The 115343-nt window shown below is 71.5% G+C and carries 93 protein-coding genes (2 of these 93 only partly in view); 48 read left to right on the top strand and 45 right to left on the bottom strand.

All coding sequences use genetic code 11. The features are described 5' to 3' along the window. Positions 1 to 1031: the 5' portion of a hypothetical protein gene (locus tag ACIBK1_RS11950; protein ID WP_396734338.1), read on the bottom strand. Its footprint begins 505 nt before the window's first position; only the first 1031 of its 1536 coding nucleotides appear in the window; its start codon is at positions 1029 to 1031; its stop codon lies beyond the left edge, outside the window. 438 nt (positions 1032 to 1469) lie between these two features. Between ACIBK1_RS11950 and leuS the strand changes: the two genes are divergently transcribed. The 3 genes from leuS (at position 1470) to ACIBK1_RS11935 (ending at position 9107) form a co-directional block, all read left to right on the top strand. Further along, the gene (gene leuS, locus ACIBK1_RS11945) at positions 1470 to 3932 is read left to right on the top strand and encodes a leucine--tRNA ligase (protein ID WP_396734335.1); all 2463 of its coding nucleotides are present in this window, start codon (positions 1470 to 1472) and stop codon (positions 3930 to 3932) included. A gap of 81 nt (positions 3933 to 4013) precedes the next feature. Then, the gene (locus ACIBK1_RS11940) at positions 4014 to 7214 is read left to right on the top strand and encodes a S41 family peptidase (RefSeq protein WP_396734332.1); all 3201 of its coding nucleotides are present in this window, start codon (positions 4014 to 4016) and stop codon (positions 7212 to 7214) included. Between the two features lie 216 nt (positions 7215 to 7430). Then, positions 7431 to 9107 carry a cellulase family glycosylhydrolase gene (locus ACIBK1_RS11935; protein WP_030505763.1) on the top strand — a complete coding sequence of 559 codons (1677 nt, stop codon included), beginning with the start codon at positions 7431 to 7433 and terminating at the stop codon, positions 9105 to 9107. 9 nt (positions 9108 to 9116) lie between these two features. On the opposite strand, the gene ACIBK1_RS11930 is transcribed toward ACIBK1_RS11935, so the two are convergent. Next, on the bottom strand, positions 9117 to 10211 hold the full coding sequence (locus ACIBK1_RS11930) for a MalY/PatB family protein (protein ID WP_396734328.1): 1095 nt from the start codon (positions 10209 to 10211) through the stop codon (positions 9117 to 9119). Between the two features lie 87 nt (positions 10212 to 10298). Further along, on the bottom strand, positions 10299 to 11015 hold the full coding sequence (gene lexA, locus ACIBK1_RS11925; protein ID WP_167538760.1) for a transcriptional repressor LexA: 717 nt from the start codon (positions 11013 to 11015) through the stop codon (positions 10299 to 10301). A 433-nt stretch (positions 11016 to 11448) separates the two neighbouring features. Between lexA and nrdR the strand changes: the two genes are divergently transcribed. The 3 genes from nrdR (at position 11449) to ACIBK1_RS11910 (ending at position 16791) form a co-directional block, all read left to right on the top strand. After that, on the top strand, positions 11449 to 11913 hold the full coding sequence (gene nrdR / locus ACIBK1_RS11920) for a transcriptional regulator NrdR (protein ID WP_030505760.1): 465 nt from the start codon (positions 11449 to 11451) through the stop codon (positions 11911 to 11913). Between the two features lie 119 nt (positions 11914 to 12032). Beyond that, positions 12033 to 14969: a vitamin B12-dependent ribonucleotide reductase gene (locus tag ACIBK1_RS11915; protein WP_396734325.1), complete on the top strand. Its 2937-nt coding sequence runs from the start codon at positions 12033 to 12035 to the stop codon at positions 14967 to 14969. A 472-nt stretch (positions 14970 to 15441) separates the two neighbouring features. Continuing rightward, on the top strand, positions 15442 to 16791 hold the full coding sequence (locus tag ACIBK1_RS11910) for a glycoside hydrolase family 30 protein (RefSeq protein WP_030505758.1): 1350 nt from the start codon (positions 15442 to 15444) through the stop codon (positions 16789 to 16791). 136 nt (positions 16792 to 16927) lie between these two features. On the opposite strand, the gene ACIBK1_RS11905 is transcribed toward ACIBK1_RS11910, so the two are convergent. Further along, positions 16928 to 17446 (bottom strand): hypothetical protein, encoded by a 519-nt coding sequence (locus ACIBK1_RS11905; protein WP_051761204.1) that lies wholly within the window; start codon positions 17444 to 17446, stop codon positions 16928 to 16930. A gap of 552 nt (positions 17447 to 17998) precedes the next feature. On the opposite strand from ACIBK1_RS11905, the gene ACIBK1_RS11900 reads away from it, so the two are divergent. Continuing rightward, positions 17999 to 18625 carry an NADPH-dependent F420 reductase gene (locus ACIBK1_RS11900; protein WP_396734323.1) on the top strand — a complete coding sequence of 209 codons (627 nt, stop codon included), beginning with the start codon at positions 17999 to 18001 and terminating at the stop codon, positions 18623 to 18625. Between the two features lie 4 nt (positions 18626 to 18629). On the opposite strand, the gene ACIBK1_RS11895 is transcribed toward ACIBK1_RS11900, so the two are convergent. Continuing rightward, on the bottom strand, positions 18630 to 19739 hold the full coding sequence (locus tag ACIBK1_RS11895) for a Gfo/Idh/MocA family protein (RefSeq protein ID WP_030505755.1): 1110 nt from the start codon (positions 19737 to 19739) through the stop codon (positions 18630 to 18632). A 91-nt stretch (positions 19740 to 19830) separates the two neighbouring features. Here ACIBK1_RS11895 and ACIBK1_RS11890 point away from each other — a divergent pair, with 91 nt between their 5' ends. Both ACIBK1_RS11890 and ACIBK1_RS11885 read left to right on the top strand, forming a co-directional pair. After that, positions 19831 to 20466: a TetR/AcrR family transcriptional regulator gene (locus tag ACIBK1_RS11890; RefSeq protein ID WP_030505754.1), complete on the top strand. Its 636-nt coding sequence runs from the start codon at positions 19831 to 19833 to the stop codon at positions 20464 to 20466. Between the two features lie 234 nt (positions 20467 to 20700). Then, positions 20701 to 22173, top strand: a complete 1473-nt coding sequence (locus tag ACIBK1_RS11885; protein ID WP_396734320.1) for a M48 family metallopeptidase — start codon at positions 20701 to 20703, stop codon at positions 22171 to 22173. A 37-nt stretch (positions 22174 to 22210) separates the two neighbouring features. On the opposite strand, the gene ACIBK1_RS11880 is transcribed toward ACIBK1_RS11885, so the two are convergent. Both ACIBK1_RS11880 and ACIBK1_RS11875 read right to left on the bottom strand, forming a co-directional pair. Further along, positions 22211 to 22645: a type III secretion system chaperone family protein gene (locus ACIBK1_RS11880; protein ID WP_159454761.1), complete on the bottom strand. Its 435-nt coding sequence runs from the start codon at positions 22643 to 22645 to the stop codon at positions 22211 to 22213. Between the two features lie 224 nt (positions 22646 to 22869). Then, positions 22870 to 23436 carry a TetR/AcrR family transcriptional regulator gene (locus tag ACIBK1_RS11875; RefSeq protein WP_030505751.1) on the bottom strand — a complete coding sequence of 189 codons (567 nt, stop codon included), beginning with the start codon at positions 23434 to 23436 and terminating at the stop codon, positions 22870 to 22872. Positions 23437 to 23507: 71 nt separating this feature from the next. On the opposite strand from ACIBK1_RS11875, the gene ACIBK1_RS11870 reads away from it, so the two are divergent. Further along, on the top strand, positions 23508 to 24230 hold the full coding sequence (locus ACIBK1_RS11870) for an SDR family oxidoreductase (protein WP_396721755.1): 723 nt from the start codon (positions 23508 to 23510) through the stop codon (positions 24228 to 24230). Positions 24231 to 24266: 36 nt separating this feature from the next. On the opposite strand, the gene ACIBK1_RS11865 is transcribed toward ACIBK1_RS11870, so the two are convergent. The 8 genes from ACIBK1_RS11865 to ACIBK1_RS11830 form a co-directional block, all read right to left on the bottom strand. Beyond that, positions 24267 to 24902 (bottom strand): pyridoxamine 5'-phosphate oxidase family protein, encoded by a 636-nt coding sequence (locus tag ACIBK1_RS11865; RefSeq protein ID WP_030505749.1) that lies wholly within the window; start codon positions 24900 to 24902, stop codon positions 24267 to 24269. Between the two features lie 86 nt (positions 24903 to 24988). Then, the gene (locus ACIBK1_RS11860; RefSeq protein ID WP_357318928.1) at positions 24989 to 25156 is read right to left on the bottom strand and encodes a hypothetical protein; all 168 of its coding nucleotides are present in this window, start codon (positions 25154 to 25156) and stop codon (positions 24989 to 24991) included. A 262-nt stretch (positions 25157 to 25418) separates the two neighbouring features. Beyond that, entirely contained in the window at positions 25419 to 25868 is a 450-nt protein-coding gene (locus ACIBK1_RS11855; RefSeq protein ID WP_239104934.1) for a carboxymuconolactone decarboxylase family protein, read from the bottom strand. A 2-nt stretch (positions 25869 to 25870) separates the two neighbouring features. Next, positions 25871 to 26887, bottom strand: a complete 1017-nt coding sequence (sigJ, locus tag ACIBK1_RS11850; RefSeq protein WP_396734316.1) for an RNA polymerase sigma factor SigJ — start codon at positions 26885 to 26887, stop codon at positions 25871 to 25873. A gap of 51 nt (positions 26888 to 26938) precedes the next feature. After that, positions 26939 to 27940 (bottom strand): LacI family DNA-binding transcriptional regulator, encoded by a 1002-nt coding sequence (locus ACIBK1_RS11845; protein WP_030505746.1) that lies wholly within the window; start codon positions 27938 to 27940, stop codon positions 26939 to 26941. Between the two features lie 44 nt (positions 27941 to 27984). Beyond that, the gene (locus tag ACIBK1_RS11840) at positions 27985 to 28866 is read right to left on the bottom strand and encodes a carbohydrate ABC transporter permease (RefSeq protein WP_396734313.1); all 882 of its coding nucleotides are present in this window, start codon (positions 28864 to 28866) and stop codon (positions 27985 to 27987) included. Further along, complete coding sequence (locus ACIBK1_RS11835) at positions 28866 to 29762, bottom strand: carbohydrate ABC transporter permease (RefSeq protein ID WP_396734483.1); 897 nt, start codon at positions 29760 to 29762, stop codon at positions 28866 to 28868. Before ACIBK1_RS11835 ends, ACIBK1_RS11840 begins: the two co-directional genes overlap by 1 nt. Positions 29763 to 29764: 2 nt before the next feature. Further along, complete coding sequence (locus ACIBK1_RS11830; protein ID WP_396734310.1) at positions 29765 to 31081, bottom strand: ABC transporter substrate-binding protein; 1317 nt, start codon at positions 31079 to 31081, stop codon at positions 29765 to 29767. 205 nt (positions 31082 to 31286) lie between these two features. Here ACIBK1_RS11830 and ACIBK1_RS11825 point away from each other — a divergent pair, with 205 nt between their 5' ends. Next, positions 31287 to 33299, top strand: a complete 2013-nt coding sequence (locus ACIBK1_RS11825) for a beta-galactosidase (RefSeq protein ID WP_396734307.1) — start codon at positions 31287 to 31289, stop codon at positions 33297 to 33299. 182 nt (positions 33300 to 33481) lie between these two features. Here ACIBK1_RS11825 and ACIBK1_RS11820 read toward each other — a convergent pair whose 3' ends face one another. The 3 genes from ACIBK1_RS11820 to ACIBK1_RS11810 form a co-directional block, all read right to left on the bottom strand. Then, positions 33482 to 33721, bottom strand: coding sequence for a hypothetical protein (locus tag ACIBK1_RS11820; protein ID WP_396734304.1), 240 nt, complete (start codon positions 33719 to 33721; stop codon positions 33482 to 33484). 20 nt (positions 33722 to 33741) lie between these two features. Beyond that, on the bottom strand, positions 33742 to 34287 hold the full coding sequence (locus tag ACIBK1_RS11815) for a hypothetical protein (protein WP_156080723.1): 546 nt from the start codon (positions 34285 to 34287) through the stop codon (positions 33742 to 33744). Between the two features lie 391 nt (positions 34288 to 34678). Further along, positions 34679 to 34915: a hypothetical protein gene (locus ACIBK1_RS11810; RefSeq protein WP_036404540.1), complete on the bottom strand. Its 237-nt coding sequence runs from the start codon at positions 34913 to 34915 to the stop codon at positions 34679 to 34681. 136 nt (positions 34916 to 35051) lie between these two features. Between ACIBK1_RS11810 and ACIBK1_RS11805 the strand changes: the two genes are divergently transcribed. The 9 genes from ACIBK1_RS11805 (at position 35052) to ACIBK1_RS11765 (ending at position 49777) form a co-directional block, all read left to right on the top strand. Beyond that, positions 35052 to 37355, top strand: a complete 2304-nt coding sequence (locus ACIBK1_RS11805; protein WP_396734301.1) for a TIM-barrel domain-containing protein — start codon at positions 35052 to 35054, stop codon at positions 37353 to 37355. Positions 37356 to 37378: 23 nt separating this feature from the next. Then, positions 37379 to 38695, top strand: a complete 1317-nt coding sequence (locus tag ACIBK1_RS11800) for an ABC transporter substrate-binding protein (protein WP_030505739.1) — start codon at positions 37379 to 37381, stop codon at positions 38693 to 38695. Positions 38696 to 38807: 112 nt separating this feature from the next. Further along, positions 38808 to 39710: a carbohydrate ABC transporter permease gene (locus ACIBK1_RS11795; RefSeq protein ID WP_030505738.1), complete on the top strand. Its 903-nt coding sequence runs from the start codon at positions 38808 to 38810 to the stop codon at positions 39708 to 39710. After that, entirely contained in the window at positions 39707 to 40546 is an 840-nt protein-coding gene (locus ACIBK1_RS11790; RefSeq protein WP_030505737.1) for a carbohydrate ABC transporter permease, read from the top strand. The genes ACIBK1_RS11795 and ACIBK1_RS11790 overlap by 4 nt, the downstream gene beginning before the upstream one ends. Before the next feature lie 53 nt (positions 40547 to 40599). After that, positions 40600 to 43530 carry a glycoside hydrolase family 3 C-terminal domain-containing protein gene (locus tag ACIBK1_RS11785; protein WP_396734297.1) on the top strand — a complete coding sequence of 977 codons (2931 nt, stop codon included), beginning with the start codon at positions 40600 to 40602 and terminating at the stop codon, positions 43528 to 43530. A 662-nt stretch (positions 43531 to 44192) separates the two neighbouring features. Beyond that, positions 44193 to 45707 carry a serine/threonine-protein kinase gene (locus ACIBK1_RS11780; RefSeq protein ID WP_396734294.1) on the top strand — a complete coding sequence of 505 codons (1515 nt, stop codon included), beginning with the start codon at positions 44193 to 44195 and terminating at the stop codon, positions 45705 to 45707. A 2-nt stretch (positions 45708 to 45709) separates the two neighbouring features. Then, entirely contained in the window at positions 45710 to 47101 is a 1392-nt protein-coding gene (locus tag ACIBK1_RS11775; RefSeq protein WP_396734291.1) for a serine/threonine-protein kinase, read from the top strand. A gap of 978 nt (positions 47102 to 48079) precedes the next feature. Further along, positions 48080 to 49456, top strand: coding sequence for a hypothetical protein (locus tag ACIBK1_RS11770; protein ID WP_030505733.1), 1377 nt, complete (start codon positions 48080 to 48082; stop codon positions 49454 to 49456). Positions 49457 to 49522: 66 nt separating this feature from the next. Further along, entirely contained in the window at positions 49523 to 49777 is a 255-nt protein-coding gene (locus tag ACIBK1_RS11765) for a hypothetical protein (protein ID WP_030505732.1), read from the top strand. A 148-nt stretch (positions 49778 to 49925) separates the two neighbouring features. Here ACIBK1_RS11765 and ACIBK1_RS11760 read toward each other — a convergent pair whose 3' ends face one another. Then, positions 49926 to 50261, bottom strand: a complete 336-nt coding sequence (locus tag ACIBK1_RS11760; protein ID WP_030505731.1) for a peptidylprolyl isomerase — start codon at positions 50259 to 50261, stop codon at positions 49926 to 49928. A gap of 393 nt (positions 50262 to 50654) precedes the next feature. Between ACIBK1_RS11760 and ACIBK1_RS11755 the strand changes: the two genes are divergently transcribed. The 5 genes from ACIBK1_RS11755 to ACIBK1_RS11735 all read left to right on the top strand — a co-directional run bounded on the left by ACIBK1_RS11755 (position 50655) and on the right by ACIBK1_RS11735 (position 58299). Beyond that, entirely contained in the window at positions 50655 to 51866 is a 1212-nt protein-coding gene (locus ACIBK1_RS11755) for an ROK family protein (RefSeq protein ID WP_396734287.1), read from the top strand. Between the two features lie 121 nt (positions 51867 to 51987). Next, positions 51988 to 52902, top strand: coding sequence for a TolB family protein (locus tag ACIBK1_RS11750; RefSeq protein ID WP_396734284.1), 915 nt, complete (start codon positions 51988 to 51990; stop codon positions 52900 to 52902). 305 nt (positions 52903 to 53207) lie between these two features. Next, a complete protein-coding gene (locus ACIBK1_RS11745) occupies positions 53208 to 56021 on the top strand; it encodes a glycoside hydrolase family 3 C-terminal domain-containing protein (RefSeq protein WP_396734281.1) in 2814 nt (937 codons plus the stop codon). Then, positions 56012 to 57019, top strand: coding sequence for a LacI family DNA-binding transcriptional regulator (locus ACIBK1_RS11740; RefSeq protein ID WP_076434442.1), 1008 nt, complete (start codon positions 56012 to 56014; stop codon positions 57017 to 57019). The genes ACIBK1_RS11745 and ACIBK1_RS11740 overlap by 10 nt, the downstream gene beginning before the upstream one ends. Next, a complete protein-coding gene (locus tag ACIBK1_RS11735) occupies positions 57016 to 58299 on the top strand; it encodes a GH1 family beta-glucosidase (protein ID WP_396734278.1) in 1284 nt (427 codons plus the stop codon). The genes ACIBK1_RS11740 and ACIBK1_RS11735 overlap by 4 nt, the downstream gene beginning before the upstream one ends. A gap of 12 nt (positions 58300 to 58311) precedes the next feature. Here the strand turns inward: ACIBK1_RS11735 and ACIBK1_RS11730 are convergent, their stop codons facing one another. Continuing rightward, positions 58312 to 59442 carry a low temperature requirement protein A gene (locus ACIBK1_RS11730; RefSeq protein ID WP_051761195.1) on the bottom strand — a complete coding sequence of 377 codons (1131 nt, stop codon included), beginning with the start codon at positions 59440 to 59442 and terminating at the stop codon, positions 58312 to 58314. Between the two features lie 34 nt (positions 59443 to 59476). Further along, positions 59477 to 60511 carry an isopenicillin N synthase family dioxygenase gene (locus ACIBK1_RS11725; RefSeq protein WP_030505724.1) on the bottom strand — a complete coding sequence of 345 codons (1035 nt, stop codon included), beginning with the start codon at positions 60509 to 60511 and terminating at the stop codon, positions 59477 to 59479. Between the two features lie 192 nt (positions 60512 to 60703). On the opposite strand from ACIBK1_RS11725, the gene ACIBK1_RS11720 reads away from it, so the two are divergent. Next, positions 60704 to 62086: a sensor histidine kinase gene (locus ACIBK1_RS11720; protein ID WP_156080722.1), complete on the top strand. Its 1383-nt coding sequence runs from the start codon at positions 60704 to 60706 to the stop codon at positions 62084 to 62086. Between the two features lie 77 nt (positions 62087 to 62163). On the opposite strand, the gene ACIBK1_RS11715 is transcribed toward ACIBK1_RS11720, so the two are convergent. Together ACIBK1_RS11715 and ACIBK1_RS11710 are read right to left on the bottom strand one after the other, a co-directional pair. Continuing rightward, positions 62164 to 62982, bottom strand: a complete 819-nt coding sequence (locus tag ACIBK1_RS11715; RefSeq protein ID WP_396734273.1) for a DoxX family protein — start codon at positions 62980 to 62982, stop codon at positions 62164 to 62166. Between the two features lie 75 nt (positions 62983 to 63057). Continuing rightward, entirely contained in the window at positions 63058 to 64647 is a 1590-nt protein-coding gene (locus ACIBK1_RS11710; protein WP_204053579.1) for an MFS transporter, read from the bottom strand. Between the two features lie 290 nt (positions 64648 to 64937). Between ACIBK1_RS11710 and ACIBK1_RS11705 the strand changes: the two genes are divergently transcribed. Together ACIBK1_RS11705 and ACIBK1_RS11700 are read left to right on the top strand one after the other, a co-directional pair. Continuing rightward, complete coding sequence (locus ACIBK1_RS11705) at positions 64938 to 67286, top strand: AAA family ATPase (RefSeq protein WP_396734270.1); 2349 nt, start codon at positions 64938 to 64940, stop codon at positions 67284 to 67286. A gap of 99 nt (positions 67287 to 67385) precedes the next feature. Continuing rightward, positions 67386 to 69089 carry an ABC transporter family substrate-binding protein gene (locus ACIBK1_RS11700; RefSeq protein WP_063754529.1) on the top strand — a complete coding sequence of 568 codons (1704 nt, stop codon included), beginning with the start codon at positions 67386 to 67388 and terminating at the stop codon, positions 69087 to 69089. A gap of 67 nt (positions 69090 to 69156) precedes the next feature. Here ACIBK1_RS11700 and ACIBK1_RS11695 read toward each other — a convergent pair whose 3' ends face one another. From ACIBK1_RS11695 to ACIBK1_RS11685, 3 genes are all read right to left on the bottom strand, one after another. After that, positions 69157 to 69927, bottom strand: a complete 771-nt coding sequence (locus tag ACIBK1_RS11695) for a LamB/YcsF family protein (RefSeq protein ID WP_030505718.1) — start codon at positions 69925 to 69927, stop codon at positions 69157 to 69159. A gap of 62 nt (positions 69928 to 69989) precedes the next feature. Continuing rightward, a complete protein-coding gene (locus ACIBK1_RS11690) occupies positions 69990 to 71492 on the bottom strand; it encodes a hypothetical protein (RefSeq protein ID WP_036404971.1) in 1503 nt (500 codons plus the stop codon). A gap of 224 nt (positions 71493 to 71716) precedes the next feature. Continuing rightward, positions 71717 to 71899 (bottom strand): hypothetical protein, encoded by a 183-nt coding sequence (locus ACIBK1_RS11685; protein WP_373320547.1) that lies wholly within the window; start codon positions 71897 to 71899, stop codon positions 71717 to 71719. Positions 71900 to 72072: 173 nt separating this feature from the next. Here ACIBK1_RS11685 and ACIBK1_RS11680 point away from each other — a divergent pair, with 173 nt between their 5' ends. The 4 genes from ACIBK1_RS11680 (at position 72073) to ACIBK1_RS11665 (ending at position 77922) form a co-directional block, all read left to right on the top strand. Beyond that, entirely contained in the window at positions 72073 to 72639 is a 567-nt protein-coding gene (locus ACIBK1_RS11680; RefSeq protein WP_030505715.1) for an HhH-GPD-type base excision DNA repair protein, read from the top strand. 177 nt (positions 72640 to 72816) lie between these two features. Next, positions 72817 to 74898, top strand: a complete 2082-nt coding sequence (locus ACIBK1_RS11675) for a SpoIIE family protein phosphatase (protein ID WP_030505714.1) — start codon at positions 72817 to 72819, stop codon at positions 74896 to 74898. Positions 74899 to 75116: 218 nt separating this feature from the next. Further along, a complete protein-coding gene (locus tag ACIBK1_RS11670; RefSeq protein ID WP_030505713.1) occupies positions 75117 to 76793 on the top strand; it encodes an RNA polymerase sigma factor in 1677 nt (558 codons plus the stop codon). Between the two features lie 163 nt (positions 76794 to 76956). After that, positions 76957 to 77922, top strand: coding sequence for a hypothetical protein (locus ACIBK1_RS11665; protein ID WP_030505712.1), 966 nt, complete (start codon positions 76957 to 76959; stop codon positions 77920 to 77922). Between the two features lies 1 nt (position 77923). On the opposite strand, the gene ACIBK1_RS11660 is transcribed toward ACIBK1_RS11665, so the two are convergent. Both ACIBK1_RS11660 and aceE read right to left on the bottom strand, forming a co-directional pair. Then, entirely contained in the window at positions 77924 to 78673 is a 750-nt protein-coding gene (locus ACIBK1_RS11660; protein ID WP_030505711.1) for a YaaA family protein, read from the bottom strand. 73 nt (positions 78674 to 78746) lie between these two features. Beyond that, positions 78747 to 81203 carry a pyruvate dehydrogenase (acetyl-transferring), homodimeric type gene (aceE, locus tag ACIBK1_RS11655; RefSeq protein ID WP_396734265.1) on the bottom strand — a complete coding sequence of 819 codons (2457 nt, stop codon included), beginning with the start codon at positions 81201 to 81203 and terminating at the stop codon, positions 78747 to 78749. 38 nt (positions 81204 to 81241) lie between these two features. On the opposite strand from aceE, the gene ACIBK1_RS11650 reads away from it, so the two are divergent. Both ACIBK1_RS11650 and ACIBK1_RS11645 read left to right on the top strand, forming a co-directional pair. Beyond that, positions 81242 to 81889: a GntR family transcriptional regulator gene (locus tag ACIBK1_RS11650; RefSeq protein WP_357319102.1), complete on the top strand. Its 648-nt coding sequence runs from the start codon at positions 81242 to 81244 to the stop codon at positions 81887 to 81889. Positions 81890 to 82033: 144 nt separating this feature from the next. Next, positions 82034 to 82774: a GNAT family N-acetyltransferase gene (locus tag ACIBK1_RS11645; RefSeq protein ID WP_036404532.1), complete on the top strand. Its 741-nt coding sequence runs from the start codon at positions 82034 to 82036 to the stop codon at positions 82772 to 82774. Positions 82775 to 82929: 155 nt separating this feature from the next. Here the strand turns inward: ACIBK1_RS11645 and ACIBK1_RS11640 are convergent, their stop codons facing one another. Continuing rightward, positions 82930 to 83160 carry a DUF7455 domain-containing protein gene (locus ACIBK1_RS11640; RefSeq protein WP_030505707.1) on the bottom strand — a complete coding sequence of 77 codons (231 nt, stop codon included), beginning with the start codon at positions 83158 to 83160 and terminating at the stop codon, positions 82930 to 82932. Positions 83161 to 83405: 245 nt separating this feature from the next. On the opposite strand from ACIBK1_RS11640, the gene ACIBK1_RS11635 reads away from it, so the two are divergent. Both ACIBK1_RS11635 and ACIBK1_RS11630 read left to right on the top strand, forming a co-directional pair. After that, positions 83406 to 85478 carry a DNA gyrase/topoisomerase IV subunit B gene (locus ACIBK1_RS11635; RefSeq protein ID WP_083744146.1) on the top strand — a complete coding sequence of 691 codons (2073 nt, stop codon included), beginning with the start codon at positions 83406 to 83408 and terminating at the stop codon, positions 85476 to 85478. Between the two features lie 185 nt (positions 85479 to 85663). Beyond that, positions 85664 to 86230: a GNAT family N-acetyltransferase gene (locus ACIBK1_RS11630; protein WP_396734261.1), complete on the top strand. Its 567-nt coding sequence runs from the start codon at positions 85664 to 85666 to the stop codon at positions 86228 to 86230. Here the strand turns inward: ACIBK1_RS11630 and ACIBK1_RS11625 are convergent. The 3 genes from ACIBK1_RS11625 to ACIBK1_RS11615 form a co-directional block, all read right to left on the bottom strand. Next, complete coding sequence (locus ACIBK1_RS11625) at positions 86202 to 86525, bottom strand: hypothetical protein (RefSeq protein ID WP_030505704.1); 324 nt, start codon at positions 86523 to 86525, stop codon at positions 86202 to 86204. The genes ACIBK1_RS11630 and ACIBK1_RS11625 overlap by 29 nt on opposite strands. Before the next feature lie 15 nt (positions 86526 to 86540). After that, entirely contained in the window at positions 86541 to 87551 is a 1011-nt protein-coding gene (locus tag ACIBK1_RS11620; protein ID WP_051761191.1) for an SPFH domain-containing protein, read from the bottom strand. 178 nt (positions 87552 to 87729) lie between these two features. Continuing rightward, on the bottom strand, positions 87730 to 88230 hold the full coding sequence (locus tag ACIBK1_RS11615; protein WP_030505702.1) for a beta-class carbonic anhydrase: 501 nt from the start codon (positions 88228 to 88230) through the stop codon (positions 87730 to 87732). Positions 88231 to 88368: 138 nt separating this feature from the next. Here ACIBK1_RS11615 and ACIBK1_RS11610 point away from each other — a divergent pair, with 138 nt between their 5' ends. Next, positions 88369 to 88731 (top strand): VOC family protein, encoded by a 363-nt coding sequence (locus ACIBK1_RS11610; RefSeq protein WP_396734258.1) that lies wholly within the window; start codon positions 88369 to 88371, stop codon positions 88729 to 88731. Between the two features lie 9 nt (positions 88732 to 88740). Here ACIBK1_RS11610 and ACIBK1_RS11605 read toward each other — a convergent pair whose 3' ends face one another. From ACIBK1_RS11605 to ACIBK1_RS11595, 3 genes are read right to left on the bottom strand one after another with little or no spacing between them, the layout of a single operon-like run. Beyond that, the gene (locus ACIBK1_RS11605; protein ID WP_396734255.1) at positions 88741 to 89031 is read right to left on the bottom strand and encodes a hypothetical protein; all 291 of its coding nucleotides are present in this window, start codon (positions 89029 to 89031) and stop codon (positions 88741 to 88743) included. Between the two features lie 2 nt (positions 89032 to 89033). Beyond that, a complete protein-coding gene (locus ACIBK1_RS11600; RefSeq protein ID WP_030505699.1) occupies positions 89034 to 89552 on the bottom strand; it encodes a membrane protein in 519 nt (172 codons plus the stop codon). Beyond that, positions 89549 to 89725, bottom strand: coding sequence for a hypothetical protein (locus tag ACIBK1_RS11595; protein WP_156080720.1), 177 nt, complete (start codon positions 89723 to 89725; stop codon positions 89549 to 89551). Before ACIBK1_RS11595 ends, ACIBK1_RS11600 begins: the two co-directional genes overlap by 4 nt. A 163-nt stretch (positions 89726 to 89888) precedes the next feature. Here ACIBK1_RS11595 and ACIBK1_RS11590 point away from each other — a divergent pair, with 163 nt between their 5' ends. Then, positions 89889 to 90857 carry a GlxA family transcriptional regulator gene (locus ACIBK1_RS11590; protein ID WP_396734251.1) on the top strand — a complete coding sequence of 323 codons (969 nt, stop codon included), beginning with the start codon at positions 89889 to 89891 and terminating at the stop codon, positions 90855 to 90857. A 43-nt stretch (positions 90858 to 90900) separates the two neighbouring features. Here the strand turns inward: ACIBK1_RS11590 and ACIBK1_RS11585 are convergent, their stop codons facing one another. Continuing rightward, positions 90901 to 93429, bottom strand: coding sequence for a DNA topoisomerase (ATP-hydrolyzing) subunit A (locus ACIBK1_RS11585; RefSeq protein WP_396734248.1), 2529 nt, complete (start codon positions 93427 to 93429; stop codon positions 90901 to 90903). A 187-nt stretch (positions 93430 to 93616) separates the two neighbouring features. Then, on the bottom strand, positions 93617 to 94192 hold the full coding sequence (locus tag ACIBK1_RS11580) for a GNAT family N-acetyltransferase (protein WP_396734245.1): 576 nt from the start codon (positions 94190 to 94192) through the stop codon (positions 93617 to 93619). Between the two features lie 174 nt (positions 94193 to 94366). Here ACIBK1_RS11580 and ACIBK1_RS11575 point away from each other — a divergent pair, with 174 nt between their 5' ends. From ACIBK1_RS11575 to ACIBK1_RS11565, 3 genes are all read left to right on the top strand, one after another. Beyond that, positions 94367 to 94828, top strand: a complete 462-nt coding sequence (locus ACIBK1_RS11575; protein WP_051761188.1) for an ester cyclase — start codon at positions 94367 to 94369, stop codon at positions 94826 to 94828. A gap of 63 nt (positions 94829 to 94891) precedes the next feature. Continuing rightward, positions 94892 to 97003, top strand: coding sequence for a RecQ family ATP-dependent DNA helicase (locus tag ACIBK1_RS11570; RefSeq protein ID WP_396734242.1), 2112 nt, complete (start codon positions 94892 to 94894; stop codon positions 97001 to 97003). Positions 97004 to 97156: 153 nt separating this feature from the next. Next, positions 97157 to 97741: a hypothetical protein gene (locus ACIBK1_RS11565; protein ID WP_396734239.1), complete on the top strand. Its 585-nt coding sequence runs from the start codon at positions 97157 to 97159 to the stop codon at positions 97739 to 97741. A gap of 106 nt (positions 97742 to 97847) precedes the next feature. On the opposite strand, the gene ACIBK1_RS11560 is transcribed toward ACIBK1_RS11565, so the two are convergent. Beyond that, a complete protein-coding gene (locus ACIBK1_RS11560) occupies positions 97848 to 98744 on the bottom strand; it encodes a carbohydrate kinase family protein (RefSeq protein ID WP_030505692.1) in 897 nt (298 codons plus the stop codon). A 277-nt stretch (positions 98745 to 99021) separates the two neighbouring features. On the opposite strand from ACIBK1_RS11560, the gene ACIBK1_RS11555 reads away from it, so the two are divergent. The 6 genes from ACIBK1_RS11555 to ACIBK1_RS11530 all read left to right on the top strand — a co-directional run bounded on the left by ACIBK1_RS11555 (position 99022) and on the right by ACIBK1_RS11530 (position 106767). Beyond that, positions 99022 to 101688, top strand: coding sequence for a bifunctional acetate--CoA ligase family protein/GNAT family N-acetyltransferase (locus ACIBK1_RS11555; protein ID WP_396734236.1), 2667 nt, complete (start codon positions 99022 to 99024; stop codon positions 101686 to 101688). A gap of 139 nt (positions 101689 to 101827) precedes the next feature. Next, complete coding sequence (locus ACIBK1_RS11550; RefSeq protein WP_030505690.1) at positions 101828 to 102421, top strand: DUF5998 family protein; 594 nt, start codon at positions 101828 to 101830, stop codon at positions 102419 to 102421. Positions 102422 to 102451: 30 nt separating this feature from the next. Further along, the gene (locus ACIBK1_RS11545; protein ID WP_331281150.1) at positions 102452 to 103624 is read left to right on the top strand and encodes an alkaline phosphatase family protein; all 1173 of its coding nucleotides are present in this window, start codon (positions 102452 to 102454) and stop codon (positions 103622 to 103624) included. A gap of 129 nt (positions 103625 to 103753) precedes the next feature. Continuing rightward, positions 103754 to 104194 carry a MarR family winged helix-turn-helix transcriptional regulator gene (locus tag ACIBK1_RS11540; protein WP_396734233.1) on the top strand — a complete coding sequence of 147 codons (441 nt, stop codon included), beginning with the start codon at positions 103754 to 103756 and terminating at the stop codon, positions 104192 to 104194. A 180-nt stretch (positions 104195 to 104374) separates the two neighbouring features. Further along, entirely contained in the window at positions 104375 to 105763 is a 1389-nt protein-coding gene (locus ACIBK1_RS11535) for an MFS transporter (protein ID WP_396734222.1), read from the top strand. Between the two features lie 191 nt (positions 105764 to 105954). Further along, positions 105955 to 106767: a sulfurtransferase gene (locus tag ACIBK1_RS11530; protein ID WP_030505686.1), complete on the top strand. Its 813-nt coding sequence runs from the start codon at positions 105955 to 105957 to the stop codon at positions 106765 to 106767. A gap of 78 nt (positions 106768 to 106845) precedes the next feature. On the opposite strand, the gene ACIBK1_RS11525 is transcribed toward ACIBK1_RS11530, so the two are convergent. The 4 genes from ACIBK1_RS11525 to ACIBK1_RS11510 are packed head-to-tail and all read right to left on the bottom strand — an operon-like array spanning position 106846 to position 111808. Beyond that, complete coding sequence (locus ACIBK1_RS11525; protein WP_396734219.1) at positions 106846 to 109644, bottom strand: CHAT domain-containing protein; 2799 nt, start codon at positions 109642 to 109644, stop codon at positions 106846 to 106848. Next, positions 109641 to 110219 (bottom strand): hypothetical protein, encoded by a 579-nt coding sequence (locus ACIBK1_RS11520; RefSeq protein ID WP_396734216.1) that lies wholly within the window; start codon positions 110217 to 110219, stop codon positions 109641 to 109643. The genes ACIBK1_RS11525 and ACIBK1_RS11520 overlap by 4 nt, the downstream gene beginning before the upstream one ends. Then, positions 110216 to 110743: an RNA polymerase sigma factor gene (locus tag ACIBK1_RS11515; RefSeq protein WP_030505683.1), complete on the bottom strand. Its 528-nt coding sequence runs from the start codon at positions 110741 to 110743 to the stop codon at positions 110216 to 110218. The genes ACIBK1_RS11520 and ACIBK1_RS11515 overlap by 4 nt, the downstream gene beginning before the upstream one ends. Before the next feature lie 45 nt (positions 110744 to 110788). Then, on the bottom strand, positions 110789 to 111808 hold the full coding sequence (locus ACIBK1_RS11510) for a S8 family peptidase (protein ID WP_363414905.1): 1020 nt from the start codon (positions 111806 to 111808) through the stop codon (positions 110789 to 110791). A gap of 192 nt (positions 111809 to 112000) precedes the next feature. Here ACIBK1_RS11510 and ACIBK1_RS11505 point away from each other — a divergent pair, with 192 nt between their 5' ends. Beyond that, positions 112001 to 112498, top strand: a complete 498-nt coding sequence (locus ACIBK1_RS11505) for a DUF3145 domain-containing protein (RefSeq protein WP_036404524.1) — start codon at positions 112001 to 112003, stop codon at positions 112496 to 112498. A 63-nt stretch (positions 112499 to 112561) separates the two neighbouring features. Here the strand turns inward: ACIBK1_RS11505 and ACIBK1_RS11500 are convergent, their stop codons facing one another. The 3 genes from ACIBK1_RS11500 to ACIBK1_RS11490 all read right to left on the bottom strand — a co-directional run. Then, on the bottom strand, positions 112562 to 113488 hold the full coding sequence (locus tag ACIBK1_RS11500) for an oxidoreductase (RefSeq protein ID WP_396734212.1): 927 nt from the start codon (positions 113486 to 113488) through the stop codon (positions 112562 to 112564). Then, a complete protein-coding gene (locus tag ACIBK1_RS11495) occupies positions 113485 to 113982 on the bottom strand; it encodes a hypothetical protein (protein WP_036404521.1) in 498 nt (165 codons plus the stop codon). Before ACIBK1_RS11495 ends, ACIBK1_RS11500 begins: the two co-directional genes overlap by 4 nt. 131 nt (positions 113983 to 114113) lie before the next feature. Further along, positions 114114 to 115343, bottom strand: the 3' portion of a protein-coding gene (locus ACIBK1_RS11490; RefSeq protein WP_030505678.1) for an acyl-CoA carboxylase subunit beta. The gene runs 192 nt beyond the window's last position; 1230 of the gene's 1422 nt are visible here — the last part of the coding sequence; its start codon lies beyond the right edge, outside the window — the gene reads right to left on this strand; the stop codon is at positions 114114 to 114116.

Raw genomic sequence — 115343 nt, 5'->3', positions numbered from 1 at the left:
CCGTTGACCGGGGAGGCCGTGCCCTTGTAGACGGGCAGCCGTGACGCGGTCTGCGTTTGCGGCTTGGTCGTGGCGCCGGTCTTGACGGGGGTCGGCTTCGCCGACGTCGCCGCCTCGGCCGCGTCGCCGGAGCTGAGCGGCCCGGCGGCGAACGCCCACACGAGCACCCCGACGAGCGCGGCGACGACCGAGGCAACCAGCGCGTACAGCCAGACCGGCCGGCCGGGCTCGTCTTCGTACTCGTCGATGGCCTGGTAGTTCTCCCCGAACACCGTGTTCCACAGCTCCTGCTGCCGGTGTGCGGGAGGCGTCTTGGGCCCGCTGATCTGTCCCGCCGTCACGAACGGCCGGTACGGGTCCTCCGGCTGGGGCTGGGGCTGGGAGTGGTGCGGCTGGGGCGGCGCGGTGGTGGCGGAGGGCGGCGCGGTGGAGGCGAGCGGGGCGGACTCGGCGTACGAACGCACCGAAGGAGTGAACGGAGCCGAGGGCCGGGGGTGCTCCGGGCCGCCGGGGAACGGGCGGCCCCCGTGCGGACCGGGCTGCCCCTGGCCGGGTCCCTGCCCCTGCCCCTGGCCGGGTCCGAATCCCTGCCCGGGGCCCTGCCCCTGGCCGGGCGCCTGTCCCTGGCCGGGGCCGAATCCCTGTCCCTGTCCGGGTCCGTATCCCTGTCCGTGTCCCTGGCTCTGCCCCTGACCCGGGTGCCGGTACTGCTCCTGACCGGGGCCCGCGGCGCCCGGCGCGCCGTACGCCGGCGCGGGGCCGCCGAAACTCTCCGCTGCGCCGAAGCCCTCGGACCCGCTGTAGCCGTCCCGCGTGAAGGCGGGGAAGGACCGCTCCGGGGCCGTGCCGGGAGGCGGGCCCGCCATGGTCGCGGTCGCGTCCGCGGCCTGCTGTGGCTGCTGGTGGGGCGCCCCCTCGACGAAGGACCGGACGGTCGGGGTGAAGGACGAGGACGGAGGCGCCTCGGGCCATGCGGGCGGCATCTCCGGCCACGACGGCTCCCGCTGGTGTTCGCTGCGGTCCGTGGGCACGGTACCTCCCGAGATCATGCCCGAATTAGGGGTGCCTGGCATGATCTCATGCGAGCCGGGGGCTGCCGCAGCGAAACCGCGGAATGCCTCACGGAACTGCTCACCCGTGGGGTCGGTGGGCGGGTCCTGCATCGGCAAATCCGCGGGCGGAAAAGAGTTGGCCACGGCAGCACAGTAGGGGAATGGACATAAGAGCCCACAACGGAACTATCACCATCGTGTATCGCGCTCTGACACGCGAGGTCAGCCCGCAAGATCGATCGGCGACCCGGTTGCGGTCTGCGCTACGCTTGACACGCGTGCCGCCACCCTGCTGAGCGGGCAGCCACCTCGGAGCGCGAGAGCGCGGAGACGGGGCCGCCTCGACAGTGACGCGGGGACCTGCCCCCGGCGGGCGCCATCATCTGTGTGATTCCAGCCGCCTGGCGAGGAGTGGAAGTGGACGACCCGGTGTACGACCCGCAGGCGCTGCAGGCCAAGTGGCTGCCGCGGTGGGAGGAGCTGAACCCCTTCGCGGCGGTCGAGGACCTCGCGGACACCAGGCCGCGCAAGTACATGCTCGACATGTTCCCCTACCCCTCCGGCGACCTCCACATGGGGCACGGCGAGGTCTTCGCCATCGGCGACGTCGTCGCGCGCTACTGGTTCCAGAAGGGCTACAACGTCCTGCACCCGATCGGGTGGGACTCCTTCGGCCTGCCCGCGGAGAACGCGGCCATCAAGCGCAACGCCCACCCCGCCGAGTGGACGTACAAGAACATCGAGACCCAGGCGAACTCGTTCAAGCGGTACGCCATCTCCTTCGACTGGTCGCGGCGCCTGCACACCAGCGACCCGGAGTACTTCCACTGGAACCAGTGGCTGTTCACCCGCTTCTACGAGCGGGGCCTGGCCTACCGCAAGGGCGGCCTGGTCAACTGGTGCCCGCAGGACCAGACCGTGCTCGCCAACGAGCAGGTCGTGGCGGGCAAGTGCGAGCGCTGCGGCGCCGACGTCGTCCGCCGCGAGCTGACGCAGTGGTACTTCAAGATCACTGACTACGCCGACCGGCTGCTCGACGACATGGCGCAGCTGGAGGGCGGCTGGCCGGATCGCGTGCTGACGATGCAGCGCAACTGGATCGGCCGCTCCACCGGGGCGGACGTCCAGTTCCGGATCGAGGGCCGGGACGAGCCCGTCACCGTCTACACCACGCGTCCCGACACCCTGTACGGCGCGACGTTCTTCGTGGTGGCCGCCGACGCCCCGCTGGCCGAGGAGATCGTCGCCGCCGACCGGCGTGAGGCGCTGGCCGCCTACCGCGCCGAGGTCGCCAAGCTCTCCGACATCGAGCGGCTGTCCACGGAGAAGGAGAAGACCGGCGTCTTCCTCGGCGTGTACGCGATCAACCCGGTCAACGGGGAGCGCATCCCGGTCTGGGCGGCCGACTACGTGCTGTCCGACTACGGCCACGGCGCGATCATGGCGGTGCCGGCGCACGACCAGCGCGACCTCGACTTCGCCCTGAAGTTCGGCCTGCCGGTGCAGGTCGTCGTGCACACCGGCCTGGCCGACCCCGGCGAGACCGGCGTCGCCACCGCGGGCGAGGGCAGCCTGGTCAACTCGGGCCCGCTGGACGGGCTGACGAAGGCCGAGGCGATCCAGAAGATCATCGAGGTCTTGGAGGAGCGCGGCACCGGCAGAGCCGCGGTGAACTACCGGTTGCGCGACTGGCTGCTGTCGCGGCAGCGGTTCTGGGGCACGCCCATCCCGATCATCCACTGCCTGGACTGCGGCGAGGTTCCGGTCCCCGACGACCAGCTCCCGGTCACGCTGCCCGACCTGCGCGGCGCCGACCTCCAGCCCAAGGGCGTCTCGCCGCTGGCGAGCGCCGCCGACTGGGTCAACGTCGCCTGCCCCAAGTGCGGCGGCCCCGCCCAGCGGGACACCGACACGATGGACACCTTCGTCGACTCGTCGTGGTACTACCTGCGTTACTGCGACCCGCACTTCGACGGTGGGCCGTTCGACGTCGAGAAGGTCCGCAAGTGGGGGCCGATCGACCAGTACGTCGGCGGCGTGGAGCACGCGGTGCTCCACCTGCTCTACTCCCGGTTCTTCACCAAGGTCCTGTACGACATGGGCATGGTCGGCTTCACCGAGCCGTTCCTGCGCCTGCTCAACCAGGGCCAGGTGATCAACCAGGGCAAGGCGATGTCCAAGACGCTGGGCAACGGCGTGGACCTCGGCCAGCAGATCGACGCGTACGGCGTGGACGCCGTGCGGCTGACCATGGTCTTCGCCGGGCCGCCGGAGGACGACATCGACTGGGCCGACGTCTCGCCGGCGGCGTCGCAGAAGTTCCTCGCCCGCGCGTTCCGCGTGATGGCCGAGGCCGGTGCGGCGTCCGCCCCGGGGATCGACCTCTCCGGCGGCGACGTCGAGCTGCGCAAGGTCACCCATCGGACCATCGACGAGGTGACCAAGCTCGTCGAGAGCTACCGCTTCAACGTCGCGGTGGCCCGCATGATGGAGCTGACCACGGCCGCCCGCCGGGCGATCGACGGCGGGCCCGGCGCGGCCGACCCCGCCGTCCGCGAGGCCGCAGAGACCCTGGCGATCATGCTGTCGCTGGTCGCGCCGTACGTCGCGGAGGAGGGCTGGGAGCGGCTCGGGCACACGCCGTCGGTTGCGAAGGCCGGCTGGCCCGAGGCCGACCCGGCGCTGCTGGTCCAGGAGTCGGTCACGGCCGTGGTGCAGGTGGCGGGCAAGGTCCGCGACCGGCTGGAGGTCTCCCCGGGCATCTCCGAGGCAGACCTGCAGGCCCTGGCCCTGGCGTCGGACAAGGTCCGGCCCTACCTCGACGGCGAGCCGCGCAAGGTGATCGTGCGCGCGCCCAAGCTCGTCAACATCGTCCCCTAACGGGTCGCCCCGGCTCCGCCGTACCAGGAACGAACCTGTCCGGTACGGCGGAGCCGTCGCCGTTCGGCATAAGGTGCGGATGTGGCGAACGGTGCGTACCTGAGATTCCCCCATCTGAACGGCGACCTCCTCACCTTCGTGGCGGACGACGACGTCTGGCTGGCACCCACGGGCGGCGGCAGGGCCTGGCGGTTCACGGCCGACCGGGTCGAGGTCTCGCGCCCCCGGTTCTCCTCCGACGGCGCCCGCATCGCCTGGACGAGCACCCGCGAGGGCGAGCCCGAGGTGTTCGCCGCCGAGTTGGACGGCGGCGAGGGCGAGCGGCTCACGCACTGGGGCAACGCCAAGACGGGCGTGTGCGGCTGGACCGAGGACGGGAACGTGCTGGCGGTCACCGCCGCGGGCCACGGCTCACGGTCCCGGCTGTGGGCCCACGCGGTTCCGCTGGACGGCGGCCCGGCGACGGCCCTGCCGTACGGCAGGGTCAGCGAGGCCGCGGTCAGCGGCGCCAGGGTGGCGACCGTGTCGGCGGTGTGGCGCGAGCCGTCGCAGTGGAAGCGATACCGGGGCGGCACCGCGGCCAAGATCTGGGTGGACGCCACGGGCGACGGCGAGTTCACCCGCCTGTTTGCCGGCAATCCCGCACAGCACTGGTCGGTCATGTGGGTGGGGGAGCGGCTGGCCTTCCTCGCCGACACCGACGGCGACGGCAACCTCTACTCCTGCCTGCCCGACGGCTCGGACCTGCGGCAGCACACCACGCACCGCGGCTTCTACGCGCGCCACGCCGCGACGGACGGCTCCCGCGTCGTCTACAGCCTCGGCGGCGACCTGTGGCTGCTGGAGAGTCTGGACGCGGAGCCGTACAGGCTGGACATCACCCTGAGCGGGCCGCGTCCGGCCAGGGCCAGGCGGCCCGCGCCGAACGACGTCGGCGGCTTCGCGCCGGACCGCACTGGGCGGGCGAGCGTGGTCGAGATCCGGGGCACCGCCCACTGGCTGACCCACCGTGACGGCCCCGCGGGCACGCTGCGCGCCGAGCCCGGCGTCCGGGTGCGGCTGCCGCGGCCGCTGGGCTCCTCATCCCATCCGCAGGCCGGCCGGGCCGTCTGGGTGTCGGACGCCTCCGGCGAGGACGCGCTGGAGATCGGCACGCCCGGCGGTGAGATCCGCACGCTGGCCGCCGGGCAGCTCGGCCGGGTGCTCGACCTGGCCGCCGCGCCGAACGGCGAGCACGCCGCGGTCGCCACGCACGACGGGCGGCTGCTGGTGGTGGACCTCGACTCCGGGAACGTCCGCGAGGTGGACCGCACCACCCACGGCGACGTTCGGCACCTCACGTTCTCGCCGGACTCGGCCTGGCTCGCGTGGGCGCACGCCTACCAGCCCTGGCGCTGCCACCTGAAGCTCGCCCGGGTGGACGGCAGCACCGCGATCGAGGTCACCCCGCCGCGCTTCAACGACTACTGTCCGTCCTTCACGATGGACGGCAAGCACCTGGCCTTCCTGTCCGACCGCACGTTCAACCCGGTCTACGACAGTCACGTCTTCGACCTGTCGTTTCCCGCCAGTTGCCGGCCGTACCTGGTGCCGCTCAAGGCCACGACGCCCTCGCCGTTCGATCCCTCCCTGGCCGGCCGCGGCTTCGGCGGAGACGACGACGCGGGCCCGGACCCCCAGAACGCACAGCACACAGAGAGCACCCAGAACGCCAAGAACGACGCCAAGTCCGACCCGCCGCCCGTGACCGAGGTGGACGCCGAGGGACTGGCGGCCCGGATCGTGCCCGTGCCGGTGCCCGCCGGCATCTACTCGAACCTGCGCGCCGCCAAGGGCGGCCTGCTGTGGCTGCGTCACCCGCTCACCGGCGAGCTCGGCGACGGCACCGAGCCCGGCGATCCGGTCCTCGAACGCTACGACCTGGTCAAGCGCAAGGTCGTCGAGCTGAGCAGGGAGTTCGGGGCCTTCGAGGTCAGCGGCGACGGCACGCGGCTGGTGGCCACCGGGGAGCACGGCCTGCAGACCCGGGCCACCGGGGAGGACGACGAGGTCGTCACCGTCGACCTGGACCGCGTGGCCGTGACCGTCGACCCGGTCGCCGAGTGGCGGCAGGCCTACAACGAGGCCGGGCGGCTCATGCGCGACCACTTCTGGCGGGCGGACATGAACGGTGTGGACTGGCCGGGCACGCTCGGCCGCTACGCCCCCCTCGTCGAGCGGATCGGCGCCTACTCCGAGCTGATCGACCTGCTCTGGGAGGTCCAGGGCGAGCTGGGCACCTCCCACGCGTACGCGCGGCCCGTCGGCGCCGGCGGCGATCCCCGGCGCCGCCAGGGCCTGCTCGGCGCCGACCTCGCCCGGGACGAGAACGGGGTGTGGCGGATCGGCCGCATCCTGCCGGGGGAGTCCTCCGACCACGAGGCCCGCTCGCCGCTGCTCGCGCCCGGCGTCGCCGTCCGGGAGGGCGACGCGATCGTCGCCGTGGGCGGGCGCCCGGTGGATCCGGTCCGCGGGCCGCTGGCGCTGCTGTCCGGGATGGCGGGGCGGCCCGTGGAGCTGACCGTACGGCCCGGCTCCGGCGGCGAGACCCGCCGGGTCGTCGTCAGGCCCGTCGCCGACGAGACGGTGCTGCGCTACCACGACTGGGTGGCCGGACGGCGGGCGTTCGTGCGTGAGGCGTCGGGCGGGCGGCTCGGCTACTTACACGTGCCGGACATGATGTCGACCGGGTGGGCGCAGTTCCACCGGGATCTGCGTGCCGAGATGGACTGCGACGCGCTCGTCGTGGACGTCCGCGACAACGGCGGCGGTCACGTGTCGGAGCTGGTGCTGGAGAAGCTGCAGCGACGGGTGACCGGGTGGCAGCTCAGCCGGGGATATGAGCCGGCGCGCTACCCCGAGGACGCGCCGCGCGGGCCCGTCGTGGCCGTCACCGACGAGTTCGCGGGGTCGGACGGGGACATCGTCAGCGCCGGGATCAAGAACCGCGGCATCGGGCCGCTCGTGGGCACGCGGACCTGGGGCGGTGTGATCGGCATCGACTCGCGCTACTGGCTCGTGGACGGGACCGTCGTCACGCAGCCGCGCTACTCGTTCTGGCTGGAGGGCGAGGGGTGGGGCGTCGAGAACCACGGTGTCGAGCCGGACGTCGAGGTCGTCACGACGCCGCAGGATCTGGTCGCGGGGCGGGATCCGCAGCTGGCGCGGGCCGTGGAGCTGGCCCTGGCCGCGCTTGAGGAGCGGCCGCCGGCCGCCCCGCCGGAGTTGCCGCCGCTGCGGTGACCCGGGGGGCCGAAGCTCGTCGGCATCGTGCCGTGACGGGACGTTGACGATGGCCTGGCCTACCGGACAAAATTACGCCCGAGCCACAAACTAGTCATATCGATGTAGGCGTGCGGTCAGGGCATGCCGCGACCACCACCGCTCCGGCGGTGGTCTGGGGTGCGCGCCTGACCGAATGGCTCGCCGTCGGCGTGCGCCCCGCGTGGGAGGCACGTCTTGTACAGACGAATTCTCGGCGGGCTGGCGACCGCCGCCGCCATGGCGGCGACCGTGCTCGTCGTCACCGGGTCGCCGGCGAACGCCGCCGGCACGGGCACCGGCTACCTGCACACCAGCGGGAACAAGATCGTCGACAGCACCGGCGCCACCGTCCGGCTGACCGGCATCAACTGGTTCGGCATGGAGACCGACAACAAGACCTTCCACGGGTTGTGGGCGAACAACCCGTGGAAGAGCCAGCTCGACCTCATGGCGAGCCTGGGCTACAACACCATCCGGGTGCCGTTCTCCGACGACGCGCTGAAGCCGGGTGCGCAGGCGACCAGCGTCAACACCTACTCCAACCCCGACCTGATCGGCCTGTCCCCGCTGCAGATCCTCGACAAGGTCGTGGACTACGCGGGCCAGAAGGGCATGCGGATCATCCTCGACCGGCACCGGCCGACCAGCGCGGGCCAGACGGCGCTGTGGTACACCTCGGGCGTTCCCGAGTCGACCTGGATCAGCAACTGGAAGTCACTGGCCCAGCACTACGCGGGCAACACCACCGTCATCGGGGCCGACCTGCACAACGAGCCGCACGCCGACGGCACCAACCCGAACGCGACCGGCTCCTGCTGGGGCTGCGGCGACGAGTCGCGCGACTGGCGCCTGGCGGCCGAGCGCGCCGGCAACGCCATCCTGTCCGTGCAGCCCAACTGGCTGATCTTCGTGGAGGGCGTGAGCTGCCCGAGCGGCGGCCTGTCCAACGTCTGGGACAACGACACCAGCAACGACGAGGACTGCGGCTGGTGGGGCGGCAACCTCACCAAGGCCGGGCAGTACCCGGTGCGGCTCAACGTGGCCAACCGTCTCGTCTACTCGCCCCACGAGTACGCCACCTCGGTCTTCCACCAGACATGGTTCGACGACCCGTCGTACCCGGCCAACATGCCGGCCATCTGGGACAAGTACTGGGGCTACCTGTACAAGCAGAACATCGCGCCGATCATGGTGGGCGAGTTCGGCACCACGCTGGCCAGCAACATCGACAAGGTCTGGCTCCAGGAGCTCATGAAGTACATGGGCAGCGGGGTGAACGGCATGTCGTTCACCTACTGGTCGTGGAACCCCAACTCGGGTGACACGGGCGGCATCCTGAAGGACGACTGGGCGACGGTCGACCAGGCCAAGCAGAGCATCATCTCGCCTTACCTGATCCCGCCGACGGGCGGCGGCAACCCCACGCCGCCGGTGTCGCCGTCGGCCTCGCCCTCACCGAGGGTTTCCCCGTCGGTCTCACCGTCACCCTCTCCGTCGGCCTCGCCGAGGGTGTCCCCGTCGCCCTCTCCCTCCGCGTCGCCGTCGGCGTCTCCTTCGTCGCCGGGCGGGAAGACCTGCACCGCCACCTACAAGGTCGCCAACCAGTACCCCGGCGGCTTCCAGGGTGAGGTCACGGTCAACGCGGGTTCCTCGGCCATCTCGGGCTGGACCGTGAAGTGGGCCTTCCCGAACGGCCAGAGCATCAGCCAGCTCTGGAACGGCACGCTCAGCGCGAGCGGGTCGAACGTCACGGTGACGAACATGTCCTACAACGGCACGCTGGCCGCCGGGGCCTCGACCATGTTCGGCTTCAACGGCAGCTGGTCCGGCAGCAACGGCGTTCCGTCCACGGTGACCTGCACGGCGAGCTGAGCGGGCGCCTCACGTCAGTGCGGCGGCGATCCTGGACAGGATCTCCTCCAGGATCGCCGCCGACGTCGCGAAGTTGAGGCGGGCGAAGGTGTCGCCGCCTCCGTAGTTCGGGCCCGGGTTGAGTTTGACCCGGGCCTCCCGCTCAAGGAAGTGCGCCGCGCCGGGCACGCCGAAGTCGAGCCAGGCGAGATAGGTGGCTTCGGGCATGCGGTACCCCACCGAGGGGAGCCGCTCGGCGATGCGCCTGCGGTTGCGGTCCAGGATCGCCAGCACCTCCTCGAGCCACGCGTCGCCGTGCCGCCACGCCGCGACCGTGGCCTCCACACCGAGAACGCTGGGCGCCCCGTAGATGTGGGCGGGCTGGCGGCCGAGCGTGGCCCTGGCGTCCTTCGCGCCGATGTGGGCCACCGAGCAGTGCAGTCCGCCCATGTTGAAGGCCTTGCTGGCGGAGGTCAGCGTGACCGTGCGCTCCGGCAGGATCGTGGCGAACGGGATGTGCCGGGCAGGGGCGTACGTCAGGTCGGCGTGGATCTCGTCGGAGATCACCAGAGTGCCGTGCCGGTCGGCGTACGTCGCGATGGCCTCGAGCTCCTCACGGGTGAACGAACGGCCCGACGGGTTCTGCGGGTTGACCAGCAGGAGCACCCGGACGGGCTCACCGGGCACCTCGAACCTGCCGTCGGCCGTCAGCGGCATGGGCACCAGGCGGCGGTTCATCGCGGTGATCGTGGTGAGGAAGGGGTCGTAGGCCGGAACGTGCAGCGCCACCGCGTCGCCGGGGTCGGTCATGACGTGCAGCAGCACCTGGAGGGCCTGGTTGAGGTCGGTGTAGGACCGCACGTGTGCCGGATCGGCTCGCCAGCCGTACCGCGTCTCCATGCGCTCGGCGAACGCCTCCGCCAGGGGCCCGGCGGTGGGCTCCTCCAGCCAGGCGGGATAGCCGAGGTCTGTGGCGGCACGTCTCGCGATCGCCTCCGTGACCGCCTCGGGCACGGGGAAGTCCATGTCGGCGACCCAGGCGGGGATGACGCCGGACGCGGCGCGGGCCCATTTGATTCCGTCACGACGGCGGGCCGCATCCAGAGACAGTGAGTCGAGTTTCACCCGACTCACCCTAATTGCCGGTAAGTGACCGCCTGGAAGGCGGCCGCCGCGCCCCGCGGTGCCTCGTGCCGCGGGGCGCCGGCGCGGCTACAGCTTGCGCAGGACCGCCGTGACCTTGCCGAGCACGGTGGCCTCGTCGCCCGGGATCGGCTCGTAGTTGGGGTTGTGCGGCACCAGCCACACGTGCCCGTCCTTGCGCTTGAACGTCTTCACGGTGGCCTCGCCGTCGATCATCGCGGCCACGATGTCGCCGTTGTCGGCGACCGGCTGTTGCCGCACCACAACCCAGTCGCCGTCGGCGATGGCGGCCTCGATCATCGAGTCGCCGGAGACCTGGAGCAGGAACAGCGTGCCCTCGCCCACGAGCTGCTTGGGCAGCGCGAACACGTCCTCGATGCTCTGCTCGGCGAGGATGGGGCCACCGGCGGCGATGCGGCCGACCAGCGGCACGTAGGCCGCGGTGGGCCGGTTGAACCCGGCCTCCTCCTCGGAGGTGGCGTCCGGGTCCACCCACAGCACCGGCTCGCCCGGCAGCCGGACCTCCAGGGCCCGGGGCCGATGGGGATCACGCCGGAGGTAGCCCTTACGCTGGAGCGCCGTGAGCTGGTGCGACACGCTGGAGGTGCTGGTCAGCTGGACCGCTTCCCCGATCTCCCGCATGGACGGCGGATAGCCGCGCTGCTGGACCGAGTCGCGGATGACCTCGAGGATCTTCCGCTGCCTGGGGGTGAGGCCAAGCGAGTCGCGCCTGCGAACCGCGAGGTCGCTGACGCCATCCGCTTGCTCACTTCGGTCACTCACGATGCCACCTCTCAATCCGTGTTCCTCATGTCGCACAGAGCGACCGTACCGCGATTCAAGATCACCGTCAAACAATTGTTCGATATCCAGCGAAATCGCCGATCTCGCCGTCCACCTCATCGTACGGGAGTTCGATCGATCCCGTGTTCGATTTACCCGATCTTCTCTGGCCGCCGTACGCCCAGGTCAGAAGCCGTACGGAAATCGGCCCGGGAAAGGCGCGCAAAGGGCCTGTTCCGCAACGGCCGGGGCAGTTGATGCGGCCGTGACAGGAGGCGCGACACGCGCGCCGAGCAGGAACTTCCACGCCCGCGGCCGGTTCGACTTGCGTTCAAGGTCGGGCGCTCCTACGGTTGGACCACAACATCTAGTAGTCACATCGGTGTAAGTTCACCACACCTTGTGTTCCGGGATGTGCGTTCAGGGAGGCGATGAAGTGCACTGTCCGTTCTGTCGCCACCCGGACACCCGGGTCGTCGACAGCCGTGCGGCCGAGGACGGGTCGGCGATCCGCCGCCGGCGCACCTGTCCCGAGTGCGGGCGCAGATTCACCACGCAGGAGACCGTACTGCTGATGGTGAGCAAGCGCAGCGGGGTCACCGAGCCGTTCTCCCGGGAGAAGGTCATCGCCGGCGTACGGCGGGCCTGTCAGGGACGCCCGGTAAGCGAGGACTCCCTCGCCCAGCTCGGGCAGCGCGTCGAGGAGAGCATCCGGGGCACCGGCGCGGCCGAGATCGCCTCGCACGAGGTGGGCCTGGCCATCCTGGGCCCGCTCCGCGACCTCGACGAGGTGGCCTACCTGCGCTTCGCGTCGGTCTACCGCAGCTTCGAGACGCTGGCGGACTTCGAGGCGGAGATCGAGCGGCTCCGCGCGGCCCACAGCACGGTCGGCGAGGAGTAGGCGCCTTCCGGGGGACCGGGACGAGGCGGGCGGCGGCGCGCGACGGCGCGGCGCGACGATGTGGTTATAACGAGCGTGGTCGGAGAAGGGGCTCCATCGGGCCCTGGGAGGGGGAAGTCATGACGGAGACCGTGAGCGGCACCGTGTCGGGTGTGGGGGGCAGGCCGGGCAAGCGCCCGCGCAAGGGCCTGAAGATGAAGCGCATCTTCACCACCCCGGGGGTGCACCCGTACGACGAGGTCCGCTGGGAGCGGCGCGACGTCGTGATGACGAACTGGCGGGACGGCTCGGTCAACTTCGAGCAGCACGGCGTGGAGTTCCCCGACTTCTGGTCGGTCAACGCGGCCAACATCGTCACCACCAAGTACTTCCGCGGGGCGGTGGGCACCCCGCAGCGCGAGTCGAGCCTCAAGCAGCTCGTCGACCGGGTCGTGGGCGTCTACACCAGGACCGGCGTCGAGAACGGCTACTTCGCCTCCGAGGAGGACGCGGAGATCTTCGACCACGAGCTCAAGCACGCGCTGATCCACCAGACCTTCAGCTTCAACTCCCCGGTGTGGTTCAACGTCGGCACCCGCTCCCCCCAGCAGGTGAGCGCCTGCTTCATCCTGGCCGTGGACGACACGATGGAGTCGATCCTCGACTGGTACAAGGAAGAGGGTGTGATCTTCAAGGGCGGCTCCGGCTCCGGGGTCAACCTCTCCCGCATCCGCTCGTCCAAGGAGCTGCTGTCCAGCGGTGGCACGGCCAGCGGCCCGGTCTCCTTCATGCGCGGCGCCGACGCCTCCGCCGGCACCATCAAGTCGGGCGGCGCGACCCGCAGGGCGGCCAAGATGGTCGTCCTCGACGTGGACCACCCCGACATCGAGGAGTTCATCGAGACCAAGGCGCGCGAGGAGGACAAGATCCGCGCGCTGCGCGACGCCGGGTTCGACATGGACCTCGGCGGCAAGGACATCGTGTCCGTGCAGTACCAGAACGCCAACAACTCGGTGCGGGTCTCCGACGAGTTCATGCGGGCCGTCGAGGACGGCGGGCAGTTCGGCCTGCGGGGCCGGCTGACCGGCGAGGTCATCGAGGAGGTCGAGGCGCGGTCGCTGTTCCGCAAGATGGCCAAGGCCGCCTGGGAGTGCGCCGACCCCGGCCTGCAGTACGACGACACGATCAACGACTGGCACACCTGCCCCGAGACCGGGCGCATCACGGCCAGCAACCCCTGCTCGGAGTACGTCCACCTGGACAACTCCTCGTGCAACCTCGCGTCGATCAACCTGCTGAAGTTCCTGCGCGACGACGACTCCTTCGACGTCGCGACCTTCGTGAAGGTCACCGAGCTGATCATCACCGCGATGGACATCTCGATCACCTTCGCCGACTTCCCGACGCAGAAGATCGCCGAGACCACCCGGGCGTACCGCCAGCTCGGCATCGGCTACGCCAACCTGGGCGCGCTGCTCATGGCGACCGGGCACGCGTACGACTCCGACGGCGGCCGGGCCATCGCGGCCGGGATCACCTCGCTGATGACCGCCGTGTCCTACCGCCGCTCGGCCGAGATCGCCGGGATCGTCGGCCCGTACGACGGCTACCAGCGCAACGCCGAGCCGCACAAGCGGGTCATGCGCAAGCACGCCGCGGCCAACGACGACCTGCGCACGCTCGACGACATGGACAAGGCCCTGCACGGCGAGGCCACCCGGCAGTGGCAGGAGTGCCTCAGGCTCGGTGAGAAGAACGGCTACCGCAACGCCCAGGCGTCGCTGCTCGCCCCGACCGGCACCATCGGCCTGATGATGGACTGCGACACCACCGGCATCGAGCCCGACCTGGCGCTGGTGAAGTTCAAGAAGCTCGTCGGCGGCGGCTCGATGCAGATCGTCAACCAGACGATCCCGCGGGCGCTGCGCCGGCTCGGCTACCTGGAGGAGCAGGTCGAGGCCATCGTCGAGTACATCGCCGAGCACGGTCACGTCGTGGACGCCCCCGGCCTGCGGCCGGAGCACTACGAGGTGTTCGACTGCGCGATGGGCGAGCGGGCCATCGCCCCGATGGGCCACGTCCGGATGATGGCGGCCGTCCAGCCGTTCCTGTCCGGCGCGATCTCCAAGACCGTGAACCTGCCCGAGTCGGCCACGATCGACGACATCGAGCAGGTCTACCTGGAGGGCTGGAAGCTCGGCCTCAAGGCTCTGGCCGTCTACCGCGACAACTGCAAGGTCGGCCAGCCGCTGTCGGTCGCGAAGAAGACCCCCGAGGAGGTCCCCGCCGAGACGGCGGAGAAGGAGCCGATCGTCCAGGTCGTGGAGGTCGCGCGGCCGACCAGGCGGCGGATGCCGAACCAGCGGCCGAGCACCACCACCCGCTTCACCGTGGGCGGCGCCAAGGGCTACATGACCGCCTCGTCCTACCCCGACGACGGTCTGGGCGAGGTCTTCCTCAAGATGTCCAAGCAGGGCAGCACGCTCGCGGGCGTGATGGACGCCTTCTCCGTGGCGATCTCGATCGGCCTCCAGTACGGCGTGCCGCTCGACACGTACGTGCAGAAGTTCGTCAACATGCGCTTCGAGCCGGCGGGCATGACCGACGACCCCGACGTCCGGATGGCGCAGTCCGTGATGGACTACATCTTCCGGCGGCTCGCGCTCGACTACCTGCCGTACGAGGACCGGGCCGCCCTGGGGATCTTCTCCGCCTCGGAGCGGGCCGCGCAGCAGCGCGGCGAGGACCCGGCCGCGCTCCAGGACGTGGACACCGCCGCCCTGGCGCAGTCAGCACCCATCGAGAGCGGGCAGTCCGCGCCCATCGAGAGCGGCAAGGCCGTGCCCGTCGAGAAGGCGCAGCCGGCGCCGGTCGAGGCCAAGCCCGCCGAGGGGCCGTCCGCCGGGCAGGTCGCGCCGGTGGCGGTGCCGGAGCCGCGCCGGGTCGGCGCCTCGCTGGAGAGCCACCAGGGCCGCACGGCGGACGCGCCGCTGTGCATGACCTGCGGCACCAAGATGCGCCCGGCCGGCAGCTGCTACGTCTGCGAGGGCTGCGGCAGCACCAGCGGCTGCAGCTGACCTCGGGTCACACCCCGTGAGCGAAGGGGGCCGGCGGAATCGCCGGTCCCCTTTCTTGCGTGAGATGACCGCAAGGCCCGGGTTCGTCGAAAGTTTCGATCACAATGCGATACTTTCCGCTCCGAGCTGTGAACGGTTCACCGGTGCCCGTCGAGTGTCGTGCGTGCGCCGGTCGGTACCGCACGGCCGGGAGGAGTGTGCACCACAGCCCCAGCACTAGGGCGTTGACCAGGGGAGACGGACCCACATCGCGGGCACTCCTCTCATCGCATGATGAACCGAAATTTTCGGGAAATCTCCGGTTATATTGAGTCAAATCTTTCGGCGTGTTATCTCTGTAAGTGTTCCGATCCGGTGTCGCCCTCGGCCTGAGCCTCCCACCGACTGCTCCACGCCGCGCCGCGGCCACGCGACGCCGGCCCTGTCCCGAGGTGCCTTCGCGGGCGCAACCCCCCTCGACACCGGAGTACCCATGCGTAAACACGCCCTCGCGGCCGCACTGCTCGTCGCTCCACTGATCGGGCAGGCACAGCCGGCGGCCGCGTCGACGGTCACCGTCGACATCGACAACAGCGTGAAATACCAGAAAATCGACGGGTTCGGCGTCTCCACCGCGTTCCGGCGGAACGAGCTGATCAAGGCCCTGCCGGAGGACAAGCAGCAGGAGATCCTCGATCTGTGGTTCAGCCGCGAGAAGGGGGCCGGGCTCAGCATTCTCCGGCTCGGCATCGGAGCGAGGCCGGCGGGCAGCCCCTACGACCAGATGGTCTCGATCCAGCCGGACGACCCGGGCGGCCCGACGGCGCCGCCCAGGTACGTCTGGGACGGCGACGACAACAGCCAGGTCTGGATGGCCAGGGCCGCCCAGAGGTACGGGGTTAACCGCTTCTTCGCCGACGCTTGGAGCGCGCCCGGCTACATGAAGGACAACGGCGACGCGAGGAACGGCGGCACGCTGCTGCCGGAGTGGCAGCGGGCGTACGCGAACTATCTCGTGCAGTACACGAAGTTCTACGCGCGGGAAGGCATCAGGATCACCGACCTGGGCTTCACGAATGAGCCCGACTGGACGGCCGGCTACGAATCCATGCGCTTCACGCCCGAGGAGGCCGCCCGGTTCGTCAAGGTGCTCGGCCCGGTGGCCAGGGCCGCGGGCGTGAACATATTGTGCTGCGACTCGTTCGGCTGGGACCAGGCCAAGACGTACACGCAGGCGATCGAGGCCGACCCCGAGGCCGCCCGCTGGGTGAGGGTGCACAGTGGCCACTCCTACGCCAGCCCCCCGACCTCCCCGCTGCCGACGGACCGCAACACGTGGATGTCCGAGTGGGGCCCCGGCGGCAGCACATGGGACGAGAAGTGGGACGACGGCAGCGGCCAGGACGGCATGACGGTCGCGCAGGCCGTCAACGACGCGCTCACGCTCGGCGGCGTCTCCGGCTACATCTACTGGCTGGGGGCTTCGAGCGGGGCCACCAGGGCGTTCATCCGCATCGACACCACGACGAAGACCTACCAGGTGTCGAAGCGGCTGTGGGCGTTGGCCGCCTACAGCAGGTTCATCAGGCCCGGCGCGGTGCGGCTCGGGGCGACGGCCTCCGACCCCGGCCTGAAGGTCTCCGCGTTCCGCAACGCCGACGGTTCCCGTGTCGTCGAGATCCTCAACGCGGGCACGGACCCCGTCACCTGGGACAAGATCAAGGGCCACGGCCGGGCCAGGGCCTACCTGACCGACGAGAACAACGCGGTGGCCCCCATCCCCCTGCGGGACAAGGGCGTGACGATCGCGCCACGCGCCCTGACGACGATCGTCCTGGACTGAGCCACCCCGCGTAATCGGCGCGCAGCGCCATGAGCACTGCTCGCCGAGGGGTGGCGGGAGAGCCCGCCGCCCCTCGGCTTATGCGTTCAGCGGGCCGGCTGGAAGCGAATCTGTCACTGCGCCGAAAGCAGTCGATTCACACGCGATCGTCATCCTGGTCGCCGCTCGATTTCGGGACACCCAGGTCGGTACGCATCATTGAGCGAAGGCGCTTGTTCTGATTCCAGAACTGGTCGCCATGTATGAAGGCAGCCTCCAGAGAGTCGCTTTCCCGCGTTGCTCCGGATTCCAGCCGCTTGGCCAGCCCGAACCAGGTACTTAGGTGTTCTCGCACGGCGCCTGCGGCGCTTAGGACGTCGTCGGGAGCCGTCATCTGCGCTTCAGCGTGTCTTTCGATGTACAGCCGCCGCGATTCTTCGAGTTCGTCCCGTACGTCATCGTCGGCTTGCCCACGCTGGACCGCGTGCAGGAAGTCGATGATGGCCGCGCGATGCCTTCTGATGGCGATGTTCAGCGCCACATAGCATGCGCGCCGTTGCTCAAGCACCGCCTTGCGTTGGGCGCGCTCGTGCTCTTCCTGCCGCTGGGCTCTACCCAGTTCGAACTCCTGCTGCCTGCTCCGCAGAGCCGTCCGCTGGGAGTAGAGGGACGTCACTACAGCTCCGACTACAGCGATCAGGGAGGTAACAAGGGCTGTGATATTGGCTGTCAAGGTAGCTCCAGGACAGACGAGACGGATTGGGGGAGGAAGAAGCCAATTTATCGGCTTCGGCGGTTGTGGGAGGAGGCGACAGCGGGGTGACTTGTCCAGGTCACCCGCGTGAGGCGCACATACGCGCGGATTGGCCGGACATGGGGCTGAGACAGTGCTCACAAGCATCACTCAATCGCCGCCACAAGTAGTCGTCGGTGCTGAAACACCTGAGTCTTGTGGTTGCGATTCCCGTCTGATGACCGCGAAAACTCCTCGAAAATCCCGACTGTGGATAGCGCGTCCAAATGCTCCAGCCCCGCTTCCCGCACAGGCCGAGCAGGAGCGCGGTGAGGAGACCCGGCCGAAAGCGCTGCCCTGGTGTCTCCCACTCGGGTCCGCGTGGGAGGCATCCACCTTCCTCGCCCGGGACCGTTGCGTGGGCAGGAGCGAGCCGTCGTCCTACGGGACCCGCCGGCCGGGAATGACACCGGTGGTTCCCGTGTTGCCGCAGCCATGGTTATCGGATTCATCGGCAGCGGGAAGATCGGCGGCACCCTTGCGAAGCTGGCGGTCGACGCCGGGCACTCGGTGGTGCTGAGCAACTCCCGCGGACCGGACACACTCTCCGAACTCGTGGCCGGGCTGGGCCCGAACGCGCGCGCCGCCACCGCGGCCGAGGCCGCGGCGGCGGGGGACATCGTGGTCGTCACGATCCCCTTCGGTAGATACCGGGAGGTGCCGGTCGAGCCGCTGGACGGCAAGGTCGTCATCGACACGAACAACTACTACTTCGAGCGGGACGGTCGCTTCCCCGAGATCGACGCCGGGGAGACCACCGACAGCGAGGTGCTCGCCGCGCATCTGCCGGGGTCGCGGGTCGTGAAGGCGTTCAACGCCATCAACTGGGTCCACCTCTCCGAGCAGGGGCAGCCCGCCGGCACGGAGAACCGGCGGGCGCTGCCGATCTCGGGCGACGACGACGAGGCCAAGAAGACGGTCACCGAGCTGATCGACTCCTTCGGCTTCGACGTCGTCGACGCGGGCCCGCTCGCGGAGGGACGGCGGTTCCAGCGGGACAAGCCCGCCTACGGCCCCCGCCTCACCGCCGCGGAGCTGCGCGACGCCCTCGCGCGAGGCTGACCGATCAGGCCGGGGTCAACGTCTGGCGGGTGCCGGTCTCCGCGGAGCGGCGGATCGCGTCGAGCAGGCCGTGCAGACGCAGGCCGCGGGCGAAGTCAGGCACCCGCCCTTCGCCCGTCCGCAGGTCGGCGGCGAGCGCGGCATAGAGCCCGGCGACATTGCGCGCGTCGCCCGCCGCCCCGGGCACCCGGACGTACTCCTCGGGAATCGGCAGCTTCTTCCACGCGCCGCCCGCCGTCCCGTGCAGGCACAGCTCGGTGATCTGGACGCCGTACGGGCTGCCGGGACCGGTGGACACGAGGGCGAGGTCGCCCTCCGTGCCGGAGATCTCGATCCGCGTGCCCGGCTCGGTGACCTTGCCGCTGTGCAGGTGCAAAGAGAGCACCGCGCCGCTCGTCATGGTGGCGGAGAGCAGGAGCTGGTCAGGGGTGTCGGCCTCGATCGTCTCGCCGCTCTCCTCGATTACGTAGTGCCCGCGCTGCACGGAGAGGGCGGCGGACAGGGAGCCGACGCCGCCCAGGAGATGCTCCACGACGTCGAGCGTGTGCCCGCCCACGACCTCGAGCAGCCCGGCCGCGCCGGCGCGGGTGACCGTGTACGCCGCCCAGGACGGCAGCCTGCCGCTCGCGCCCTTGCCGACCGCAGAGTGGACGTTCACCGCGGTCACCCGGCCCACCGCGCCGTCCCTGAGCAGGTCGCGAGCGTAAATCACGGCGGGGGCGAACCGGCCCTGCAGTCCGAGCGCGTGGCGAACACCGGCGGCCCGCGCCCGGTCGAGCAGGTCCCGCGCCTCGTCGGTCGTACGGGCGAGCGGCCACTCGCACAGCACGTGCGTGCCGGCCTCAAGGGCGGCTTCGACGAGCTCGGCGTGGTGAGGGACCCTGACCGTGACGGCGACGAGGTCCACCTCGGGATGCTCGGCAAGGGCCCGGGGGTCGGTGAAGGCGTGCGCGGCGCCGAACCTGCGCGCGGCCTCACAGGCGCTGTCCTCCCGGCTGGTCGCCACGGCCGTGATCGCGTAATCCGGCAGCGCCCGCAGCGCCGGGACGTGCGCGCGCAGCGCCCAGCCGCGCTCGGGGTTGGCGCCGACGATGCCCACACGGATTCTGCTCATTGTCCGCCTCCATGCAATAACCGGACTTGTGGCGTCCGGTTGCGACCGTAACATAATCGGACTCGAAGCGTCCGGTTGATAGGCTCCGTTCATGAGCAGTCGGGACGGAGCGGTTGGCGTGCTGCTGGCGGCGGAGCCGGGGCGGATGCCCCGGGCCGACGCGCGGCGCAACATAGAGCGGCTGGTGGAGGCTGCGCGGGCGGCGGTGGCCGAGATCGGAGTCGAGGTCACGGCGCACGAGATCGCCCGCAGGGCCGGAGTGGGCATCGGCACCTTCTACCGGCGTGTGTCCTCCCGCGAGGCGCTGCTGGAGGCGGTCCTCGACGAGGTGCTCGCCGAGATGACCGACCTGGCCGCGAACGCCGCTGAAGACCCCGACCCCTGGCGCGCATTCGAGACCTTCGCCGCCGCGTACGTGCGGCTGCGCGCGGAGAGCTGTGGCATCCGCGAAGCCGTGGGCGGCGCCTGCGGGCCGAATCTCGACCCGGTTCTCGGGGAGATCCAGGAGGGTCTGCGGCTCCTGGTGGAGCGCGCGCAGGAGGCGGGGGTGGTGCGGGCCGACGTGGCCTGGCAGGACGTGCCGTTCCTGCTGGCGGCCGTGGCGACCGGGCCGCGCACGCTCAGGCTTCGGGCCGGGGAGGAGCAGTGGGGCCGGAACCTGCGCATCGTGCTCGACGGGCTGCGGGCGCCGCGATCACAGGGGCTGCCGGGAACGCCGCCCGCCTGACGTCGTCGTGGATCCGCCCGCTGACGATGCCGGCGAGTTCGGCGTGACGCGGCCGCTCCCGAAGACTCCCTCCGTCACGGCGGGCGTCGCCAGGGCGAGGACGGTAGCGGCAAGGGCGCTGAACTGCTTTCCACTCGCACGCGCGGGCCGCGCGGCCTTTCGCAATTGGGATGACAGATCCGGTGAGATCGGTTAATTTCTGCCTCTCGTCCTCACCTTCACCGGAGTCATGACATGGTCACCGCCTTCCGCGCCACGATCGCATTCGGCCTGCTGGCGGGCTTCTACGTGCTGGTCGCAGCGGTGCTCGGGGCCGCGGCGCTCGTCGACGTCGTGGTCGTGCGGCACGTCACCGCAGGCTCGGTGAAGATCGCGATCGTGCTCACCCTGGCCGCCCTGGCGCTGCTGCGCGGCCTCATCCTGGTCAACCGCCGCGGACGTCAGGAGGAGCCGGGCGTCGCGGTCGGCCGGGGGGACGAGCCGGTGCTCTGGCAGACGGTCGAGGAGCTGGCCGCGCGGGTGGGGACCCGCCCGCCGAACGAGATCCGGCTGGTCGCCGAGGTGAACGCGGCGGTGTGGGAGGACACGAGCTGGCTGGGGCTGCGAGCGGGCCGACGCGTCATGTACGTCGGCCTGCCCCTGCTGATGACGCTTTCCGTGGACGAGATGCGCGCGGTGCTGGGACACGAGCTCGGTCATTACAGCGGTGCGCACACGCGGCTGGGCGCGCCGGTGTATCGCGGCAGGATCGCCGTGCTGGCGGCGGTCGCCTCCCTGCGGAACCACGCCTTCATCCAGAAGCTCTTCTCCCTGTACGCCAGGCTCTTCCTGCGGGTCTCCCAGGCCGTCTCCCGCAGGCAGGAGCTGGAGGCCGACCGGTTCGCGGCCGCCGTCGCGAGCCGCGAGGCCGCCGGGGACGCCCTGCGCAAGGTGCACGGCACGGCGGACGCCTGGAACCTGTTCATGGAGCGGTACGTCGGCATGACCGGCATGGCGGGCAGCCGTCCAGCCGACCTGTTCGGCGGTTTCCACGCCCTCGCCGACGCGCATCGGACGCAGATCGCCCAAGCCGACGGGGACGGCGAGGAGGCCGGGTCGTACGACTCCCACCCGAGCCTGCCGGAGCGGCTGGCCGCGATCGCCGTCCTGCAGGACGTCCCGCACGCCCGTGACCCGCGTCCCGCCCTGGCGCTCCTGCGGGACCCCGCCGTCGCCGCGCGCGCTGTGGAGCAGACCTTCTGGACGGAGGAGGCGCTGAAGCTGCGCCCGCTGCCCTGGGAGGAAATGGTCGCCCAGGGCATGTACATGGGCGTAAACGACGAGGCGCTGCAGGATCTGTCGGCCGCGGGCCAGCGGATCGCGGGCGGGCCGGAGCCGTCCTTGGACGCCGCCCTGGAGGCGCTGGCCCGTGGTCAGGACGCCGCCCTTCATGAGGAGCTTGTCCGCCTCGGATGGCGGCCGTCGCCGGACCTGGTGGCCAAGGTCCTCGCCCGCGCCGTCGAGGGCGTGCTGATCGGCGGAGGCAGGGCCCGGTGGACGCTGTCGTGGACCGGCCCCGCCACCTTGCGCGACGCGGCGGGCAAGGAAGTCGACGTCGAGGAGTACGCGGCCCGGGTGGCGGCCGATCCTGCGCAGGTGCCGGGCCTGCGTCAGTGGTTCGCCCAGGCGGGCGTGTCGCTGCGGCCGCGGACGCCCGTCGCCCCCTGACGCCGGCCGCGCGCCGGGACAGGTCCCGGTGCGAGCACTAGTCGGCCTCGAAGGCGAGCCGGTCGGTGAGCCAGCGGTAGAACTTGATCGAGAACCTGACCCAGTGGGCCACCATCGTGGTCAGGTGTTCCCTGGTCACGCCGGCTCCGATGTAGACCTGGGAGTCGCCGACGACCCGGATCGTGCCGTTGTCCTGGGTGAACGCGTACACCTTCGGCCACATCGTGTCCGCGTTCCACTCGTTGAGCGCCGTGAGCAGCATCCGCTTGTCGTCCACCGAGTAGTTCCTTTCGTAAAAGGTCCGCACGGTGAACAGGTCTCCTTCCTTGCCGAACAGGAAGAAGATCGTGAGGTGGGCGGTGGAGATCGCCAGGTCGCCCTCTGTGTCTATCGTGTGCTCGATGTCCAGCTCGTCGAGGATCTCCTCAAGGAGGTCCCGGTCCGGCCGGACGACCGCTGGGGAAGGCGTCACCGCTCCATCCTGCCGCATCGCGTTGTCGCTGAAGTGGCAGACGTGACAGAGGATGCGGGGGACGAGTCCAGCGGCCATCGCGCCCGGCTTTTCAGGTTCGCCGCACGCCCCGCCTCCGTACGGCGCCGACGGGAGCGCGCGGGTCCGCCTCCAGCGGTGAATCGCGCCGCGGTACCTCGCGCTCACCGAGGCCGTCGTCGGGCTCGCCGTCCTCCGAAGGCGCGTCAGCGCGGGGGTTCCCCATGGGGTCCCGGGCTTGCGGCGATCCTGGCCACGAGCGCCGTGACGTCTCCCGCCAGGGCGGCGTCGAGGGGGCCGTGCCGGTTGAGCAGCCGATACCACATGACACCGAAGATCATGTCGACCAGGAGGTCCAGGTCGGCGCCGGGGGGCGGCGGCATCCGCTCCAGCACCGCCCGCAGGGCGTCCCGCCGCGGGCCGATCAGCCGCTCCCGCAGGCGCTCGGCCAGGGCGGGGTCGCTCTGGGCCTCCGCCATGAGGCCTGCCACCACCCTGCCGACCACGCCCTCCGCCAGCGCGAAGGTCTCGCGCAGGAACGTCTCCAGGTCGGCCTGCGACGGCGCCCGGGAGCTTTCGACGAGGTCGGTCATGGCCTCGAGCAGCACGTCGGCCTTGGTGTCCCACCAGCGGTAGAGCGTCTGCCTGCCGGTTCCCGCCTCCTCGGCGATGCTCTTCAGCGTCACGTTCGGATAGCCGTCGCGCTCGCACAGCCGCAGCGCGGCCTCGAGTATCGCCCGGCGCGCCTGCTGGCTGCGTGGCCTCCCCACCATGCCGCCACTTTACAGGACATCGTGTCTCGTTTATTGTTTCGAGGCATCATGTCTCATATTGGGGGAAATCCATGAGCGAGCGCGTAGTGATCGTCGGCGGCACGAGCGGAATCGGCCTGGCCGCCGCCGTACGGCTGGCCGCATCGGGGCGCGAGGTCGTCGTCACCGGCCGCACGCCCGAACGGCTGGAGCGGGCCGTCAAGGAGATCGGGGAAAGGGGCTCCGGTGTGGTGGCCGACGCCCGCGATCCTGAGGCGATGCGGACCCTGTTCGCCGAGGCGGGCCCGGTGGACCACGTGGTGATCAGCGTGTCGGGCCGCAAGGGGGCCGGTCCGTTCCTGTCGCTCTCGCCCGACGACCTGCGCCGGGCCCTGGACGACAAGCTGATCGCCCAGGTGGTCGCCGCCCAGGCGGCGCTCCCGGCGCTGCGCCGGGACGGGTCGCTGACGTTCGTCTCGGCGGCCAGCGCGAACAACGCGCTGGCCGGGGTGGCCGGGCTCGCGGCTGTGAACGGCGCGATCGAGTCGATGGTCCCGGGGCTCGCGGTGGAGCTCGCCCCGGTCCGGGTCAACGCGGTGTCGCCCGGCGTGATCGACACCGAGTGGTGGGACGAACTGGGGGACGGCCGGCAGGGCGCGCTCGACGCGTTCGCCGCCGCCACCACGGTCGGCAGGATCGGCACTCCCGGCGAGGTGGCGAACGCGATCGCCTACCTGATCGAGACGGGCTACGCGACGGGCACCGTGCTGACCGTCGACGGCGGCGTCCGGCTCAAGCCGAGCGTCCAGTCGTGAGGGCCGCCCGCCGCGACCGGCCGTACGGCGCCGCGGTCAGTGGGGCGTGGTGCGGGCGAGGATGTGCGGCGGGACGGGATGGGCGGCCGCCTGCGGGTCGGTCACGGGGGCCTGCCACGACCGGGTGAGCGGCAGGACCCCGGCCCAGACGTCGTGCGGGTCGTCGGCGTCGCCCGGATGGCCCTCGCGCGCCTTCACCGACGCCTCGGCGAGCGGGACCGCGAGGATCGTCGTCGCGGCCAGCTCCTTGCGGTTCGGCTGCCGGGCGTAGTCCCACTGTCCGGGGGTGGCGTGCTCGGTCAGGCACCGAAGGGCGGCGATCTTCTCGTCGCCTTCCAGCACGCGGGGCACGCCGTAGATCATCGCGCTGCGGTAGTTCACGCCGTGCTCGAAGACCGATCGGGCCAGCACCAGGCCGTCGACGTGCGTGATCGTCACGCAGACCGTCGTGCCGCGGGTGAGGCTGCGGCTGGCCACCGAGCCGTGCACGTACAGATGGTCGTCGTCGAAGCCGTACACCGTCGGCACCACCATGGGGTCGCCGTCCACGACGACGCCGAGGTGGCAGACGAACCCGGCCCGGAGCACCTCGAACAGTGCCTCCCGGTCGGTGCGCCCCTGCTCCCGCAACCGGCGGTGCCGGGTCCGCGCGGTTGCGGACAGATCACTCATGAGGCGACATTCAACCAGTAAAGCCGTCGGCCCGCCCGGCGGGGACGCCGGGCGGGCCGTCTCGTGGATCGCTGCGGAAGAGCCGCTCAGGCGGCGGACGTCGGCCCGGACGTCCTCGGGAACCGGATGACGTTCCCGCCCGTGTAGGCCCTGAGATCGACGATCTTCCGGTCTCTCCTGTCCCGCGCGGGCCTGCGGCGCAGCGCGGACCTGATGTCCCTGACCTTGGCGAGCGACGGCACCACCGTGACCATGTTCGTTTCCCCCCGACCGTGATGGTTCCGTGACCTTCCCGGGTATAGATATCGGACGCTTAGTAAAACGGGCGTAAAGCGTCCGGAGTCACACGACTTTCAGTACGGAAGCGGCCGGCCGGAGGGGGTGCGCAGGTCGAGGTCGGCGGCGGGACGACGGACGCGGCGAGGCCTGCGAATCGTGCTACGTCTCATGGCGTTCCTCCTTCCATGACGTTAGGCAGACTATTCGCCCCGTGTGCCGCCGTCCTCCCCTTTTCGCTCAGACAGAGCCGGGCGCCCTGCGGCTCACGACGCAGATCCGGTTCCAGGCGTTGATCTGCGCGATGGCGACGACCAGCGCGGCCAGCTGCTCCTCGGAGTAGTGCTTGGCCGCATCCGCCCAGATCTCGTCCGGCACGGGGTCGGGCCGGTCGGCCAGCCGGGTCGCGGCCTCGGTCAGCGCCAGCGCGGCCCGCTCGGCGTCGGTGTAGCAGGGCGCCTCCCGCCAGGCGGCGACCGACCACAGGCGCTCGTCGCTCTCCCCGGCCTTCTTGGCTTCCCGGAAGTGCAGGTCCAGGCAGAAGGCACAGCCGTTGATCTGGCTGGCCCGGATCTTGGCGAGCTCCAAAGTGGCGGGGGGCACGTCGCACTCGTGCAGGAAACGCTCCACCCCGCGCATGGCCCGGTACGCCTCGGGGGCCAGCTCGCGGACGTTGATCCTCTCGGTCACCGTCATCTCCTCGTCTCGTCGGCCCGTGTCACACGGGCGAGTTTCTCGGGGTTCAGGACCATGTCGACGGCGGTGACGCGGCCGTCGGCGACGGTCAGGCCGATCACCGCGACCAGCCGTCCGTCCCGGTAGCGCAGCAGACCCGGCCAGCCGTTCACCACGGCGGGGACCAGCTCATACCGGCCGAACCTCTGGATGCCGGACAGCAGCCTGGCCACCTTGGCCGCTCCGGAGACGGGCCGCCTCCCGGCGCGCACCCGGCCGCCGCCGTCGCTGCGTAGCACGACGTCCGGGTCGAGCAGCGCGACCAGCGCGTCCATGTCTCCGCCGAGGCAGGCCCGGGCGAAGGCGTGGACCACCCGCCGGTGCTCGGCGGGGTCCACGTCGAACCGGGGCGCGCGCGACGCGACGTGCGCCCGGGCCCGGGCGGCGAGTTGCCGGCAGGCCGCGGGGCTGCGCCCGACGGCCTCGCCCACCTCGGCGAACGTCAGGCCGAACACGTCGTGCAGCACGAACGCGGTCCGCTCGGCAGGGCTGAGCGACTCCAGCACGACGAGCATCGCCATGCTCAGCGACTCGTCCAGGGTCACCCGCTCCGCGGGGTCGGGCCCGGTGAGAGCGGAGCCGGTGAGAACGGGCCCAGAGAGAACCGGCCCGGTGGGAACAGGCCCGGTGGGAACCGGCCGGGTGAGAACCGGTTCCGGCAGCCACGGCCCCACGTACTCCTCTCTGCGGTGCCGCGCCGAGCGCAGCACGTCGAGAGCGAGCCGGGAGACCGTGACCACCAGCCAGCCGGTCACGTCCCTGATCTCCTCGCCGCCGCCCGCGGCCGTGGCGGACCGCAGCCGCAGCCAGGCGTCCTGCACGACGTCCTCGGCCTCGTCGAGGCTGCCGAGCAGGCCGTACGCGACGCCGAGCAGCCGGGGCCGCATCGCCTCGAACGTCGCCTGGAACGTCGCCTCGGACGTCGCCCGGAACTCGGTGTCGAGGACGGCCGTGCCGTCGTCATGGTCGTTCACACAGTGAGGACGAGACACCACCTCAGTGTGTGACATCCCCCGACGGGGAAATCAGGCGGACTCCCTCACGATGAGGCGGGTGGGCAGGATCACGGGGTCCACCGGGCCGCCTCCGTCGATGAGCGCGAGCAGCAGCCGTACGGTCTCCTCCGCGACCTCGGCGAGCGGCTGGCGGATCGTGGTGAGGGGCGGGTGCGTGGTGGCGGCGACCGACGAGTCGTCGAAGCCGCCCACGGCCACGTCGTCGGGGACCCTGCGTCCGGCCGCGCGCAGCGTGGACAGCGCGCCGGCCGCCATGAGATCGGAGGCCACGAAGACCGCGTCGAGGTCGGGGGTGCGCTCCAGCAGCCGTGCCATGCCACTCTCGCCGCTGAGCTGGGTCCAGTCGCCGTGCTCGATCAGCCTTCTGGAGGCCTTCCTGCCGAGCACGTCGGCGAAGCCCTCCAGCCGCTGGATGCCGCCCGGCGTGTCCATCGGGCCGGTGATCGTGGCGATCTTCCTGCGGCCCTGCTCGACCAGATAGCGGGCCATCTGCCGGGCGCCCTCGCGGTCGTCGGCCGCCGCGTAGGGGATCACGTTCTCCTTCCCGATGACGGCGCCGCAGGCGACGGCCGGGATGCGCAGCGACTCCAGCTCGTCCACGAGCGGGTCGCCCGCGTGCGTGGACATCAGCAGCACCCCGTCGGCGTGGCCGCCGCGCACGTAGTGCACCACCCTGGCCCGGTCGCCGTCGTCCCCGGCCAGCATGATGACCAGGGAGACGTCCCGCTCGCCGAGCCGCCGGATCGCCGTGCGGATCGTGGTGCTGTAGTTGGGGTCCTCGAAGACCTTCTCGTGCGGCTCCGACAGCACCATGACCACCGACCCGGTCCGCTGGGTGACCAGGCTGCGGGCGTTGCGGTTGACGATGTAGCCGGTTTCGGCGATGGCGCGGCGGACGGCGGCGTGGGCGGCGGGGCTCACATACCGGTCGTCGTTGAGCACCCGGGAGACGGTGCCCCGGGAGACGCCCGCCGCCGCGGCCACGTCGTGAATGGTCGGACGCTTCGCCATGGTCGTATTGTCCCCCCGCCGATCAGCGTGTTTCCCCGCGCCCATCAGCTTTTCACGGCCCCGCCGGACAGGTCCGTACGCCAGTAACGCTGCATCGTGAGGAACAGCGCGATCAGCGGGATGAGCGACAGCATCGTCCCCGTGATGATCAGGTTGTAGAGCGACGGCTGGTTGGCGCCCGCGGCGAGCAGGGTGTAGAGGCCGACCGTCAGTGGGAACTTGTGGTCGTCGCCCAGCATGATGAACGGCAGCAGGAAGTTGTTCCAGATCGCGACGAACTGGAACAGGAAGATCGTCACCATGCCCGGCGTCAGCAGCGGCAGCGCCACCCGGCGGAACAGCCGCCACTCGCCCGCGCCGTCCAGCCGGCCCGCCTCGATCAGCGAGCCGGGGATCGCCGCCTGAGAGTAGATCCTGGCCAGATAGATGCTGTAGGGGTGCAGGATCTGGGGCAGCAGCACCGACCAGTACGTGTCGGCCAGGCCGGCCTTGGAGAACAGCAGATACTGCGGAATCGCCAGCACGACCGACGGCACCAGGATGCCGCCGATGAGCAGGTTGAAGATCAGGCCGCGGCCGGGGAAGGAGTATTTCGCCAGCGCGTACCCCGAGATCGTGGACACCGCGGTCGACAGCACCGCGCCGCCGCCGGCGTACAGGGCCGTGTTGAGCAGCCAGAGCCAGAAGACGCCGTCGCGGTAGGCGAACAGGTCGGCCAGGTTGGACAGCAGACCGGTGCCGGGCGCGAAGGTCGAGGTGGAGAACAGCTCGGCCTTGGACTTGGTGGCCGCGACCACCACCCAGCTCACCGGGAACAGGGTGTAGATCGCGCCCAGCACGAGCACCCCGGTCGGCGCGATCCCCAGCGGGCGGTGCCGCGAGGGGCGTGCCTGCCCGCGGCTCCCCGGCAGTGCGGTGGCGGCCATCAGCTCTCCCCGAACGCGCGGTTCTTCACGACCCGCAGGAAGCCGAACGACAACACGAGGGAGATCCCGGCGATCACCATGGACGTCGCGGCGGCCGAGTAGAGGTCGCCGGTGACGAACGCGTCGCGGTACACCTTCATCAAGGGGCTCCAGGTCGAGCTGATCGTGTTCGTCAGCGGCCGCAGGGTGGTCGGTTCCGTGAACACCTGGACGGTCGCGATGACGGAGAACACCGTCGTCAGGATGATCGACGGCACCAGGATCGGGATCTTGATGCGCAGCGCGATGCCCAGCTCGCTCGCACCGTCGATCCTGGCCGCCTCGTAGTACTCCCGCGGCACGGCCCGCAGGTTCGTGTAGAGCACCAGCATGTTGAAGCCGGTGCCGCCCCAGACCGCCACGTTCGCCATCGAGAACGTCACGAGGCCGGCGCTCAGGAACGGGTGCTCGCCGAACGGGCTGAGGCTGGGCAGGTAGAGGAAGCCCCATATCAGCGTCGCCGCCACACCCGGCACGGCGTACGGCAGGAAGATCGAGATCCGGGTGAGGCGGGCGAGCCGCACGTGCGCCGCGTCGAGCATCAGCGCGAACACGAGGGCGAGCCCCAGCATCAGCACGAGCACGAGGGCTCCGTACGCGAGGACGCGCAGCCATCCGGCCCACAGCTCGCCGTCGCCCACGGCGGCGGCGTAGTTGGCGAGCCCGGCGAAGACCTCCCTGCGGGCCCCCTTGCCGAGGCCCAGGCCGGAGACCTTGGTGCGCCGCAGGCTCAGATAGATCGTGTAGCCGATGGGCAGGGCCATGAAGAGCGCGAACAGCGCCATCGCCGGGGCGAGGAACAGGTAGGGCGCGGCGCCCGCGCGGTGCACGCGGACGCCCTTCTTCCGCGATGTCATGATCACTGGGCCAGGGTGAAGCCGGACTTCTGCATGTCGGCGACGGTGGCGTCCTGCATCGTCTGCACGGCGCCGGCGAAGTCGGACTTGGCGGCGACGGCCTTGTCGAAGGCGTCCCTGTACGCGTTGTACGTCACGTTGACGTTCGGGCCGAAGGTGAAGCCGCGGGCCGTGGCGCCGATGGAAGCGGCCTGCTGCCAGAAGTCGGGCTGGCTGGAGAAGTAGTCCGGAGCCTCGGTCATGAGCGCGCCGCCCTTGACGGAGGCCGGGTAGATCGCGCCCTCCTTGATCAGCAGTCCGAGTGCCTGCGGGTCGGTGTTCAGCCAGGTGGCGAACTTCGCGGCGGCGGCCTTGTTGGGCGACTTGGCGGCGACGGCGGTGGAGGAGCCGCCCCAGAAGCCGCTGTGGTTCTCACCCGCGTTCCACTGCGGCAGCGGGGCGACAGCCCACTTGTCCTTGCCCTTCGGCGCGTTGGCGGACAGCACGCCCGGGCCCCACACGGCCGACGGCCAGGTGAGCAGCCTGCCCGCGTTGAGCGCCTTGTTCCACTCCGGGGTGAAGTAGGGCATGCCGTCGATGACCCCCTCCTTCACCAGGCCACCCCAGTAGGAGGCGACCTTCTTGGTGGCCTCGTCGTTCACCGAGACCTTCCAGGCGTCGCCGCTGATGGACCACCACTGCGCCCCCGCCTGCTGGGAGAGCCCGGCGAACCAGCCCGGGTCCTTGCTGGAGAAGGTGCCGAGGAAGACCTTGGGGTCCTTCTTGTGCAGCGTGCGGGCGGCCTCGGCGTACTCGTCCCACGTCTTCGGCACCTCGATGCCGTACTTCTCGAACAGGTCCTTGCGGTAGTAGAGCATCATCGGCCCGCTGTCCTGGGGCACCGCGTAGACGGCTTCCGTGCCCAGCGTCACCAGGCCCCAGATGCCCTCGCCGAACTCGGCCTTCGCCTGTGCGGTCTCGGCCTTGAGGTCGGCCACGGCGTCGGCGGCGACGAAGGAGGGCAGCATCTGATACTCGGCCTGGACCAGGTCGGGCGGGTTGCCGGCCTTGGCGGCGGTGAGGAACTTGGCCGCCGCGTCGTCGCCCCCCGCCTGCTTGCTGACCGTGACCTGGATGTCGGGGTGGGCCTGGTTCCAGGCTGTGACGATCTTGTCCATGTTCGGGACCCAGGTCCAGTAGGTCAGTTTCACCGGGCCGGCCGGCGCCGCGCTCTGGCCGGCGGCGGGCGAGGACGGCTCGTCGGAGCCGCCCGAGCAGGCCGTCGAGAGCGTGGCGGTGAGGATCGCGACCGCCGCCACTGCTAACCGGTTCACGCGCATGTGTTCCTCCAGGCGGGTGGGGAGGGGGACAGGAGGATGGAACGTCTGGGAGCGTTCACAGACTGAAAGGTGCCCCGTGTGCTGTCAATGGTCGTTACGCGGTTGTTAGCGCCCCTGGTTGATCAGGGTAGATCGATGGCACCTTCTCGATGAGACGGTTCTGCGTTACTGTGCACGTTCACAGAAGCAGAATCGAGGGGGAGACGTGCCCGGATATCCCGTCCTGCCCGAGGGTCTCGCGTACGGCGGGGACTACAACCCGGAGCAGTGGCCGGAGGAGGTGTGGCGGGAGGACGTCCGCCTGATGCGCGAGGCCGGGGTCACCCTGGTGACCGTCGGCGTCTTCAACTGGGGGCTGATCGAGCCGCAGGAGGGCGAGTACGACTTCTCCCTGCTGGACCGGATCCTCGACCTGCTCCACTCGGCCGGGATCTACGCCGACCTCGCCACCCCCACCTCCTCGCCGCCCACGTGGTTCCGCCGCCGCTATCCGGGCAGCCGCCTTATGGACAGGGAGGGCCACGTGCTCGGCGGCGGCTCGCGGCACAGCTTCTGCCCGAGCTCGCCTGACTACGCCGCGGCGTCCGAGCGGGTCGTCGCCGCCCTGGCCGCGCGGTACGCCGGCCACCCCGCCCTGGCGATGTGGCACGTGCACAACGAGTACGGCTGGGCCAACGCCCACTGCTACTGCCCGACGTCGGCCGAGGCGTTCCGCGCCTGGCTGCGGGACAGGTACGGAGACGTGGGCGCGCTCAACGCCGCCTGGGGCACCACCTTCTGGGGGCTGACCTACGGCGCGTTCGAGGAGGTCGAGCCGCCCGCCGCCGCGCCGGTGGGCCTGCTCACCGGACTCCAGCTCGACTTCATGCGGTTCTCGGTCGACGCGCACATCGCCTGCTTCCGCAGGGAGCGCGAGACGATCCGGCGGTTCAGCGACCTGCCCGTCACAACCAACTTCATGATCCCCAACTGCAAGCCCATGGACTACTGGCGCTGGGCGGCGGAGGTCGACGTGGTGGCCAACGACCACTACCTCGACTCGGCCCGCGCCGACCCGCACATTGAGCTCGCCATGGCCGCCGACCTCACCCGGTCGGTGGCCGGGGGCCGCCCGTGGATGCTGATGGAACACTCGACGGGCGCGGTCAACTGGCAGCCGCGCAACCTGGCCAAACGGCCGGGGGAGATGCGCCGCAACACCCTCGCCCACGTGGCGCGCGGCTCGGACTCGGCGATGTTCTTCCAGTGGCGCGCCTCCCGATACGGCGCGGAGAAGTTCCACTCGGCGATGCTGCCGCACGCCGGCACCGACTCCCGGATCTGGCGCGAGGTGGTCGCGCTCGGCGCGGACCTCGGGAGGCTCGCCGGGGTCAGGGGCGCGTGGGTGACGGCCGAGGTCGCCGTGGTGTGGGACTGGGAGTCCTACTGGGCGCTCGAATTCGAGTGGCGCCCCTCGGCCGACCTGCGCTTCCGGGAACGGATCGAGGCCTACTACGAGGCGCTGTGGCGCGAGCACGTCACCGTCGACTTCGTGCACCCGTCGGCCGACCTGTCGCCGTACCGGCTGGTCGTCGCGCCCAGCTCCTACCTGCTCGGTGAGGGGGCGGCGAAGAACCTGCACCGCCACGTGGAGGCGGGCGGCCACCTGCTCGTGTCGTACTTCTCCGGCATCGTGGACGAGAACGACACCATCCACCCGGGGGCCTATCCCGGGGCGCTGCGCGAGGTGCTCGGTGTGGCCGTCGAGGAGTTTCACCCGCTCCGCGAGCACGAGACGGTCACGCTGCGGCCGTCGAAAGCGTCCGGGCCCGAGTCATCCAAACCCGGGGCGACCGGCCGGATCTGGTCCGAGCGCGTACGGCTCGCGGGGGCGCGGGCCGTGCACGAGTTCGCCGACGGGCCCGACGCCGGGCATCCCGCCGTCACCCGGCACGACCTGGGAGCGGGCAGTGCGTGGTACGTGTCCACCGCACTGGACGCCGGGTCCGGCCTGCGCGATCTCGTCGCGGGGGTGCTCGACAACGCGGGCGTGTCCCGGCCGCGCGGCCTGCCCGACACGCTGGAGCTGGTACGGAGGGGCGACCACCTGTTCCTCATCAACCACGCGGACGCGCCGGTGACGGTGGACGGGGTGACCGGCACCGGTGTGCTCGACGGCGCCGCGTACGACGGTGCGGCGACGGTGCCTGCCGGCGGCGTCGTGGTCGTCCGCACCTGAACGCCCCGGCGTCGTGCCGCGGCACTGTGCGCTTCGACGATCGGGCGCTGCCCGCAGCGCGGGAACTCGCCCGCCGGTAGCGCGGACGCGGTCTCCCTCCCGGCGGCGACCTGACCACGTCGAGGGGAGGGCCCGGGGGCGTCCTTCAGGTTTCGGGGGACCGGCACACCGCAGGCCCGCCTTCAATCGAACAGGTCGTCGGCCGATTTGACCTTGGGAACCTTTCGCAGCCAGGCGCCCAGCTGGTCGAGGCTCTCACATTGGCTGATCCGTTTCCCTGCGTCCTCGGAGACCTTCATGCCGCGCATCTCCGGCACGGTGACAATTCCCGCGACCAACGTTGCCTCCGCCTCCCCCAGGGCGCGGCCCGCTTCGATCCAGTGCGGGAAGTACTTCTCTCCGAGGTCCTCGAAGCCCCGCATCATCTCATTCGGTGATCGCCTCATTCGGCGAACAGCTCCTCGACCGACGTGATGGTGCCGACCTTGCGGGCCCAGGCGTCCAGTTGGTTCGTGTCCTCGCATCGCTGGATGCGTTCACGCGTGTCGTCCGAGACCTCGAGGCCGCGCGAATCCAGCACGTTGAGAATCGTCTTGATCTGACCTTCCGCTACCCAGTGGGAGAAGTACTTCTTGCCGAGGTCCTCGAAGTCCCGAATGGTGGTCACCATCTCCTCCAGACGCTTGATCGTCACTTCAGGTAGCGATCTGAACACGTAGTTCAAATATAGGGTCCTGTGCTCCCGATCCAGGGTCTTCAACCCTGCCAGCATCGCCTGCAGCACCGGTTCGTCGTCGGCCTCGTCGGGGTGCGCCACGGCCGAGAGCACGGCGAGTTCCGGGCAGGCGCGGGCCTGGTCGGGGTCGGTGATCAGGGGCACGCGGCCGGGGTCGATCGCCAGTGGGGTGACGACGCCGCTCGGGCCCAGCCGGATGGTCCTCTCGCACCACCGGGCCATCGACCGGTCCGGGCAGATGACCAGCAGCACGGTGTCGCACCTGTGCTGGGACCGCAGCGTCGTGACGTAGACCGGCCAGCTGAAGCGCTTGCCGGAATCTGCGGAGTTGCACCTCCACGATCACGGCCATCAACGCCGCTCCGGTCTCGTCCCGGAGCACCACCACCGAATCGGCGCGAAACTCGATCGGCGCCTGGGTGCAGTCGACCGTCTCCAAGCGGGCGGTTACGTGCGGCGGAATGTCCACCTTCTGCACGCAACGCAGCAGTTCCAGCGCGGTCTCCGGCCGGTTGCGGATGAGTTCGAGGGGCATCTCGTGATCGATACCGGGCATGACCGAGACATTACTGACTGTTGTCAGTCAATTACTGTGCGTTCCCGAAACTGGCAGTGATTGGCGGTTGTTAAGCCGCGGATCGGCTCAGGACTCGGGGATGGCTTCCCACTCGTGGCAGGGGCTGAGCGGGTGGTGCTGGTAGATCACGCCGACGGCGGGGTGGGGCCAGCCGAGGATGACGGCGTCGCGCTCCGTGTGCGGAACCGGCTCGCCGAGGTCGGCGGCCGTGACGGGCTGTCCGCCCGGGCCGCAGACGCACTCCGGGCTGCCCTCGTGGTCGATCACGTCGTCGAGCGGCATTACGTGTACGAACCTGTCCATGTCACCTACCTAGCCGGGGATTGCGGTCACATTACCCCAACTAGACACAAACCGGAATAACTTGGACAAATCCGGAGCGGTACCAACCCATTGACCTTTGTTGGGATGGACGGCAAACTAACTCCACAATCGCCGGATGAGCCGATGGAGTGCCGCAATGCCGTACCGTCCCCCATTGATCGCGCGCGAGTTCTTCGTGGCGGATCCTCCAGAGCTTCCGGTGCGCGAGCCGGGCGAGGAGGGCCTGTCCGCGCTGACCAGCGCGGAGGTGGTGGTCTCCGACGGGCGGGGCGTGACGCTCAAGGGTTCCACCTCGGCGGAGGAGACGCTCGTCGTGCAGATCACGGTCGCGGGTGAGGGGGTGATCCGGGTGCGCCTGTCGGAGGACCCCGACGCGCGCACCCGGTCCTCCCGCGCGATCTCGATGGTCACCCCCGGCGAGTACGGCGCGGCCGTCGTGGAGGCGAGCCACAGCCGCGTGGTGATCGACGCCGGGTCGCTGCGGGCCGAGGTGCGGCTGAACCCCTGGAACCTGCGCTTCACCGACCGGGCCGGCCGGACGCTGGTGGAGCAGGACCCGGGCCACCCCGACATCAGCGGCCGGCTGCGCACGCTGCCGTTCGGCCGCTCCACGGTGGACGGCGCCCCCGTCGCCTACCACGACACGTTCGTGGCCCCGGCGGACGAGGCGTTCGGCGGCTTCGGCGAGTCGTTCACGCCGCTCGACAAGCGCGGCCAGCGCCCGCTCATGTGGAACTTCGACGCGTTCGGGGCCGAGTCGCAGCGCGCGTACAAGAACGTGCCCTTCTACCTGTCCAGCAGGGGGTACGGCATCTGCGTCGACAGCGGGACGCCGGTCGAGTTCGACGTGTGCCAGTCCACGCACAGCGCCGTGCAGATCATCGTGCCCGACGACCTCATCGACTACTACGTGATCGCGGGACCGACCCCCGCCGAGGTCCTGGACCGGTTCGACGGGCTGACCTGCCGGCCCGAGCTGCCGCCGAAGTGGGCGTTCGGCACCTGGATCTCCTCGGGCTTCTTCCGCGACAGCCAGGAGCGCGTGCTGGAGCGGGCCAGGAAGATCAGGGAGCGGGGCATCCCCTGCGACGTGCTCCACCTGGACTGCTACTGGCAGGCGGACGGGCACTGGTCGGATCTCCAGTGGGACCCCGAGACGTTCCCCGACCCGGCGGGCATGCTGGCCACGCTCAAGGAGCAGGGCTTCAAGGTCTGTCTCTGGATGAACTCCTACATCTCGCACCTCAGCCCGGCCTTCGCGGAGGCGGCGGAGAAGGGCTACTTCCTCAACCGGCCCGACGGCGAGACGTACGTCGCCGACACCTGGCACGGCTCCTACCCCGCCTGCGGCATCGTGGACTTCACCAACCCGGAGGCGGTGGAGTGGTTCAAGGGCCTGCTGCGCGACCGCCTGCGCGAGGGCGTGGCGGCGTTCAAGACCGACTTCGCCGAGGGCGTCCCCGCCGACGCCGTGGCCTTCAACGGCATGACCGGCACCGAGCTGCACAACGTCTACGCGCTGCTGTTCAACGACATCGTCGCGGACGTGACCCGCGAGGTGAACGGGCACGGCCTGGTCTGGGCCCGCTCGTCCTACCTCGGCGGTCAGCGCCACTCGGCCCAGTGGAGCGGAGACTCCGACACGACCTACCCCGCGATGGGCAGCACGATCAGGGGCGGCCTCTCGCACGGCCTGTCCGGCATACCGTTCTGGAGCCACGACGCGGGCGGCTTCAGCGGCACGCCCAGCCCGGACCTCTACATCCGCTGGTCGCAGTTCGCGGCGCTGTCCCCGCTCGTACGGTTCCACGGCACGACCACCCGCGAGCCCTGGGAGTTCCCGCCGCACGCCGAGCGGGCCGCCGTCGAGGCGCTGCGGCTGCGTTACCGGCTCATGCCGTACATCTATTCGGCGGCCGTCACCGCGGCCGAGACGGGCGCGCCGATCCTGCGCGCGCTGTGCGTCGACCACCCGGACGACCCGGTGGCCTGGCAGGCGGACCTGGAGTACCTTCTCGGCACCGACCTGCTCGTCGCTCCGATGACCTCCGCCGACGGCACCCGGAAGGTCTACCTGCCCTCGGGGGTGTGGGTGGACTACTGGACGGGTGAGGCCGTCGACGGCGGGCGTTACGTCACGGTGTCGCCGCCGCTCGACCAGATTCCCCTGTTCGTACGGCACGGCTCGCTGATCCCGGTCACCGAGCCGGGCGACACGGTGGCCGACGACCCCCGGGTCTCGCTGCTCGCCTTCGGCCTGCCGGAGCGCGAGAGCCGTACGACGATCAGGGACCTGGACGGCGACACGACGGTCACGGCGGTGCGGGACGGCGACAGGCTGGTCGTCACCGCCGAGGGCCCCAAGCAGATCGACGGCGTCGAGTTCGTCGGCCCCGGCGCCCCGGTCGTCATCAACTAGGCACACCCCCCTGGAGAAAGACCATGTTCAGAGTAGGCAGGAGCGCGGCGGTGGCGGCACTGGCCGCGGCCGCACTGGCGCTCAGCGCGTGCGGTGGATCCTCTGGCGATTCCGATAGCGGCAGCGGCGGCTCCGCCGAGGGCAAGACCCTCACCCTCTGGCACTACGAGACCGGCAACAGCGCCATGGGCACCGCCTGGGCGCAGGCGATGAAGGACTTCGAGGCGAGCCACCCCGGCGTCAAGGTGAAGTTCGAGGAGAAGGGCTTCGAGCAGATCCAGAAGACCGCGGGCATGGTCCTCAACTCCGACGAGGCCCCGGACATCATGGAGTACAACAAGGGCAACGCCACCGCGGGCCTGCTGTCCAAGCAGGGCCTGCTCACCGACCTGACCGAGGAGGCCACCAAGCGCGGCTGGGACAAGCTGCTCAGCCCGTCGCTGCAGACCACCGCGAAGTACGACGAGCGGGGCATCATGGGCTCGGGCAAGTGGTTCGGCGTGCCGAACTACGGCGAGTACGTGATGGTCTACTACAACAAGGACATGTTCGAGAAGGCGGGCGTCAAGGTGCCCACCACCTTCGACGAGTTCACCGCCGCGCTCGACGCGTTCGCGAAGAAGGGCACCACGCCGATCGCGATGGCGGGCGCCGAATACCCCGCCCAGCAGCTGTTCTACCTGCTCGCGCTGAACAAGGCCAACCGCGCCTGGATCGACTCCTTCGAGCTCTACAAGGGCAAGGTCGACTTCCACGGCCCCGAGTTCACCTACGCGGCCCAGACCTTCTCCGACTGGGTGAAGAAGGGCTACGTCAGCAAGGACTCGGCCGGCATGAAGGCCGAGGACATGGGCGTGGCGTTCATCGGCGGCAAGTTCCCGATCATGGTGTCGGGCAGCTGGTGGTTCGGCCGTCTCCAGGAGGAGATCAAGGACTTCACGTGGGGCTCGTTCCTGTGGCCGGGCCAGTTCGCCCCGGGATCCAGCGGCAACCTGTGGGTCGTGCCCGAGAAGTCCAAGAACAAGGACCTCGCCTACGACTTCATCGACATCACGATGAAGAAGGAGATCCAGAACCTGCTCGGCAACTCGGGCGGCGTCCCGGTCGCGGCCGACCCCACCGCGATCACCGACGCGCAGAACAAGGAGCTCATCGAGAACTTCAACAGGCTCTCGACGCAGGACGGCCTGGCCTTCTACCCTGACTGGCCGGCTCCCGGCTACTACGACGTGCTCGTCGCCGGCATCCAGGAACTGATCAACGGCAGCAAGAAGCCGGAGGAGGTCCTGGACGAGATCGCCCAGCCGTACAACGACAACCTGGCCGACATCGGCAACTAGAACGGGTCCCGCCGGCCTGAGCAGGGCGGGGCCCGATCTCCCTCCGACTCCGGCGGCGGGGCTGCCTGACCGGTCCCCGCCGCCGGGCCCCCTTCTGGAAAGGTCTCCACACATGGCACCACCCGGCGCGGGCACGGCCCGCCCGCGCGGGAGGGGCGGCTACTGGCTCTACCTGGTTCCGAGCCTGGTGCTGTTCCTCGCGATCATCGTCGTCCCGCTCCTGATGAACGTGGCGACGAGCTTCACCCGCTGGTCCGGCGTCGGCGCCCCCACCTGGATCGGGCTCGACAACTACACGAAGCTGTTCAAGGACGAGCGCTTCTGGGCGTCCTTCGAGCACAACGTCGCACTGATCATCGCGATGGCCGTGGTGCCGACGATCATCGGCTTGGTGCTCGCCTCCGCGCTGTTCGACTACATCGCCAAGCGGTTCGGCGGGCGTACGGCCTCGGCCCTGCGCGCGGCCTTCTACCTGCCGCAGGTGCTGCCCGTCGCGGTGGCCGGCGTGGTGTGGGGCTGGATGCTCCACCCGTCGTACGGCGCGGTGAATCAGATCTTCGGGATCAAGGTCAACTGGCTGGGCGACCCCGACATCGCGCTGGCGACGGTCATGGCGATCATGGTGTGGTTCCAGCTCGGCTACCCGGTCGTCATCTTCATGGCCGGGCTCCAGCGGGTCGATCCCTCCCTGTACGAGGCGGCCGAGATCGACGGCGCCTCGTGGTGGCGCAGGTTCTGGCACATCACGATCCCGCAGATCCGGCCGGAGATCTTCGTGGTGCTGCTGACCTGCACGATCGCGGCGCTCAAGGTGTTCGGGCCGATCTTCGTGCTCACCAGGGGAGGACCCGGCTCCGCGACGATGGTGCCGTCGTACTTCTCCTATCTGAACTTCTTCGAGAAGGTCAACGTCGGATACGGCTCGGCCATCGCGACCGTGCTTGCCCTGATCATCGTCGTGGTGACCTTCCTCTTCCTGCGGGTGCAGGAGCGTGACCAGGAGAGTGAGTCGTGAACGCCGATCGCACCTTCCGCCAGCCGGGGCGGTGGGCCGTGCTCGCGGCGCTGGTTGTGCTCGCGGTCGTGATGCTCTTCCCCTTCGTCATCGTCACGCTCAACGCGTTCAAGTCCCCGGCCGAATACTCCTCCGGCGGCCCGCTGAGCCTGCCCCACGGGTTCTACCTCGACGGGATCGTCGCCTTCTGGGACCGCGTCGACTTCGGCCTGAAGCTCTGGAACAGCCTCCTGATCAGCGGCGTCGTCGCGGTCGCCGCGGTGGTGCTGTCGGTGCTCAACGCGTACGCGCTGGGCATCGGCAGGGTCCGCGGCCGGCTGTGGATCCTCGTGCTGTTCCTGGTCGCCAACACGCTGCCGCAGGAGGCGCTGGTCTACCCGCTCTACTACCTGTCGAAGGAGGTGGGGCTGTACGACTCGAAGCTCGCCGTCATCCTGATCTTCACGGTGATCCAGGCGGCCTTCGGGACCTACCTGCTCTCGTCGGTGCTCGGGCAGTTCCCCCGGGGGATCCTGGAGGCGGCCGAGATCGACGGCGCGAGCAGGCGGCGGATGCTGTGGGGCATCGTCGTGCCCATCAGCCGCCCGACCCTCTCGGTGCTGCTGATCTTCTTCTTCATCTGGACGTGGAACGAGTTCTTCCTGCCGATGGTGTTCCTCATCTCCAACGACAACCAGACCGTGCCGGTCGCCCTGGGTGTCCTGCAGGGCGAGAAGATGATGGACGCCACCATGTCCAGCGCGTCCGCACTGCTCGGCATCATCCCCGCCGTGGCCTTCTTCCTGATCTTCCAGCGCACGCTGACCCGTGGCGTCACGGTGGGCGCCATCAAGTAACACCCCCAAATAACACCCCCGAATAACGCGTCACTACCTGACCTGGAGGCGCAATGTCCCATCGCCGTTCGGCGATGCTGTCCGCGTCGGCCGCCCTGGCTCTGGCACTGAGCCTGGGCGCCGGCCCCGCGAGGGCGGCCGACGACTATCCGTTCCGCGACCCGTCGCTGCCGCTCGCCCAGCGCGTCGACGACCTGCTCAACCGGCTCACGCCGGACGAGAAGGTGGCGATGCTGCACCAGTACGCCCCCGCGATCGACCGCCTCGGCATCAAGCTGTTCAAGACGGGCACCGAGGCGCTGCACGGCGTCGCCTGGTCGACCGACTACACCGACAACGGCGCCGTGGTCACCGCCAAGGGCACCGTCTTCCCCCAGGCGGTCGGCCTGGCCAGCACCTGGGACACCGGCCTGATCAAGCGGGTCGGCTCGGCCGTCGGCGACGAGGCCCGCGGCCACCACGCCGAGAACCCCACCGTGTGGGGGCTCAACCTCTGGGCCCCCGTGGTCAACCTGCTGCGCGACCCGCGCTGGGGGCGCAACGAGGAGGGCTACTCGGAGGACCCCACGCTGACCGGCGCCATCTCCACGGCGTACGGCTCCGGCCTGGAGGGCGACGACCCCGACCACCTGAAGACGGCGCCCACGCTGAAGCACTACCTGGCCAACAACAACGAGGTCACCCGCGACACCTCGTCGTCGGAGCTGCCCCCGCGGGTGAAGCACGAGTACGACGAGGCGGCCTTCAAGCCGGCCATCGAGGCCGACGCGGCGACCGGCGTGATGGCGTCGTACAACCTCGTCAACGGCCGGCCGAACACGGTCAACCCCGACCTCGACGACGTCGTCCGCTCCTGGACGAAGCGGACGCTGTTCAACGTCACCGACGCCGGGGCGCCGAACAACCTGGTCAACTCCGAGAAGTACTACGCCACCCAGGCCGAGGCCGACGCCGCGCTGATCAAGGCCGGGCTCGACAGCTTCACCGTGGACGACGCCAACGGCGCCCCGACCGTCGCGGCCGTCAAGGAGGCGCTGTCGAAGGGGCTGCTCACGCAGGCGGACCTCGACGACGCGGTCCGGCACCAGCTGAGCATCCGCTTCCGGCTCGGCGAGTTCGACCCCGACGGCGGGCCGTACGCGAAGATCACCAAGGACGTGATCGACAGCCCGGAGCACCGGAAGCTGGCCCGCGAGACCGCGGCCAAGGCGATGGTGCTGCTGAAGAACTCCGGCGGCGCGCTGCCGCTGAAGCCCGGCAAGAAGGTCGCCGTGGTCGGCCCGCTGGCGAACGTGCTCTACACCGACTGGTATTCGGGCAGCCTGCCCTACAAGGTGACCCCGCTCGACGGTCTCAAGGAGCGGGCCGCGTCGGTGGCCTCCTCCGAGGGCGTCGACCGCATCGCGCTCAAGGACGTCGCCACCGGGAAGTACATCAGCGCCCCCGCGTCCGGCGGCGACCTCAAGGAGAGCGCGACGGTCCTCGGCGACACCGAGCAGTTCGACGCGTTCGACTGGGGTCAGGGCGTGCTGACGCTGCGCAGTGTGGCCAACGGCAAGTACGTCAGCCGGGCCAACTGGGCGACGCTGGCCAACACCGCCGACCAGCCGTCCGGCTGGTTCGTGCAGGAGCAGTTCACCCTGGAGCCGCAGTCCGACGGCACCTCCCTGCTGCGGTACGCCGGCTACGAGACGGCCTACGACTGGTTCGGGCAGGACAAGTACGTCAAGGCGGCGGCGGACGGCACGCTCAGCCTGACCACCGCCGACCAGGCCACGCACTACGCCAAGGAGGTCGTCTCCCGAGGCGTGGACGACGCCGTCGCCAAGGCCAAGGCCGCCGACGTGGCGGTCGTCGTGGTCGGCAGCATGCCGTTCATCAACGGCCGCGAGGACCACGACCGCACCGACATGAACCTGGCCGAGGGCCAGGAGGCGCTGGTCAAGGCCGTGAAGGCGGCCAACCCGAACACGGTGGTGGTGCTGGAGAACAGCTACCCGACCACGATCAACTGGGAGCAGGACAACGTCCCCGCGATCCTGTGGACCACCCACGCGGGCGCCGAGACCGGGCACGCCCTCGCCGACGTGCTGTACGGCGACGTCAACCCGGCGGGACGGCTCACCCAGACCTGGTATCGCTCGGCCGACGAGCTGCCGGGCATCCTCGACTACGACATCGTCAAGAAGGACCGGACGTACCTGTACTACCAGGGCAAGCCGCTCTACCCGTTCGGGTACGGCCTGTCGTACACGTCGTTCTCCTACCAGAGCCTCAAGGCGGTGCCGAAGGGCGACGCGTACGAGGTCTCGGTCAAGGTGACCAACACCGGCTCCCGGGCCGGCGACGAGGTCGTGCAGCTCTACACCCACCAGCACAAGTCGCGGGTGAAGCAGCCGGTCAAGCAGCTTCGCGCGTTCCAGCGGGTGACGCTGGCGCCGGGTCAGACGAGGACGATCGCCTTCACCGTCAAGAAGAGCGACCTGGCGCTCTGGGACGTCACCCGGAACACGTGGACCGTCGAGAACGCGACCCACGACGTGCTCGTCGGGTCGTCCTCGGCGAACATCCGCCAGCGGGCGACGATCAACGTCAAGGGCGAGAACATCCCGCACCGCGACCTGTCGCAGACCACCCGCGCGGTCGACTTCGACGACTACTCGGGCATCCACCTGGTCGACGAGACCAAGGTGCGCGGCGACGCGGTGGCGGGCGCGAACGGCGGCTGGATCGCCTTCAAGGACGTCCAGCTCCGCAAGCCCCGCACGGTGACGGCCGGGGTGGCCTCCACGGGCGGCGGGACCATCGAGGTGCGCCTCGGCTCGCCGACCGGCGCCACGGTGGCCACGATCCCGGTCGCCGCGACCGGCGGGATCTACTCCTGGGCCCCCGCGACCGCCTCCGTGTCCGGCGCGAACGGCGTGAAGGACGTGTACCTGGTCTTCACCGGCGACGTCCGGATCAAGGACCTCGCCCTGCGCTGAGGCTCCTGCCCAGAACAACGGACGCCCCGCGCATACGTGCGCGGGGCGTTCCGGTTGTGCGGCGACGAGCGGGGCGTTCGGCCGTGCGGCGGCGAGTGGGCGTTCGGTCGTGCGGCGGCGAGTGGGGCGAGCGGGCTGATCGCTTTTGGTTGTGTGTTGTGCGTGACGCATCGGGGTGGGGTCAGGTGACGGGTCGTTTCTGGTTGTGTGCGTCGCCTCGGGAGCGGGCGGGTGCTCCGGCCGGCCGTGATAGTTGCGGTCCGGTGAGCCTCGGGAGCGGCCATCGCGGGCGCGGTGGTACAGGGCACGGTCTTACGCCGGCCTCCGCACCCGCCCACCCCCGAGTCCGGACGGCGGCCCACCCCCGAGTCCGGACGGCGGCCCACCCCCGAGTCCGGGCGGCGGCCCACCCCCGAGTCCGGGCGGCGGCCCACCCCCGAGTCCGGGCGGCGGCCCACCCCCGAGTCCGGACGGAGTTGTAGACGTGGGGCAGCCCGTTCCGCCCCCTCTGATGACGTGGCCCCTATGGGCTGCACACCCTTGCCCGCCGCGTCTTTTCTGACGTACGGTGATCGTTCTGAGCCGATAACCGGCGCTTTGGCAGACAGGCCGGTTCTGTGCGCGGCGGGCGTATCGATCACGCTTTCGCTATTCTCCCCGATATGGCCGAATCGCTGAGGGGGACGCTGGCCTCGCGATACCACCTCCTGCGCCCGCTGGGCTCCGGCGGCATGGGCACGGTGTGGCTGGCCAGAGACTCCGTGCTCGACCGCGAGGTCGCGATCAAGGAACTCCGCCTCCCGGAGGGCCTCGGCGAGCGCGAGCGGGCCGAGCTGATCGCCAGGGTCATGCGCGAGGCGGAGGTCACCGCGCGCGTCCGGCATCCCGGGATCGTCGCACTCCACGACGTGCTCCTCCAGGACGGCAGGCCGTGGATCGTCATGGAGCTGCTGCACGGCCACGATCTCGCCCGGCAGATCACCGCGTACGGGCCGCTGGCGCACCGGCAGGTGGCGGACCTCGGCGCCCGCCTGCTCGACGCGTTGGGGGCCACGCACGCCGAGGGCGTGCAGCACCGGGACGTCAAGCCCGGCAATATCTTCCTCTCCGCCGACGGCCGGGTGCTCCTCACCGACTTCGGCATCGCCCGCCCGGCCGACCAGGCGTCGATCACCGAGGCCGGCCTGATGGTCGGCTCACCGGGGTTCATCGCCCCGGAACGGCTCGCGGGCGCGCCCGGCGGCCCGGCCGCCGACCTGTGGTCGCTCGCCGCCACCCTCTACACCGCCGTCGAGGGCGTCGCCCCCTACCAGGGCTCGCATTCCGAGGTGATCCGGGCGACCCTCACCCAGGATCCCCGTCCGCCGGTGCTCGCGGGCCCGCTCGGCCCGGTGCTGACGTGGATGATGGCGCGCGACCCGGCCGCCCGCCCCGACGCGGCGACCGCGCTCAGGCTGCTGCGGCAGGTGGCCGACGGCGGCGTTCCCGATCTCGGCCCCCGGCCCGGCCTGCGGATCGAGGCGCGGAAGCGGAGTCTCCGATGGTGGTACGCCGCCGGGGCCGTCGCCGTGGCAGGCGTCGCGGTCGCCGTGGCGGCGGTCGTGTTCTCCGTCAGGGCGGGCGATCCGCCCCGCGACCCCGTACGCCGGGTCTCGCCCACCTTCAACGGTGCCGTGGACCTGTGCCGCGCGCTGCCGGCCGAGGAGGCGCGGCGGATCCTGGGCGCCTCGGCGCAGCCCCGGCCGGGGAAGACGAGCTGCCAGTGGACCGTGAAGGGCAGCGGCGTCGAGCTGAGCGCCGAGACCGACTCCGACACCCCTGAGCCGTGGGGGCTCGACACGACCTCCGCGCAGACGCTGATGGAAGGGCTGCGCAGGCAGTACGCGTCGGGGCCGCGCGACGTGAGCTGGCTCTGGTACGAGATCGGCCTCGACCGGAGGACCCAGGCCATCGAGACGGCAGGACGGGAGACGCCGGGCCTGGCCGACGAGGCGTTCGCCGTCGACCTCACCACCCCGGAGGGCAGGGCACAGGCCGTCTACGTGTACTTCAGGCTCGGCGACCTCGTCATCCGGCTCCAGTACGCCGACCTCGACGTGAGCTCCCCGGCCGACCTCCGAGCCCGGGCCGTCGCGGCGTCGGCGTCGGCGGCCGAGGGCCTGAGGGGGCTGGCCTAGCCGTGGACGTGCTCGCCGGGCGATACCGCCTCGCCGAACCGCTCGGCGAGGGCGGCGGCGGCACGGTCTGGCGCGCCCACGACCAGCTGCTGCGCCGGGAGGTGGCGATCAAGCAGCTGCACGTCCCGCCGGACCTGGACGACCGGCAGCGCGCCGACTTCCTCGGCAGAGCCGTCGAGGAGGCCCGGGCGGCCGGACGGCTCACCCACCCGTCCATCGTGACGGTCCACGACGTCGTCGGGCACGCCGGGCAGCCGTGGATCGTCATGGATCTGGTGCCGGGCCGCTCCCTCGACAAGATCATCCGGGAGGACGGGCCGCTGGCCTCCGAACGCGTCGCCGAGATCGGGCTGGCCGTGCTCGACGCGCTGGAGGCGGCCCACGCCCGGGGCATCCTGCACCGCGACGTCAAACCGGCCAACGTCCTCATCGGCCCGGACGGCCGCGCCCTGCTCACCGACTTCGGGATCGCGGCGCCGCTCGGCGGCGCCGGGCACTCCTGGCAGAGCTCGGCGGGCTCGCCCAACTACATGGCCCCCGAACGGTTCCGCGACGAGCCGGACGGGCCGCCCTCCGACCTGTGGTCCCTCGGGGCCACGCTCTACACCGCCGTCGAAGGGGAGCCGCCCTTCCACCGCAACATGGCGGCCGCGCTCGTCGCCGCCGTCCTGCTCCACGAGCCCCGGCCGATGACCCGGGCCTCGCGGGTGCTCGCGTGGATCGTGGTCGCTCTGCTCGACAAGGACCCGGCGCGCCGTCCGCCGCCCGAGGTCGTACGGCAGGCCCTGCACGCCGCCGCCGCGCAGCCCGCCCCCGCTCCCGCACCCACCGGACGGCCCGCCGGAACATGGCGCCTCGTCGTCGTGGCGGCCCTGGTGGTAGTGGTCGGCCTTGCGGCGGGCCTGGGCGCCTGGTTTCTCTTGTCCGGGAAACAGGGCGGCTCGGGGCGCTTCGCCGGCGCCCCCGACGCCTGCCGGAGCCTGACAGACGCGCAGATCCGTGACCTCCTCGGCGCCACGCCGCGTGGGGAAGCCGCCGAGGGGCGATGCGAGTGGAAGGAGCACATCACCGGCCACGACGGAACGATCACGGTCGGATACCGGTTGCCGTCCGAGGGGGAGGGGGAGGGGGAGGCGGCGGCCTCCCGTGACCTCGCGGCGGAGCGGGCCTCGCGGGGCGCCGCCGCGCGCGACCGGCCCGGGATCGCCGACGAGGCCTTCACCTGTGACTCCTCCGACCCCGCCGCCGGGACCACCGGGGCCACGGTCTGGTTCCGCCGCAGCAATCTCATCGTCGAGGTCGCCTACCGGCGTGCCGGTGACCCCTCGGTCACCCCGGCCGACCGGCGCACGGCCGAGCGCGCAGCCGAACTCGTCGGCATCGGGCTCGGGTGACCTCCCGCTCAGCATCTGTAGGAGACCCCCATGACCAGCGGTGACGACGCCCCCGTCGAGCCCGGCGAGACGCCTCCCCGGGACGACCGCCCCCGGCAGGGCATGCCGCCGTACCCGCCTCAGGGCTACCCCCAGCCGGGAGCGCCGGTCCAGCCGGGAGTGCCGCCGTACCCGCCCCCGTACGGTCCGCCGCCCGGGTCCCAGCCCGATCCGCCGCCCGGTTCGCAGCCGTCCGGCGCACAGCCCGGTTCGCCGTTCGGTTCGCAGCCGGGTGCGCAGCCGTCCGGCGCACAGCCCGGGGCCCAGCCCGGCATGCCCGCGGCTCAACCGCCTCACCCGGGTGGGTATCCCGGTTCACCACCGGGTCCGCAATCGCAGCCGGGCGGGTACCCGGGTTCACCGCCGGGTCCGCAGCCGCAGCCGGGTGCTTATCCCGGTCCACTGCCAATTTCCCAGCCGCAGCCGGGTGCCTACTCGGGTCCCCAGCCGGGTGCGTATCCCGGTTCACCGCCGGGTCCGCAATCGCAGCCGGGTGCGCACCCCGGTCCTCAGCCTCAGCTGGGCGGGTACCCAAGTTCACCGCCGGGTTCCCAGCCGCAGCCGGGCGCGTATCCCGGTCCGCAGGCGCAGCAGGGCGGGTATCCCGCCCCTGGGCCCTATCCCGGCCCTTCCGGGGCTCAGCCCGGTCCGCCGTTCGGTTCGCAGCCGGGTGCGCAGCCGGGGGTGTACCCCGGTTCCCAGCCGCAGCAGGGCGGGTACTCGAGCCCATATCCCGGTCTGCCGCCCGGGCCGCAGCCGCAGCCCCATCCCGGTGCCTACCCGGGTGCCGTGCCCGGGGGCGCCCCGCAGCCGTCTCGATCACCCCAGTCGAATCCCTATCCATCGCCGGGCGGGCAGGGTGGGCCGGGTGGTCCGCCGCTTGGGACGCCGGGGCAGGGGTGGCAGGCGGCGACGCCGCCCCCGCCCGAGTTGTGGCAGATGCCGACCCAGCCCTCCGCCCCCGCGCGGCGGGTGTGGGTGCTGCCGGTGGCGGCGATCGTCGCCGTGCTGGTGGTGGCCGGGGGGACGTTCGCGTTCATGACGGTGCGCCAGACGGGGACTCCCGCCAAGGCGGGAGCGACGACGGCGGCGACGGCCGAGAAGTCGGCGTCGGCCGCGCCGGTGGCGGCGACCGCCGACGTGTGCTCGATGCTCGACCCGGACGAGGCCGAGCGACTCGTGCCGGGAGCCACGATCGACTCCTCGACGAACGACAACCGTGGCGACACCCTCGTCAGCTACGTCCGCTACACGTGCGGCTGGGTCAACCGGAACATCTCGTACAAGGACGTCACCCGCAGCCGTGAGATCACGGTGAACGTGTCGAAGTACGAGGCGATCGGGACGACCACGGCGGAGAAGGCGGCGCGGATCCAGTTCGACGGTGAGTTCAAGCAGTACAAGTACCAGTCGACCCATTCGGACGAGGAGCACTACTACTCGCCGGTCCGGGAGTACCAGGGCGTCGGAGACCAGGCGGCCGCGCAGTACCAATGGACCCGGGAGGGGGACAAGTACTGGTACTCCTTCGGCCAGGGAGTCGGCCGGGTGGGCGACGTGGTCTTCCAGGTGAAGTTCGAGGCGAGCCAGAAGAAGAAGGAAGCCGATTTCCTGTCGACGGAGAGCACGCAGTCGATCACCGAGGAGAACGCCCTGCGTGAGGTGAAGGGCCTGCTCGGGCAGCTCGCCAAGTCGGTGACCGCCTGGCGGGCCGGGCAGCCGCTGCCGTACCACGCGCGTCCCAAGCCGAGCCCGTCAGCGTCGCCCTCACCCACCCGGATCCCCCTGCCCAAGGCCTGCGTGAGCCTCAAGACGCTGGCCGCCACCCTGGTGCCGGACACCGAGGGCGCGGCGGTGCGGAGCAAGGAGGGCCACTCGAACGTCTCCCAGTGCCAGTGGTGGAACGAGAAGCTGCCGCTCGGCGGAGGCAAGGTCCGGTGGCGCAACCTGCGTGTCGCCATCCACACCTTCTGGGACGCGGAATCCGCCCGTTACTACCTCATCGATCAGCGCTCGAAGACCAAGTTCACGGCGAGCAGCGAGATCGGCGGCATCAAGTGGGGCAAGGTCGAGAAGCTGGCCGGCTTCGGGCAGGAGGCGTTCGGCCAGGCGATCCGGCAACGCACCGACACGGCCCAGGGCAACCGGTACGAGATCTACGCGCTGGACGGCAAGAACGTCATATGGGTGCTGCTGTCGGGCAGCGACCGTCCGGAGAACACACCGATCAACGCGCCCGACTCCGTCCTCATGGACCCGAAGGAGGCGGCCACCGGGGCGAAGTCCGTGGCCAAAGCCCTGCTCGGCGCCCTGTAAGCCGGTGTTCGTGCAGGTTCACGCGGGTATTTCCCCCCTCGACCGCGAGTCGACGGGGGGAAAACCATGGCTACCTGTGAGGTCTGCGGCAACGATTACGACATGGCCTTCGAAGTGCACACGCAGGGAGCGGTGCACGTCTTCGACAGTTTCGAATGCGCCATCAGCCGGATGGCGCCGGTATGCGAGCACTGCGGGTGCCGCATCGTGGGCCACGGCTCCGAGCTCGACGGCCGCTGGTTCTGCTGCGCGCACTGCGCCCGGGAGGCCGGCGCGACCAGGATTGTCGACAGAGAGGTCACCGGTGCCGTCGCACGCTAGTGCGCAGTCCGCCACCGTTCACCGGCTGGGGGAGCGGAGCGCGGCGCGGCTTGTTTTGCCGGACACGCCCAAGGGCGGCGGGCCACCGTGACAGTCGTGAGGGCCTCCGAGCGGGATCGACTCCCGCGGGAGGCCCTCATGCCGTATGTCAGGGCTCGAACGCGACCAGCCGGATGATGAGGAATCCCTCGCCCTCGCGCTTCGGCGGCAGCGTGGTGCCCGGCACGGCCTCGAACACCTCCGGATGCTCGTCCCTGGTCACCACGCCGAACAGGTCGTCCGGCAGGGTCATGCCCAACGCCATGGCACGCCTCGCCGCGGCGTAGAAACTGCCGCCCGCCTCCAGGTCGGCGGCGACCGTCTCGGCCGCGGGCCGGTCGGGCACCCGGATGCGGGCCACCCGGGCCCGCTCCGGCCGGGCCGATCGGGCACGGAGATAGTCCTCGATCTCCCACACGAGCAACTCGCCGAGGTAATGCGACATATCCCTCTTCACGGGGCTCAGACTCGCCTATGGCGGTTGATTCCCGTTTGCACTCCGTTTGCTCTGTGTTCGGCCTTCCGGCGTCCGTGTTTCCGGCGCCCGTGTTTCCGGTGCCGGCCGAGGGCCCGCCGGGGCCCGCTCATCTCGCCCGGGTGCTTGCCCCTGGATTCACATGACGCTCCACGGTAGTCTTTTAGTTAGTTTCGTAGCCAAACAAATGACGGAGGAGCGAGTGCCACCAGGTTACCCGGGAGGCGCTGGGACCGGTGGCCGGTGCCAAGCCGGGCGCGGCGCTGCCCGTGCGTTCGCGAGTGCCACGACTCCGGCCGCTGCTGTCGTGTCAAATTGCTTGCAATTGCGGCATGATGAGCCCGAGCGGGAACGGGGCGGACATTGATCACATCGCACAACGGGCCACAGCCGGCCGACTTCACCGACGTGCGGGCGACCAACCTCGCGGTCGTGCTGCGGTTCGTCCGGGAGAACGCCCCCTGCTCGCGTGCCGACATCGCCGCCTCGACGGGCCTCAACAAGGCCACCGTGTCCAGCCTGGTCGCCGACCTCATCGACCGGCGACTGCTCCGGGAGACCGGCCTGACCGAGCACCGCGTGGGCCGGCCCGCCACCATGCTCGTCCTGGACGGCTCGCCGTACGCCGCGATCGGCATCGAGGTCAACGTCGACTACATCACGGCGGTCGCGGTGGACCTCAAGGGCGAGGAGCTCCTGAACTGGCGGCGGTCCTTTCCCGGCGGGACCTCCAGCGCGGCCCAGGCGGTCGTCGCCATGGCGGCGCTCGCCCGGCGGGTCGTCAGCCGGATGACCAAGGAGGCCCGGCAGGTGCTCGGCCTGACCGTGGCCGTGCCCGGGCTGGTCGACGTCAACGGGATCGTGCGGGTCGCCCCCAACCTGGGCTGGCGTGACGCGGACCTGGCGGGCGACCTCACCAAGGCGCTGCGCGACCCCGGCTTCCCCGTGCTCGTGGACAACGACGCCAACCTCGCCGCCCTGGCCGAGCACCGGTTCGGGCCCCACCGCAACGCCGCCAACCTCGTCTACGTGACCGGCGAGGTCGGCGTGGGCGCGGGCATCGTCATGGACGGCCGGCTCAGGCGGGGCGGGCAGGGCTTCAGCGGAGAGATCGGTCACATCGAGATCGACCCCGCCGGGCCCACCTGCCGCTGCGGCCGGCGCGGCTGCCTGGAGGCCGTCGGCGGGATCGGCGCGATCCTCGCCCACACGGCGCCCGACGCCTCGCCGTCCGAGCTCGAACTCGAGATCGACGAGGTCGTACGGCGCGCCCGCGACGGCGAGCCGGACATCCTCGCGCTGCTGGAGGGCGTGGGACGCCACCTCGGCAGGGGAATGGCCGCCGTGGCCAACCTGCTCAACCCGGAGGTGGTGATCCTCGGGGGCTACTACGTGCCGCTGGCGCCCTGGCTCGTCGCGTGCGCGGAGGAGGAGATGTTCGGCAGGGTGCTCGCCCCCGGCGGGGGAGGCTGCCGCCTGGAGGTGTCCACGCTCGGGTACGGCGCGGCCGCGCTCGGGGCCGCCGCGCGGGTGCTCGACTCGGTCGACTCCGGGCGCCTGCCCGCGCAGCGCTGACCGTCGTCCCCCGGGGCCGGGCGGGCCGTTCCCCGCGGCAGCCGTACGAATATCGAGGGCGATGCGAACCCGGCCGGGGCGTGATGCGTCGAACAACGCACTGTCGACGAATTGGACCATCATGAAGACTCGCCTGCTGCTCTGCACCGCGCTCACGGCCGCGCTGGCCGCCCCCGCACTGGCCGCCCCCGCGTCCGCCGCTCCGGCCGCGGCCTCCGCCGCGCCCAAACCCCTCACCGGGGTCGCCGTCTACCTCTCGTACGGCAAGGGGTTCCCGGTCAGCCGTTATGAGCCAGGCAAGGGCTTCACGAAGCTGGGCGCCATGCCGATGACGAGCCAGTTCTCCGCCTCCCCGGACGGCAGGAAGCTCGCCTGGATCACCGCCGCCGGGTACGTGCGGGTCGGCGACGGCCGCAGGGTCACGACCGCGGCCAAGGGCGCCGCGGCCGGGTTCCCGTGCGCCACCCCGGTCTGGTCGCCCGACTCCAGGCAGGTCGCGTACGTGGGGAAGGGCAACTCCGACGCGGCCGCCGTCTCGGTCGTCGGCGCCGACGGCAGGGGCCGCAGGAAGGCGGGCACGACCCTCGGGGTGTGCCACCTGGCCTGGTCGGCGGGCGGCCGCTACCTCGCCGGGTACGCCGGGACGACCGAGGGCGTGTACCGCCTCGACGTGAAGACCGGCAAGGCGACCAAGGTCAGGGGCGTCGGCCTCGCCAACCACGTGCAGAGCCTGTCGCCCGACGGCTCGAAGGTCGTCGTGGCGCCGCTGTCGAGGAACGCGCCGGGGGGCGACGGCTCCTGGCCGGGAGGCTTCCGCCCGGCCGTGGTCGACGTGACCACGGGAAAGAAGATCGCCATCCCGGTGAAGGGCTCGCTCATCGGCGCCTTCTACCTGCGCGACGGCCGTCTGGTCGTCCGGGTCGCCGGGCGCACCGCCAACACCCTCGTCGTGCTCGACAAGAACGGCAGGCAGGTGCAGCGCCTGGCCGAGCCCGCCGCGGCCAGGCGGCAGGCGCTGCTGCAGATCGTCGGCTGACCTGAGGCTTCCGGCCGCGGCCGGAAGGGGCGGGCGCGGACCGGCCGGGACTCCGGCCCGCGCCCGTCGACACCGATGGGACATCGGGGTGAAAGCCGGTGCGACGGGGGTCTTGACCTGAGCCGAGGATGAGGGCACTCTTCCGGATAAGCCCGGATTTACACGACGGAAACTTCCGGTAACCCTTTCGAAGCGCTTCGACAGCGGCGCTTCTCCAACCGAACATGCGGATCCTCGCGACGCCCCCATGGGCGCGTTTTTCGGCAGGTCATCGAAGCGCTTCGACGCGAAGGGTGAGTCTCCAGATGAACGAACCGGCGAGACATGACCAGGACCCGGCATTCCGGAACCCCGCGCTGTCTCCCGCCGAACGGGTGGACGACCTGCTCGGCAGGCTCACGCTCGACGAGAAGATCGGCCTGCTGCACCAATACCAGGCGCCGGTGGAACGGCTCGGCCTGCGGGGCTTCCGCACCGGCACCGAGGCCCTGCACGGCCTGGCCTGGCACGGCCCGGCCACCGTCTTCCCCCAGGCCGTCGGCCTGGCCAGCACCTGGAACCCGGACCTGGTCCGCCAGGTGGGCGAGGCGACCGGCGACGAGGTCATGGCCTATCACCACAAGGACCCGCAGAGCGTGGGCCGCAACGTCTGGGCGCCGGTGGTCAACCCGCTGCGCGACCCGCGCTGGGGCCGCAACGAGGAGGGCTACTCCGAGGACCCCTGGCTGACCGGCGTCATGGGCACGGCCTACGCCCGCGGCCTGCGCGGCGGCCACGCCGTGCTGAAGACGGCGCCCACGCTGAAGCACTTCCTGGGCTACAACAACGAGACCGACCGGTGCGTGACCTCCAGCGGCCTGCCGCCGCGGGTGCTGCACGAATACGAGCTCAAGGCGTTCCGCCCGGCCGTCGAGTCGGGGGCCGCGGTGGCCGTCATGCCGTCGTACAACCTCGTCAACGGGCGGCCCGCGCACCTGTCGCCGCTGATCGGCAGTCACCTGCGGACGTGGGCGCCCGACGACGTCCTCGTGGTCAGCGACGCGTACGCGCCGGGGAACCTCGCCGGGCTACAGGGCTACCACAAGGACCTGCCGGAGGCGTACGCGCACGCGATCAAGGCCGGGCTGGACAGCTTCACCCAGGACGACGCGGACACCGCCGCCACCCTGGGCCACGTCAGGGCCGCGCTCGACCGCGGCCTGCTGACCGAGGCCGACGTCGACGCCGCCGCCCGGCACACGCTGTCGATCCGGGTGCGGCTCGGCGAGTTCGACCCCGCCACGCCGTACGACGACATCACCCACGACGTCGTCAACAGCCCCGAGCACCGGCGTCTCGCCCGGGAGGCGGCCCGCCAGTCGATCACCCTGCTGAAGAACGACGGTCTGCTCCCGCTGGCCGCCCCGCGTACGGTCGCGGTGATCGGCCCGCTTGCCGACGCGTTGTTCAAGGACTGGTACAGCGGCACGCTGCCCTACCAGGTCACGGCCCTGGCGGGGCTCGCCGAGCGGTGCGAGACCGTCTACTGCGAGGGCGCCGACCGGGTGGCGCTGCGCACCGAGGGCGGGTACGTCGGCGCGTCCGCCGACCCCGACGGCGGGCCGCTGCACGTGGGGAGCGAGCGCTCCTGCTTCGACGTGTTCGACTGGGGCGGCGGCGCGTTCGCGTTCCGCTCCTGCGCCAACGGGCGGCACGTGTCGGCGGGCGAGGACGGCGTGCTGTCCAACGACCAGCCGGGACCGAACGGCTGGGAGGTGCGCCAGACCTTCCGGATCGAGGAGCGGCCGAGGGGCGTGGTGCTGCGCAACATCTCCTCGGGCCGGTACGTCACCGTGGCCGACGGCGTCGTGCGCACGACCGACGACCCCGACGCCGCGTCCGTGCTGTCCCTGGAGCCGGTGGAGAGCGGCGCGGCCCGCGCGGCGGAGGCGGCGGCCCGCGCCGACGTCGCGATCGTCGTGCTGGGCGACCACCCGCTGGTGAACGGCCGCGAGACCGAGGACCGCGCGACGCTGGCGCTGCCCGAGCGGCAGGAGGCCCTGCTGAAGGCCGTCCACGCGGCCAACCCGGCGACCGTGCTGGTGGTCTCCAGCGGCTACCCCTTCGCCGTGACCTGGGCACAGGAGCACCTGCCCGCGATCGTCTGGTCGGCCCACGGCGGCCAGGAGTACGGCCACGCGCTCGCCGGCGTGCTGCTCGGCGACGACGGACCGGGCGGCCGCCTCACCCAGACGTGGTACCGCTCGGCCGCCGACCTGCCGGACCTGTTCGACTACGACATCATCGCCTCGGACGCCACCTACCTCTACTACCGTGGCCGGCCGCTCTACCCGTTCGGGCACGGTTTGAGCTACACCCGCTTCGCCTACTCCGATCTGGAGCTGTCGTCGGCCGACCTCGCCGAGGGCGGCACACTGACCGCCCGGGTGACCGTGACGAACGCGGGCGAGCGCGAGGGGGAGGAGGTCGTGCAGTTCTACACCCACCAGCGGCGCTCCCGGGTGAAGCAGCCGCTGCGCCAACTGCGCGGCTTCGTCAAGGTGCGGCTCGCGCCGGGCGAGAGCCGTACGGTGTCGGTGGACGTGCCGGTCGCCGACCTGGCCTTCTGGGACGTGACGCGCGGCAGGTTCGTGGTCGAGGAGGCCACGCACAAGGTGCAGGTGGGCGCATCGTCGGGGGACATCCGGCTGTGCGCGTCGTTCCGCGTGCGCGGCGAACGAATCCCGCCGCGTGATCTGACCTCGGGGCCACTGGACGCGGCCGATCACGACGAGTACGACGGTGTGGTGCTGTGCGACGCCGCTCTCGACTCCGGCGACGCGGTCCGCTCCACGGGACCGGGGGCGTGGGTCGCCTTCAAGGACTGCGACCTCGGCGATCGGGGCTCGTCCGCCTGCGTGCTCGCGGTGTCGAGCGACGAGGGGGGCGTGGTCACGCTCCGGCTCGACGATCCTCTGATCGGCGAGGTCGCCGGCGCGGTCAGCGTCCCGCCCACGGCGACCAGGCATGATTTCGTGGAGGTGAGCACCCCTCTGGCGGGAGCCGCGGGAGTGCGCGATCTTTATGTGGTGTACGAGAGCGAGGGGGTCACGGTGAGCGCGCTGGGGTTCTGCCCGTGAGGACCGTGACGATCGCCGACGTCGCCAAGCACGCGGGGGTGGCCGTCAGCACGGTCTCGTACGTGCTGAGCGGCAAGCGGGCGATCTCGGCGACCACCCGGCAGCGGGTCCTGGACAGCGTGCGGGTCCTCGGTTACCACCCCAACGCCGGCGCCCGCGCGCTGGCGAGCAAGCGAGCGAAGGTCATCGCCCTGGTGCTGCCGCTGCGGGCCGGCATGAACCTGCCGGTCCTGATGCAGTTCGCGACCTCGGTCGTCACCACGGCCCGCCAGTACGACCACGACGTGCTGCTCATGACGGCCGACGAGGGGGCGGACGGGCTGCATCGGGTGGCGGCCAGCGCGCTGGTCGACGGGCTGTTGCTGATGGACGTGGAGATCCACGACCCCCGCGTGCCGCTGCTGCGCAAGCTCGCCGAGCCGAGCGTGCTGATCGGTTTCCCCGCCGACCCCGAGGGGCTGACCTGCGTCGACCTCGACTTCGCCCACGCCGGGGCGCTGTGCGCCGACCACCTGGCCGACCTCGGGCATCGCGAGATCGCGCTGCTCGGCGCGCCGCGCGTGGTCTACGAGCGCGGCACGGGTTTCGCGGAGCGGACGATGGCGGGTTTCGTCGAGGCGGCCCGGCGGCACGGCATCGAGGCCGACGCACGGCCCTGCGAGGAGTCGTTCGACGAGATCCACGCCGCCGTGAAGCTGCTCCTCGACGAGCGGCCGGGGCTGTCCGGGCTCGTCGTGCACAACGAGGCGGCCGCCGGCCATGTGCTGGGGGCGTTGCGGATCCTCGGGAGGCGGGTGCCCGAGGACGTCTCGGTGGTGGCGATCTGCCCGGACGACATCGCCGAGCGGGCCAGCCCCGCGCTGACCTCCGTGCTCATTCCCGCCGAGGACGTCGGCAGGCAGGCGGTCCGGCTGCTCATGGCCAAGCTGGAGGGCCAGGCCGTGCCGGAGTCGACGCTCCTCGAACCTCGGCTGACGATTCGCGAAAGTTCACGATGACCTCTTTTCCCGACGGCTTTCTTTGGGGGGCCGCGACCGCGTCGTACCAGATCGAAGGAGCGGTCCACGCCGACGGTCGCGTCCCCTCGATCTGGGACACCTTCTCCCACACCCCCGGGATGGTCGCCGACGGCCACACCGGCGACGTGGCCTGCGATCACTACCACCGCTATCTCGAGGACGTCGAGATCATGGCGTGGCTGGGGCTCAAGGCCTACCGGTTCTCGGTGGCCTGGCCGCGCCTGGCCGACCTGAGCTTCTACGACCGGCTCGTCGACGCCCTGCTCGCCAAGGGCATCACGCCCGTCGCGACGCTCTATCACTGGGACCTCCCGCAGACGCTGCAGGACACGGGCGGCTGGACCAACCGTGAGACGGCCTTCCGGTTCGCCGACTACGCCGCCGTCGTACACCGGCGACTCGGCGACCGCGTCGGCCTCTGGACGACGCTCAACGAGCCCTGGGTGTCGGCGTTCGTCGGGCACGGTTCGGGCCGGCACGCGCCCGGGGTGACCGACCCGGCCGCCGCGTTCACCGCCGCCCACAACCTGATGCTCGGGCACGGCCTGGCCGTGCAGGCGCTGCGGGCGGGGGGCGCGGAGTCCGTCTCGCTGACGCTCAACCTGACGCCGATCCTCGGCGACCCCGAGCCGGCCCGCCTGATCGACGGGCTGGCGAACCGGCTGTTCCTCGACCCCGTGCTGCGTGGCGAGTACCCCGCCGACGTCCTCGCCCACCTGGAGCGTTTCACCAAGGTCAACCTGGACGACCTGCCGACGATCGCGCAGCCGATCGACGTGCTCGGCGTCAACTACTACACGGTCAACCGGGTGGTCGCCGACCCCTCGTCCGAGGGGCATCTGGAGTATCCGGGCAGCGAGGGCATCGCCTGGGAGGACCCGCACGGTGAGGTCACCGAGATGGACTGGGAGATCAACCCCGCCGGTCTCGAGGACCTGCTCGTACGGCTGTCGCGCGACTACCCGGGCGTGCCCCTGATGATCACGGAGAACGGGGCCGCCGTTCCCGACGGGGTGTCCGACCCCAGCCGGATCTCCTACCTCGACGCCCACTTCCGCGCCGCCCGGTCGGCGATGGACCGGGGCGCCGACCTGCGCGGCTACTTCGTGTGGTCGCTGATGGACAACTTCGAGTGGGCCCGGGGCTACCAGAAGCGGTTCGGGCTCGTCCGCGTCGACTACGACACGCTGGAGCGCACGCCGCGCGACAGCGCCCGCTGGTATCGCGAGGTGATCGCCGGGAACGGCCTGGCGGACTGAGGCGGCCGGCCCCTACAGGACGGTCTCCACGCAGATCATCGCGACCAGCAGGACGACCAGCGCGCCGAGGTGGGCGGCCGACGACCACAGGCCGATCGGGACGGTCGCCGCGGCCAGCAGCGCAGCGGCGACCCGCACGGCGGTCCGTCCCATCCCGAGCACCCGGCGGAACCACAGGTCGCCGAGCAGGAACAGCGCGGTTCCCCCGGCCAGCGCGACGGCGGGGCCCAGGCCGAGGTGGTCGTGGCCGACGGCCTTCTTGATTCCGGCCGCCGTCGCGACGATCCCGAGCAGGATCGGGATGTGGGCGTAGAAGTACGCGCCCAGGATGAGCCGTGTCCGCTGGACGACGTCGGCCCGCATCAACGCGTGCTCGGGCCCGCTCTCGCCGCGTCCGAAGTACACCCACCACAGCGACGCGGTGAGGGCGAGGCCCAGCAGGGCCGCGATGATCAGCGCCGCGCCCGGGTGGCCGTCGGTCGCCCCGATGCCGATCGCCACGATCGACTCGCCCAGCACGATGATGACGAGCAGGCCGTGCCGTTCGACGATGTGCGCGGGGTGCAGGGGAAAGCCCTTCTGCCCGATGAAGATCGGGCTCAGCCAGATCAGCACGAGGGCCGCCGTCCACAGCGCGTAGTTCCACGGCGAACCGGCGAAGGCGGCGGCGAAGACGAGCGCGGTCGCGGCCAGGTTGAACGGCACGACCCGGGCGATGGCGGCCGTCGCCTGCAGATAGAGCCCGCCGTGAACGAGCACGATGACGAGGTAGCCGACGGCGAACGCCACGCCGCTGCCCGAGAATGTGTGCGGGATGGCCAGGGCCATGATCAGGAATCCGGCCATGCCGCACAGGATCAGCACCCGCCGGGCCGCGCGCTCCGGCGGCACGGTGTTGGTGAGCCAGGCGTAGCCGGAGTACATCCACCAGAGCAGACCGAAGATCAGGACCGCCTGCACGGTGCCCTGGCCGGTGAACCCCGCTCCGTTCCGCCGGGTGAAGTCGTCCACCAGCAGCGACGTGAGCTGCGTGATCGTGAAGACGAAGACGAGGTCGAAGAAGAGCTCGATTGTGGAGACGCGCAGTTCTGCGTCCGGAGCGGTCGGCTCGACGCGCTCGGCGAACCAGCGGGGGAGAGGCATGGCGCTTATTGTGCCGGTTACACCGCTTTCTTGATTACATATTTTCACGTGCTCCGGAGGCCGGAGGCAGCACCCGGTCGCCGAGTCCCGGAAACACCTTGGCGACCTTCGCGGTCAGGTAGTCGCCGTACGTGCCGGTGAAGGCCCGCAGGTCCAGGCCGTCCCAGCGGGCGCGGCCCCCCTCGCGGGCGGGCAGGGAGGGCAGCGGCGGCACCTCGCAGTCCCAGCCCGGGTCGAAGAAGAAGGGGAAGGAGAGCCTGCCGCGGCCCGTGGCGTTGCGCACGCGGTGCGGGGTCGACCGATACAGGCCGCCGGTCAGCTTGTCGAGCATGTCGCCGATGTTGCAGACCAGGGTGCCGGGGATGGGCGGCGCCTCGATCCAGCCGCGGGAGGTGTGCACCTGGAGGCCGGGATTGTCGTCCTGGAGCAGCAGCGTCAGCAGACCGTAGTCGGTGTGCTCGCCGACCCCCCACTCCTCCGGGCCGGCGTACGTCGGCGGCGGATAGTGGAAGATCCGGAACAGGATCGTGGGCGTGGCCGTGTAACCGGCGGCGAAGTAGTCCTCGTCGAGTCCCAGGCTCAGCGCCACGCCCCGCATGACCGCCTGCCCCGCGTGGGTGAGGGCGTCCATGTACGCGAGCACGGCCCGGCGCAGTTCGGGCACCTCCTCGGGGAAGAGGTTGCGTCCGTGCAGCGGCCGGGGGTCGTCGGGGTCGAGCTCGGCGCCGAAGTAGACGCCCTCCTTGAGGTCGGGCCGGCCGGAGGTGAGCTCGCCGCCGACGGGGAAGTATCCGCGCCAGGCCCGTCCGCCGCGTTCCATGGAGATGCGCGACTTGTGCTCCTCCGGCAGCCGGAAGAAGCGCGCCGCGGCGTCCCTGAGCTCCGCGATCAGGGCCTCGGGCACCCCGTGGCCGGTGATGTAGAAGAAACCGCTGTCCAGGCAGGCGGCCTCGATCCGGCGTGCGACCTCGGCGCGCGCGTGGCCCGCGGTGGGGCCGGTCCCGGGGCCCGTCCCGGGGCCGGTGAGGGCGGTGACGTCGATCACCGGCAGTGGTCCGGCGGCGTTCATACCCCATATCCCACCATCCGGGAGGGCCGCTCGGAAGGCTCCTTTACCCGCTTGCCGGTCGTGTGGCGCGTGTCAGCACTTCGACCCAACGGGACCATCTCGTCCGGTTTGTTCCGTTACCGATTAATAACGCCCTTAAGGGTAAATTTCTTACGCATGGTTAATTCGGCCACGGCGTGAGTGGGCGATCACGTGGGTTTCTGGGATCGTTGGTCGGTCAGGAGTCGCATCGCGCTGTTCACCGGCACGGTGGTCGCCCTGCTGTGCACCGCGTTCTCGATCGTGCTGGTGTGGTCCCTGCACCTGGCGGCGCGAGACAGCCTTCTGCTGAGGGTGACGGCGGCGGGCGGGCGGGTCGCCTACCTCGTGGACCATGGACAGGCGGGGAGCGTGCTGCCCCCCAGCGGGCCGGATCAATCCGTCCAGGTGGTGGACCCGCAGGGCAGGGTGCGTTCGGCGACGCCGGACATCGCCGGAAAGCCGGCCATGGCGACCTTCCGTCCCACGGCGCCGAGCCGCAAGGCCACGCGCGAGGTCTGCGGTGGCGTCTTCGGCGCTGACGGGTGTCACATCGTGGTCGCGCAGCAGGTCTACGCCAACGGCGGAGACTGGACCGTCTACAGCGCCGCGCCGGTCCAGGAACTCGACGTGCCGCCGGGCCTGGTGGCCGGTCTGACCGCGGGATCCGCGCTCGTCACGGCCGCCGTCGCGTACGGCGCCCGGCGCAGCGTGAAGCGGGCGCTGTCGCCGGTGCGGGCCATCAGGGCCGAGCTCGACGAGATCAACGCCTCGGACCTCGGGCGGCGGGTGCCGGTCCCCGAGGCGAAGGGGGAGATCCACGACCTCGCGCAGAGCGTCAACTACACGCTGGACCGGCTGGAGGAGACGCTCGAGCAGCAACGGCGCTTCACCTCCGACGCGTCCCACGAGCTGCGCAGCCCGATCACCGCCATCCGCGCGCAGGTGGAGGACGCGCTGCTCGCGCCGCAGGAGTCCGACCTGCGGGAGATCGGTCCGGCCGTGCTGAAGAGCCTCGAACGGCTCCAGGCGATCGCCTCCGACCTGCTGACGCTCGCCCGTCTCGACGCGGGCGCGCCCTGCGAGCGTGAGCCGCTGGACCTCGGCGGGCTCGTGGCCGCCGAACTGGACGCCCGCCGTCCGCTCAGGAGGATCGTCTCGCAGCTGACTCCCGGTGTGGTCGTCCGGGGAGACCGCATCCGGCTGGGCCGCCTGGTCACCAACCTCCTCGACAACGCCGAAAGGCACGCCGTCACCACCGTACGGCTGGAGGTGCGCAGAGAGAACCCGCTCGACGGCGACCCCCGGTTCCGTTCCGGCGTCGCCGTGCTCGAAGTGCTCGACGACGGCGCGGGGATCTCACGTGACCAGCGGGAGCTCGTCTTCCAGCGGTTCACCCGGCTGGACACGGCCCGCAGCAGGAACGCCGGGGGAGCGGGTCTGGGCCTGCCCATCGCCCGGCAGATCGCCGAGAGTCACGGCGGCACGCTGACGATCATCGACAGCCCGGGCGGCGCGCGCTTCCTCCTGCGCCTGCCGCTCTCCCGGGAGCCCTGACCGGGGCGGCCGGCCCCTGCGCATCCCGCATACCGGAGTCCAGGGCCGCGCCCGTGGCCCGTACGCCTGACCCGGCGTCAGCGAGCCTCGGCCCGGCTCTCCGTGGTCGTCTCGTCCTCTCGCCGGGTGCGCCGCTGGCGAGGCGTGGCCTTGCGTACCGTCGTCGTGGCCGGAGCCTCCTCGCCGGGCCGCTCCTCGTCACGCCGCCCTGTGGCCGTCCCGGTTCCGGCCCCGGTTCCGGCCGCGGTGGAGCCCGCACTCTCGCCGGAGCCGCCCGCCGGTGCCGGGTTCGGCGACGCGGGCGAGCCGGCGGAGGGGGCGGGCTTGGACTGCCGGTCCCCGGAAGCGGGCCCGGACGGGGCGGGGCGGGCCGGGGCAGTGCGGGCCGGGGGTTCGCCCGCGCCCGGCTCGCCGGGTCGTGGCGGACGCAGCGCCGCGATGACGGCGTCGGCCTCCGCGTCGGCCGCGAACTCTCCGGCCGCCTCGGCCTCGCGCCGTTTGATGACCACCATGTGATCGACGGAGATCCGGCCCGCGCCGGTGACGGCCAGCAGCACGGAGGCGGCTCCGAGGGCCACGATCAGTTCGATGTCGCCTCCGGTGAGCGGCAGGCCGTTGTCTCCGGCCGTGACCACGAACACCGCGAGGGCCTCGGCGAACAGCAGCAGCCCGACGGCCGGCACGGCGAGGCCCGCGATCAGCAGCGTGCCGCCCACCAGCTCGGTCAGCATGGTCACCGGCGCCCACACGTGGGGCAGCGGGGCCTGGAGCGCGGTGAACTGGTCGGCGGTGGCGTTGAGGCCGGCTTCGAGCTTCTGCCAGCCGTTGGCGAAGAAGATCCCGCCGACGCCCATGCGGGCGGCCAGCGAGGCTAAGTCGTGCAAGGTTCTCTTCACGGCTTCTCACTCTGGGTGGGGGGTGACTTGCCCGGACACTTCCCCGACTGCGCCGCCGTCATGCGTCCGGCCCGCTCAGGTCCGTACGCCGTCGGACTCCTCGGCATCGGCGCTCGCGGGGGTGGGAACGTGGCGGGGGAGCAGCAGGGCCACGGCCAGCGCGGTGAGCGCGAGCAGCGCCAGGCTGACGACGATGGTGGAGTGCAGGGCGGTGACGAAGGCCGCGCGGGCGGCCTCGAGCAGCGCGGTTCCGGTCGTGCCGGTCTCGTCGGCCACGTGCGCGGCCGCGGCCAGCGACTCGCGCGCCTGCGCCATGAGCCCGGCCGGGATCCCCGGGACGCTGGTGAGGGAGGGGGCGTACACGATCGTGGTGATCGTCCCGAGCACGGCGATGCCGAGGCCCGCCCCGAGCTCGTAGGCCGTCTCCTCGATCGCGGCGGCGCCCCCGGCCCGCGACTCCGGCACGGTGGCCATGATCGTGTCCGATGCCGCCAGCAGGGCGACCTCGACGCCGAAGCCGATCCCCACGAAGCAGGCCGTCAGCATCACCGGATGCTGCTCGGTTCCCCAGGTCAGCACGGGGGTGAGGGACAGCGCGGTCAGGGCGAGGCCGCCGCCCACCGTCGCGCGCAGCCCGACGCGTCCCAGCACGTGCGCGGCGGCCAAGCCGCCCGCGATCGCCGCGACCATGAGCGGTAGCATCCGCACGGCGGCCTGCAGGGGCGACAGCCCCAGCACGAGCTGGAGATACTGCGCCAGCATCAGCTCCAGCCCGACCAGCGCGAAGATGGACAGCAACACGCAGCCGACGCCGGTCGCGAAGCCGCGCTGCGCGAACAGCCCGATGTCGAGCAGAGGAAACGGCAGCCGCCGCTGCCGCCGAACGAACCAGACGAGCAGCGCGACACCGGCCACGAGCACGGCGAGCGAGAGCCCGCGGCCCAGGGTGTGCCCCGACCCCGCCTCCTTCAGCCCGAACGCGACGGCCAGGATGCCCACGGTGGACAGCGCCGCGCTCAGCGCGTCCCACGGATGGTCGGCCCGCCGCGGCGACGCCGGCAGGATCCGTACGGCGAGCGGCAACGCGACCAGCAGCAGCGGCACGTTGATGAGGAAGACCGCGCCCCACCACAGGTGCTCGACGAGGACCCCGCCGATCAGCGGCCCCACGGCCGCTCCCGCGGCGGCGACGGCGCTCCAGACGCCGAGCGCGATCGCCCGCTCGCGCCGGTCGGTGAAGACCTGCCGGATGATCGAGAGCGTCGCCGGCATGATCATCGCGCCGCCGACGCCGAGGAAGGCCCGCGAGACGATGAGCGCGAGCGGCGTCGCGGCGAACGCGGCCGACAGCGAGGCCAGGCCGAACACCACGTAGCCACCGAGCACGAAGGGCCGTCTGCCATATCTGTCGCCCAGCGTGCCGAACGTCACCAGCAGCGGCGCGACGACCAGCGAGTAGATGTCGATGATCCACAGGAGCTGCACGGACGACGGCTCCAGGGCCGCGGTGAGCGCCGGGACGGCGATGTGCAGCACGGTCGCGTCGACCGCGATCAGGAGCAGGCTGAAGCAGAGAAGCACGAGCACCGACCACCGGCTCGCCCTGTGCTCCCGCAGGGCACCCGCGGCGCGGACGGTGGCGGACTCGACCGAAACCATGATCATAGCCCGCTCAGTGCTCCTGCTCCGAAATCCCGGCCGGCTGGAACATGCGTGGCAGCTTAGGCCATGGGAAGCGGATCTCTCAGCCCTTCGGGTGATGTCGGGAACAAATCGCCGGATCCGTATCACCCCAGGTGGTCACGCGGAGCAATCCGCCCGCATCCGGTAGTCGCGTACCACCCGGCTCGGGCGGGCGTCCCGCTCCGGCGACGTGCAGGGTTCACCGTGCCGCATGGGTCCACCCATTCCGTTCGCACGTGCGGTATAACCGGGGTCGAAGCGGGGAGGCGTCGATGCGGGACTCCGACAGGGCACGGGCGGCGAGCCTCTTAAGCCGGACTGCGGCACGTGATCTGTTCGAACAGGTGCGTTTCCGCTATTTCCAACTTCCGCCGTTCGCGCGACGCGCGTTGTTCGTCGTGCTGCTCGTCGCCACCATGGGACTGGCCGCGGCGCTCAACTGGTCGCTGGCGCCCACCTTCATCTACACGTTCCTGGCGCTGTGCTTCCTCGTGCTGGCGCTCAGCTACCCGCGCGCCGCCGCGACCGTGCTCGTGCTCGCCGGGTGGGGCCTGCTGCTGCCGCTGTTCATGGGCGTGTTCGGCGGGCAGTCGATCGTGCCCGGCGCGTTGATGCTGCTGGGCGCGCTGACCGGCGTCGCGGCCCACCTGATCCGCTGGGTCCCGCCATGGTTGACGACACTGATGGCCCTCGCGCCCGCCGGCGTCGTCGCGCTGTCGCTGTCGCCGCTGTCGTCGTCCGCCGCCCTGTGGGGCGCGTACGGCGTCGCCGCCGCCGTGCTCCTCTACCGCCTGGTGCTGGCCCGCAGGGTGCGCGCGGAGGCGGAGCGGGAGGCGGCGGGCGCCGAGACCCAGGTGCAGGTGCGCGGCAGGGCGGGCGGCCACCAGTCCGCCGCGGCCGAGACCGGCGCTCCGCCGCCCATCACGGTCGAGCAGGCGCTCGCGGAGCTGGAGTCCATGATCGGCCTCGAACCGGTCAAGGAGCAGGTGCGCGCCATCGCCGCGTCGATCGAGGCGGCCCGGCTGCGCAGGGAGGCCGGCTACGCCAACGAGCGGCCGATGCGCCACTTCGTGTTCGTCGGCCCTCCCGGGACCGGCAAGACCAGCGTCGCCAGGTCGCTCGCCAAGATCTTCTACGCGTTCGGGCTGCTGGAGACGCCGTTCGTGGTCGAGGCGCAGCGGGCCGACCTCGTGGGGGAGTACCTGGGGGCCACGGCGATCAAGACCAACGAGCTGATCGACCGCGCGCTCGGCGGCGTCCTGTTCGTGGACGAGGCGTACAGCCTCATCAACTCGGGCGACGGCCAGCCCGACCGGTTCGGCGCGGAGGCCGTGCAGACATTGCTCAAGCGGGCCGAGGACGACCGTGACCGGCTCATCGTCATCCTGGCCGGCTACGAGCGGGAGATGAACGACTTCCTCGCGTCCAACCCGGGGCTGTCGAGCCGCTTCGCCACCCGGGTGCGCTTCCCCAGCTACAGCCCCGCGGAGCTGCTGGAGATCACCGAGGCGCTGCAGCAGCGCCGGGGCGACCGGCTCGCCCCCGAGGCCCGTCCCGTGCTGCGCCGGCTGTTCGAGGACGTGGAGCGCCGGGGGCTCGTCGACGACCTCGGCAACGCTCGTTTCGCCCGCAGCCTCACCGAGGCCGCGGCGCAGGCCCGCGACGTCCGCGTGGTGAGCGCGGGCGGGGCGCCGCGCGGCGAGGACCTGGTCACCACCACCGCCGACGACGTGACCAAGGCGTTCAACGAGATCACCGCGCGATACCGCGGCTACCAGGTCACCCCGACCCTGGACGAGGCGCTCGCGGACCTCGACACGATGGCCGGCCTCGAACCGGTCAAGCGGCAGGTCCACGCGATCACCGCCCAGCTCAAGGTGGCCAGGATGCGCCAGGAGCAGGGCCTGCCGGTCCAGTCGCAGATGCGGCACTTCGTGTTCGTCGGCCCTCCGGGCACCGGCAAGACGACCGTCGCGCGCATCCTCGGCCGGATCTTCTCCGCGCTGGGCCTGCTGGCCCGGCCCGACGTGGTCGAGGCGTCGCGGGCCGACCTGGTCGGCCAGCATCTCGGTGCCACCGCGATCAAGACGAACGAGCTGGTCGACCGGGCGCTCGGCGGGGTGCTGTTCATCGACGAGGCCTACGGCCTGGTCAACACCGGCTACTCGGGGGGCGACGCCTTCGGGGCCGAGGCGGTGCAGACCCTGCTGAAGCGCGCCGAGGACGACCGCGACCGCGTGGTCATCATCCTGGCGGGCTACGAGCGCGAGATGGACGCTTTCCTGGCGACCAACCCCGGCCTGGCCTCCCGGTTCAACCAGCGCGTGTCGTTCCCCTCCTACAGGCCGTCGGAGCTGACCGAGATCGCGGAGCTGCTCGCCTCCGGGAGCGGGGACAGGTTCGACGCCTCGGCCGCCCGCGACCTCGCCGACGTCTTCGACTGGGTGTGCCGGGAGGGGCTCATCGACGGGCTGGGCAACGGCCGCTTCGCACGGTCGCTGTACGAGCGGGCCGCGCTGCGGCGCGACGTCCGGCTCGCCGAGCAGGCGTCGGCGAACGCCGCCGAGCTGACGACGATCACCAGCGAGGACGTCCGCAGCGCGGTAGACGAGTTGTCCTGACGGCGTAGGGAACCCCCGGACGCGTGTCCCGATGGCCGCAGGCCGTCACTTCCTGCTACTAATCGACTGCGTATGGTAGCTGGAGGATCGGAGAAGCACGTGAGAGCACGATGGCCGGTTGTCCTGGCCACACTGGCCGCTCTGTGGGCCGCCGGTGCCTGCGGCGTGCAGCGGGGGCCGGGTGAACCGGACAACGGGCTCGCTCCCTCCCCGGTCAAGGCGTACGACATCAATCCGCTGGCCCGTGACAAGGTGAAGGACGGCGGCACGCTCCGGTGGGGGCTCACCGACTTCCCGACCCAGTGGAACCGCAACCACATCGACGGCGACGGCACCGGCGTCAAGGCGGTGACGGACGCGCTGATGCCCCGCACGTTCCGGTCCGACGAGCGCGGGCGGCTGACCCTCGACACCGACTACGTGACCAACGCCAGGATCACCGCGACCTCCCCCCGGCAGGTCGTCACCTACTCCATCAACCCCAAGGCGAAGTGGTCGGACGGCAGGCCGATCACCTGGACGGACTTCGCCGCGCAGTGGAAGGCCATGAGCGGCCGCGACCGGGACTACCGGGTCGACTCGACCATCGCGTACGAGAACATCCAGAGCGTGGCCAGGGGGGCGAGCGACCGCGAGGTGGTGGTCACCCTCGCCCAGCCGTTCAACGAGTGGCAGTCCCTGTTCACGCCGCTGTATCCCAGCACCACCAACGCGACCGCGGCGGCGTTCAACGCGGACTGGATCAACCGCATCCCGGTGACCGCGGGGCCGTTCCGCGTGCAGCGCCTCGACGCCAAGGGCAGGACGGTCACGCTCACCCGCAACCCCGCCTGGTGGGGCAACCGCGCCAAGCTGGACGGCATCGAGTTCCGGACCGTGCGTCCCGACCAGATGGTCCACGCGTTCACCCGGGGAGATGTGGACCTCTTCGAGGTGGGCCCGTCCCCCGACGACTACGCGAGGGTCAGGGAGGCCTGGGACGCCGTGATCCGGCAGGCCGCGGGCACCCAGTATCGGCAGTTCACCTTCAACGGGGAGAGCCCGATCCTGGCCGACGCGCGGGTGCGCGAGGCCGTCGCGGCGGCGCTCGACCGCCGCGGTCTCATGCAGGTGGACCTCAAGGGCCTCGGCTGGCCGACCGTGACGCTGGACAACCACTTCCTCATGAACAGCCAGTACGGCTATCGCGCCAACGCCGGGGAGATCGGCGCGTACGACCCGAAGCGGGCCGGGAGGCTGCTCGACCAGGCGGGCTGGAAGCTGTCGGGCAAGACCCGCGTGAAGAACGGCAAACCGCTCACGCTGCGCTTCGTCGTCCCCGACGGCATCGTCATGAGCGGCGTCGAGGCCGACGTCGCCCGGCAGATGCTCGATCGCGTGGGCATCCGGGTCGACGTGCGCAAGGTGTCCTTCGACGACTTCTTCGGCAAGCACCTCATCCCCGGCGACTTCGACATCACCGCCTTCGCCTATCCGAGCACGCCGTTCCCGGTGTCGAGCGCCTTCGACATCTACGCGAACGGTGAGACCGGCGGCCGGGGCGACGACGTCGAGTGGTACTCCAACCTCGGACGCAGCGGGAGCAAGCAGATCGACGAGGCGATGTACCGCGCCGGCAGCACGCTCGACCCCGGCAAGGTGCCCGGCCTGCTGAACGAGGCCGACGGGCTGGTCTGGAAGAAGGTCAACGTGCTGCCGCTCTACCAGAGCCCCCAGGGCGTGGCCGTGCGGTCCGCGCTGGCCAACATCGGGGCCAACGGGTTCTTCGACCTCAGGTACGAGGACATCGGCTACGCCTCCTGAGCGGCCGCCCACGGGTCGCCTCCGGCGCGCCGGAGGCGAGCCGTGGGTGCCCGGACAGGCCCGGCGGTCACGTGAACGGCTCCACCGTCACGCCCGCCTCCACGAGCGCCTTGCGGACGGCGGTGGCGATCCGTACGGCGTCGGGCGTGTCCCCGTGCACGCAGACGGACCGGGCGCCGACGCGCACCTCGCCGCCCTCGATCGTCGTCACCACGCCCTCCGTGGCCATGCGCACGGCGCGGGCCGCGACCTCGTCCGGATCGTGCAGCACCGCCCCCGGCCGCCTCCGGGGGACCAGCGTCCCCTCGGGCGTGTACGCGCGGTCGGCGAAGCACTCGGCCACCGTCGGCACGCCGTGCCGGGCGGCCACCCGCGACAGGGCCGACCCGGGCAGCGTGAGGATCGGCAGCGCCGCGGCGGCGGTGAAGGCCGCGACGGCCGCCACCACGGCCTCCGCCTGCTCCTCGTCCCGGCAGGCGCGGTTGTACAGGGCGCCGTGCGGCTTCACGTACGACACCCGCCCGCCCATCGACCTGGCCATGCCGTCCAGGGCGCCGAGCTGATAGAGGACGTCGGAGCACAGCTCCTCGGGGTCGACCTCCATCTCCCGGCGGCCGAAGCCGGCCAGGTCCCGGTAGGAGACCTGGGCGCCGATCGCCACGCCGCGGTCCACCGCGGCCGCGCAGGTGCGGCGGATGATCAACGGGTCGCCCGCGTGGAAGCCGCAGGCGACGTTGGCGCTCGTGACCAGGTCGAGCAGGGCCACGTCGTCCCCGAGCCGCCAGATCCCGTAACCCTCTCCGAGATCGGCGTTCAGGTCCATCACACCAGCGTTCATCGCCCTGCCTCCCGCAGCTCGGTGCGGTCTCCATCCTGCCGCAGGGAGAGGGGTCGCCGCGGTCAGGCGGGAGGTTCGTCCGGGATGTCGGCGATGTCGTCCAGTGCGGCGGCCAGCTCGTCCGGATGGTCGCCGATGCGCTCGGCGATCTCGATGAGGACGTGCAGCACGTCGTGCCGGTCGTGCCCCAGGTCGATCAGGCGCTGGGCGGCCTCCCACAGCTGCGGCGGGTCGCCGACCCACAGCCGGCTCGCGATCTCCTCGTGCCAGGCGAGGTGCTCCTCCAGGTCCGTACGGCCGAGCTCGTCGGCGTGGTCGATCTCCAGCAGGATGCGCCGGTCGGCCTCGTCCGCCGGGTTCAGCAGGTCGAGGCTGGTCGAGCCGCGCATGCCCTGCAGCAGGGGGAACGCGAACGCCCGCCGGGCCAGGGCGGACAGGTCGCCGTCGGGCAGCAGCCGTTCCACGAGAGAGCGGTCCAGCCCGAAGGTGGTCGGGTCCCGGTAGGCCTCGGTGAAGCGGGCCGTCGCCTCCCAGACCGCGTCGAGCGTCGCCCGGACCCCCTCATCGGGCAGGCCGATCCTGGGGCCGGCGAAACGCACCCACGCCGACAGCACGTGCGGCATCGCGTCCTGCTCCGACGGGCTGAGCAGGACCTTGCGCGGCAGCCAGTCGAGCAGGAACGTCTCGCACTTGGTCGGGCTCACCCGCATCGGCCGGCCGAAGTCCTGGTCGCAGCCGTAGTCGATGATGTGGTCGGCGCACCGGGAGGCGGCCGACGGGTCCGACAGGTTCTCCGCCGCGTCCGACGCGAGGAACTCGGCCGCCAGCATCGCGCGGCGGTCGCGGCTGTAGGGCGCCTCGGTGTGCGCGGGGGCGGGCCGCATCCGCCCGGGCGGCAGCGCCTTGATCCGGGCCCGGGCGAAGGCGTGGTAGGCGCTGTAGCTGTCGCTCACCAGCTTCCGCCCCGTGCGGCCGTGCGCGGCGGCCCTGGTGGCCTTCATGGCGAACTCCAGCAGCGCCCGCGCCTGCTGCGGCTCCAGCTCCTCGAACCGCAGCAGCGCGTTGCCCGCGGCCTCCAGCCTGGCCTGCTCGAGCAGCTTGTCGACCTGCGACGACACCCAGGCGTCGCGGGCCATGCCGCCCATGTTGTAGTCGACGACCACGACGAGCGCGTGCCTGTCCTCGCCGTTGTAGGCGAACGTGCACACCACGGTGTCCTGGTCGCCGTACACGTCCCTGGAGACGTAGCAGCCGGTCGGCTTGACCGCGCCGACGCGGTCCGCCCAGCGGGGCCTGGCGACGTCCGACTCCATCAGCGCGAGCGCCGCGCCCTCCGCCTTGGCCGCCTGGCGGGCGGTGCCGAGGTAGGCGACGGAGACGAGCAGGGTGAGCGCGGCAGGCGTGCCGGCCTTGGCCGCGTAGTCCACCAGCCCCTCGCCGAGGATCTGCTCGACGTCGCCGCCGCGCAGCCGCCTGCCCCACCACGCCCCGAGCATGTCGGAGACCATGAGCTCGGCGTCGAGCGGGCTGCGGACGGCGAGCAGCTCCCTGGCCGCCAGCAGCATCTCCGCGAACACGTCGTCCGGCGGCCGGGTCTCCCGGGGGTCACGTCGGCGCCGGCGACTCACGAGATCTCGCTCCGCTCGCTCACGGTGACCACCCTCTCGCATTCCCGCCGCGAAGGGCATCAGGAACACGGCCCGGTGACTTCCCCGTTATCTGCCGCCCCGGCCGTGCCCGCCGTACGGGCACGGCCGGGACGCCCGCCGGGCGATCGCCGCGCGGCACCTCACCTCCGGGAAGGCGGCGCCGAGTTGACCATGCCCAGGAGGCGTTCCCGGGCGACCCGCTCGACGATCTCCGGTGTTACGTCGAGTCCCAGATGCTCGCCGCAGGCCCAGGTGTCGGCGACGCACCTGGCGACTGCGGACAGGGGGACGGTCAGGAATTCCGCGGCCAGCCGGTGGGTCACGAGTTCCGCCGGTTCACGGAGACCAGGCTCCGGTGATGGGCCGCCACTGATTCGTGCTGCGAGTACGGGCATGGACTGCATTCCTCGCTGAATGGGGACCTGCCGCCCCTTATTCCACCTCTTTCCCCGGCGGTGTCAAGCCTTGGCGGGCCGCCGCGTGGGAAGCTGATCCCATGCGCATCCGGCTCGCCCAGGATCCCGAGGCCGACGAGCTGCTCGGCCGCAGCCCCCTCGCACTGCTCATCGGCATGCTGCTCGACCAGCAGGTGCCGCTCGAGCGGGCCTTCGCGGGGCCACGTACGATCGCCGACCGGCTCGGCCGCGACCTGGACGCGCGTGAGATCGCCTCTTATGATCCTGAGCAGTTCGCGGCTCTGCTCGCGGCGACGCCTGCGGTCCACCGTTATCCGAAGGCCATGGCGGCCCGCGTCCAGGCGCTCGCGACCTATCTCGTCGAGCATTACGACGGCTCGGCCGAGAAGGTGTGGCAGGATGTCCGCGACGGTGCCGGGCTGCTGCGCCGGCTGCTGGCACTCCCCGGATTCGGCCGGCAGAAGGCCCAGATCTTCCTGGCCCTGCTGGGCAAGCAGTGCGGCGTGCGCCCGGACGGCTGGCGTGAGGCGGCCGGGCCGTACGGCGAGGAGGGGGTGCACCGGTCGGTGGCCGACGTCGTCGACGCCGAGAGCCTGCAGTTGGTCCGCGCGACCAAGCAGGAAGCGAAGCGGGCGGCCAAGAAGTAGGCCGGATCCTCCTGCGCGAGACGCCGGTCTTTTGACAGGATGCGTTGACCGCATGGCGGGCGGGGCTTCCGTCCGCGCATGCCGATCGCCCATGATGTAGGGCAGATCTGCGCTACCAATCACAGTTATGGAGATGTGCCTCGTGGGAGACGCTGGCACGCGACGGAGGTGCCGACCATGAGCGCCGAAACCTCCGTGCCCCGGCCCCGGGAGCCCGGTTTGGACATATCAGACTCCGACCTCTTCAGAGGCCTGATGTCGGAGGCGCCGTTTGCCTTCGCATTTTTCAACCCGGATGGGCGTTTCGTCCGGGTCAACTCCACCTTTACCGAGCTGACCGGCCATCCTGTCGAGTTGCATCTTGACCGCCAACCGTCCGAGCTGCTGCCGGCCGACCTGACCACCATGATCGATGGGGCGCTGCGCCGGATCGCCGACGAGTCGCTGCCGGTCACCGACCAGCGGATCAGGACCCGCGCGGGGAACGGCGACACCCGTCACTGGACGGTGTCGTTCTACCCGATGCGCGGCGACGACGGCGTCGTCGGGACCGCGTTCTTCGGCGTGGACGTGACCGAGCGGCAGCTGAACGAGGAGGTGCTGGAGCGCAGCGAGGAGCGCTACCGCTCGCTGGTGGAGTCGCAGCAGCAGCTCGTGTGGATCACCTCGCCCAGCGGCGCGGTCGCCGAGGACGCGCCCCAGTGGCGGGCCATCACCGGCCAGGGCCTGGAGGAGTACCTCGCCCACGGCTGGCTGGACGCGGTGCACCCGGACGACCGCCCCGGCACCGAGGAGGCGTGGCGCGAGGCGCTGCGCGGCCGGACGATGTTCGAGTGGAGCTACCGGGTGCGCACCCGGGCCAGCGGCTACCGGCACTTCGAGGTGCGGGCCGTGCCCATCATCAGGCACGGCCGCGTGGTGGAGTGGGTCGGGGCGAACACCGACGTCACGCCACAGCGCGAGGCCGAGGAGATGCGCGGCCGCCTCACCGACCAGCTCGGCGCCGCCGCGCTGCGCACCGCCCGCCTCCAGGGCGCGACCGCCCAGCTCGCCGAGGCGCTCACCGTCGAGCAGGTGGTGCAGGTCATCATCGACGTCGGCCGTACGGCCCTCGCCGCCGACCACTCGTCCGTGGCCCTGCTCGACCTGGACCGGGCGACGCTGAAGCTGATCAGCAGCGGCGGCACCCCGGACAACCGGGGCGAGGAGATCGACCTCGCGAACCCCAACGTGATGACGATGGCGGTCAACAGCCGCCGCCCGGTCTTCGCCGAGTCGCCGGACAGCCTGCGCGCCCAGCTCGTGGACGCCGGCGCGGACGAGGCGCAGATCTCCGGCTTCCTCACCCAGACGGACGAGCGGGCCTGGGTGGGCCTGCCGCTGCTGGCGGCCGGGCGGGCGCTCGGCGCGCTGCGGTTCTCGTTCACGCGGACCCAGAAGATCTCGCAGGAAGACGGCGTCTTCCTGGAGGCTCTCGCCGGGCAGTGCGCCCTCGCGGTCGAGCGGGCCACGCTCTTCGAGCGCGAGCACAAGACGGCCGAGACGCTGCAGCGCAGCCTGCTGCCCGAGCGCCTGCCGGTGGTGCGGGGGCTGACCCTCGCCTACCGCTTCCGCTCCGGCTCCCGTCACGTGCAGGTGGGCGGCGACTGGTACGACGCGTTCGTCCTGCAGGACGGCCGGGTGGCGGCCGTGGTGGGCGACGTCATGGGCAAGGGCGTCAAGGCCGCCGCCGGCATGGGCCGGATCCGCAACGCCATGCGCGCGCTCGCGCTGACCAACCCGCCCCCGGCCGCGGTGCTGACGGGGCTCGACCGCGTCTTCGAGGCGACCGAGGAGGAGGAGCAGGTCACCACCCTGGCGTACATGGTCGTCGAGCCCGGGACCGGGGAGGGCACGCTGGCCCTGGCCGGTCACCCGCCGCCGCTGCTGGTCTCGCCGCAGGGCGTCGGGCTGCTGCACGAGACCGAGCCGGGCACTCCGCTCGGCTGGGCCACGAGCCGCAAGCAGTTCCGGTTCTGCGTGCCGCCGGGTCACACCGCCGTTCTGTACTCGGACGGCCTGGTGGAGAACCGCAAGCGCGGGCTGGACGCCGGACTCAGGGAGCTTTCGTCCGTCGTGGCCGAAGCGCCCCCGGAGGTCCTGAGCAGCCCGAATATGCTGCTCGATTTCCTGGTGGACCACATGCTGTCCGGGTATGAACAGGACGATGATGTAACGGTACTCGCGGTCCACGTGCCACCGGCCACGAAGAGTGACTGAATGAATCAGGCATAACGGTTGCTTTCGGGTATCAGTGACCTCCTTCCGTACGCACTAGTGTCTCGGTCGGCCTAGGGTGGAGGAGCAACCGGCGGGACGCGGCCGTATCACGTACCGTGGCGTGCCACAATGGCATGTCGCGGTCTGCGCGACCTCACCACCGGAAAAGAAGAAGCACCTGGGTCCATTCTCGCCATGCGTTCGTTCGAGAGGTGTTCGTGTCGCCTGCAAGTTCGACTCGCTCGAAGCCGTCGGAGCTGAACGAGCCAGTGATTCAGCAGCTCCTCGAGCGTGGGCGCTCGCAGGGTTTCCTCGAGTCCGAGGATGTCCGCAAGGCCTTCGAGGAAGCGGACATCCCGATGTCGCAAGCCGCTGGATTCCTGCGCAGCCTCAGCAAGGAGGGTGTGACCGTCGTGGTGACGGCCGCCGACTCCGCGGCTCCCAAGCGTTCTCGAGGTCAAGCCAAGCGCCGCACCACCGCGCCCGTCAAGAAGACCACCAAATCCGCGGCGGCCAAGGAGTCGCAGCCGGAGACCGTGACCGCCGTGGTGACCGACTCCGCACCGGCCGCCAAGCCGGCGCCGAAGAAGCCCGCGCCGGCCAAGCCCGCGCCGCCCGCCGCCAAGGCTCCGGCCAAGCCCGCTCCGCCGAAGAAGGCCGCGCCCGCCAAGCCGGAGGCCCCCACCGCGGGTCCCGAGGGTAAGGCGCCCAAGGCCGACTCCAAGCCGAAGTCCGCCGACATCGCCGAGGACGACGAGGACATCGACCTCGAAGGTGATGTCGACATCGAGGACTTCGACATCGAGGTCGAGGACGTCGAGATCGACTCCGAGGCGGAGACCGAAGAGTCCGACACCGAGTCCGAGGGGGAGGCCGAGGGCGAAGAGCCCAAGGCCGAGGCGCTCGTCCAGTCCGAGGACGAGGTGCTGATCCTCACCGACGACGATGACGACGCGCCCGTCGCCCAGGTGGCGGCGGCCGGCGCCACCGCCGACCCGGTGAAGGACTACCTCAAGCAGATCGGCAAGGTGCCGCTGCTCAACGCCGAGCAGGAGGTCGAGCTCGCCAAGCGGATCGAGGCCGGCCTGTTCGCCGAGGAGCAGCTCGCCCAGGAGGTCGACAGCCTGCCCGTCGACGTCCGCGCCGAGCTGGAGTGGATCGCCGAGGACGGCCACCGCGCCAAGAACCACCTGCTGGAGGCCAACCTCCGGCTCGTGGTCTCGCTGGCCAAGCGGTACACCGGCCGCGGCATGCTGTTCCTGGACCTGATCCAGGAGGGCAACCTGGGCCTGATCCGCGCGGTCGAGAAGTTCGACTACACCAAGGGCTACAAGTTCTCCACGTACGCCACCTGGTGGATCCGGCAGGCGATCACCCGGGCCATGGCCGACCAGGCGCGGACCATCCGCATCCCGGTCCACATGGTCGAGGTGATCAACAAGCTGGCCCGCGTCCAGCGGCAGATGCTGCAGGACCTCGGCCGCGAGCCCACGCCGGAGGAGCTGGCCCGCGAGCTCGACATGACCCCTGAGAAGGTCATCGAGGTGCAGAAGTACGGCCGCGAGCCGATCTCCCTCCACACTCCGCTGGGTGAGGAGGGCGACAGCGAGTTCGGCGACCTCATCGAGGACTCCGAGGCCATCGTCCCGGCCGACGCCGTGAGCTTCACGCTGCTGCAGGAGCAGCTGCACTCCGTTCTCGACACGCTGTCGGAGCGGGAGGCGGGCGTGGTGTCGATGCGGTTCGGCCTCACCGACGGGCAGCCGAAGACCCTCGACGAGATCGGGAAGGTCTACGGCGTGACCCGCGAGCGGATCCGCCAGATCGAGTCCAAGACCATGTCGAAGCTGCGCCACCCGTCCCGTTCCCAGGTGCTGCGCGACTACCTGGACTGACGTCACCAGTCGATCGTCCCCCCGGCCACGCACCACCGGCCGGGGGGACGTTGACGTGTAGGAGCGTCCCGCAGTAGGCGGAAGATCCAAGGGAGACGACTTAACACCGACGTAACCTCGCGGTAGCGCCACGAGCACGGCGACGCTCCTAGGCTCGCGCCTCATGGGAGTGATCGAAGTGGATCGGGCGCGTGCTCGGGGGCCACGAGTGATCCCGGACCGCCCTTGGGCGGACACCATGCTCGACGAGGCGGTCGAGGCCGCCTCCCGGGGCGACCTAAGACCGGCCGCGGCCGTCCTCGCGGACAGCAGGGGCGACCCGGAGACGCGGTCGCTGCGGGTGGAGGCGCTGTCGCGCGCCGTCGCCGGAGCGAGCCGGTCGATAGAGGCGATGCTCGCCTACGACCAGGGCAATCCCGACCTCTGGCTGTGGCTCGGCCGGGCCCGCCTGGAGGAGGCCTGGGATCTGCGGCCCGACGTGCGGGCCAGGGCGGTGCAGGCGGACCGGCAGCACGCCTACCGGTCGGCGATGGAACAGGCCAGGCAGCCGCTGCTGACGGCGGCGGGGATCGCGCGGAGCGATCCGGTGCCGTGGGAGTGCCTGATGTGGCTGGCGATCGGGCTGGACCGGCCGCGCACCGACAAGGACGCGGTCTGGTACGAATGCTCCCGCCGGTGGCCGACGCTGTATTCGGGGGCCATGGCCCGCCTGATCACCCTGTCGCCCGGCTGGGGCGGCACCGCCGGGGAGATGCTCGGCTTCGCCCGCTCGGCCGCCGCGCACGCCCCGGAGGGCAGTCCGCTCCCGGCACTCGTGCCGCTGGCCCACTTCGAGATCGTCGCCGCCGCGCGCACCCCCATGTCGCGGGGCGGCTGGTTCTCCTTCGAGGCGCAGCGCGACATCGTCTCGGCCGCCGGACACTGGGCGGAGCGGCGTCTCGGCGGGGCGCACCCGCGCTCGGTCGAGGCGCACAACATCTTCGGCGCCGCCTTCTACCTGTCCGACCTCCGGCGTCCGGCGCGCGGGCATCTCGCCAGGACGGGCGGCCGCTTCAGCCGGCTGCCCTGGTCGCATCTCGGCGATCCCGGGCAGCAATATCGCCGGGCCTGCGCCCGGCTCAACCTCTGACTCACTCGTCCACGATCACGTCGAGGGTCCGCGGCCTTCCCCGGCCGGCCGGCGCGGCCAGTTCCACCCGATGCCCGAGGCCGGTCAGCAGGTCGGCCAGATCCCCGGCCGTGCGGGGCCGGTCGGGGGTCTCGACGAGCGCGCGGGCGACCACGCCCCGGGTGGCCTTCGCCATGTGGCTGACGACGGTCCGCTTTCCGGCCGCCTCCCGCAGCACCCGCACGGCCACGCCGCGTTCGCCGGGCTGCCAGGCGGCGGCGTACGTCGCGGACCGCATGTCCACCACGAGCCCCTTCGTCGCGTCGAGCACCGCACTGATCGACGGCCGCCAGAACGCGGCCAGGCCGCCCATGGGCGGGAGCCGTACGCCCATGGACAACCGGTAGGGCGGCACGCGGTCGGACGGGCGCAGCAGGCCCCACAGCGCCGAGAACACGACGATTCTGCGGTCGGCCCGCCGCCGGGCCTCGGGGGAGAGGGTGGCCAGGCCCAGATTGTCGTACAGCACGCCCGTGTAGAGGGCGGCGACGGGCAGGGTGCGCGCCGTGGGAAGCGCCAGGTTGCGCTCGATCTCGCCGGCCTGCCCCTCCGACAGGCCGAGCACGTCGCGTGCCTCGGGCGTCCGGCAGAGCGAGACGAGGGCGTCGAGGACCTTCTCGCGCGGGGAGGCGAGTTCGGGGAAGCCGAGCCGGCGGACGGTGGAGGTGCCCCGCTCGGCCTTCCCCTCCGAGGGCGGAAGCAGGATGAGCACGGTTTCGCAGCCTACTGCGCCCCGACCGGGAAACTCTCCCGATCGGGGCGCAGCCCCTGAAGGGTGGCGTCGCTCACTCGCGGCCGGTGTCCACCGCCTTGAGCACGGCCTCCGCGATCGAGCGCGGGTCCACGCCGAAGTGCCTGCGGACCGCCTCGCGGGTGCCCGACAGTCCGAACCCGTCGGTGCCGAGCGAGGTCCAGGGCCGGTCGATCCACGGGCTGATCTGATCCGGCACCGCGCGCATCCAGTCGCTGACCGCGATCACCGGTCCCTCGGTCCCGGCCAGGGCCTGCCGGATGTACGGCACGCCCGTGGTGGCCATGGCGTCGCGGCGCAGCTCGCTCCAGGAGGTGACCGACCACACGTCCACGCCCAGGCCGTACTCCTCCCGGAGCAGCCGCTGCGCGTCCAGCGCCCAGTGGATCGCGGTGCCGCTGGCCAGCAGGTGGGCCTGGCCGCCACCGTCGGAGTACCGGTAGATGCCCCGGAGGATGCCCTCCTCCACGCCCTCGGGCATGGCGGGCTGCGGCATCGGCTCGTTGTAGACGGTCAGGTAGTAGAACACGTCCTCGCCGCCGGGGCCGTACATGCGCCGGAGCCCCTCACGCACGATCGTCCCCACCTCGTAGGCGAAGGCGGGATCGTAGGCCAGGCACGCCGGGTTGGCGGAGGCGAGCAGCTGCGAGTGGCCGTCGGCGTGCTGCAGGCCCTCCCCGGTCATCGTGGTCCGGCCGGCGGTGGCGCCGACGAGGAACCCGCGCCCGAGCTGGTCGGCCAGCGCCCACATCTGGTCGCCGGTGCGCTGCCAGCCGAACATCGAGTAGAAGATGTAGAAGGGGATCATGGCTTCGCCGTGGGTGGCGTAGCTGGAGGCCGCGGCCGTGAACGACGCCATCGATCCGGCCTCGGTGATGCCCTCAAGCAGGATCTGCCCCTCGGTCGCCTCCTTGTACGCCAGCAGCAGGTCCCGGTCGACGGACTCGTAGCGCTGGCCGAGGGGGGAGTAGATCTTGGCGGTGGGGAACAGCGACTCCATGCCGAACGTCCTGGCCTCGTCGGGCACGATCGGCACCCAGCGGCGTCCCGTCTCCGGCTCCTTCATCAGGTCCTTGACCAGGCGGACGAAGGCCATCGTCGTGGCGACCGGCTGCTTCGAGCCCTTCTCCAGGGCCTTGAACGGCGCCTCGCCCGGGGCGGGCAGCGGGGTGTGGGAGACCGTGCGGCGGGGGACGGGCCCGCCCAGGGCGCGGCGCCGCTCGGCGGCGTACCGTGCCTCCGGGGAGTCCGGACCGGGATGGATGTACGGCGGGAGGCCGTCGTCGAACGCCTCGTCCGGCACCGGCAGGCCGAGCCGGTCGCGCAGCGCGCGGAACTCGTCCTGGGTGAGCTTCTTCATCTGGTGGTTGGCGTTGCGCGCCTCGATGCCCGCACCGAGGGTCCAGCCCTTCACGGTCTGCACGAGGATCACCGTGGGCGCGCCGCGGTTGTCGAGGGCCCTGCGGTAGGCCGCGTACACCTTCTGCGGCTCGTGGCCGGCCCGGGATCCGCCGACGATGCGCCGCAGGTCCTCGTCCGAGTGCGGCACGTCCAGGCCGTGGAACAGCCGCTCCCTGATGTAGTCGCCCGTCGACGCGGCGAACGTCTGGAACTGCCCGTCCGGCACCTCGCCCAGCCGGGTCACCAGTTCGTCCGAGCCGAGCAGCCCGTCCCACTCCCGGCCCCACAGCGCCTTGACGACGTGCCAGCCCGCGCCCCTGAAGACGCCCTCCAGCTCCTGCACGATGCGGGTGTTGCCGCGCACCGGTCCGTCGAGCCGCTGCAGGTTGCAGTTGATCACGAACGTGAGGTTGTCGAGCCCTTCGCGGGCGGCCAGGGTGATGGCGGCCGTGGACTCCGGCTCGTCCATCTCGCCGTCGCCGAGGAAGGCCCATACGTGGCTGCGCGAGGTGTCCTTGATGCCGCGATTGTGCAGATAGCGGTTGAACCTGGCCTGATAGATCGCGTTGAGCGGGCCGAGGCCCATGGAGACGGTGGGGAACTGCCAGAAGTCCGGCATGGACCGGGGATGCGGGTACGAGGGGAGCCCGCCCTCGGGCTCGCGCCTGAACAGGTCGAGCTGGGCTTCGCTCAGCCTGCCCTCGAGGAAGGCCCGCGCGTAGATGCCGGGGGAGGCATGGCCCTGGAAGTAGACCTGGTCGTGGCCGCCCTGGAAGAAGTGGTTGAAGCCCACCTCGTACAGCCAGGCGGCCGAGGCGTAGGTCGCCAGGTGGCCGCCGAGCCCCAGCCGGCTGCCCCTGGTTATCATCGCTGCGGCGTTCCACCTGTCGTACGCCGCGATGCGTTCCTCCAGCTCCAGGTCACCGGGGTAGCCGGGCTCCTCGGAGGTGGGGACGGTGTTGATGTAGCGGGTGGTCGTCGCCAGCCGCTTCAGCAGGTAGTCGGCCCGTTCTGGGCCTGCTGCACGGCGGACCGCCTCGAGGGATTCGAGCCATTCGGCGGTCTCCTGCGGGTCCAGGTCTTCTTCCATGAATCCATTAAACACCCTAATGATCGATCATAGGATGTATGGTGCCCACTATCATCGGACCCGTGGAACCCGTCCTGCGATCGCCGCTTCGCGACCAGATCCGGCAAACGGTACTCGACGGCCTGATGCACGGTCGATGGAAGCCCGGGGACCGCATCGTGGAGCGGCGGATGGCGGCCGAACTGGGCGTCAGCCAGGCCCCGGTGCGCGAGGCGCTGCGCGAGCTGGACGCGCTCAGGCTCATCGAGTCGTCGCCCAACAAGGGCGCGCGGGTCCGCGGGCTCACCCGGAGCGACCTCCGCGAAGTGTACGAGGTGAGGGCGGGCCTGGAGGAGACGGCCGTCCGGCTGGGCAGGCCCCCCGTGGAGGCGTTGCGCACACACCTCGGCCGCCTGGGCGACGCGGTGGCCGGCGGTTCCCTGCACGATCAGGTGCGGCACGGCGTGGCCTTCCACCGGGAGATCGTCAAAGCCTCGGGCAACGAGGTGCTGCTGTCGGTGTGGGAGTCGCTCGGCATCGAGGTGTGGTCCCACCTGTCGATCCGCCTGTTCCGGCACCCGCATGAGAACGTCGCCGACCACGAACCCCTGGTGGAGGCCTTCGAGCGGGACGACCCCGAGGTGGGCGTCCTGCTCCGCGAGCACGTGCTCGGCTACGCCCCGGCCGAGCCCGGAGACACGATCTAGCCCTTCTGCCCGGTCATGGCGATGCCCTGCACGAAGTGGCGAGGGCGTCCCAGTCGGAGGTGTCGATACCGGCAGGGTCCACCCCGGCGTCAACTGGACACGGGATCCAGACCCGCGCAGCGCAGGTCAACTAGGCTGCGGCGGATGAGCGAGGTGAATGCGGAAATCGCACGGTTCGACCTGCTGGTCGACGCGGCATGGCCGGCGCCGGGACGGGCCGAGGACGGCGGCTGGGTCTACCGGCACGCGGGCGGTGTGACGAAACGGGCCAACTCGGTGCTGCCGCTGGGAGAGCGCGCGGATCTGCCGGAGGCGGTCGATCGGGCCGAGCGCTTCTATGCGGGCATCGGGCAGCCCTGCGTGTTCTCGGTCGGCATGGGCGCCTCGCCGGGCCTCGACGACGAACTCGGCCGCCGGGGCTATCGCCTCGTGGACCCCACCCTGGTGATGACCAGGCCGATTTCCGGAGACGAGGCCGCCGTCGGCGCGGCGGTGGAGGACCGGCCGTCGGAACGGTGGTTGCGCACCTGGTGGAGCGTGGACGGCGGGCGCCATCGCGACACCGGGGAGGGCCCGGCGCGGACGTGGGGTGAGCGCATCCTCGGCGGGGTGCCCGCCGGGTACGTCCTCCTCGAGGAGGGCGCGGTGGGAAGGGGCGTGCCGCAGGGGCGATGGCTCGGGATCTACTGCATGGCGGTCGAGCCGCACACCAGGCGGCGCGGGCTGGGCGCGGCCGTGCTGCGCACCCTGCTCGCGTGGGGGCGGCAGTGTGGCGCGGACAGCGCGTACCTGGTGGTGACGGAGGCCAACGCCGGCGCCCGCGCGCTTTACGAGCGTGAGGGGTTCGCCGTCGCCGGCCGCTATCACTACCGGGTGCGGTCCTGACCCGCCGGCGCCACCGCCGCGGACCCCGGGGGAAACGGGGAACGGCGGTCGCGCCGGGCGGGCGGCCCGGGTCGGCGGCTTATGCCGATGGCCTATATGGCGACGGCGCGCGGAGCCGACGTCGTCGTCTGCGCTCCGGCACGCCGTCTATGGGGTCAGCGCTCGCCGTCAGGGGCGATCGCGGGGGATTCACTGAGTCGGGCCGACTCGTCCTGGATCTCAGCACCTTTGTCGCGCAGCACAGTCACGTGCTGACGCCCGTGGTGGGCGCAGAACAGCAACTCCCCACCCACGGGCAGGGTCGCGCGGATGTAGGCCTGAGCACCGCACCGGTCGCACCGGTCCAGGGCCGTCAGCGGCTTGATGGGGGCGAGAGCTCCAGTCACGTATCGCCTTTCGGGTCGCCCCACGCTGTGGGGACGTTGGCGTCAGTCACTTGGGACAACATCTAACCGGATACGGGCCTTCCCAATCATGCTGCGACTACGCCGAGAGCAGAATGATCCGTAAAGTGACGGGGATCACAGCGAAAGTGCCGGTCATTGTGCTGCGCCTGGCAAGCTTGTGCGCGTACAAACATGAGTGGCGTTAAGCTGCGTACGCGTGTTCGATTGATAAGTAGGAGTTGGGTGTGACTGCGGTTCGCGCGGAGACGGGGTACACCGCCCGTCACCTCTCTGTGCTGGAAGGCCTGGAGGCCGTCCGCAAGCGCCCGGGGATGTATATCGGCTCCACGGACACGCGCGGCCTCATGCACTGCCTGTGGGAGATCGTGGACAACGCGGTCGACGAGGCGCTCGGAGGCTACTGCACCCGGATCGAGGTCGAGCTGCACGCCGACGGCTCGGTCGAGGTGCGTGACAACGGGCGCGGCATTCCCGTCGACGTCGAGCCCAAGAGCGGCCTGGCCGGCGTAGAGCTCGTCTACACGAAGCTCCACGCGGGCGGCAAGTTCGGCGGCGGATCCTACGGCGCCTCCGGCGGTCTGCACGGCGTGGGCGCCTCGGTGGTCAACGCGCTGTCCTCGCGCGTCGACGTGGAGGTCGACCGCGACGGCAAGGTCCACCAGATCAGCTTCCGCCGGGGCGTGCCCGGCGTGTTCGACGGCGACGGCCCGACCGCCAAGTTCCGTAAGAAGTCCGGCCTGCGCGACGGCGGCCCGGCCCCGCGCAACACCACCGGCACCCGCGTGCGCTTCTGGGCCGACCGGCAGATCTTCCTGCCCGAGGCGGAGGTCTCGCTCGACGAGATCCATGTGCGGCTGCGCCAGACGGCCTTCCTGGTGCCGGGGCTCACGCTCGTGGTGCGCGACGTCCGCGGCGAGGAGCCGGTCGAGGAGACGTTCCGCTTCGACGGCGGCATCAGCGAGTTCACCGAGTTCCTGTCCAGAGACGAGGCCGTGTGCGACGTGCTGCGGCTGCAGGGCGAGGGCCACTTCCACGAGACGGTCCCCGTGCTCGACGACCAGGGCCACATGACGCCGACGGAGATCGAGCGGGAGCTCACGGCCGACGTCGCGATCCGCTGGGGGAAGGGCTACGAGACGACCGTTCGCTCGTTCGTGAACGTGATCGCCACGCCGAAGGGCGGCACCCACGTCGCGGGCTTCGAACGGGCGCTGGTCCGCACGATCAACGAGCAGCTCAGGGAGACCCGGCTGCTGAAGAACGGCGACGAGCCGGTGACCAAGGAGGACATCCTCGAAGGGCTGACCGCGGTCGTCACCGTGCGGGTGCCCGAGCCGCAGTTCGAGGGCCAGACCAAGGAGGTGCTCGGCACCTCCGCGGCCAGCCGCATCGTCGCCCATGTGGTCACCCGTGAGCTCAAGGCGCTGTTCGCCAACCCCAAGCGGGGGCAGAAGCAGCAGCTGCGCGCGGTGCTCGAGAAGGTCGTGGCCGCGGCCAAGGCCCGCATCGCCGCCCGCGAGCACCGCGACAACCAGCGGCGCAAGTCGGCCCTGGAGAACTCGGCGCTGCCCGCCAAGCTGGTCGACTGCCGCAGTGACGACGTCGACCGCAGCGAGCTGTTCATCGTCGAGGGCGATTCCGCACTGGGCACGGCCAAGCTCGCCCGCGACTCGGAGTTCCAGGCGCTGCTGCCGATCCGGGGCAAGATCCTGAACGTGCAGAAGGCGTCGGTCGCCGACATGCTCAAGAACGCCGAGTGCGCCGCGATCATCCAGGTGGTGGGCGCCGGGTCCGGCCGTTCGTTCGACATCGAGTCGGCCCGCTACGGCAAGATCATCCTGATGGCCGACGCGGACGTGGACGGCGCGCACATCCGCTGCCTGCTGCTCACGCTCTTCCACCGCTACATGAAGCCGATGGTCGAGGCCGGGCGGGTGTTCGCCGCGGTGCCGCCGCTGCACCGCATCGAGGTCACCAACCCCGGGCGGGGCCAGGACAAGTACATCTACACCTACAGCGACGCCGAGCTGCACAAGGTCCTGCGCGACCTGGAGCGGCGCGGCAAGCGCTGGAAGGACCCCGTGCAGCGTTACAAGGGCCTCGGTGAGATGGACGCCGACCAGCTCGCCGAGACGACCATGGACCCCCGCCACCGCGTCCTGCGGCGCGTGCGGATCGAGGACGTGGAGGATGCCGAGCACATCTTCAGCCTCCTCATGGGCAGCGACGTGGGCCCGCGGCGCGAGTTCATCATCGGCAGCGCCGCCGAGGTGGACCGCGACCACATCGACGCCTGACGATCGCCCGCCGGGCATCGGCTCACCGTCGTGAGCCCAGCAGGCCGTCGAGGCTTGACCTCGCAGGCGTCCGGTTTCGACCTCGTGGACGAATCGCCCTCGGTGAGCCCGAGCAGGCCGTACACGTTCAGCCGGGCGTCCACGCAGGCGAGGACGGTCACTCCGTCATCTGTGATCATGGGCTTATGGCACCTCTTCACCACGACCAGAAGAGCCGGGTGACCGTGCGGCCGCTCACCGCCGAGGACATCCCCTGGACGCGAGAGTTGTTCACCGAGCGGTGGGGAGGAGTCGTATCGGTCAGCCGGGGCGTCGCCCACGACACGACGGCGCTGCCCGGATTCGTCGCGCTGCTCGACGGGGAGCGCGCGGGCGTCGCCACCTACAGAATCGCCGGCGGGGAGTGCGAACTCGTCACGCTCGACTCCGTACGCGAAGGCGCCGGAGCGGGCACCGCCCTCGTCGACGCCGTGGCCGGAGCGGCGCGCGCCGTGGCCGGAGCGGCGCGCGCCGGGGGCGCGGCTCGGCTGTGGCTGGTGACGACGAACGACAACCTCCGCGCGCTGCGCTTCTACCAGCGGTATGGCTTCGACCTCGTCGCCGTGCACCGAGACGCCGTCGCACGCTCGCGCGAACTCAAGCCGTCGATCCCCGAAATCGGTCTCGACGGCATCCCCCTCCGCCACGAGCTCGAACTCGAACTGCCCTCGCGTCTGCTCGGGCTCAGCTCGACTCGATCTCCAGAGTGCTGACCCGGTTGCGGGCCTCCAGCATGCCCTCCCGGTAGAGGTCGTCCCACGCGGGGTCGTCGTCGCGGATGGCTTTGACCGTCTGCCTGGTCAGCTCCACCGGCCCGTTGGGGCCGGGGGCGACCTTGCGCACGACGATCAAAGTCCATCCGTTCTCCATGACCGTGTCGGTCTCCCAGCGGGCCGAGCCGGCCGCCTCGCGCCGGGACGCCGGTTTTCCGCCGCGGGCGAGCGTCACGAGCAGATACACGAGTACGGCGATGACGATGAGTGTCACCGGAAGGGCGAGCAGGCGCATCGGGGGTCCGGCTCCCTACTTGGTGGGCAGAGCGACCCCTCCAGTATTGCCCGGCGCGTACACCGTGATGCCCTGGGGCAGGGCCTTCAGCTTCTCGATCTCGGCGCACGTGGGGCACTTGTTGTAACCGTCCTGCCGGGCCTTGTTGGCGTCCGCCTCGGCGCGCGCCTGGGCGACCTTCGCCTGCGCCTCGGTGACCTTCGCGAACGCGGCCTGCGCCTGGTTGACCGCCTCCTGAACCTCGGTCGGCAGGGTCACCCGGGAGAGGTTGAAGTGGATGCCGGTGAGGAAGTCGGCGCCGAGGGTCGCCTTGAGGTCCTCGGCCAGGCTCGTGTTGACCGCGTCCTGGATCTTGGCGATGTTCGCGTTGTTGCCCTGCTGCGGCGTGGTAGAGCCCTGCTGGCCGGCGCTGTTGTTCTGCACGAGCGCGCAGGAGGAGACCAGCTGCGCGCAGCGGAAGTTGTTGATCTGGGTGCGCAGGTCGTTGTCGATCACCGGGCGGATGATCTGGTCGAGGAAGGCCGACCAGCCCTCGTCGCCATCCCAGGGGTAGTAGGTCCCGCCGTTGGTGCTGCGGAACTTGCGCGTGCCGAACTTGTCGTCGAACGACTTCAGCGTCGTGTGGTCGAGGTTGAGCCCGAAGTAGACCGTGCCTTCGATGCCCATGTTGACGCCGTCGCTGCTCGGCACGTTGACCACGTCGACGCCGGACTTCTCGCCCTCGCCGGAGTTCGAGGTGATCGTGTAGAACCGCTGCTGCGCCGGATAGCGGTGGATCTGGGACCACCAGCCGATCCAGGTCACGCCGGAGCCCGGGTCGATGACCTGGCGGACCTTGTTGTCGTCGAGCGGCCCGCCGTCGCGGACGACCGCCACCTCGCCGCCGCTGGTGCGCTCGAACCCGCTGAACGCGCCGATCAGAGACGGCGCTCCGACGACGATGAGCGCGAGGATCACCAGGATCGCGATGCGGCGGAAGGACCGGCGTGACGTGCCGCCGGAGGCGGAGGGAGTGCGGCTGGGCATATGGGCTCCTTGGGGGGCGCCTCGGGACCGGTTGCGGTACCGGGGAAAAGCTCACGTGTCGTCGGCCAGGACAACGTAGCAGTCTGGTGCTCCGGTTCCGGGACGGCCGATAGTCGGGAGAAGGCGCCCAACCGCCCCCGTACGGCAGACCGGGCGGCCCGCCGTACGGGGGTGGGGTTCAGAACTCGACGGGCTGGAGCCGTCCCGTGTGCACGTCGTACAGCGCGCCGCCCACAACGAGGTCATCGGGCAGGTAGGGGCTGGACTTGATGCGGGTGATGTCGTGCCACAGCGCGGCCCGCTGGTCGGGGACGGTCTGGAAGTCGAGGCTGCGGGTGTCGACGCCGTAGTCGGCGGCGATGAGGTTGTGCACGTCCTCGTCGGTCGACTTGGACATCCGGCAGTCGGTGTGCGGCATCACCAGCACACGGTCGACGCCGAGCAGGTAGACGGCGAGGACCAGGGTCCGCAGCACGTCGTCGGTCACCCGTGCGCCCGCGTTGCGCAGGATCTTCGCGTCGCCCGCGGTCAGGCCGAGCAGCCCGAGCGGGTCGATGCGTGAGTCCATGCACGTCACGACCGCGAGCCCACGCGCCGCGCGGCCAGTGAGCCCGGAGTGGGTGAAGGTGCTCGCGTACTTCTCGTTGGCGTCCAGCAGATCGTCGAAAGCTCCGCTCATGTCACAGATGTTGCCCGATGCCCTCCAGCCGGTCATGCAGGGGGGCGGGCTTTTGGGCGTTCCCGGCGGCTGGCGATTACCCGCGACACCAGTATAAGGTTTTCACCGGTGTTCAACCGCGGAGGAGAAGAGGTCACCATGAGCCCTGTCGCACGTGTGCACTCGGTCGTGCTCGACTGCCCGGAGCCGAAGGCGCTGGCCGGCTTCTACGCCGGGCTGCTCGGCTGGGACGTCGCCGACGAGGAGGAGGACTGGGTCACGCTCGCCGGCGACCAGACCCGGATCGCCTTCCAGCGGGTCCCCGAGTACGTGCCCCCGGTCTGGCCGTCCGCCGAGCACCCGCAGCAGTTCCACCTCGACCTGAGCGTGGACGACATCGCCGAGGCGGAGAAGCGGGTGCTCGCCCTGGGGGCCGTCAGGCACGAGCACCAGCCGGGCGAGGGCGGCTGGACGGTCTTCCTCGACCCGGCGGGGCATCCGTTCTGCCTGGTCACCGAGTGAGCTGATGCCTCAGCCCAGGGAGGGGCCGGCGGCCGCCTTGGACCGCGGCGTGCGCGCGAGGCGCCGCAGGACGAGAAGGCCGCCGATTCCCGGTAGCCAGGCCAGCGCCTTGCCGGTCAAGTCGCATCCGGCGTCGCGGACGGCGGCCACGACGACGACCAGGTATGCGCAGCCGTGCAGGGGGCCGACGAGCGAGGAGACGGGCGGCAGGTGCACGGTGGCCAGATTGGCCAGGAGGACCGCCAGGGACCCCAGCTCGACGGCGGCGGCGACGCGCAGGGCGGAATGAGGGCGTGGCATGGTCAGACTCCCGTGGTCGAGCCGGGGCGGACGATCATCAGCACCGTGACGGCCGCCCACAGCAGGTTGAAGACGCCGGTCAGCATGGCGAGACTCGCCACCCCGCCGCCGGCGTCGGCGGGCGTGGAGTCCCCGGCGGCGAGCCGGGCGAGGACGGCGCCCTGGCGCGGCAGGACCGCCAGGGTGAGGACTCCGGCCGCCGCGGCGGTGAGCAGGATGGACGCGATCACCCACGCGTCGCGCAGCACGCCGAGGCTGCTCGCCGTGGCGAACCCGAAAACCGGTACGGCCAGGCCCGCGACGGCGTAGACACGGCAGATGCGATGCAGGACGCGGAGCGCGGCCACGCCGCCGGTCTGTGTGCCCTGCTCCGCCGCGTCCTGGTCCGCAGTGCCCCGATCCGTCGCGCCCCGATCCGGCAAGCGACGTGCGGCGGCGGGAAACATGCTCGCCGCCACGGCGACCGGGCCGACCGCGAGGATCGCGGCGAGGACGTGAACAGCCAGGAGGAATTTCGTCATCGTGCCCGATCCCCGGTCAGCGGGCGGCGGGCGCGTCCCATGAGCCCGGGCAGGCCGGTCGCGAGAGCGCACCCGGGGGTCCGCGCGAACATCGCGGCCGCCCCCAGGGCCTCGCACGGCGTGAGAACACCCAGGGGATCGCACACGTCGAACAGCACGAACTGGCCCGGCATCGCATGCTCTCCTTGTCGTCGGCGGTGCGGTCACCAACCGTAGGAGTGCGATCGGGGTCGATCCCAGGGGCGAGAACGACAAAGGGCAACGGATTCTCGCCAACGGCTCTCACCTCAGAGTTCGCGGATCACCCCTGGCGGGACCCCGTCTATCGTGGCGATCGTGCACACCGTGGCGATCCTGGCACTGGACCATGTCGTGCCGTTCGACCTGGCGACCCCCATCGAGGTGTTCGGGCGCACCCGTCTGCCGGACGGCCGGAGCCCTTACAGGGTGCGGGTGTGCGGGCCCGCCCCCGAAGTGGAGACAGACGCGTTCGCCCTGCGCGTGCCGTACGGCGTGGACGCGCTGGCCGAGGCCGACACGGTCATCGTCCCCGGCCGCTCGGAGCGGGCGGGGCCGCCCCCGCCCGAGGCGCTGGAGGCGCTGCGCGACGCGGCCTCGCGGGGCACCCGCCTCGCCTCGATCTGCGTCGGCGCGTTCACGCTCGCGGAGGCCGGGCTGCTGGACGGCCTGCGGGCGACCACGCACTGGGCGGCGGCGCCCATGCTGGCCGGGCGGTTCCCGCTCGTGGACGTGCGGCCTGACGTGCTCTACATCGACAACGGGCAGGTGCTGACCTCCGCGGGCGCGGCCGCCGGGCTCGACCTGTGCCTGCACATGATCCGGCGCGACCACGGCTCGGCCGTCGCGGCCGACGCCGCCCGCCTGTCGGTGATGCCGCTGGAGCGGGAGGGCGGTCAGGCCCAGTTCATCGTCCACGAGCACCCGCCGGTGCCCAGCGGTTCGGAGCTGGAGCCGGTGCTGGCGTGGATCGAGGACAACCTCGGCCGCGACCTGACCCTGCGGGAGATGGCGGCCCGCGGCGGGATGAGCGAGCGGACGTTCAGCAGGCGCTTCCGCCAGCAGACCGGCACCACGCCGCTGCAGTGGCTGCTGCGCGCCCGGGTCCGGCGGGCGCAGTATCTGCTGGAGAACACCGGCCACGGCATCGAGCGCATCGCCGCACAGGCCGGTTTCGGGTCGCCGACCGCGTTCAGGGAGCGGTTCAAGCGGGTCGTGGGGACCACGCCGCAGGCGTACCGCTCCTCGTTCCACTCCTCGTCTCGGGAGAGCCCCGCCGCCACCTGAGCGCCACGCAAGGGCGCCGGGGCGGCGGCGGGAAGCTACGAGACTACGAGGCCGGCTCCTCGTCTCCGGTGTCGCCCGTGGTGGCCATGCCGCCCTCCGTCGCGGCGGACTCCTCGTCGCCGTCCGCGCCGAGCGCGCCGCCGATCGCGGCGATGGCGTGCACGAGGCGCAGCCCCGAGCCGTCGCGGCGGCCGAGCTCCTCGGGCAGCGGCACCGGCTTGCCGGTCGAGGACACGGCCTTGACCGGCGCAGGGCCGGCGTAGGCGAGCAGCAGGACGTCCTCGCCCTTCAGGAAGCGCTGGGCGCGCACGCCGCCGGTCGCCCGCCCCTTGGGCGGGAATTCGGCGTAGTCGGAGACCTTGCCCGCGCCCATCTGCGTGCCGGGCAGGGCGGTGGAGGAACCGGCGATCGTCACCACACGCGCCTCCCGCGTGGGATCGACCGCGCCGAAGAAGACCACCTTCGCGCCGCCGTCGAGGCGCACGCCCGCCATGCCGCCCGCGGGACGTCCCTGGGGCCGTACGACGGAGGCGGGGAAGCGCAGGAGTTGCGCGTCGCTGGTGATGAACACCAGGTCGTGGTCGGCGGAGGTCAGCTCGACCGCGCCGACCACCACGTCGCCGTCCCGCAGTCCGATCACCTCGAACTCGTCGCGGTTGACGGGATATTCGGGCGCGACCCGCTTGACCACGCCCTGGCTGGTGCCGAGCGCGAGCCCCGGGCCGTCCGGGTCGAGCGAGCCCAGCCCGACGACCTTCTCGTCCGATTCGAGGGCGACGTACTCCGACACCGGATGCCCGCCGGCGAGCGAGGGCGGATTGGCCGAGGGCGGCAGCGCGGGCAGGTCGAGCACCGAGACCCGGATCATCCGGCCCTGGGAGGTCACCACGCCCACCTCGCCGCGCACGGTCGAGCGGACCACCGAGACCAGCACGTCGTGCGCCGTCCGGTCGCCCTCGCCGGAGACCGGCGAGGCGTCGGTCGTACGGGCGAGCAGGCCGGTGGACGACAGCAGAACCAGGCAGGGATCGTCGGCCACCTCCAGCGGCACGACGGCGGCCCTGGCGGCCTCCGACGACTCCAGCAGGACCGTGCGGCGCGGCGTGCCGTACGTCTTGGCCACCTCGGCCAGCTCGGACGACACGACCTTGCGCAGCCGGTCCTCCGAGCCGAGGATCTCGTTCAGCTCGGCGATGTCGGCCTGGAGCTGCTCCTTCTCGCGGTCGAGCTCCAGCTTGTCGTAGCGGGTGAGGCGGCGCAGCGGGGTGTCGAGGATGTAGTTGGCCTGGATCTCGCTCAGCTCGAAGGTCTCCATGAGCCCCGCGCGGGCCTGCGCGGTGTCGTCCGAGTTGCGGATGACCCGGATGACCTGGTCGATGTTGAGCAGCGCGATGATGAGGCCGTCGACGAGGTGGAGCCGTTCCTCGCGCTTGCGCAGCCGATAGAGCGACCGCCTGCGCACCACGTCGAGCCGGTGGTCCACGTAGACCGACAGCAGCTCGCGCAGGCCGAGCGTGCGCGGCTGGCCGTCGACGAGGGCGACGTTGTTGATGCCGAAGGTCTCCTCCATCGGCGTCAGCCGGTAGAGCTCCTCCAGCACGGCCTCCGGGTTGAAGCCGTTCTTGACCTCGATGACCAGGCGCAGGCCCTTGTGCCGGTCGGTCAGGTCCTTGAGATCGGCGATGCCGGTGAGCCTCTTCGCGTTCACCAGCTCTTTGATCTTGGTGATCACCCGCTCGGGGCCCACGTTGAACGGCAGCTCTGTGACGACGATGCCCTTGCGGCGCGGCGTGACCTGCTCGATCGTCGCCTTGGCCCGCATCTTGAAGGTGCCGCGGCCGCTCTCGTAGGCGTCCCTGACGCCGTTCAGGCCGATGATCGTGCCGCCGGTCGGCAGGTCGGGGCCCGGGACGAAGCGCATGAGCTCGTCGAGCGTCGCGTCCGGCTTCCTGATCAGGTAGCGGGCCGCCGCGACGACCTCGCCGAGGTTGTGCGGGGCCATGTTGGTGGCCATGCCGACCGCGATGCCGGAGGCGCCGTTGACCAGCAGGTTGGGGAACGCCGACGGCATGACCGACGGCTCGGTCTCCTGGCCGTCGTAGTTGGGCTTGAAGTCGACGGTGTCCTCGTCGATCGACTGCACCATGAGCATGGCGGCCGGGGCGAGGCGGGCCTCGGTGTACCGCATCGCCGCGGGCAGGTCGTCGAGAGAGCCGAAGTTGCCGTGCCCGTCGACCAGCGGCAGGCGCATCGAGAACGGCTGCGCGAGCCGTACGAGCGCGTCGTAGATGGCCGAGTCGCCGTGCGGGTGGAGCTTGCCCATCACCTCGCCGACGACGCGGGAGGACTTGACGTGCCCGCGGTCGGGCCGCAGGCCCATCTCGCTCATGGAGTAGAGGATGCGGCGCTGGACGGGCTTGAGTCCGTCGCGCGCGTCGGGCAGCGCGCGCTGGTAGATCACCGAATAGGCGTACTCAAGGAAGCTCGTCCGCATCTCCGCGGAGACGTCGATGTCGACGATCCGCTCCTCGAAGTCCTCGTCCGGCGGGGGTGTCGTCGTGCGTCGGGCCATGTCGTGGTTTCCTGCGTGTCGAGGAGCCGGGCCCCGGCCCGTCGGAGCCGGGGAAGGTCAACGTCGGTGGTGTGTCTCGAACATTCTGCCGAGAGTTCATCCTGTTCGCGACTCACCACCATACTGCCGGGCTCGTGCCCGCCGTCCGGCTTCCCCGACGGGACAGCCCTTCGCGGCCGGGGGACGGTCAGTCGCGGGGGCCCGCGCCGGGCCAGGGACCGGGCGTCTCGCCCTCGTCCTCGTCGCCCGGCGCGTTCAGCTTCTCGTCGTAGATCCGGAAGCCCCGGGCCTTGTAGTTCGCCAGCGCCGCCGGGCCGTCGAGGGAGCAGGTGTGCACCCACACCCGCCGGGTGGCCTCCCGCCCCGGCCAGCGCTCGGCGAGGTCCCAGGCGCGGGCCGTGGCCTCGCCCAGCAGCCACCCGCCGAGGCCCTGCCCGATCGCGTACGGCAGCAGCCCGAAGTTGGTGATCTCGACCGTGCCGCCGTCCTGGGCCACCAGCTCGGCGTACCCGGCGGGGGTGCCGCGCACCCAGGCCACCCAGGTCTCGACGCCCGGCTGGTCGAGCCAGTCCCTCCACTGCTTCCAGGTCCACGGCAGCCGGTTGGTCCACTGCCAGTCGCCGCCCACCGCCGTGTAGAGGAAGCGGCTGAACTCGGGGCTGGGGACCTCGGCGCGGACGACCTGCGCGGGGATCGCGGGGGTCCGTCCCGGCCGCAGGCCGGCGGGGCTGGTCTGTTCGAGATACCAGGTGGTCACGTCCATAGCGGGACTCATCCAACCACGACGCCCGTCCGGGTCGGTCCGGCCGTGGCCGCCGGCGCCTCGCGCGCGCTTCCATCGGCACCGCCGGTGAGGCGAATCGGCATGTATGTCCTATTTGTCCGACCAAAGGCGCTCTTCGATACTCTCCTCCCGGGAAAGGGAGGTGCTTCCGGGGTGTACGACGTCGTGAACCGGATGCTCATGGCGATGAACGCGCACGATCTGGACGCGGTGTTGCGGTGCTACGCGCCGGGCGCGGTGGTGGTCGGACCGGAGATGGAGGCGGGGGAGCCCGGGGAGATCGCTTCCTACATGCTGCAGATGTGGGACGGCTTTCCCGACCTGCGCTTCACCCTCTGGGAGACGATCACCCTCGCGGACGCGGTCGCGACCGAGATGACGGCGGCGGGCACGCACACCGGGCCCTACCTGGTCGCCGGGGGCGACATCCTCGCCCCGACCGGCCGGGGCATCAACGTGCGCGTCTCCTGGTTCTGGCACCTGGAGGACGGCCTCATCCAGAGTCAGCGCTTCTACTACGACCAGCTCGAGATCTACGCGCAGCTCGGCCTGCGGTTGCCCCTGTGCTTCGGGGACGAGGGCGCCGGAAGCGGCGCGCCCGCAGACGGCGGCTAGTTTCCGCCCCGCCTCTCCCGGTCGCGGCGGAAACGGTCGGCAGGACCTGGTACCAATGGGCGGGTGGGCGAAGAAGAGCTGACGCTGCGGGAAGAGGCGGAGGCCCGGCTGCGGGCGCTCGCCGGCGATGGGGCGCGGCTGCGCGACGACCAGTGGGCCGCCATCAAGGCCCTGGTCATGGACCGCAGGCGGGCGCTGGTCGTGCAGCGCACCGGCTGGGGGAAGTCGGCCGTCTACTTCATCGCGACCGCGCTGCTGCGCGAGCTCGGCGAGGGACCCACGGTCATCGTCTCCCCGCTCCTGGCGCTGATGCGCAACCAGATCGCCGCGGCCGAGCGGGCCGGCATCCACGCCGAGACGATCAACTCGGCCAACCCCGAGGAGTGGGAGAAGGTCTACGGCCAGGTCGCCGAGGGCGCGGTCGACGTGCTGCTGGTCAGCCCCGAGCGGCTGAACAACCCCGACTTCCGCGACAACGTGCTGCCCGAGCTGGCCGGCAGCGCGGGTCTCCTGGTGATCGACGAGGCCCACTGCATCTCCGACTGGGGCCACGACTTCCGGCCCGACTACCGCAGGCTCCGCACCCTGCTGGCCGAGCTGCCGCCGGGCATCCCCGTGCTGGCCACGACGGCCACGGCGAACGCGCGGGTCACCCGCGACGTCGCCGAGCAGCTCGCCGTCATCCAGGAGTGGGACGAACTGCCCGGTGGCGAGGTGTTCGTCCTGCGCGGCCCCCTGGAGCGCGAGAGCCTCCACCTGAGCGTCGTACGGCTGGGCGGGGCGGACCAGCGGCTCGCCTGGCTGGCCAGGACGCTGCACGAGCTGCCGGGCTCCGGCATCGTCTACACGCTGACCGTCGCCGCGGCCCAGGAGATCGCCGCGTACCTGCGCGAGCAGGGCCACACCGTGGCCTCGTACACCGGGCAGACCGAGCCGGCCGACCGGCTGGCGGCCGAGGAGGACCTGCTCGGCAACCGGGTCAAGGCGCTGGTGGCGACCTCGGCGCTGGGGATGGGCTTCGACAAGCCCGACCTGGGCTTCGTCGTCCATGTGGGCGCGCCCGCATCGCCCGTGGCCTACTACCAGCAGGTGGGCCGGGCCGGGCGCGGCGTGGAGCGGGCCGAGGTCATCCTGCTGCCCGGCCCCGAGGACCGGGAGATCTGGGCCTACTTCGCCTCGCTCGCCTTCCCTCCGGAGGGCGTGGTCAGGACGACGCTTGAGGCGCTGTCCGAGGGGGGAGTGCTGTCCACCGCCGCGCTGGAGACGAGGGTCGACCTCAGCCGGAGCCGCCTGGAGATGATGCTCAAGGTGCTCGACGTGGACGGCGCCGTACGCCGGGTCAAGGGCGGCTGGGAGGCCACCGGCGAGCCGTGGAACTACGACGCCGAGCGCTACGCCCGGGTGGCCGCCGAGCGCCGCGCGGAGCAGGAGGCCATGGTCGGCTACATCGCGACCACCGAGTGCCGGGAGCAGTACCTGCGCCGCCACCTCGACGACGAGACCGCGACGCCGTGCGGCAGGTGTGACAACTGCACCGGCGCCCACCGGTCCGCCGAGGTGCCGGACGAGGCGGTCCGGGCCGCCCAGCAGCGGCTCGCGCGTCCCGGCGTCGAGATCGAGCCGCGCCGCCAGTGGCCCACCGGCCTGCCGGACCTGAAGGGGCGGATCAAGGCCGAGCTGTGCGCCGAGCCGGGCCGTGTGCTCGGCCGCCTGACCGACATCGGCTGGGGCACCCGGCTGCGCGACCTGTTCGCGGCGGGCGACGGGCCCGTTCCCGACGACGTGTTCGCGGCCGTGATCGAGGTGCTGAAGTCGTGGGAGTGGGAGCGGCGTCCGGTCGCGGTGGTCGCGATGCCGTCGGCCGCGCGGCCCGCGCTGGTCGCTTCGCTCGCCGAGCGGCTCGCCCAGGTGGGCCGGCTGGAGTATCTCGGGACCCTCGGTTACCGCGAGGGGTCGCCCGCCGCCAGGCACAACAGCGCCCAGCGGGTGACGGCCATCCGGGGGACGCTCGCGATGCCGCGTGACGTGGCCGCGAGGATCGCGGCGGCGGGCGGGCCGGTGCTGCTGGTGGACGACCGGGTGGACAGCGGATGGACGATGGCGCTGGCCGCCGCCCAGGTCCGTCACGCCGGGGCGCCCGCCGTGCTGCCTCTGGCCCTGGCCATCACCAACTGACCGCCTTCCCGCCCCGGGCACTCGGCCCACGACCGGGGCCGCGTCCCTGACCGGCGGGGGCGGCGCGCCCGGGCCGGGCTCGGGGACGGATCAGGGTGGGGTCAGGGTGGTCACCCCATCCCGGGGCCGGGCCTGATCGCCAAGCTTGTCGCCATGAAATCACTTGTTGTGGCTCCGGTCCTGGTCGGCGCGTACGGCGTCGCCCGGATCGCCGACGGATTCGACGGCAGCCGGGGGCCGGGCCTGGCCTGGACTCTGGGGCACCTGTGCTTCCTGGCCGCGTTGGTTCTCTTCGTACAGATCTTCGGGCGGCTCCGGACGATGGCCGGCGGTGGCGTGATGGCCACGGCGGGGTACGCCGCCGGCCTCGCCGGGGCGCTGGCGCTGGCCGCGCAGTTCACGATCGACATCGTGGTCGGCTTCCTGTCCGCCGACCACGACGCGATGGGGCCGCGCTTCGAAGCCGTCAAGGCGATCCCGGGCGTCGAGCCGGTCGTGTACACCGTCGTGCCGTTGCTGTTCTACGTCGGCATGGTCGTGCTGGTGGCCCGGCTCGCCGCAGGGCGGCGGGTGCCGTGGTGGAGCGCGGTGCTGGTGCTCGCGCAGGCCGTGCTCCCGCTGGTGAGCAAGGACCTGATTCCGCTGGGAGCGGCCCTGCTCCTGCTGGCCTTCGTGCCGCTGCTGCGGCTGCGGCTGCGGCCCGCGCAGCCGGCCGTGCTCGCCCGAAGCCCGTTCTGAGCCCTGCCTATTCTGAGCGCTGCCCGTTCTGAGCGCTGCCGGTTCCGGGCCCCGCCGTTCTCGGCTGGGCCCTTCCTTCCAAGCCGGGCCCTGCCGGGCCTCGGGGTCAGAGACGGGGGCGGGCGCCGAGGTTGGAGATGCACTTGGCGGCGAGGGCGTTGCCCGCCGCCAGTGCCTCGGCGGCCGGCTTGCCGTCCAGCCAGACCGGCAGGAAACCGGCGGTGAAGGCGTCACCGGCGCCGGTGCCGTCCACGATCCGGTCGACGACCTCGCCGGGCGCCCTGACCGGGTCAGGACGGTTGTTGGAGTACCAGAGCGAGCCCTCGGCGTTGAGTTTGATCACGACCTGGGGGAACCAGGCGGTCAGCACCTTGGCCGCGGCGGCGGGGTCATCCCTGCCGGTGAGCACCTTGGCCTGGTCGGCGTTGGCGAACAGCAGCTTCGCGCCGTCGGTCCATTCGAGGAACGGCTCGGCGCCGGTCCGCTCCAGGGGAGCGGAGGAGGCGCAGTCCACGGAGATGGACATGCCGGCGCGCCGGGCCATGTCGAGCGCGGCGAGGCCGGCGTCGCGCGACCCCTCGTTGATCAGCGTGTAGCCCGACATGTGCAGGTGGCCCCCGCCGCCGCCGAACAGGTCGCGCGGCAGGTCCTCGGGGGACAGCGCGGCGTTGGCACCGGGGTCGGACAGCATGGTCCGCTCGCCCTTGTGGGTGACGAGCACGACGCAGGTGCCGGTCGGCCGCTCGGGGTCCATGACGAGCCGGGCGTCCACGCCGTATCCCATGAGCTCCATGTCGCGGTTGCGGCCGGTGATGTCGGCGCCGCGCCGGCCGATGAAGGCGACCTCCGAGCCTTCCACGGCGAGCCAGGAGGCGATGTTGGCGCCGGAGCCGCCACCGTGCATGGTCACGACGGCCGGGGTGTCGCTCGCCCTAGCAAGAGGGAATTTCGCGCGGGCGACCGCGTCCGTCATGAGATCGCCCACCACGACGACCCGCGTCATGATGTCACCACCTTGCCAACTGCTTGTGGAGGTGAGCCATGCCCAAGGAGGGGCGGCGTCCTCTCCGTGCTATGAGGCTGACGTCCAGAAACCTAACAGCTTCCAGGGGCGTCGTGGGGTGGAGAGCGGACAGACGGGCACAGTCGATGCACAAGCGTTGCCCAGCTTGCCACGTCAGGGCTGGTAGATCCCCTATAAGCGGATCCGGAATGCGGATCCGTCAGTCGTAATAAATGTCTCAATACAGGCCAAGCCGGACGCCGCTAGCCTCGACTGTGTGCACCCTCAGTACCCCGCCCACTGGGAGGCGGACGTCGTGCTGTCCGACGGCGGCACCGCCCACGTGCGCCCGATCAGGCCGGACGACGCCGACATGCTGCGCTCGTTCTATTCGCGGCTGTCCGCGGAGTCCATCTACTTCCGGTACTTCGGGCCGCGTCCCCGCCTGACCGACAAGGACGTGGTCTGGTTCACCAACGTCGACTACGACAACCGGGTCGCCCTCATCGCCACGATCGGCACCGAGATGGTCGCGGTCGTGCGGTACGACCGGGTGCAGCCGCGCGACCACGCCGAGGTGGCCTTCCTGGTCGAGGACGCCCACCAGGGCAGGGGCGTGGCCGCGGTGCTGATGGAGCACCTGCGGGCCGCCGCGCGCGAGCGCGAGATCAAGACCTTCATCGCGGACGTGCTGCCGGGCAACCACCGGATGATGGGCCTGTTCCGCCAGGCCGGCTACACGGCGCAGAGCCAGTTCGAGGACGGCGTCGTGCGCATGACGCTCGACCTGTCCAGCACCGAGACCGCGCTGGAGGTGCGGCTCGCCCGCGAGCACCGCGCCGAGGCGCGCTCGATCGCGCGCCTGCTGACGCCGGAGTCGGTCGCGGTCATCGGCGCGAGCCGCGAGCCGGGCGGGATCGGCCAGACGGTCCTGCGCAACCTGCTCGCCGCCGACTTCACCGGCCCCGTCTACCCCGTCCACCGGCACGTACGGGCCGTGGCCGGCGTCCGGGCCCACCGCAGCGTGTCGGCCATCGACGGCGAGGTGGACCTCGCCGTGCTGGCGGTCCCCGCGGAAGGTGTGCTCGAACTGGTCGAGGAGTGCGCGGAGAAGGGCGTGAAGGGCCTGGTCGTGGTCTCGTCCGGGTTCGGCGAGACCGGGCCGGAGGGCCGGGCCCGCCAGGAGGAGCTGGTCCGCATCGCCCGGGCGTACGGCATCCGCGTGGTGGGGCCCAACTGCCTGGGCATCGCCAACACCGACCCCGCCGTACGGCTCAACGCGACGCTCGCGGCGACCCTGCCGGGGCGGGGGAGGGTCGGGTTCTTCAGCCAGTCGGGCGCGCTCGGCACCGCCCTGCTGCAGCGGGTGGCGCAGCGCGGCATGGGCATCTCGACGTTCGTCTCGGCGGGCAACCGGGCCGACGTGTCCGGCAACGACCTCCTCCAATACTGGGAGGAGGACCCGGCGACCGACGTGATCCTGCTCTACCTGGAGTCCATCGGGAACCCGCGCAAGTTCACCCGGCTGGCCCGGCGGATCTCCCGGTCCAAGCCGATCGTGGTGGTCAAGTCGCGCGGCGTCCCCGGCGGGCACCGCGCGCCCGTGCTCGCGCTGCCCGACACCGCGCTGAGCTCGCTGTTCGCGCAGGCCGGGGTCATCCGGGTGGACGACCTGGTCCAGCTCTTCGACGTCGCCCAGCTCCTGGCGCACCAGCCGCTGCCGGCCGGGCCCCGGGTGGGCGTGGTCGGCAACTCCGACGCGCTCACGCTGCTCGCGGAGGAGGCGTGCGCCGGCGCCGGTCTGCAGCCGAGCGTGCCGGTGAACCTCGGCGCCCGCGCCGGCGCCGCCGAGTTCGCCGAGGCCCTGCGGAGCGTCCTGCCTGAGGTCGACGCCGCCGTCGCGATCTACATGCCGCCGATCCCCGGAGACTGCCGCGAGGTGGCCGAGGCGCTGCTGGAGGTCGCGCGGGAGTCGGGCAAGCCGGTGCTGGCCACCTTCCAGGGCGCCCTGGGGATGCCCGCCGACCTGCGCGTGACGGACGGCCCCGGCGACGACTCCCCCCAGCGTGGGTCGATCCCGTCGTACCCCGCCCCGGAGGAGGCGGTCCGCGCGCTTGCCCATGTCGTCCGGTACGCCCGGTGGCGCAGGCAGCCGCCCGGCACGGTCCCGTCCGTCGAGGGGATCGACACCGCCGCGGCGCGGGAGATCGTCGCCGCGGCTCTGGCCGGCGAGGGAACGGCCGGCCAAGGCGTGGACGGCGAGGGGGCGGTCGGCGAGGAGCGGGAGATCGACGCGACCGCGCTGCTGGCCTGCTACGGCATCCAGGTCTGGCCGGCGCACGTCGCCGCCGACGCCGAGGAGGCCGTCGCCGCCGCCGAGCGGATCGGCTGGCCCGTCGTGGTCAAGTCGGCCGACCCGGAGGACGCCCGCCGCGCCGGCACCGTCCGCATCGGCCTCACCGAGCCCGCCGGGGTCCGGCAGGCGTACGCCGATCTCGCCGCGCTCCTCGGACCCGGCACACCGCTCGCGGTGCAGCGCATGGCGCCGCAGCCCTCGGTGCCGACCGTCGTCGGCGTGACCCAGGACCGCTATTTCGGCGGGGTCGTCACGTTCGGGCTCGGCGAGGTCACCGCCCGGCTGCTCGGCGACCAGGCCTACCGCCTCGCGCCGCTCACCGCCGAGGACGCGGCGGGGCTGGTGCGGTCGGTCCGCGCCGCGCCGTTGCTGTTCGGCGAGTACGGCTACCAGGCGGTGGCCGTCGAGGCGCTGGAGGACCTGCTGGTGCGGGTCGGTCTGCTCGCCGACGCCCTGCCCGAGGTCGCGAGGATGGACCTCGACCAGGTCCTTGCGGGCGCGACCGGCGTGGCCGTGCTGGGTGCGCGGGCCGTCCTGCGGCCCGTCACCGCGCTGCGCCCCGACGTCGGGCCCCGCCGCCTGAGCTGATCCGCGCCGTCCGAGCCGATCGGTGCCGCCTGAGCTGATCCGCGCCGTCCGGGCTGATCGGGGCGGCGTCACGCCGTGGGCGGAAAACCCGTCCCGTCGTGGTGTGAAACAGGTGTCCCTTACAGGGCAGGATGGACCCATGAGGGAAACCCGAGTCTCCGCCGCGGGCTTGCGCGAGGCCATAGATCGCAGCGGCTACTACCCGGATCTGGTGGCCGACGCCGTCGACTCCGCGCTCGGCAACGAGGCGGTCACGGCGTACGTCGTGCATCACGAGGCCACGTTCGACCCGGCGATGGAGGTGCGCAGGCACGTCACGGTCCTGGTCCTTTCACCCACCCGGCTGCTGGTCTGCCACACCGACGAGCACCCGCCCGCCGAGGGCATGCCCGCGTCGCACGCCTCCACCACCACCGAGGCGGTGAGGCTCAGCCGCATCCAGTCGGTCGCCGTGACCAGGGTCGTGCCCGACCCCGCGGCGTACGCGCCGGGCGTCCCCCCGACGGAGGTCACGCTGACGATCGGGTGGGGCGCGATCTCCCACGTCGATCTAGAACCGGCGACCTGCGGCGACGAGAACTGCGAGGCCGACCACGGCTACACCGGCGCGATCACGGCCGACGACCTGTCCCTGCGGGTCAGCGAGGCGGCCGACGGTCCCGAGGCCGTCACCCACGTGCTGGCGTTCGCGAAGGCGCTGTCGGAGGCCACCGCCAAGGCGGCGACGACCTGACCGTCCCCCCTTGAGCCGACGGGAGGCGACGTGACCGATCCCCAGCCCTCGGGGGTTCCGCCCGGGGAGCCGTCCGTGGCGTCGCCGGGCGAGCCCGTGCCGTACGTGCCCGCGTACGGCACGGCCTCGCTGGCCGACCTGCCGGGCTCGCTCCTCGCCTCCCTCGGGCTGCCGACCGGCAACACGCTGGCGCTTGAGCCGGCCCCCCGGGTGTGCCTGTTCCTCGTGGACGGCCTCGGGGCCGAGCTCCTGGCCGCACACCCCGGCGCCGCGCCGTTCCTCTCGGCCCATCTGCGCGGGACGCTCACGGCAGGCTTCCCCTCCTCGACCCCGACCAGCCTGGCCACCCTGGGCACCGGCGCCCCTCCCGGAGAGCACGGCATGGTCGGCATCCAGATGGCCGTCCCGGGGGAGGGGCGGCTGTTCAACTGCCTGCGCTGGACGGCTCCCGGCCTGTCGATCGACCCGGACGTATGGCAGCCCGCGCCGACCGTCTACGAACGCATGGCGGCGGCGGGGATCGAGCCCGTCTACGTGGCGCCCGCCTGTTTCGACGGCACAGGACTGACCCGCGCCGTCTACCGGGGCATGCGCTACCGGGCGGCCGAGAGCCCCGGCGAGCGCGTCGAGGCCGTGCGGCAGGCGCTGCGCGAAACCGAGTTCGTCACCGTCTACTACGGCGAGGTCGACCGTGCGGGGCACTTCAGCGGGTGGGGCGGCGGCGAGTGGCTCGAACAGCTCGCCGTCGCGGACCGCATGGCCGAGCGCATCGCCGAGACGCTGCCGCCGGGCGCGGTGCTGTACGTCACGGCCGACCACGGCATGATCAACGCCACGGACAAGGTGGACGTGGACCACCGCCCCGATCTCCGGGAGGGTGTGCTCATGCTGAGCGGCGAGCCCCGCGCCCGCCACGTCCACACCTCTCCCGGCGCGGCTTCCGCGGTCCTGGAGGCCTGGCGGGAGGCCCTGCGCGGGCGGGCCTGGGTGGTCACCCGCGAGGAGGCCGTCGCGGCGGGCTGGTTCGGCCGCCGGGTCCGGCGCGAGTGGCTCGGCCGCGTCGGCGACGTGGTGGCCGTGCCGTACGGCGAGTGCGTGATCGTGGCCTCGGCCGGGGAGCCGGTGGAGTCTTCCATGATCGGCTACCACGGCTCGCTGACCCCGGCCGAGCAGAACGTCCCGCTTGTGGAGATTCGCCGCTGACACCGGTGCGAGCTCGCCGCCGACGCTCGTGCGGCGTTCGCCGCCGATCTGCTTGCCCTCCGATCGCCAGCCTGGACTGCTCAGTTTTGGGTGTACAGTCCGGACTGTCCTTTTTGGGGGAGGTGCGCCATGAGCGATGCCGTCTCGGAGACGGCCGCGCAGGCGGCCGGCGACGCCTGGGTGGCGGTCAGCCGCCTCGTTCGCAGACTGAGAGAGCTGGACGCGGCGGGCGACCTCAGCTCCGGCCAGGTCTCGGTGCTGGTGCGGCTCGCCAAGCACGGCCCGGCGTCGGCCAGTGAGCTGGCCGCGGCCGAGCGGGTCAGACCGCAGTCCATGGCGGCGATCGTCCAGGCGCTGGAACGGGCCGGGCTGGTCGAACGCCACCGCGACCCCGAGGACGGCCGGCGTCAGCTCGTCACGCTGACCGAACTGGGGCGCGAGCGCCGTCTGGACGACCGGAGGGCGCGTGAGGCGTGGCTGGCACGGGCGCTGCAGGACCACTGCACCGAGGCACAGCTGCGCACGATCATCGAGGTGATGGCGCTGCTGGACGCCGTGGCGCAGTCGTGAACGGGGCGCAGTCGTGACCGTGGCGCAGTCGTGAACGGGGCGCAGTCGTCACCGAGGTTCAGCGTGATCGAGGTTCAGCATGATCGGGGTTCAGCATGATCGGGGCGCAATTTTGATCGGGGCGCAGTCGTGAACGGGGCGCAGTCGTCACCGGGGTTCAGTAGTGATCGGGCTCCGGGCATGACCCGGGTTCCGGCCGCCTTCCGGGCCGGGCGCCGATCGGACGCCGGCGGCTTCGACCGCCGGCTGATCGCCCCGATGATCCTGGGCTCGATCCTGAACCCGATCAACTCCTCGATGCTGGCGGTGGCACTCGTGCCGATCGGCCGCTGGTTCCACGCCTCGCCCGCGCACACCGCGTGGCTGGTGACGGGGCTCTACCTCGCCACCGCCGTCGGGCAGCCGGTCATCGGGCGGCTGGTGGACACCTTCGGCCCGAGGCCGCTCTACCTGACGGGCACGGCGCTCGTCGGCGCCGCCGGGCTGCTGGGCGTGCTCGCGCCCAGCCTCGGCGTCCTGATCGTGTCGCGGGTCCTCCTCGGGATCGGCACCTCCGCCGCCTACCCCGCGTCGATGTTCCTGCTGCGCGCCGAGGCCGACCGCACCGGCATGCGCAGTCCCAGCGGCATCCTGGCGGCGCTGTCGATCTCCAACCAGGTCATCGCGGTCATCGGGCCGACCCTGGGCGGCCTGCTCATCGGAGCGGGCGGCTGGCATCTCATCTTCGCCGTCAACGTGCCGCTCTCGGCCGCCTGTCTCGTCCTCGGCGCGCGGCGACTGCCCCGCGGTTCCGCTGCCGCGCGGCCCGGCGGAGGGCTGGACGTGATCGGCATGGCGCTGTTCGCCGGCACGCTCACGGCGTTCATGACGTTCCTGATGAACCCGGCGTGGGAGCTCTGGTGGCTGCTGGTGGTCGTCGCGCTCGCCGGGGCCTGCTTCGCCGTACGGGAACTGCGGACGGCGCAGCCGTTCCTCGACCTGCGGGTGCTGGGCGGCAATCCATCGTTGCTGGCCACCTACGGCAGGCAGTGGCTGGCCTACACGACCTCCTACGCCTTCATGTACGGGTTCCCCCAGTGGCTGCAGGACGGCAGGTCGCTCGGCCCCTCGGCCGCCGGGCTGCTGCTTCTGCCCATGTCGGCGACGGCCATCGCCGTGACCGCCCTCACCGGCCGCCGCGCCGAGGTGCGCGGCAAGCTCGCCGTGGGCGCCGCGGCGCAGATCGCCGGCTGCGCCACGATGCTGACGGCCGGCTCCGGGAGCCCGATGTGGCTGCTGGCGCTGATCGGCGCGTTCGTCGGCGTCGCGCAGGGCCTCAACGGGCTGGCCAACCAGAACGCGCTGTACGCGCAGGCGGACCCGGCCCGCATGGGCTCCTCGGCCGGGCTGCTGCGCACGTTCGGATATCTCGGCGCGCTGAGCGCCTCGGCCGCCAACGCGACGTTCTACCGGCATGGCGCCACCACCGCCGGGCTGCACGACCTGAGCCTGCTCCTGCTGGGTGCCTCGGTGCTGCTGCTGGCCGGCACCCTCGCCGACCGGTCGCTGCGCCGCGTCGGCCGCACCTGAGCCGGCCAGATCGCCGGCGACCTGGCCGGGCGCCCGCGCGTCGTCGTCACCAGGCGCAACCGGTCGGCCTTCTCCCACACCGGCCTCGGCCTGTGCCTGCGCCGCCGCGTCCCGAGGCGCGTTGGACTCCGCCGGCTTGGCACAATGGCTGCGGCATCGTCCGGCAGGGACGCGAAGGCGAGGGGGATGGCATGAGCCCGCTGATCAGTCCTGAGGAGCTCGCCGCGATCGGCGACGCCGCGATCCTCGACGTCCGCTGGCGGCTGGGCGGGCCGCCCGGCGCCGAGGCGTACCGCGAGGGCCACATCCCCGGCGCGGTCTTCTGCGACCTCAACGCCGACCTCGCCGCCCCCGCCGGGCCCGCCGGACGGCATCCGCTGCCCGCGCCCGAGGCGTTCCAGGAGGCGATGCGCCGTCTGGGAGTGTCCGAGGGCCGGCCGGTGGTCGTCTACGACGAGGCCGACTCGACGGCGGCGGCCAGGGCCTGGTGGACGCTGCGCTACTTCGGCCACGACGACGTACGCGTGCTCGACGGCGGGCTGCGGGCCTGGACCCGGGCCGGGCTTCCGTTGACCAAGGACGAGGGCGCCGTCCCGCCGGGCGACTTCACCGCGCGGCCGGGCGGGATGCCGGTGCTCGACGCCGATCAGGCCGCCGCGCTGGCCTCCGACGGCGTGCTGCTCGACGCCAGGGCGGCCGAGCGCTACCGGGGCGAGGTGGAGCCGGTCGACCCGGTCGCCGGGCACGTCCCCGGTGCGATCAGCGCCCCGACCTTCGAGAACGTCGAACCCGGCGGCCGGTTCCACGCCAGGGAGTTCCTGCGCGAGCGCTTCAACAGCCTCGGGGCGGTCGAGGGCGTGCCCGTCGGCGCGTACTGCGGGTCGGGGGTCACGGCCGCCCACGAGGTGCTCGCACTGGAGATCGCCGGGCTGCCGGCGGCCCTGTACGTCGGCTCGTGGTCCAACTGGGTCGCCGACCCCGGCAGGCCGGTCGCGACCGGCTGATCCCGGCGCTCGGTCCGCGCTCGGTCCCGGTGGTGGGCTCGGGTGGTGGGCTCGGGCGGTGGGCTCGGTGTTAGGCCCTCAGCCCGCGGCGAAGGGCTCGTCGCCGGCGCCGAAGCAGACGAAGCCCGGCACGGCCGTCTTCTCGGCGGCCCGGGCCAGCGCCTCGGCGGGGGAGCGGCCCTCGGCCAGCAGGGTGTGGAAGAGCGTCATGAGCGCCGGCGTCTCGTCGTCGCGCACCGGCACCACACCGGCCACCACGCACGCGGCGTCCCCGTTGCGGGCGGCGCTGTCGAGGAAGGCCCCGGCGAGGCCCAGCGCCGCGCCGTCCACCGGGGCGTGGGCCATCCCGGCGTCGCAGGCCGACAGCACGACGAGCCGGGGGATCCGCCGCGCGGCCATCAGGTCGTAGGCCATGAGCGGCCCGTCATCGAGCGTGATCTGCGACAGCATGGGCCCGCGCGGGCTGAACATCCCGTGGGCGGCGACGTGGAGAACGTCGGCCCGCTCGATCGCGCGGAGCACTTCCGCCCTGGTGGCGCCGACGCGCCGCCCCCGCGCGTGCGCGGCGGCGACCATGTCGGCCTCGGCCGCGGCGTGGTCGAGACCCGGCCCGGCGAGCGACAGCACCAGTGGGGCGCCGGCCGAGCCCCGGCGTGGGGCGAGCCACGCGGTGGCGTCGGCCGCCACCGACACGGGCCGGCCGCGCAGCGAGGGAAGCAGCGGCCAGGGCAGCGTGCACAACGCTCCGGTGGGCACGACCGTCACCGGGCCGCCAGGCGTGCGGCCCGCCGACGTCAGGGTGCCGGGACCGGACAGGAGAACATGGTCGAGCGCGCACAGTTCGCGGGCGATCCCCTCGTCCACCGCCCCGGAAAGGGCGTCCGCGCCGGGCGAAGTGTCGCGCAGTGTGTCGGGCGCTGTGACGTGTACGGGGTCTCGCCGGGTGTCGCGCGAGGTATAAGGCACTGTGACGTGTACGGGGTCTCGCCGGGTGTCGAGCAGGGTGTCGAGCATGGCGCGGCGGCGCAGGCCATACCTGATCCGCACGGTCGCCTCCACCGCCGTCTGGTAGCTGCCGAGGGACCTTAGCGCGCATCCCCCAGCCCCGGCCGTGACGGCGAACAGATCGTCGCCGCGCCGCACGAACTCCACGAGCAGCCCAGAACCGGCGGGCGGGACACCGGCCGGCGCCGACGCGGGAGCCGGGGCGCCGCGCACGACCGCCCGCCACCGCTCGGCCCAGCCGAGCACCGTTCGCGCGTCGCCCGTCCGCCGGGCCCGGTCGAGGGCGATCTCCAGGCCGAGCGCGGCGAGATCTTCGGCCGGCCGCGCCGCGTGCACTCGCAGCTCCGCGTCCTGTGCCGCGTCTCGTGCCGTGTCTCGTGCCGTGTCCTGTGCCGTGTCTCGTGCCGTGTCTCGTGCCGTGTCTCGTGCCGTGTCTCGTGCCGTGTCCTGTGCCGTGTCTCGTGCCGTGTCTCGTGCCGTGTCCTGTGCCGTGTCGTGCTCGCGTGGACCGGCGTTGCCGTCGCGCCGATTGGCGTCGCCGCCGAGGGCGTGCACGGCCTCGATCCCCCGGGCCGCGGCCTCCAGGGCCCGATCGAGGTCCCCGTCCAACCGGTGCCGCATCGCCACCGCGTGCCACCGCACGAGCGGGCGGGTGGCGGCGGCGGCGCGGTCGAGCTGCGTGCGGGCGTGCGTGATCGCGCCCAGCCGTACGGCCGCCGCCGCGGCGGTGAGCCGCAGCGCGGCAGAGGCCCCGGGCCACCCGCACGCCGCGAGCTCGTCGGCGCAGGTGATCAGTTCGGTGACCAGGCTCTCGGCGCCCGCCGCCTCGTGCGCGGGTGCGGCCGGTGGAGTGGAGGCCTCCGCGAGGCGGGCGCGCAGGACGACCTCCCTGGCCAGGGGAAGCCAGGCCGTCCTGCCCTGCGCGTCCAGCTCCGCGAGCGCGGTGCGTGCCGTCGAGGCGGCCAGTGCGGCGTCCCCGGCGAGGAGCGCGGCCTGGGCGAGCAGCAGTCGCGCGCCGGGGACCGCTGCCTGCGCCCCGGCCGCCACCAGTTCGGGGACGGCCTGTTCGAGCAGCGTGCGCGCCTCGCCGGTAAGGCGCGCGGCCAACAGCGCCTCGGCGAAGTCCGTGCGCATCACCGCGAGCCGTTCAGGGAAGCCGAACAGGGTGGTCTCGGCCGCCCGGTATCGCGCGAAGGCGGCGGCGATGTCACCGCGCCGGGCGGCCACGAACGGCAGATTGCCCTCCGCCAGCATCGCGACGTGGTCCAGGCCGGCCGACCTCGCGACCCGGGCGCACTCCGCGAGATCGGCCTCGGCCTCGCCGTACTGCTCAAGGTAGGTGTGCGCGAGGCCGCGGTTGAGCAGTCCGCCCGCCCGGAAGCGGGCGTCGTCGTCCAGCAGGCCGATCGCCCGGTCGCAGTGCCGTACGGCCTCCTCGTGCCGTCCCAGCAGGATCAGGGCGACCGACCGCTGCACGCCGAGCCTCGCGAGGTCCGTTCCCGCGAGATCCCGCTCGGCGAGCTCGGCGAGGCGCAGCCCACCCTCGGGGTCGCCGAGCTGGGCCCGCACCGTGACGAGCGACATCCGGGCCTGCGCCACCCGGCGCGGAGACCCGCGTCCCGCCGCGATCGCCTCCTCCAGCCGCTCCCCGGCGAGTTCGAGGTCGCCCAGCTCACGGGCCGCCAGCGCCGTGGCGCGCAACGCCACCGACGCCGCCTCGCCGTACGCGCCAGCGGGCCCCGGCCACCCGGCCAGGTCCAGTACGGCTCTCGCCTCCGCGAGGGCCAGCCGGGGGTCGGTCGCGGAGAGCCGCACGGCGGCCTCGGCCCTGTCGAGCAGATCCATGTCCAGCGGGTCCCCGGGAGAGGTCATAGGTGCACGTGGATCCAGCGGGTGAAGACCGGCGGGTGGCCGGGCCGGTGGCAGACGACGCTCAGCCACCCGGGCGGCAGGCCGGCCACCGCGAAGTGGCCGCTGCCGGAGGGGATGCGGACCTTGGCGATGTGCGGGGTCCGCACCTCGATCCTGGCGTCGGGTCCGGGGGTGGGGGACACCTGACCGGCCACCTCCATGCGCCCGCCGATGACGGCCGTCTCGACGTCGATGACCAGGCCGTCCGCGCTGAAGCGGCGGACGCCGGCCTGCGCGGCTCCGGTCTGCGCCGCTCTGGTCTGCGCCGCTCCGGTCTGCGCCGCTCTGGTCTGCGCTGTCCCGGTCTGCGCTGTCCCGGCCTCAACCGCCTCAGTCTGCCCCGCCTCAGTCTGCGCCGCCCCGGCCTCGGCGGAGGAGCGGGTCCCCGGCGGCACGGGCAGGTCGACCGGCCCGGCGGGCACGCCTCCGGGCACCCGCAGGCCGAAGACCGCCCGGGCGGCGGCCGACACGCCTTCCGGCACCGGATCGGCGCCCGCTCCCATGCGCAGGGCCGCCAGCAGGTATTCCTCCCTCAACGGGTCTCCTCCTCCTCGACGAGAGCGCGCAGGCGGGCCATGCAGCGGGCCCGGGTGGGGCCGATGCTGCCGATCGGAAGGTTGAGACGGACCGCTATCTGGGTGTAGCGCGCCTCGGGGTGAAGCACGTACAGGCGGATGAGCGACCGGCACGGCTCACCGAGCAGGTCGAGCCTGCGCCACACCTGCCTGCCGAAGTCCGCGTCCACCACCGCGGCCGTCGGGTCGGGCAGCGCCGTGTCCGGCACGTCCAGGTCGGAGACCACCTCCCCGCGTGCCCTGCGGCTGAGCCGGGCCGCCTCGTGCCGGGTCGTGGTGACGAGCCACGCGCCGATCCGTTCGGGGTCGCGGATCGTGCCCGCGCTCTCGACGAGCCGGAGCCACGCGCCCTGCACGGCGTCGGCCGCGTCGGCGGCGCTCAGCCCGAACGCCCGGGCAACCGCCCACATCCTGCCGTCGAATCGGGCGACCAGGTCCTCCCAGGTGGCCTGGTCGATGGTGGCGAAGGAGTTGTCTGTCGGCATCCGTCACTCTGCGCGCTCGGGGGGAAGCGTATGGTGACAAGAACCTTACCGATCCCCGCTCGTCACGACCACCCCGAGATCTGCTACCCGCCGGCCGCCGTCGAGCAGGCGCCGTACGGCCTCCGCCGGCGGAACCTCCCGGCACAGGCGGGCGAGCGCGCCGGTGACGACGGCGGCGGCGAACGAGGTGCCGCTCCAGGTGGCGTAGCCGCGGAAGTCGCCGTAACTGAGGAAGCTGCTGGTGAGCCCGACACCCGGGGCCCAGACGTCCACCCATGGGCCGTACGCGGAGAATCCGGCCCTGCCGTCGCCGTCGAGCGCGCCGACCGCGACCACACCGGGCAGGGCCGCCGGCCAGAAGGGACGCGACGACGCGGTGTTGCCCGCGCACGCGACGACGGCGGGGAAGCCCGCGAGCGCCTCGGCCAGCCCGAGGGGCGGCGCGTCGTCGAAGGTGTGGCCGCCGAAGGAGAGGTTCACCACGTCGGTCCTGCCGCCGCGCAGCACGGCGAGCGCGCGCAGCAGCGCCGCCTCGTCGCTCACGCCGTCGCTGTCGAGGAGGCGGAGGACGCGCAACCGGACGCCGGGCGCGTGCCGCAGGATCAGTCCGGCCACGAACGTGCCGTGCCCCGCCTGCCGGTCGCGCACGCCGTCGCCGTCCGCGTCGGGCGTCTCGGCGATGTCGTCGTCGTACCACCGCGCCACCCACGGATGTGGCGCCAGGCCGGTGTCGAGGACCGCCGCGACGACCTCTCCCGGCTCGCCCGGCTCGTACGGCGGGGCCGCCGCGGGCGCGGGTGGCCCGCCGGGCCCGCCGAAGAACAGCGGCTGGCCGGACAGGACGTGGTTGGGGGAGGCGGCGTGCCCGCGGTCGCGGAGCGTGGCCGTCAGGTCGATCACGTCGGTGCCCGGCGGCAGCCGTACGCGGTGGACGCGGCCGGCGCCCGGAAGGGGCTCGGAGGCCAGGGCCCACCGGGCGACGGCGGTGGGAGAGGAGGTCAGGAGTTCGTCGGGCCGGATCAGAACGGGCCGTCCCGGGAGGGGTTCGACGAGCCGGCTGCGCATCGGGGGGCCTTTCCGTGATGGTTACGGAACGTGTCCTTCCCGAATTGGTTGGTCGCCAAGCACCAATCGGTATGACCCCCCTCTGGTGCCAGGCTGCGACGGACGGTAGTCTCTCCTACAGTCATCCAACCGTGATCATTCCAAGTGTGAGGCCGTTGGGGAAGGCGCACCTCATGCGAATTGGGAGGTCCGGTGGCTGCTGCTCGTGGCGTCCTGTACGTCCACTCGGCTCAGCCTGCGCTGTGCCCGCACATCGAGTGGGCCGTCGCAGGCGTTCTTGGCGTTCCCGTCGACCTGACGTGGACCGCCCAGCCCGCCGCGCCCGGGACCTTGCGGGCCCAGGCCGAGTGGGAGGGGCGTCCCGGCACGGCCGCGGCGATCACGTCCTCACTCATGGGCTGGCAGCGCATCCGGTTCGAGATAACCGAGGACGCCTCGCCGGGTGTCGACGGCTCCCGGCACGCCTACACGCCGACGCTGGGCGCCTTCACGGCGGTCGTCGGCGCGAACGGGGACATCCTGGTCCCCGAGGACCGGCTACGCAACGTGATGCTGATGGCCGCCCAGGGCCGGGTCGTCCTTGAGGACGAGCTCGACCGTCTGCTCGGCAAGCAGTGGGACGAGGAGCTGGAGTCGTTCCGGTACGCGGGCGAGGGCGCGCCCGTGCGCTGGCTGCACGCGGCCGTCTGATCCTGCGCCACGGCGGCCTGTTCCGCCCCGCCCGGCCCCCAATGGAGGCCGGGCGCTGCCGGCTCAGGCGAGCCCGTCCAGCAGGGCGATGTCCTCGGGAGACAGGCGCAGCCGGGCCGCGGCCATGTTCTCCTCCAGGTGCGCGAGCGAGGACGTGCCGGGAATGGCCAGGGTGACGGGGGAACTGCCGAGCAGCCAGGCGAGCGCCACCTGGGCGCGGGTCGCGCCGTATCGTCCGGCGACCTCGTCGAGCGCGGCGAACTGCCCGGCCGAGGGGGCCATGCCGGGCGGGGCCTGCGACAGGTCGAGCCCGGGCCGGAGCATGCCGGCGGCGAGCGGGAAGTAGGAGGTGAACGCGATGCCCGCCTCCTCACACGCGGCCAGGACCTCCGCGCCCGACCGGTCGAACAGGTGGAACCGGTTCTGCACCGCGGCCACGGGCGCGATCGCGCGCGCCTCGGCCAGTTGCCCCGTCGTCACGCCGCTGAGTCCGAGCGCCCGGATCAGCCCGCGTTCGCGGAGCTCGGCCAGGGCCGCGAAGGACTCGGCGAAGGGCACCTCGCCGGGGAACATCAGCCCGTCGCCGCCCACCCGCAGATAGACGAGGTCGAGCCGGGCCCGGCCGAGCCGCGTCAGGTTCTCCTCGACCTGCTCGCGCAGCCGCTCCGGCTCCGCGGCGGCCTCGAAGCCGTGCCACTCGTCGCGGACCACGCCGACCTTGGTGGCGATGACCAGGCCGTCCGGATAGGGGTGCAGCGCCTCCTTGATCAGGTCGTTGGCCACATGCGGGCCGTAGAAGTCGCTGGTGTCGATATGGGTGACGCCGAGTTCCACGGCCCGGCGCAGCACGGCGAGCGCGGCGGCGTGGTCCCGCGGCGGGCCCCACACCCCCGGACCCGGCAGTTGCATCGCCCCATACCCCAGCCTCCCGACGGCCAGGCCGTCCGCGAGCCGAAGGACATCGCCGGTGGAACCGATGGGAACAGTCATTCACGCCTCCTCATGCCCGCCGCGGCCTGGTCGCCGCGACTGCGGGAGAGGCGAGCCTGGATCGACGCCGTGGTGATCGCACCCTCGGGATCGCGGTCGAGCTTGCGCCGGCGCACCAGATCGTGCACGCCCTGACGGGTGATGCCGAGCATCGCCGCGGCGACCGAGACCGGCACCGCGGTCGCGGCGGGGTGCCCCGCGCGCCGGGCGACCGCCCGGCCCAGGGGCGTGGCCCACCACGCGGCCGGTGGGTCGAAGGGTGCGTCGCCCGGATACAGCGCGCTCACCAGCCGGATCGCGAGGAAGGCGGCGGCGCGGTCGTCCTCGCCGCACAGCACCTCCGCCCAGGCCCGGCTTTTCACCGTCAGGAGCTCGCGCAGTCGCGTGTCCTCGCCGGACAGCTCGTCCGGCTCGAAGAGGATCTCCAGCGCGCCGAGCACTCTGCCGCCGACGACCCGGCACAGGTCCTCGGCCAGTTCGCGGCGCTCGTCCATGCCCGCCTCCCTTCTACTTGACGACAAGCATCAAGTACTTGTCGATACACGTCAAGTAGTTAGGATCCGCTCTGGGAGAACGCGAAAGCGCCGGCCCCCCGAACGCGGGGACCGGCGCTTGCCGTGTGTCGTCAGAGCGGGATGTTGCCGTGGGCGCCCCGGGCCGGGGTGGCCTGGGCGAGCACCCGGGCGATCACGCCGCGCGTCTTGGCCGGCTCGATCACCTCGTCGATCACGCCGAGGTCGAGGGCGCGCTGGAGGCCGCCCGCCGTCTTCTCGTGCTCCTCGGCCAGCCGGGCCTCGAGGGCGGAGCGCTCCTCCTCCGGGGCGGCGGCCAGCTCGCGCCGCTTGAGGATGCGCACGGCGGCGACCGCGCCCATGACCGCCACCTGGATGTCCGGCCAGGCGAACACCCGGGTCGCGCCGAGCGAGCGGGAGTTCATCGCGATGTAGGCACCGCCGTACGCCTTGCGGGTGATCAGCGTGACGCGGGGCACGGACGCCTCGGCGAACGCGTGCAGCAGCTTCGCGCCGCGCCGTACGATCCCGTCGTGCTCCTGGCCGACTCCGGGGAGGTAGCCGGGCACGTCCACGAGCACCACCAGCGGCACCCCGAAGGCATCGCACATCCGGACAAACCGGGCGGCCTTCTCCGCGGAGGCGGAGTCGAGGCAGCCGCCGAGCCGCATGGGGTTGTTGGCGATGACGCCGACCGTGCGGCCGCCGAGCCGGCCCAGGGTGGTGACGATGTTCGGCGCCCACTTGGGGTGCAGCTCCACGCCGGGCTCGTCGAGCAGCCCGTTGACCAGCGGGTGCACGTCGTAGGCACGGCGGGGGTTGTCGGGGAGCAGGCTGCCGAACTCGACCTCGTCCACCTCGCCGCGCACCCGGCCCTGGTGGCCGAGCAGGCAGGCGAGCTGGCGGGCCCGCAGCATCGCCTCGGGCTCGTCCTTGGTGACGACGTGGACGACGCCGCTGCGCTTGCTGTGCGGCTCCGGACCGCCGAGCGAGGCCATGTCGGTCTCCTCGCCGGTCACGCTGCGCACGACGTCCGGCCCGGTCACGAAGATGCGGCCGTTGTCGGCGAGGATCACGATGTCGGTCAGGGCGGGGCCGTACGCGCCGCCGCCGGCCACCGGGCCGACCACGACGGAAATCTGGGGGACCAGGCCCGACGCCTTGGTCATGGCGGCGAACACCCGGCCGACCGCGTGCAGGGACTCCGCGCCCTCGGCGAGCCGCGCGCCGCCGGAGTGCCAGAGGCCGATGATCGGCACCCGCTCCCGCACGGCGACGTCGTAGGCGTGGACGATGTGCTCACAGCCCTCAGCGCCCATGGCGCCGCCCTGGACCCGGGCGTC

Source organism: Microbispora rosea (assembly GCF_044460045.1).
Taxonomy (GTDB): domain Bacteria; phylum Actinomycetota; class Actinomycetes; order Streptosporangiales; family Streptosporangiaceae; genus Microbispora; species Microbispora rosea.
The sequence above is the reverse complement of the archived record's forward strand: the minus strand, read 5'-3'. Positions and strand labels throughout refer to the sequence as shown.

What these genes read in the sequence shown, in the direction of transcription:
- ACIBK1_RS11605 (WP_396734255.1), bottom strand. Translation starts at nt 89,031, where the DNA reads ATGCCACGCCCTCATTCCGCCCTGCGCGTCGCCGCCGCCGTCGAGCTG.
- ACIBK1_RS11610 (WP_396734258.1), top strand. Translation starts at nt 88,369, where the DNA reads ATGAGCCCTGTCGCACGTGTGCACTCGGTCGTGCTCGACTGCCCGGAG.
- ACIBK1_RS11760 (WP_030505731.1), bottom strand. Translation starts at nt 50,261, where the DNA reads ATGTCGCATTACCTCGGCGAGTTGCTCGTGTGGGAGATCGAGGACTAT.
- ACIBK1_RS11810 (WP_036404540.1), bottom strand. Translation starts at nt 34,915, where the DNA reads ATGGACAGGTTCGTACACGTAATGCCGCTCGACGACGTGATCGACCAC.
- ACIBK1_RS11510 (WP_363414905.1), bottom strand. Translation starts at nt 111,808, where the DNA reads ATGCGCAGCCGGCTCGTCGAACCCCTCCCGGGACGGCCCGTTCTGATC.
- ACIBK1_RS11890 (WP_030505754.1), top strand. Translation starts at nt 19,831, where the DNA reads ATGAGCAGTCGGGACGGAGCGGTTGGCGTGCTGCTGGCGGCGGAGCCG.
- ACIBK1_RS11540 (WP_396734233.1), top strand. Translation starts at nt 103,754, where the DNA reads ATGAGCGATGCCGTCTCGGAGACGGCCGCGCAGGCGGCCGGCGACGCC.
- ACIBK1_RS11595 (WP_156080720.1), bottom strand. Translation starts at nt 89,725, where the DNA reads ATGCCGGGCCAGTTCGTGCTGTTCGACGTGTGCGATCCCCTGGGTGTT.
- ACIBK1_RS11865 (WP_030505749.1), bottom strand. Translation starts at nt 24,902, where the DNA reads ATGAGTGATCTGTCCGCAACCGCGCGGACCCGGCACCGCCGGTTGCGG.
- ACIBK1_RS11895 (WP_030505755.1), bottom strand. Translation starts at nt 19,739, where the DNA reads ATGAGCAGAATCCGTGTGGGCATCGTCGGCGCCAACCCCGAGCGCGGC.
- ACIBK1_RS11730 (WP_051761195.1), bottom strand. Translation starts at nt 59,442, where the DNA reads ATGCCTCTCCCCCGCTGGTTCGCCGAGCGCGTCGAGCCGACCGCTCCG.
- ACIBK1_RS11840 (WP_396734313.1), bottom strand. Translation starts at nt 28,866, where the DNA reads ATGGCCGCCACCGCACTGCCGGGGAGCCGCGGGCAGGCACGCCCCTCG.
- ACIBK1_RS11910 (WP_030505758.1), top strand. Translation starts at nt 15,442, where the DNA reads ATGCGTAAACACGCCCTCGCGGCCGCACTGCTCGTCGCTCCACTGATC.
- ACIBK1_RS11795 (WP_030505738.1), top strand. Translation starts at nt 38,808, where the DNA reads ATGGCACCACCCGGCGCGGGCACGGCCCGCCCGCGCGGGAGGGGCGGC.
- ACIBK1_RS11580 (WP_396734245.1), bottom strand. Translation starts at nt 94,192, where the DNA reads ATGGACGTGACCACCTGGTATCTCGAACAGACCAGCCCCGCCGGCCTG.
- ACIBK1_RS11530 (WP_030505686.1), top strand. Translation starts at nt 105,955, where the DNA reads ATGAGCCCGCTGATCAGTCCTGAGGAGCTCGCCGCGATCGGCGACGCC.
- ACIBK1_RS11915 (WP_396734325.1), top strand. Translation starts at nt 12,033, where the DNA reads ATGACGGAGACCGTGAGCGGCACCGTGTCGGGTGTGGGGGGCAGGCCG.
- ACIBK1_RS11620 (WP_051761191.1), bottom strand. Translation starts at nt 87,551, where the DNA reads ATGCCCAGCCGCACTCCCTCCGCCTCCGGCGGCACGTCACGCCGGTCC.
- ACIBK1_RS11860 (WP_357318928.1), bottom strand. Translation starts at nt 25,156, where the DNA reads ATGGTCACGGTGGTGCCGTCGCTCGCCAAGGTCAGGGACATCAGGTCC.
- ACIBK1_RS11630 (WP_396734261.1), top strand. Translation starts at nt 85,664, where the DNA reads ATGGCACCTCTTCACCACGACCAGAAGAGCCGGGTGACCGTGCGGCCG.
- ACIBK1_RS11785 (WP_396734297.1), top strand. Translation starts at nt 40,600, where the DNA reads ATGTCCCATCGCCGTTCGGCGATGCTGTCCGCGTCGGCCGCCCTGGCT.
- ACIBK1_RS11805 (WP_396734301.1), top strand. Translation starts at nt 35,052, where the DNA reads ATGAGCCGATGGAGTGCCGCAATGCCGTACCGTCCCCCATTGATCGCG.
- ACIBK1_RS11845 (WP_030505746.1), bottom strand. Translation starts at nt 27,940, where the DNA reads ATGGCGAAGCGTCCGACCATTCACGACGTGGCCGCGGCGGCGGGCGTC.
- ACIBK1_RS11885 (WP_396734320.1), top strand. Translation starts at nt 20,701, where the DNA reads ATGGTCACCGCCTTCCGCGCCACGATCGCATTCGGCCTGCTGGCGGGC.
- ACIBK1_RS11675 (WP_030505714.1), top strand. Translation starts at nt 72,817, where the DNA reads ATGAGCGCCGAAACCTCCGTGCCCCGGCCCCGGGAGCCCGGTTTGGAC.
- ACIBK1_RS11835 (WP_396734483.1), bottom strand. Translation starts at nt 29,762, where the DNA reads ATGACATCGCGGAAGAAGGGCGTCCGCGTGCACCGCGCGGGCGCCGCG.
- ACIBK1_RS11830 (WP_396734310.1), bottom strand. Translation starts at nt 31,081, where the DNA reads ATGCGCGTGAACCGGTTAGCAGTGGCGGCGGTCGCGATCCTCACCGCC.
- ACIBK1_RS11735 (WP_396734278.1), top strand. Translation starts at nt 57,016, where the DNA reads ATGACCTCTTTTCCCGACGGCTTTCTTTGGGGGGCCGCGACCGCGTCG.
- ACIBK1_RS11560 (WP_030505692.1), bottom strand. Translation starts at nt 98,744, where the DNA reads ATGACGCGGGTCGTCGTGGTGGGCGATCTCATGACGGACGCGGTCGCC.
- ACIBK1_RS11625 (WP_030505704.1), bottom strand. Translation starts at nt 86,525, where the DNA reads ATGCGCCTGCTCGCCCTTCCGGTGACACTCATCGTCATCGCCGTACTC.
- ACIBK1_RS11515 (WP_030505683.1), bottom strand. Translation starts at nt 110,743, where the DNA reads ATGCCGACAGACAACTCCTTCGCCACCATCGACCAGGCCACCTGGGAG.
- ACIBK1_RS11695 (WP_030505718.1), bottom strand. Translation starts at nt 69,927, where the DNA reads ATGAACGCTGGTGTGATGGACCTGAACGCCGATCTCGGAGAGGGTTAC.
- ACIBK1_RS11565 (WP_396734239.1), top strand. Translation starts at nt 97,157, where the DNA reads ATGAAATCACTTGTTGTGGCTCCGGTCCTGGTCGGCGCGTACGGCGTC.
- ACIBK1_RS11705 (WP_396734270.1), top strand. Translation starts at nt 64,938, where the DNA reads ATGCGGGACTCCGACAGGGCACGGGCGGCGAGCCTCTTAAGCCGGACT.
- ACIBK1_RS11780 (WP_396734294.1), top strand. Translation starts at nt 44,193, where the DNA reads ATGGCCGAATCGCTGAGGGGGACGCTGGCCTCGCGATACCACCTCCTG.
- ACIBK1_RS11665 (WP_030505712.1), top strand. Translation starts at nt 76,957, where the DNA reads ATGGGAGTGATCGAAGTGGATCGGGCGCGTGCTCGGGGGCCACGAGTG.
- ACIBK1_RS11650 (WP_357319102.1), top strand. Translation starts at nt 81,242, where the DNA reads ATGGTGCCCACTATCATCGGACCCGTGGAACCCGTCCTGCGATCGCCG.
- ACIBK1_RS11495 (WP_036404521.1), bottom strand. Translation starts at nt 113,982, where the DNA reads ATGGACGAGCGCCGCGAACTGGCCGAGGACCTGTGCCGGGTCGTCGGC.
- ACIBK1_RS11585 (WP_396734248.1), bottom strand. Translation starts at nt 93,429, where the DNA reads ATGGCCCGACGCACGACGACACCCCCGCCGGACGAGGACTTCGAGGAG.
- ACIBK1_RS11645 (WP_036404532.1), top strand. Translation starts at nt 82,034, where the DNA reads ATGAGCGAGGTGAATGCGGAAATCGCACGGTTCGACCTGCTGGTCGAC.
- ACIBK1_RS11745 (WP_396734281.1), top strand. Translation starts at nt 53,208, where the DNA reads ATGAACGAACCGGCGAGACATGACCAGGACCCGGCATTCCGGAACCCC.
- ACIBK1_RS11750 (WP_396734284.1), top strand. Translation starts at nt 51,988, where the DNA reads ATGAAGACTCGCCTGCTGCTCTGCACCGCGCTCACGGCCGCGCTGGCC.
- ACIBK1_RS11710 (WP_204053579.1), bottom strand. Translation starts at nt 64,647, where the DNA reads ATGATCATGGTTTCGGTCGAGTCCGCCACCGTCCGCGCCGCGGGTGCC.
- ACIBK1_RS11535 (WP_396734222.1), top strand. Translation starts at nt 104,375, where the DNA reads ATGACCCGGGTTCCGGCCGCCTTCCGGGCCGGGCGCCGATCGGACGCC.
- ACIBK1_RS11875 (WP_030505751.1), bottom strand. Translation starts at nt 23,436, where the DNA reads ATGGTGGGGAGGCCACGCAGCCAGCAGGCGCGCCGGGCGATACTCGAG.
- ACIBK1_RS11725 (WP_030505724.1), bottom strand. Translation starts at nt 60,511, where the DNA reads ATGAACGCCGCCGGACCACTGCCGGTGATCGACGTCACCGCCCTCACC.
- ACIBK1_RS11765 (WP_030505732.1), top strand. Translation starts at nt 49,523, where the DNA reads ATGGCTACCTGTGAGGTCTGCGGCAACGATTACGACATGGCCTTCGAA.
- ACIBK1_RS11770 (WP_030505733.1), top strand. Translation starts at nt 48,080, where the DNA reads ATGCCGACCCAGCCCTCCGCCCCCGCGCGGCGGGTGTGGGTGCTGCCG.
- ACIBK1_RS11870 (WP_396721755.1), top strand. Translation starts at nt 23,508, where the DNA reads ATGAGCGAGCGCGTAGTGATCGTCGGCGGCACGAGCGGAATCGGCCTG.
- ACIBK1_RS11690 (WP_036404971.1), bottom strand. Translation starts at nt 71,492, where the DNA reads ATGCTGCTGGCGGCCAGGGAGCTGCTCGCCGTCCGCAGCCCGCTCGAC.
- ACIBK1_RS11900 (WP_396734323.1), top strand. Translation starts at nt 17,999, where the DNA reads ATGGTTATCGGATTCATCGGCAGCGGGAAGATCGGCGGCACCCTTGCG.
- ACIBK1_RS11615 (WP_030505702.1), bottom strand. Translation starts at nt 88,230, where the DNA reads ATGAGCGGAGCTTTCGACGATCTGCTGGACGCCAACGAGAAGTACGCG.
- ACIBK1_RS11680 (WP_030505715.1), top strand. Translation starts at nt 72,073, where the DNA reads ATGCGCATCCGGCTCGCCCAGGATCCCGAGGCCGACGAGCTGCTCGGC.
- ACIBK1_RS11820 (WP_396734304.1), bottom strand. Translation starts at nt 33,721, where the DNA reads ATGCGGGGCTTCGAGGACCTCGGAGAGAAGTACTTCCCGCACTGGATC.
- ACIBK1_RS11800 (WP_030505739.1), top strand. Translation starts at nt 37,379, where the DNA reads ATGTTCAGAGTAGGCAGGAGCGCGGCGGTGGCGGCACTGGCCGCGGCC.
- ACIBK1_RS11525 (WP_396734219.1), bottom strand. Translation starts at nt 109,644, where the DNA reads ATGACCTCTCCCGGGGACCCGCTGGACATGGATCTGCTCGACAGGGCC.
- aceE (WP_396734265.1), bottom strand. Translation starts at nt 81,203, where the DNA reads ATGGAAGAAGACCTGGACCCGCAGGAGACCGCCGAATGGCTCGAATCC.
- ACIBK1_RS11550 (WP_030505690.1), top strand. Translation starts at nt 101,828, where the DNA reads ATGAGGGAAACCCGAGTCTCCGCCGCGGGCTTGCGCGAGGCCATAGAT.
- ACIBK1_RS11500 (WP_396734212.1), bottom strand. Translation starts at nt 113,488, where the DNA reads ATGACTGTTCCCATCGGTTCCACCGGCGATGTCCTTCGGCTCGCGGAC.
- ACIBK1_RS11600 (WP_030505699.1), bottom strand. Translation starts at nt 89,552, where the DNA reads ATGACGAAATTCCTCCTGGCTGTTCACGTCCTCGCCGCGATCCTCGCG.